Origin of the sequence: Pseudomonas sp. SWRI18 (assembly GCF_014268345.1) — a bacterium.
Taxonomy (GTDB): domain Bacteria; phylum Pseudomonadota; class Gammaproteobacteria; order Pseudomonadales; family Pseudomonadaceae; genus Aquipseudomonas; species Aquipseudomonas cedrina.
The window spans coordinates 1-113,128 of record NZ_JACCQQ010000023.1 but is presented as its reverse complement, the minus strand read 5'-3'; the positions used below and the strand labels follow the sequence as shown (position 1 = coordinate 113,128).

95 protein-coding genes and 4 tRNA genes are annotated in these 113,128 nt (G+C 61.4%); 51 read left to right on the top strand and 48 right to left on the bottom strand.

The window, feature by feature from the left end; translation table 11 throughout:
• Positions 1-350: 350 nt before the first annotated feature.
• Positions 351-1,277, bottom strand: coding sequence for a glyoxylate/hydroxypyruvate reductase A (locus H0Z09_RS22530; RefSeq protein WP_186693611.1), 927 nt, complete (start codon positions 1,275-1,277; stop codon positions 351-353).
• Between the two features lie 194 nt (positions 1,278-1,471).
• Here H0Z09_RS22530 and gabT point away from each other — a divergent pair, with 194 nt between their 5' ends.
• From gabT to H0Z09_RS22515, 3 genes are read left to right on the top strand one after another with little or no spacing between them, the layout of a single operon-like run.
• Positions 1,472-2,764, top strand: coding sequence for a 4-aminobutyrate--2-oxoglutarate transaminase (gabT, locus tag H0Z09_RS22525; protein WP_186693610.1), 1,293 nt, complete (start codon positions 1,472-1,474; stop codon positions 2,762-2,764).
• Between the two features lie 47 nt (positions 2,765-2,811).
• Entirely contained in the window at positions 2,812-3,456 is a 645-nt protein-coding gene (locus H0Z09_RS22520) for a 2-haloalkanoic acid dehalogenase (protein WP_186693608.1), read from the top strand.
• Positions 3,457-3,501: 45 nt separating this feature from the next.
• Positions 3,502-3,990: an Lrp/AsnC family transcriptional regulator gene (locus H0Z09_RS22515; RefSeq protein WP_010449292.1), complete on the top strand. Its 489-nt coding sequence runs from the start codon at positions 3,502-3,504 to the stop codon at positions 3,988-3,990.
• A gap of 42 nt (positions 3,991-4,032) precedes the next feature.
• Here the strand turns inward: H0Z09_RS22515 and H0Z09_RS22510 are convergent, their stop codons facing one another.
• Positions 4,033-5,244 (bottom strand): DUF1835 domain-containing protein, encoded by a 1,212-nt coding sequence (locus H0Z09_RS22510; protein ID WP_186693606.1) that lies wholly within the window; start codon positions 5,242-5,244, stop codon positions 4,033-4,035.
• A gap of 242 nt (positions 5,245-5,486) precedes the next feature.
• A complete protein-coding gene (locus tag H0Z09_RS22505; protein ID WP_186693604.1) occupies positions 5,487-6,563 on the bottom strand; it encodes an aldo/keto reductase in 1,077 nt (358 codons plus the stop codon).
• A 168-nt stretch (positions 6,564-6,731) separates the two neighbouring features.
• Between H0Z09_RS22505 and H0Z09_RS22500 the strand changes: the two genes are divergently transcribed.
• The gene (locus tag H0Z09_RS22500; RefSeq protein ID WP_186693602.1) at positions 6,732-7,664 is read left to right on the top strand and encodes a pyridoxamine 5'-phosphate oxidase family protein; all 933 of its coding nucleotides are present in this window, start codon (positions 6,732-6,734) and stop codon (positions 7,662-7,664) included.
• Positions 7,665-8,005: 341 nt separating this feature from the next.
• Here H0Z09_RS22500 and H0Z09_RS22495 read toward each other — a convergent pair whose 3' ends face one another.
• Positions 8,006-8,281 carry a DUF3077 domain-containing protein gene (locus H0Z09_RS22495; protein WP_186693600.1) on the bottom strand — a complete coding sequence of 92 codons (276 nt, stop codon included), beginning with the start codon at positions 8,279-8,281 and terminating at the stop codon, positions 8,006-8,008.
• Positions 8,282-9,178: 897 nt separating this feature from the next.
• Here H0Z09_RS22495 and H0Z09_RS22490 point away from each other — a divergent pair.
• The 6 genes from H0Z09_RS22490 (at position 9,179) to H0Z09_RS22465 (ending at position 13,735) form a co-directional block, all read left to right on the top strand.
• Positions 9,179-9,346: a hypothetical protein gene (locus H0Z09_RS22490; protein ID WP_157697313.1), complete on the top strand. Its 168-nt coding sequence runs from the start codon at positions 9,179-9,181 to the stop codon at positions 9,344-9,346.
• Between the two features lie 92 nt (positions 9,347-9,438).
• Complete coding sequence (locus tag H0Z09_RS22485) at positions 9,439-10,296, top strand: McbB family protein (protein ID WP_186693598.1); 858 nt, start codon at positions 9,439-9,441, stop codon at positions 10,294-10,296.
• The gene (locus tag H0Z09_RS22480) at positions 10,293-11,099 is read left to right on the top strand and encodes a SagB/ThcOx family dehydrogenase (protein WP_186693596.1); all 807 of its coding nucleotides are present in this window, start codon (positions 10,293-10,295) and stop codon (positions 11,097-11,099) included. The genes H0Z09_RS22485 and H0Z09_RS22480 overlap by 4 nt, the downstream gene beginning before the upstream one ends.
• Positions 11,086-12,279 (top strand): YcaO-like family protein, encoded by a 1,194-nt coding sequence (locus H0Z09_RS22475; protein WP_238340289.1) that lies wholly within the window; start codon positions 11,086-11,088, stop codon positions 12,277-12,279. The genes H0Z09_RS22480 and H0Z09_RS22475 overlap by 14 nt, the downstream gene beginning before the upstream one ends.
• 8 nt (positions 12,280-12,287) lie before the next feature.
• A complete protein-coding gene (locus H0Z09_RS22470) occupies positions 12,288-13,025 on the top strand; it encodes an ABC transporter permease (RefSeq protein ID WP_186693594.1) in 738 nt (245 codons plus the stop codon).
• The gene (locus H0Z09_RS22465) at positions 13,025-13,735 is read left to right on the top strand and encodes an AAA family ATPase (RefSeq protein ID WP_186693592.1); all 711 of its coding nucleotides are present in this window, start codon (positions 13,025-13,027) and stop codon (positions 13,733-13,735) included. The genes H0Z09_RS22470 and H0Z09_RS22465 overlap by 1 nt, the downstream gene beginning before the upstream one ends.
• Here H0Z09_RS22465 and arnT read toward each other — a convergent pair.
• Both arnT and H0Z09_RS22455 read right to left on the bottom strand, forming a co-directional pair.
• The gene (gene arnT, locus H0Z09_RS22460) at positions 13,707-15,389 is read right to left on the bottom strand and encodes a lipid IV(A) 4-amino-4-deoxy-L-arabinosyltransferase (RefSeq protein ID WP_186693590.1); all 1,683 of its coding nucleotides are present in this window, start codon (positions 15,387-15,389) and stop codon (positions 13,707-13,709) included. The two genes, H0Z09_RS22465 and arnT, sit on opposite strands and share 29 nt — an antisense overlap.
• 177 nt (positions 15,390-15,566) lie before the next feature.
• Positions 15,567-16,229, bottom strand: a complete 663-nt coding sequence (locus H0Z09_RS22455; protein WP_186693587.1) for a histidine phosphatase family protein — start codon at positions 16,227-16,229, stop codon at positions 15,567-15,569.
• Positions 16,230-16,503: 274 nt separating this feature from the next.
• On the opposite strand from H0Z09_RS22455, the gene H0Z09_RS22450 reads away from it, so the two are divergent.
• From H0Z09_RS22450 to H0Z09_RS22405, 10 genes are all read left to right on the top strand, one after another.
• Positions 16,504-17,172 (top strand): ABC transporter ATP-binding protein, encoded by a 669-nt coding sequence (locus tag H0Z09_RS22450; protein ID WP_186693585.1) that lies wholly within the window; start codon positions 16,504-16,506, stop codon positions 17,170-17,172.
• Between the two features lies 1 nt (position 17,173).
• On the top strand, positions 17,174-19,636 hold the full coding sequence (locus H0Z09_RS22445) for an FtsX-like permease family protein (RefSeq protein WP_186693583.1): 2,463 nt from the start codon (positions 17,174-17,176) through the stop codon (positions 19,634-19,636).
• On the top strand, positions 19,626-20,690 hold the full coding sequence (locus H0Z09_RS22440) for a lipocalin-like domain-containing protein (RefSeq protein WP_186693581.1): 1,065 nt from the start codon (positions 19,626-19,628) through the stop codon (positions 20,688-20,690). The genes H0Z09_RS22445 and H0Z09_RS22440 overlap by 11 nt, the downstream gene beginning before the upstream one ends.
• Positions 20,691-20,822: 132 nt before the next feature.
• Entirely contained in the window at positions 20,823-22,265 is a 1,443-nt protein-coding gene (locus H0Z09_RS22435; protein ID WP_186693579.1) for a hypothetical protein, read from the top strand.
• Between the two features lie 1,111 nt (positions 22,266-23,376).
• The gene (locus tag H0Z09_RS22430; protein WP_186693577.1) at positions 23,377-24,300 is read left to right on the top strand and encodes a substrate-binding domain-containing protein; all 924 of its coding nucleotides are present in this window, start codon (positions 23,377-23,379) and stop codon (positions 24,298-24,300) included.
• A 63-nt stretch (positions 24,301-24,363) separates the two neighbouring features.
• Entirely contained in the window at positions 24,364-25,872 is a 1,509-nt protein-coding gene (locus H0Z09_RS22425) for a sugar ABC transporter ATP-binding protein (protein WP_186693575.1), read from the top strand.
• Positions 25,838-26,830 carry a ribose ABC transporter permease gene (locus H0Z09_RS22420; RefSeq protein WP_186693573.1) on the top strand — a complete coding sequence of 331 codons (993 nt, stop codon included), beginning with the start codon at positions 25,838-25,840 and terminating at the stop codon, positions 26,828-26,830. Before H0Z09_RS22425 ends, H0Z09_RS22420 begins: the two co-directional genes overlap by 35 nt.
• A gap of 24 nt (positions 26,831-26,854) precedes the next feature.
• Entirely contained in the window at positions 26,855-27,934 is a 1,080-nt protein-coding gene (locus H0Z09_RS22415) for an alcohol dehydrogenase catalytic domain-containing protein (protein WP_186693570.1), read from the top strand.
• A 2-nt stretch (positions 27,935-27,936) separates the two neighbouring features.
• Positions 27,937-29,469: an FGGY-family carbohydrate kinase gene (locus H0Z09_RS22410; RefSeq protein ID WP_186693568.1), complete on the top strand. Its 1,533-nt coding sequence runs from the start codon at positions 27,937-27,939 to the stop codon at positions 29,467-29,469.
• A gap of 138 nt (positions 29,470-29,607) precedes the next feature.
• Positions 29,608-30,330: an SDR family oxidoreductase gene (locus tag H0Z09_RS22405; protein ID WP_186693566.1), complete on the top strand. Its 723-nt coding sequence runs from the start codon at positions 29,608-29,610 to the stop codon at positions 30,328-30,330.
• Here H0Z09_RS22405 and H0Z09_RS22400 read toward each other — a convergent pair.
• From H0Z09_RS22400 to H0Z09_RS22335, 14 genes are all read right to left on the bottom strand, one after another.
• Entirely contained in the window at positions 30,327-31,331 is a 1,005-nt protein-coding gene (locus tag H0Z09_RS22400) for a LacI family DNA-binding transcriptional regulator (RefSeq protein WP_186693564.1), read from the bottom strand. The genes H0Z09_RS22405 and H0Z09_RS22400 overlap by 4 nt on opposite strands.
• A gap of 58 nt (positions 31,332-31,389) precedes the next feature.
• Positions 31,390-32,253 (bottom strand): LysR family transcriptional regulator, encoded by an 864-nt coding sequence (locus H0Z09_RS22395; RefSeq protein WP_186693562.1) that lies wholly within the window; start codon positions 32,251-32,253, stop codon positions 31,390-31,392.
• Positions 32,254-32,509: 256 nt separating this feature from the next.
• Positions 32,510-33,913, bottom strand: a complete 1,404-nt coding sequence (locus tag H0Z09_RS22390) for an amidase (protein WP_186693560.1) — start codon at positions 33,911-33,913, stop codon at positions 32,510-32,512.
• Entirely contained in the window at positions 33,910-35,178 is a 1,269-nt protein-coding gene (locus H0Z09_RS22385) for a Zn-dependent hydrolase (protein ID WP_186693558.1), read from the bottom strand. Before H0Z09_RS22385 ends, H0Z09_RS22390 begins: the two co-directional genes overlap by 4 nt.
• 13 nt (positions 35,179-35,191) lie before the next feature.
• Positions 35,192-35,887, bottom strand: coding sequence for an ABC transporter ATP-binding protein (locus H0Z09_RS22380; RefSeq protein ID WP_186693556.1), 696 nt, complete (start codon positions 35,885-35,887; stop codon positions 35,192-35,194).
• A complete protein-coding gene (locus tag H0Z09_RS22375; protein ID WP_186693554.1) occupies positions 35,887-36,636 on the bottom strand; it encodes an ABC transporter ATP-binding protein in 750 nt (249 codons plus the stop codon). The genes H0Z09_RS22380 and H0Z09_RS22375 overlap by 1 nt, the downstream gene beginning before the upstream one ends.
• Positions 36,633-37,643 (bottom strand): branched-chain amino acid ABC transporter permease, encoded by a 1,011-nt coding sequence (locus H0Z09_RS22370; protein WP_186693552.1) that lies wholly within the window; start codon positions 37,641-37,643, stop codon positions 36,633-36,635. Before H0Z09_RS22370 ends, H0Z09_RS22375 begins: the two co-directional genes overlap by 4 nt.
• 1 nt (position 37,644) lies before the next feature.
• Positions 37,645-38,505 carry a branched-chain amino acid ABC transporter permease gene (locus H0Z09_RS22365; RefSeq protein WP_076950915.1) on the bottom strand — a complete coding sequence of 287 codons (861 nt, stop codon included), beginning with the start codon at positions 38,503-38,505 and terminating at the stop codon, positions 37,645-37,647.
• 59 nt (positions 38,506-38,564) lie between these two features.
• On the bottom strand, positions 38,565-39,767 hold the full coding sequence (locus H0Z09_RS22360; protein WP_186693550.1) for an ABC transporter substrate-binding protein: 1,203 nt from the start codon (positions 39,765-39,767) through the stop codon (positions 38,565-38,567).
• A 366-nt stretch (positions 39,768-40,133) separates the two neighbouring features.
• Positions 40,134-40,904: an FCD domain-containing protein gene (locus H0Z09_RS22355; RefSeq protein ID WP_076950912.1), complete on the bottom strand. Its 771-nt coding sequence runs from the start codon at positions 40,902-40,904 to the stop codon at positions 40,134-40,136.
• Positions 40,905-41,011: 107 nt separating this feature from the next.
• Positions 41,012-41,755 (bottom strand): alpha/beta fold hydrolase, encoded by a 744-nt coding sequence (locus tag H0Z09_RS22350; RefSeq protein WP_186693548.1) that lies wholly within the window; start codon positions 41,753-41,755, stop codon positions 41,012-41,014.
• A gap of 104 nt (positions 41,756-41,859) precedes the next feature.
• On the bottom strand, positions 41,860-43,263 hold the full coding sequence (locus H0Z09_RS22345; RefSeq protein ID WP_186693545.1) for an efflux transporter outer membrane subunit: 1,404 nt from the start codon (positions 43,261-43,263) through the stop codon (positions 41,860-41,862).
• Positions 43,256-45,226, bottom strand: a complete 1,971-nt coding sequence (locus H0Z09_RS22340; protein ID WP_186693543.1) for a MacB family efflux pump subunit — start codon at positions 45,224-45,226, stop codon at positions 43,256-43,258. Before H0Z09_RS22340 ends, H0Z09_RS22345 begins: the two co-directional genes overlap by 8 nt.
• Position 45,227: 1 nt before the next feature.
• Entirely contained in the window at positions 45,228-46,397 is a 1,170-nt protein-coding gene (locus H0Z09_RS22335; RefSeq protein WP_186693541.1) for an efflux RND transporter periplasmic adaptor subunit, read from the bottom strand.
• A gap of 368 nt (positions 46,398-46,765) precedes the next feature.
• Between H0Z09_RS22335 and H0Z09_RS22330 the strand changes: the two genes are divergently transcribed.
• The 4 genes from H0Z09_RS22330 (at position 46,766) to H0Z09_RS22315 (ending at position 50,818) form a co-directional block, all read left to right on the top strand.
• On the top strand, positions 46,766-47,248 hold the full coding sequence (locus tag H0Z09_RS22330; RefSeq protein ID WP_186693539.1) for a sigma-70 family RNA polymerase sigma factor: 483 nt from the start codon (positions 46,766-46,768) through the stop codon (positions 47,246-47,248).
• Between the two features lie 118 nt (positions 47,249-47,366).
• The gene (locus H0Z09_RS22325; RefSeq protein ID WP_169377888.1) at positions 47,367-48,704 is read left to right on the top strand and encodes a SidA/IucD/PvdA family monooxygenase; all 1,338 of its coding nucleotides are present in this window, start codon (positions 47,367-47,369) and stop codon (positions 48,702-48,704) included.
• Positions 48,705-48,770: 66 nt separating this feature from the next.
• Positions 48,771-49,991 (top strand): putative DNA modification/repair radical SAM protein, encoded by a 1,221-nt coding sequence (locus tag H0Z09_RS22320; protein WP_186693537.1) that lies wholly within the window; start codon positions 48,771-48,773, stop codon positions 49,989-49,991.
• Complete coding sequence (locus H0Z09_RS22315) at positions 49,988-50,818, top strand: TIGR03915 family putative DNA repair protein (protein ID WP_186693535.1); 831 nt, start codon at positions 49,988-49,990, stop codon at positions 50,816-50,818. The genes H0Z09_RS22320 and H0Z09_RS22315 overlap by 4 nt, the downstream gene beginning before the upstream one ends.
• Positions 50,819-50,965: 147 nt before the next feature.
• On the opposite strand, the gene H0Z09_RS22310 is transcribed toward H0Z09_RS22315, so the two are convergent.
• Genes H0Z09_RS22310 through H0Z09_RS22300 form a run of 3 tightly spaced genes read right to left on the bottom strand, consistent with a single transcriptional unit; the run spans position 50,966 to position 56,742 of the window.
• On the bottom strand, positions 50,966-52,378 hold the full coding sequence (locus tag H0Z09_RS22310; protein WP_186693533.1) for an efflux transporter outer membrane subunit: 1,413 nt from the start codon (positions 52,376-52,378) through the stop codon (positions 50,966-50,968).
• Positions 52,362-53,531, bottom strand: coding sequence for an efflux RND transporter periplasmic adaptor subunit (locus tag H0Z09_RS22305; protein WP_186693531.1), 1,170 nt, complete (start codon positions 53,529-53,531; stop codon positions 52,362-52,364). Before H0Z09_RS22305 ends, H0Z09_RS22310 begins: the two co-directional genes overlap by 17 nt.
• The gene (locus H0Z09_RS22300; RefSeq protein WP_186693529.1) at positions 53,521-56,742 is read right to left on the bottom strand and encodes an efflux RND transporter permease subunit; all 3,222 of its coding nucleotides are present in this window, start codon (positions 56,740-56,742) and stop codon (positions 53,521-53,523) included. Before H0Z09_RS22300 ends, H0Z09_RS22305 begins: the two co-directional genes overlap by 11 nt.
• 194 nt (positions 56,743-56,936) lie before the next feature.
• Here H0Z09_RS22300 and H0Z09_RS22295 point away from each other — a divergent pair, with 194 nt between their 5' ends.
• The gene (locus H0Z09_RS22295) at positions 56,937-57,347 is read left to right on the top strand and encodes a hypothetical protein (RefSeq protein ID WP_076950899.1); all 411 of its coding nucleotides are present in this window, start codon (positions 56,937-56,939) and stop codon (positions 57,345-57,347) included.
• Here H0Z09_RS22295 and H0Z09_RS22290 read toward each other — a convergent pair.
• On the bottom strand, positions 57,344-57,505 hold the full coding sequence (locus H0Z09_RS22290) for a hypothetical protein (protein WP_169377894.1): 162 nt from the start codon (positions 57,503-57,505) through the stop codon (positions 57,344-57,346). The two genes, H0Z09_RS22295 and H0Z09_RS22290, sit on opposite strands and share 4 nt — an antisense overlap.
• Positions 57,506-57,715: 210 nt before the next feature.
• Between H0Z09_RS22290 and H0Z09_RS22285 the strand changes: the two genes are divergently transcribed.
• A complete protein-coding gene (locus H0Z09_RS22285) occupies positions 57,716-58,378 on the top strand; it encodes a peptidase C39 family protein (protein ID WP_186693527.1) in 663 nt (220 codons plus the stop codon).
• A gap of 140 nt (positions 58,379-58,518) precedes the next feature.
• Here H0Z09_RS22285 and pbpG read toward each other — a convergent pair whose 3' ends face one another.
• Both pbpG and folD read right to left on the bottom strand, forming a co-directional pair.
• Entirely contained in the window at positions 58,519-59,442 is a 924-nt protein-coding gene (gene pbpG, locus H0Z09_RS22280; RefSeq protein ID WP_186693525.1) for a D-alanyl-D-alanine endopeptidase, read from the bottom strand.
• A gap of 204 nt (positions 59,443-59,646) precedes the next feature.
• Positions 59,647-60,501 carry a bifunctional methylenetetrahydrofolate dehydrogenase/methenyltetrahydrofolate cyclohydrolase FolD gene (gene folD, locus H0Z09_RS22275; protein WP_186693523.1) on the bottom strand — a complete coding sequence of 285 codons (855 nt, stop codon included), beginning with the start codon at positions 60,499-60,501 and terminating at the stop codon, positions 59,647-59,649.
• Between the two features lie 279 nt (positions 60,502-60,780).
• Between folD and H0Z09_RS22270 the strand changes: the two genes are divergently transcribed.
• From H0Z09_RS22270 to H0Z09_RS22220, 11 genes are all read left to right on the top strand, one after another.
• A tRNA-Arg gene (locus tag H0Z09_RS22270) sits at positions 60,781-60,857 on the top strand.
• Between the two features lie 32 nt (positions 60,858-60,889).
• A tRNA-His gene (locus H0Z09_RS22265) sits at positions 60,890-60,965 on the top strand.
• A gap of 55 nt (positions 60,966-61,020) precedes the next feature.
• A tRNA-Leu gene (locus H0Z09_RS22260) sits at positions 61,021-61,105 on the top strand.
• Between the two features lie 77 nt (positions 61,106-61,182).
• A tRNA-His gene (locus H0Z09_RS22255) sits at positions 61,183-61,258 on the top strand.
• 399 nt (positions 61,259-61,657) lie between these two features.
• Positions 61,658-62,968: a trigger factor gene (tig, locus tag H0Z09_RS22250; protein ID WP_186693521.1), complete on the top strand. Its 1,311-nt coding sequence runs from the start codon at positions 61,658-61,660 to the stop codon at positions 62,966-62,968.
• A gap of 91 nt (positions 62,969-63,059) precedes the next feature.
• Complete coding sequence (gene clpP / locus H0Z09_RS22245; RefSeq protein ID WP_076950893.1) at positions 63,060-63,695, top strand: ATP-dependent Clp endopeptidase proteolytic subunit ClpP; 636 nt, start codon at positions 63,060-63,062, stop codon at positions 63,693-63,695.
• A 112-nt stretch (positions 63,696-63,807) separates the two neighbouring features.
• Positions 63,808-65,091, top strand: a complete 1,284-nt coding sequence (clpX, locus tag H0Z09_RS22240) for an ATP-dependent Clp protease ATP-binding subunit ClpX (RefSeq protein ID WP_010209414.1) — start codon at positions 63,808-63,810, stop codon at positions 65,089-65,091.
• 173 nt (positions 65,092-65,264) lie between these two features.
• Positions 65,265-67,661 (top strand): endopeptidase La, encoded by a 2,397-nt coding sequence (gene lon / locus H0Z09_RS22235; RefSeq protein WP_186693519.1) that lies wholly within the window; start codon positions 65,265-65,267, stop codon positions 67,659-67,661.
• A 148-nt stretch (positions 67,662-67,809) separates the two neighbouring features.
• Positions 67,810-68,082, top strand: a complete 273-nt coding sequence (locus H0Z09_RS22230) for an HU family DNA-binding protein (RefSeq protein WP_003174819.1) — start codon at positions 67,810-67,812, stop codon at positions 68,080-68,082.
• A 231-nt stretch (positions 68,083-68,313) separates the two neighbouring features.
• Positions 68,314-70,188, top strand: a complete 1,875-nt coding sequence (locus tag H0Z09_RS22225; RefSeq protein ID WP_186693516.1) for a SurA N-terminal domain-containing protein — start codon at positions 68,314-68,316, stop codon at positions 70,186-70,188.
• 99 nt (positions 70,189-70,287) lie between these two features.
• Positions 70,288-70,812, top strand: coding sequence for a GNAT family N-acetyltransferase (locus tag H0Z09_RS22220; protein WP_346656805.1), 525 nt, complete (start codon positions 70,288-70,290; stop codon positions 70,810-70,812).
• On the opposite strand, the gene H0Z09_RS22215 is transcribed toward H0Z09_RS22220, so the two are convergent.
• Positions 70,759-71,964, bottom strand: a complete 1,206-nt coding sequence (locus H0Z09_RS22215; RefSeq protein ID WP_186693514.1) for an MFS transporter — start codon at positions 71,962-71,964, stop codon at positions 70,759-70,761. The genes H0Z09_RS22220 and H0Z09_RS22215 overlap by 54 nt on opposite strands.
• Positions 71,965-72,080: 116 nt before the next feature.
• Between H0Z09_RS22215 and H0Z09_RS22210 the strand changes: the two genes are divergently transcribed.
• Complete coding sequence (locus H0Z09_RS22210; RefSeq protein ID WP_186693612.1) at positions 72,081-72,980, top strand: LysR family transcriptional regulator; 900 nt, start codon at positions 72,081-72,083, stop codon at positions 72,978-72,980.
• Between the two features lie 89 nt (positions 72,981-73,069).
• Entirely contained in the window at positions 73,070-73,852 is a 783-nt protein-coding gene (locus tag H0Z09_RS22205) for a DUF2242 domain-containing protein (RefSeq protein WP_186693512.1), read from the top strand.
• Between the two features lies 1 nt (position 73,853).
• On the opposite strand, the gene aceE is transcribed toward H0Z09_RS22205, so the two are convergent.
• Entirely contained in the window at positions 73,854-76,514 is a 2,661-nt protein-coding gene (gene aceE / locus H0Z09_RS22200; RefSeq protein WP_186693509.1) for a pyruvate dehydrogenase (acetyl-transferring), homodimeric type, read from the bottom strand.
• A 143-nt stretch (positions 76,515-76,657) separates the two neighbouring features.
• Between aceE and H0Z09_RS22195 the strand changes: the two genes are divergently transcribed.
• Complete coding sequence (locus H0Z09_RS22195; protein ID WP_186693507.1) at positions 76,658-77,128, top strand: MarR family transcriptional regulator; 471 nt, start codon at positions 76,658-76,660, stop codon at positions 77,126-77,128.
• A gap of 174 nt (positions 77,129-77,302) precedes the next feature.
• On the opposite strand, the gene H0Z09_RS22190 is transcribed toward H0Z09_RS22195, so the two are convergent.
• From H0Z09_RS22190 to H0Z09_RS22180, 3 genes are all read right to left on the bottom strand, one after another.
• The gene (locus tag H0Z09_RS22190; RefSeq protein WP_186693505.1) at positions 77,303-78,286 is read right to left on the bottom strand and encodes a pyruvate dehydrogenase; all 984 of its coding nucleotides are present in this window, start codon (positions 78,284-78,286) and stop codon (positions 77,303-77,305) included.
• Positions 78,287-78,618: 332 nt separating this feature from the next.
• Entirely contained in the window at positions 78,619-79,653 is a 1,035-nt protein-coding gene (locus H0Z09_RS22185) for an AraC family transcriptional regulator ligand-binding domain-containing protein (RefSeq protein WP_186693503.1), read from the bottom strand.
• A complete protein-coding gene (locus H0Z09_RS22180) occupies positions 79,650-80,780 on the bottom strand; it encodes a carbon-nitrogen hydrolase family protein (RefSeq protein WP_186693501.1) in 1,131 nt (376 codons plus the stop codon). Before H0Z09_RS22180 ends, H0Z09_RS22185 begins: the two co-directional genes overlap by 4 nt.
• Before the next feature lie 211 nt (positions 80,781-80,991).
• Here H0Z09_RS22180 and H0Z09_RS22175 point away from each other — a divergent pair, with 211 nt between their 5' ends.
• Both H0Z09_RS22175 and H0Z09_RS22170 read left to right on the top strand, forming a co-directional pair.
• The gene (locus tag H0Z09_RS22175) at positions 80,992-83,031 is read left to right on the top strand and encodes an NADPH-dependent 2,4-dienoyl-CoA reductase (RefSeq protein WP_186693499.1); all 2,040 of its coding nucleotides are present in this window, start codon (positions 80,992-80,994) and stop codon (positions 83,029-83,031) included.
• A gap of 467 nt (positions 83,032-83,498) precedes the next feature.
• Entirely contained in the window at positions 83,499-84,383 is an 885-nt protein-coding gene (locus tag H0Z09_RS22170; RefSeq protein WP_186693497.1) for a pyridoxal-phosphate dependent enzyme, read from the top strand.
• Here the strand turns inward: H0Z09_RS22170 and H0Z09_RS22165 are convergent.
• From H0Z09_RS22165 to H0Z09_RS22155, 3 genes are all read right to left on the bottom strand, one after another.
• Entirely contained in the window at positions 84,373-84,930 is a 558-nt protein-coding gene (locus H0Z09_RS22165; protein ID WP_076950880.1) for a cytochrome b, read from the bottom strand. The two genes, H0Z09_RS22170 and H0Z09_RS22165, sit on opposite strands and share 11 nt — an antisense overlap.
• Positions 84,931-85,042: 112 nt before the next feature.
• Complete coding sequence (gene phnX, locus H0Z09_RS22160) at positions 85,043-85,870, bottom strand: phosphonoacetaldehyde hydrolase (protein WP_186693495.1); 828 nt, start codon at positions 85,868-85,870, stop codon at positions 85,043-85,045.
• The gene (locus H0Z09_RS22155; protein WP_186693492.1) at positions 85,867-86,988 is read right to left on the bottom strand and encodes a 2-aminoethylphosphonate--pyruvate transaminase; all 1,122 of its coding nucleotides are present in this window, start codon (positions 86,986-86,988) and stop codon (positions 85,867-85,869) included. Before H0Z09_RS22155 ends, phnX begins: the two co-directional genes overlap by 4 nt.
• 108 nt (positions 86,989-87,096) lie before the next feature.
• Here H0Z09_RS22155 and H0Z09_RS22150 point away from each other — a divergent pair, with 108 nt between their 5' ends.
• Positions 87,097-87,954, top strand: a complete 858-nt coding sequence (locus H0Z09_RS22150; RefSeq protein WP_186693490.1) for a LysR substrate-binding domain-containing protein — start codon at positions 87,097-87,099, stop codon at positions 87,952-87,954.
• 100 nt (positions 87,955-88,054) lie between these two features.
• A complete protein-coding gene (locus tag H0Z09_RS22145) occupies positions 88,055-88,762 on the top strand; it encodes a YebC/PmpR family DNA-binding transcriptional regulator (protein WP_058423896.1) in 708 nt (235 codons plus the stop codon).
• A gap of 206 nt (positions 88,763-88,968) precedes the next feature.
• Here the strand turns inward: H0Z09_RS22145 and H0Z09_RS22140 are convergent, their stop codons facing one another.
• Entirely contained in the window at positions 88,969-90,270 is a 1,302-nt protein-coding gene (locus tag H0Z09_RS22140) for a protein kinase (RefSeq protein ID WP_186693488.1), read from the bottom strand.
• Between the two features lie 280 nt (positions 90,271-90,550).
• Here H0Z09_RS22140 and H0Z09_RS22135 point away from each other — a divergent pair, with 280 nt between their 5' ends.
• Positions 90,551-91,996 carry a catalase gene (locus H0Z09_RS22135; protein ID WP_186693486.1) on the top strand — a complete coding sequence of 482 codons (1,446 nt, stop codon included), beginning with the start codon at positions 90,551-90,553 and terminating at the stop codon, positions 91,994-91,996.
• Between the two features lie 183 nt (positions 91,997-92,179).
• Here H0Z09_RS22135 and H0Z09_RS22130 read toward each other — a convergent pair whose 3' ends face one another.
• Positions 92,180-92,917: an anti-sigma factor gene (locus H0Z09_RS22130; protein ID WP_186693484.1), complete on the bottom strand. Its 738-nt coding sequence runs from the start codon at positions 92,915-92,917 to the stop codon at positions 92,180-92,182.
• The gene (locus tag H0Z09_RS22125; RefSeq protein WP_186693482.1) at positions 92,914-93,420 is read right to left on the bottom strand and encodes a sigma-70 family RNA polymerase sigma factor; all 507 of its coding nucleotides are present in this window, start codon (positions 93,418-93,420) and stop codon (positions 92,914-92,916) included. The genes H0Z09_RS22130 and H0Z09_RS22125 overlap by 4 nt, the downstream gene beginning before the upstream one ends.
• Positions 93,421-93,586: 166 nt before the next feature.
• Between H0Z09_RS22125 and H0Z09_RS22120 the strand changes: the two genes are divergently transcribed.
• The gene (locus H0Z09_RS22120) at positions 93,587-94,669 is read left to right on the top strand and encodes a catalase family peroxidase (protein ID WP_186693481.1); all 1,083 of its coding nucleotides are present in this window, start codon (positions 93,587-93,589) and stop codon (positions 94,667-94,669) included.
• On the top strand, positions 94,666-95,205 hold the full coding sequence (locus tag H0Z09_RS22115) for a cytochrome b (RefSeq protein ID WP_076950872.1): 540 nt from the start codon (positions 94,666-94,668) through the stop codon (positions 95,203-95,205). The genes H0Z09_RS22120 and H0Z09_RS22115 overlap by 4 nt, the downstream gene beginning before the upstream one ends.
• Here the strand turns inward: H0Z09_RS22115 and H0Z09_RS22110 are convergent.
• Positions 95,143-96,378 carry an MFS transporter gene (locus H0Z09_RS22110; protein ID WP_186693480.1) on the bottom strand — a complete coding sequence of 412 codons (1,236 nt, stop codon included), beginning with the start codon at positions 96,376-96,378 and terminating at the stop codon, positions 95,143-95,145. The genes H0Z09_RS22115 and H0Z09_RS22110 overlap by 63 nt on opposite strands.
• Positions 96,379-96,478: 100 nt before the next feature.
• On the opposite strand from H0Z09_RS22110, the gene H0Z09_RS22105 reads away from it, so the two are divergent.
• Positions 96,479-96,937: a helix-turn-helix domain-containing protein gene (locus H0Z09_RS22105; RefSeq protein ID WP_186693479.1), complete on the top strand. Its 459-nt coding sequence runs from the start codon at positions 96,479-96,481 to the stop codon at positions 96,935-96,937.
• 40 nt (positions 96,938-96,977) lie between these two features.
• Here the strand turns inward: H0Z09_RS22105 and H0Z09_RS22100 are convergent, their stop codons facing one another.
• On the bottom strand, positions 96,978-98,129 hold the full coding sequence (locus H0Z09_RS22100) for a M14-type cytosolic carboxypeptidase (protein WP_076950869.1): 1,152 nt from the start codon (positions 98,127-98,129) through the stop codon (positions 96,978-96,980).
• Between the two features lie 463 nt (positions 98,130-98,592).
• A complete protein-coding gene (locus H0Z09_RS22095; RefSeq protein ID WP_186693478.1) occupies positions 98,593-98,943 on the bottom strand; it encodes a DUF3077 domain-containing protein in 351 nt (116 codons plus the stop codon).
• 129 nt (positions 98,944-99,072) lie between these two features.
• Here H0Z09_RS22095 and H0Z09_RS22090 point away from each other — a divergent pair, with 129 nt between their 5' ends.
• Positions 99,073-99,705, top strand: a complete 633-nt coding sequence (locus H0Z09_RS22090; protein WP_186693477.1) for a S24 family peptidase — start codon at positions 99,073-99,075, stop codon at positions 99,703-99,705.
• Here H0Z09_RS22090 and H0Z09_RS22085 read toward each other — a convergent pair.
• From H0Z09_RS22085 to H0Z09_RS22070, 4 genes are read right to left on the bottom strand one after another with little or no spacing between them, the layout of a single operon-like run.
• Complete coding sequence (locus H0Z09_RS22085) at positions 99,702-101,627, bottom strand: acetyl/propionyl/methylcrotonyl-CoA carboxylase subunit alpha (RefSeq protein WP_186693475.1); 1,926 nt, start codon at positions 101,625-101,627, stop codon at positions 99,702-99,704. The genes H0Z09_RS22090 and H0Z09_RS22085 overlap by 4 nt on opposite strands.
• Entirely contained in the window at positions 101,624-102,430 is an 807-nt protein-coding gene (locus tag H0Z09_RS22080) for a gamma-carboxygeranoyl-CoA hydratase (protein WP_186693473.1), read from the bottom strand. The genes H0Z09_RS22085 and H0Z09_RS22080 overlap by 4 nt, the downstream gene beginning before the upstream one ends.
• Positions 102,431-102,444: 14 nt before the next feature.
• A complete protein-coding gene (locus H0Z09_RS22075; RefSeq protein ID WP_186693471.1) occupies positions 102,445-104,052 on the bottom strand; it encodes a carboxyl transferase domain-containing protein in 1,608 nt (535 codons plus the stop codon).
• A gap of 11 nt (positions 104,053-104,063) precedes the next feature.
• Positions 104,064-105,227 (bottom strand): isovaleryl-CoA dehydrogenase, encoded by a 1,164-nt coding sequence (locus tag H0Z09_RS22070; protein ID WP_186693469.1) that lies wholly within the window; start codon positions 105,225-105,227, stop codon positions 104,064-104,066.
• Between the two features lie 150 nt (positions 105,228-105,377).
• On the opposite strand from H0Z09_RS22070, the gene H0Z09_RS22065 reads away from it, so the two are divergent.
• Complete coding sequence (locus H0Z09_RS22065; protein ID WP_186693467.1) at positions 105,378-107,015, top strand: AMP-binding protein; 1,638 nt, start codon at positions 105,378-105,380, stop codon at positions 107,013-107,015.
• Positions 107,016-107,693: 678 nt separating this feature from the next.
• On the opposite strand, the gene H0Z09_RS22060 is transcribed toward H0Z09_RS22065, so the two are convergent.
• The 3 genes from H0Z09_RS22060 to H0Z09_RS22050 all read right to left on the bottom strand — a co-directional run bounded on the left by H0Z09_RS22060 (position 107,694) and on the right by H0Z09_RS22050 (position 110,162).
• Positions 107,694-108,593: a hydroxymethylglutaryl-CoA lyase gene (locus tag H0Z09_RS22060; RefSeq protein ID WP_186693465.1), complete on the bottom strand. Its 900-nt coding sequence runs from the start codon at positions 108,591-108,593 to the stop codon at positions 107,694-107,696.
• Positions 108,594-108,609: 16 nt separating this feature from the next.
• Positions 108,610-109,002, bottom strand: coding sequence for a MerR family DNA-binding transcriptional regulator (locus tag H0Z09_RS22055; RefSeq protein ID WP_076950860.1), 393 nt, complete (start codon positions 109,000-109,002; stop codon positions 108,610-108,612).
• 224 nt (positions 109,003-109,226) lie between these two features.
• The gene (locus H0Z09_RS22050) at positions 109,227-110,162 is read right to left on the bottom strand and encodes a LysR family transcriptional regulator (protein WP_186693463.1); all 936 of its coding nucleotides are present in this window, start codon (positions 110,160-110,162) and stop codon (positions 109,227-109,229) included.
• Positions 110,163-110,312: 150 nt separating this feature from the next.
• Here H0Z09_RS22050 and H0Z09_RS22045 point away from each other — a divergent pair, with 150 nt between their 5' ends.
• The gene (locus H0Z09_RS22045; RefSeq protein WP_186693461.1) at positions 110,313-111,542 is read left to right on the top strand and encodes an acyl-CoA dehydrogenase; all 1,230 of its coding nucleotides are present in this window, start codon (positions 110,313-110,315) and stop codon (positions 111,540-111,542) included.
• A 129-nt stretch (positions 111,543-111,671) separates the two neighbouring features.
• Here the strand turns inward: H0Z09_RS22045 and H0Z09_RS22040 are convergent, their stop codons facing one another.
• Positions 111,672-113,003, bottom strand: coding sequence for a phosphate ABC transporter substrate-binding/OmpA family protein (locus tag H0Z09_RS22040; RefSeq protein ID WP_186693460.1), 1,332 nt, complete (start codon positions 113,001-113,003; stop codon positions 111,672-111,674).
• Positions 113,004-113,128 lie beyond the last annotated feature (125 nt).

Here is a 113,128-nt window from a genome sequence, read left to right as displayed (position 1 = left end):
CGGCGAGGCTGCGAAGGCGGCGGTACTGCTGGCATTTTCATTGCCTGACCCACCGCTATCGCAGCCTCGCTAAAGCTCGACAGCTCCCACAAGGGCTCGGCTGTGTCAAGTGAAGTTGGGCTGTGCCTGCGAGCGCAATTCCGGCAACGACCGAGATCAACTGTGGGAGCTGTCGAGCCCCGGCGAGGCTGCGAAGGCGGCGGTACTGCTGGCATTTTCATTGCCTGACCCACCGCTATCGCAGCCTCGCTAAAGCTCGACAGCTCCCACAGGGGCTCGGCTGCGCCAGGTGGAGTTGGGTTGTGCCTGAGAACGTAATCTCGGCGTCGACAACCTCCCTATGTTGATCATCAGTAACCCAGTGATCGATCCACCTCACCCACCATCGGCTCACCGCGTTCAAACCGTCGGATATTCTCCAGCAACACCCCAAACGCACTGTGCGGTTGGGTCATCGCCGCAATGTGGGGCGTGAGCACAACCTGCGGGTGATCCCAGAACGCATGATTCGCCGGTGCCGGCTCTTCCTGCAGCACATCCAGCACCGCGCCGCTCAACTGCCCGCTGCCCAGCGCAGCCAGCAAATCCGCTTCCACCAGATGCCCGCCACGGCCCATGTTGATCAATGCCGCTCCACGGGGCAGTTGGTCAAACAGGCGATGGTTGAGAATCCCCTGGGTCTGCTCGGTCAGCGGCAGCACACACAACAGAATGTCGCACTGGCTCAGGAATGCCGGCAATTGCTGCTCACCGGCGTAGCAGTCCACCCCCGCGATCTGATGCGCACTGCGCGCCCAGCCCGACAAGGCAAACCCCAGCGGCGCCAGTGTCGCCAGAATCTGCTGCGCCTGGGCGCCCAAGCCCATCACGCCCACGCGGCGGTTCGCCGCCGGCTGCAACAGGTGCGCCTGCCAGCACCGCGCAACCTGTTGCTGGCGATAGCGCAACATATCCCGGTGCAGGCTGAGCACCGCCCAACTGGCGTATTCGCACATGCCACGGGTAATGCCGGGGTCCAGCAGGCGCACCACGGGCAAATCAGGCGGCAAACGCGAAAGGTCGAGCTGGTCGACCCCGGCCGACAGCGCAAACAACACTTTCAGGTTGGGCAGCAATTGCGCCACGTCGTCCGGTGCCGTCCAGGCGGCGAGGTATTCGATGTCTGCGGGGTTGCCGAGGTCCGGCCAGGCGCGCCAGGCAATATCCGGCGCCTGTTCGGCAAAGAGCGCCTGCCAGTGTTGGCCACGTACCGGGTCGGCTTTATAGAGCAAGGCCATGGAGGTTTCCTGCGCGATGAGGGTAGCGATCATCATCGCCCAAAGCCCGGCGCAGGATCTGTTGAAACGCGGGGGCAAAACAGTCGATACGAATGTCCTGCGGGGCAAGTTCGGCGTAGTGCGTTGCCCGCACACCGTAATCTGGAGAGCATCGCAACCACCTCCCGGTTGCCGGACTCACGATGGGAAATGCCATGAACAGCAAAGTCGACGAAACCCCTCATTTGCTCCGTCAGCGCGAGCAGTTCGTGCCGCGTGGGCTGGTCACCGCGCACCCGCTGGTGATCGACCGCGCGCAGGGTGCCGAGTTGTGGGATGTGGATGGCAAGCGTTATCTGGATTTCGTCGGCGGCATTGGCGTGCTCAATATCGGCCACAACCACCCCAAGGTGGTGGCTGCCGTGCAAGCCCAGTTGCAGAAGGTGTCCCACGCCTGTTTCCAGGTGGTGGCCTACCAGCCTTACCTCGACCTGGCCCAGCGCCTGTGTGAAATGATCGGCGGGCAGGAGGCCTATAAAGCGGCGTTCTTCACCTCGGGTGCCGAGGCGGTGGAAAATGCGGTGAAAATCGCCCGCGCCCACACCAATCGTTCGGCGGTCATCGCCTTTCGCGGCGGGTTCCACGGCCGTACCTTGCTGGGCACCACGCTCACCGGCATGAGCCAGCCCTACAAACAGAACTTCGGGCCGTTTGCGCCGGAAGTGTTCCACACGCCTTACCCGAACGCGTATCGCGGCGTGACCAGCGATCTCGCACTCAAGGCCCTCGATGAATTGCTGGCGACCCAAGTGGCGCCGGAACGCGTGGCGGCGATCCTCATCGAGCCGGTGCAGGGCGATGGCGGTTTCCTCGCCGCGCCGTCGGAGTTTCTCCAGGCGCTGCGCACGTTAGCTGACAAGCACGGCATCGTGTTGATCCTCGACGAGATCCAGACCGGCTTCGGCCGCACCGGTACCTGGTTCGGTTTCGAGCACGCCGGTATCCAGCCCGACCTGGTCACCGTGGCCAAGAGCCTGGCCGGCGGCTTGCCGTTGTCCGGGGTGGTCGGCAAGGCGCAGATCATGGACGCACCGCTGCCCGGCGGTCTCGGTGGCACCTATGGCGGCAATGCCTTGGCCTGCGCGGCGGCGCTGGCGGTGATCGATGCGTTCGAACAAGAGCAATTGCTGGCGCGCAGCCAGGTCCTGGGCGAACGCCTGCGCCAGGGCCTGCTTGGTTTGCAGGCGCGCTATCCGGTTATCGGCGATGTACGCGGAACCGGCTTCATGCTGGCCATCGAGCTGATCAAGAATGACCCGGCGCGCACCCCGGATGCCGACCTCAACCAACGGGTGATCGATGCCGCCCGTGCCGGTGGCTTGCTGGTGATCAAATGCGGTGTGTACCGCAACGTGCTGCGCTTCCTCGCGCCGCTGGTGACCACTGAGGCTCAGGTTGACGAAGCGTTGCAGATTCTCGACGCGGCCTTGGCACGGGTCTTGAACTGAGGCTGTGCCCGCTACGGGATAAAAGCATCAAGGAGGCGTGACCCACCATGGGGCTGACAGATTATCGAGCGTTACTGATCGATTGCGATGAAGTGCTGGTGGACCGCGACTCGGGGGTGTGGGCGGCCTTGCAACCGCTGCTCGACAACCGTGGCGGGCAGCCGTCCAGGGAACAGGTGCTGGCCGAATTCAACGACGTGGTGGCCACGCTCTACCCGCGCTTCGCCGAGCTGGGCTTCAGTGGCGTGTTGTGTTTCGCCCATCGCCAACTCGCCGAGACGTGGGGGCAGCACGCCAGTTGGGAGGAGGGCATGAGCTTTGCCCGTTCGGCAGGCAACTGGTCATTGTTCGAGGATGCGCCGGGCGCGATGTTGTACTTGCGCAAGTTCTACCGCCTGTTGGTCCGCGGCGACCGCGATGCGCAAGACCGCGGCGTGTTGTGCGAGCGGCTGGGGATTGCACCGGAAGACTTCATTTCCCTGGCCGAGGACCCACAATGGCTCAACCGACAAGGCGCCGAGGCGCAGCCGACGTTGCATATCACCCGACCATCGGTCGGCACGCAGGTGGCGCTGGACCGCTGCCTGATCGGCCGCCATCGCGCCCGGCAGCCCTCGCCTTGCGCGGCTGACTACTGCATCAACAGCATGGCGGATCTGGTGGCGCAGCATCAGCTGTCTTTACGGCGCTGATTTTGCTAGAAGATTGTCTTACAAACGGCAGTCAAGAGGTACGCAATGGAAGGGCAAGTCAAGCTGGACCGGATCGACATCAGCATTCTGGTCGAACTGCAAAAAGACGGCCGGATGACCAATGTCAGCCTCGCCGATGCCGTGGGCCTGTCCGCCAGCCCCTGCCTGCAACGGGTCAAGCGGCTGGAGTCGGCAGGCTATATCTCCAGCTACAAGGCGCACTTGAACCTTGCCAAGATCACGGATTCGGTCACGGTGTTTACCGAGATCACCCTCAGCGACCACAAACGTGAAGACTTCGCCAAGTTCGAATCCAACATCCGCCTGGTCGATGAAGTGCTCGAATGCCACTTGATCAGCGGCGGCTACGATTACCTGGTGCGCTTCATGACCCGCAGCATCCAGCACTACCAGGAAGTGGTCGAAAGCCTGCTGGACAAGAACATCGGCATTTCCAAGTACTTCAGTTATATCGTGATCAAGTCCCCGGTGCTCAAGGACGGCGTGCCGCTGCGCAAGTTGCTGCGGCATTGAAATCGCCTGCCTGGCAGGCGACCTCGGTTTATAGGCCCTTGCTTATGTGACTGAAGGTTGGATACGCCGCACCGGACGATTGTTTGCATCCACCGTCCAATGAGGTTCGCCGGGCCTGATGCAGGTGCCGCCCACCCAACGCTCGTGCGAAGCATGGTCGGGCCAATACGCCTGTGCGTTGAGCACGTCATGGCCCAGTGGGGTCAGTGCCAGCGGGCGTCGTGGCCAGTCCTGGTGCGTCTCGGTTTCGGTGAGCAAGGGCTGCTCGCCGTCGATCAACGGCCGCAACAGCGCATGAAACATCATGTCCCCCAGGAAGGGCAGCGGCTCGCGCTGGCTCATCAACTCGGCGAACACCCGGCCGAAGGGCACTGGCCCGGCCTCGGCAATGCAGGTCAGGGCCAGGCGTTCGGTCAGCGATAAGCCATCCCGGATACCCGGCAATTCCTGCAACTGGCGCAACAGCGCGGATGCCAGCAAAGGCAGGGCGGCATGGGTGCCGTTGGCCAGCTTGGCCAAGGCCTCGGGTGACGGTGCGCAATACGCCGACCAGGCCTGCCTGGCCAATTGCACCGCGTCGTCACCGATCAGCCGTCGCTGCGGCCACAGCCAGGCGAGTACATCAGGGGCCAACTGGCCGATGCCGATAAAGCGTTCGACCCCTGGGATACGGTCGACTTCGATCAACTCCAGCCTACGCGGTGCCTGTGCCAGGCCGGCGAGCGCGCGGATCAGGAACAACTGGTCGTAGGCATCCGCCTCGCACCACAGCACGCTGTGCTCGGCGGTGCCCAAGGTGGCGAGCTGGTCGTATTCGTCGGCGACGCGGCGGGTTACCTGGGCTGCGTCGATGGCAAAGGCCTGGCTGATAAAGGCGCTGCGCATGGCGCGGAATTCATCGTCGGGCAAGTCGCGAACCGGGCCCATGCACAGCGGATCGCTGAGCATCTGGAATTGCCCCTTGAACCCGGCAACTTGCAGGCTGTGCGCAATATCATTGCCGCAGCGCCAGTGCGTGGTGCGGGCTTCATCGCTGGCTGCGAAGTCGGGGTGGCGGCTGGCGAAGTCGATGGCATCCACATGCGCCTTGAGTTTGGGCCAACTGCTGAAACCCAGCTGTTTGGCAATCTCCCATTGAGCCTGGGACAGGGTGGCCTTCGGGTCCTGGGCTTTGAGGCGCGGCAACAGTTCCTTGGCGCGCTTGCGCTGCTGCTCCAGGTTGAGGCGGCCATTGGTGTTGAAGTGACGGGACATACGATCTCCTTGCACAAACCTTTTCCGCTTCAAGGTGGGGAGTCGTAGACAAAGAGAGTGTTGCAAGGTCTTGGGCGCAGCCCTTTCCGCGGAAGGTGGCGTAGAGAGCGCCAGGCGGAAAATATAGGAGGTGTCGTGTTCGATTGCAAATTACAGGGGTTCACACCGAGCAAATGTGGGAGCGAGCAAGGCGAATCGTCGCACTGCCGCTCCCACAGGTTTTGGTCTGTTGTGTGTCTGCGCTACTTGTCCTTACGCGCATCCATGGTCTTCTGATGCTCCGCCAGAAACGGCTGCTCCGCCGGGTCAAAGCGGTCGATCCCGGCGGTAAACCGATGCCAATACGGATACAACGGCTGGCGACGCGTCACCGCTTCAATGCGCGAGGATTGTTCCTCGGTCAGCTTCAGTTCGGTGGCCGCCAGGTTGTCGCGCAGGTGCGCTTCGGTGCGGGCGCCGATGATCAGCGAGGTGATGCCCGGTCGATCCTTGAGCCAGGCCAGGCACGTGCGCGCAACCGAGACACCGTGCTCATCGCCGACGGCGGCGAGGGTCTCGATGATGTCCAGCGCGCGCTCCTGGTCATGCACATAGGGTTCCGGCCAGCCGCTGCCCTGGCGGGTATTGGCGGGCGGCTTGTGCCCGCGCCGGGTCGAACCGGTCAACAAGCCTTCGCCCATCGGCCCCCACACCAGGGTGCCCACGTGCTGGTCCAGCGCCAGCGGCAGCAGCTCATACTCGGCCTCGCGGGATTCCGGGGTGTAGTAGATCTGCTGGGTGATGGGTTTGAGCATGCCGTGCAGCTCGGCCTTGCCCAGGGTTTTCATCATTTGCCAGGCGGTGAAATTACTGGTGCCGAAATAGCGGATTTTGCCCGAGCCCACCAGCAGCCGCAGCGCTTCGAGGGTTTCCTCGATGGGCGTCATGCCGTCCCAATTGTGCAATTGGTACAGGTCGATATGGTCGGTGCCCAAGCGTTTCAAGCTGGCTTCGCACGCACGAATCAAGTGGTAGCGCGATGAGCCGGAATTGTTCGGATTCTTGTCCACGGGGCTGCGGCCTTTGGTGGCCAGCAGGATCTCGTTGCGCTTGTCGCCCAGGGCCTTTGCGACCACTTCTTCCGCCAACCCGTGGGAATAAAGGTCGGCGGTGTCGACCATGTTCACACCCGCGTCGAACGCGATGTCGAACATGCGCTTGGCTTGGGGCACGTCCACCGATCCGCATTGTTCAAATTCGGCGCGACCGCCAAAGGGCACGGTGCCCAGGATGATTTCGGACACCAGCAGGCCGGAATGGCCCAGTTGTCGGTATTGCATGTCGCCTCCTACTTTGCATTGCACGTGAAAGTGTGAACGACAGGGGTGGCGATAGTTTGAATTTTTTCGTGAAAACTTCGTGCGGCTGTCTCACCAACGCGCCGACCGGATTGCTTCATCCGGTGAAATGCTGGATTGTTGATTCTGGTGATTCCACTGGTGCGTGCCATGAACCCGATCGAACAAACTCCCTGGCATGCCGGCGAACGGCAGATGCAAGCAGCAGTTGGCGTGGCCGACCGGATGGCGATGATCGGGCCCAAGGTAATTCGCGATCACTTGCCGGAACAACATCGGGATTTCTATCCCTTGTTGCCGTACCTGATGCTGGGTGTGGTGGACGAACAGGGCATTCCCTGGGCCACGATGATTGAAGGTGCACCAGGTTTCGCCCACTCGCCGGACCCACTGACGTTGCAGATCGACAGCCTGCCGTCCGTGGGCGATCCGGCGCGTAACGCACTGCAGCCCGGCGCATCGGTAGGCTTGCTGGGCATCGACCTCAACACCCGCCGCCGCAACCGCATGAACGGGCGTGTCGGCGCGGTCGATCATGAGGGCTTTTCGGTCGACGTGGTGCAGGCCTTCGGCAACTGCCCCAAGTACATCCAACTGCGGCCAGTCGACGCCGTCGCCCGCAAACCCGGCACCCTGGTCGAACGCCTGAACGGGCTCGACGAAGCGGCACAGGCCTTGATCCGCAACGCCGACACCTTCTTCGTCGCCAGCTACATCGAGGCGCACGGCCAACGCTCGGTGGACGTTTCCCACCGTGGCGGCAACACCGGCTTTGTGCGGGTTGAAGGCAACGTACTGACCATCCCCGACTTCGCCGGCAACCTGTTCTTTAATACCCTGGGTAATCTGCAGGTGAACCCGGTGGCGGGGTTGTTGTTCATCGATTTTGCATCGGGCGATGTGCTGCAACTGTCCGGACGCACATCGTTGGTCCTCGACGGCCCGCAAGTGGCGCTGTACGAGGGCGCCCAACGCGTGTGGACGGTAACCGTGGAGCACACGGTCCGGCGCCCGGCGGCGTTGGCGTTGAGGTGGGTGCTTGCGGAATTTTCGCCGTTCAGTCTGGGGATGGGGCATTGGTAGCCACGCAACATTTCGCGCAGCCTGTGGGATCAAATGTGGGGGCTGTCGAGCTTTAGCGAGGCTGCGAAGGCGGCGGCACTGCTGGAAGAAATGGGACCTGATACACCGCTTTCGCAGGCAAGCCAGCGCCCACATTTGATCGGTGTGAATGGGCAGAAAGTGCTCGGCTGGTGATACCACAGGCTCCGCAATGCCATGTGGGAGCTGTCGAGCCTTGGCGAGGCTGCGAAGGCGTCCTGTCAGCCGACGAATTGACCGTCTGACTAGGCTCATCACAGCCGCGCCAACGCTCGATAACTCCCACAGCGTTCCGCTTCGTTCGAGGGGCTATGTTCTTGAGTTCAGGCCACCGGGCATTCCCGGTTTAGCGCCTCATCGACCAACAACTGCGCAATCTCGATCATCTGCACCACTGCAAGCACCTGCTTGCGGCTTTGCCTATCAAGGCGCTCGGCGCAGTCGTAGGCGCAGACGGTGGCTGACTCAAGCATCTCGCTGGCATTGCTCAACGCAGCTTCAGTACTGAGACCGGGACGAACGGTGAAGATGACATCGGGAGGTGTTTGCGGATTGTCGTCCGATGTGGACGTCGGGGGATTAGGTGTGACCTTTTTCATGGCGAAGCTCCTATGAATGAGCACCTCCATTTCGCTACCACACGAAGTCAGGAGGCGACTGTACACGGGGTGGTAGACCGGTCATAGAAACCCGGCAGGCCGAAGCCTCCCATGCACAGCCGCCACAAAGCAGCCCGCACAAAAAAACGCCCTTGAGCGTTTTGGGGTCTATGAAAAAACTGGGCTACCACACCCATTCGCTGAATTTGCAGCGACCCGCGAAGGTTAGCGGCGAGTCTCATCAGACGCAACCCGAAAGTTGTGTAAGAGCGGTCCGACGGTTGTTGGTGCACCATTGAAATGGTGCCATATGTTGGATTCCCAGACTGCCCTAACCCATAACGTTAGCTCTGCTGGCCCTGGTCCTTGCCCGCGATTTTGCCTGCAATCCAGGCTACCGTGCCGTTTCTTACTCGTGCAGGCCCTATTCGCAGCCGGGAGGAGAGGAAGGTGCTGCAGGGATGCCAACCAATAATTCGGACGCGTTGCTTGGCGACGAAGCGCAGTCCAGTCAGGTTCAAAAAACATTGGAGAACGGACCATACAGTGCCACTTGTCGGATTGTTTTCTATATCTTTGTGGGAATTGCGATTGTCCTGCAAAAAACCTCTGCGTTGGACCTTACTGCTTCTTATAGGCGAATACGTTCGTAAGGCATTAATTTAATAAAAAAACGAGTTTGTTAAGCAAGGTGCGGAGCAGTTTTAATGTTATCTCGCAACTGTTGAACGTCCGATATTAGTGAGTGAAAATTCCTAATGATAGTAGGTAACTTTCCTACATTGCCTTTTTTTATAAATTGCGATTTTTTCCGAAAAGGCTAGATTTATTTTTGTCGCTTGTTGCTAAGCGGCGAAAAGTGAATGTTGTACCTAAAGTGGAGAATCGAAATGAACAATGAAAAGTTTGGAGAGTTTGTTTTTAGTTTTGATAGTGAGTCTGGATTCAACCCGTATGCAGGTAACGCCGGTGCGTCTGGGAGCCAAGGCGGGTGCGGTGGTAGCGGAGGATGTGGCGGCGGCGGCGGATGTAATGGAGGAAGTGGCGGTTGCCATAATTCGATAACGGAGCCCCCAGCTGCGGATGAGTAGACTCAGTATTCACTCACCTACTGAGGTTTTCTGGCTTGCCAGAAAACCTCTACGGGATATAGCGCCATGAATATAATAATACCCAATTATGAAATTCTGAATCTTGACAAAGAAAGTCTTGTCGTGTCTGACGTCGGAATTTCTAAAATCCATTCAGAGCCTCTGCTCAATGTGCTTAGAAAATTAAAATTATCGAATGTAATGACTAAGGTAGAGTTGGATGAAGTACTCGCGGAAAATGGATTAGTTCAAAATGACGCATTCGAGTTTTTGGAAAAAATCATTCCATTCAAATGTGTTGAAGAAATGTATTTTGAAAAAACGATCATTATCCATGATTGGAAAGGTAAGGTTGACGTTGAAGAGTTATTCAGGGGCGAGCTGTCTGGCTGTTTGGAATTTAAATCGTTCAAAAGTGGGCTGGTTGACTCGGATAAGACGTTCAGATTTTTTATCGTCTTGTTGTGCTATTCGTATGACTATGAAAGCGTCAAGAATCTATATTTTGATCTGGCGCGTGCGTCACCTAAAAGCGCTATATGCGTTTGCTGGCAAATGGGTAGCGTTTTTTGCATAGGGCAACCTTATATACCAGAAATAGGAAACCCTTGTCATTTCTGTGCCGTTGATAGACTTATTAATAATGAGGCGATAATGCCAGCAAAGAACAACTGGTCAAGCATTCTGTCGTTCTGTAGGAATCGACAAGTAGGCGTTCCTGCTAATACACTAAGTCTATATCAGGAAATGATTATTGTCGGTGCGGTTAGCAAAAAAATAAGATTTTTCACCGAGCATAGTGACGGGTTTAAGTACCAAGATAATGTCCTGCACAGTTCATACCTTCAATTGGTTGATGGCCAGGTTTTTGAAGAGTCTAATTCGCACTGGTATATGTGTGATTGCTTGAGGGCGGACGGATGAAAAATATTCCCCTTGATTACTATTTTAGATTCATAGATCCTTCGGTATATGAGGATGTGCTTGATTTTCATTGTAAGGGGAATTTTACCTTTCATAACGCGATTAAAGAACGTACGTGCCTTCATCGTTTGGATGAAAAGCATCTTGCCCAACTGACCGGGAATGAACTGACTTTTTATCCCGATATGAATCTAACGGTGGAAATGACGCTGTCCCAAGAGGACAGAGAGAAGTCGTCGTACAGAAATGAGTCGTGTAAACATTTTTCACCTCTGCCTTTAAATTTCTCGGATGTTGAAAAGCTGATGTGGCCACTACTTTCACGGAGTAGTGACTCATATAAAAGAGGATATCCTAGCGGGGGAGCGCTTTACCCTGCAGAAATTTTCCTCTGCTCGCTGACTGAGGAAAATTCTAATTGGCCCTGCGTAGGAAAAATCCTCCATTTGCTTCCCGGATCCAGAAAATTCGAAGTGATGCAGATTGGGACGGATATCGAAGAGTTGAAAGCAGCGCTGCTGCCCTTATCTCATGACATTGGAATGCCCAGCCTAGCGCTAATTTACGCAGTTTATATGCCTAAAAACTTGTTCAAATATCGGTATCGTGGGTACCGGATGGCACTGATGGAAGTTGGTTCAATTTACATGCTTGTCGAACTTCAAGCTAAATCCTTGGGGTTGGCGTGTCGGCTTTGGTCCGCATACACAGACTCCATGCTTTGTAAGGCTTTAGGAATAAATCCAGCCCTGTTCTTTCCAATGTGCGTTCATTTTATAGGCAAGCAGCATGAAACTTATTAATGCAATGAATAAGCCGGATTTGCCGGGAACAGTGCTTTTTCAGCCTGCGTGCATTCTCACTCTACCTCACTCTGTTGAAGTTTCAGACGCCTTTTCAGTAAATGGATCGGGGATTGGGGGTGGTTCCAACTCGATCAAAACCGCCTTAGGTGAATATTTTGAGCGTCGTCATTTTTACAGGGAGGTCGTTTCAATAAAGCGCGGATGTCTCGGCGAAACTTTAGCAGACCATGAAATTTGTAGTTTTTCGAAAGCACTTGTACAAACGGCATCAAAAAAAACGTCGTGTGCGGAGATTGAAGGGTATGAGTTTTTCTTGAGTGAAGTTGTTAGAGCCTCTGACTTTTCAAAATGTTTTATCCCAACCGCCTGTATTTCGCTTTCATCGTATAGATTAGGTAAAGACAGCTTATTCTATCCTCTCCGAGATACATGCGGATGCAGCTTTCATTGGAACCCAAATATCGCCTTTTTTGGGGCCGTGAAGGAGTATCTAGAACGCCAGTTTCTTATCAGGTTCTGGCTCACGAAAAAATGCTGTACTCGGATTTCCGCAATGCATGCCAAAGAGTTGTTGAAGAGGCAAGAGGTTCGGCATTTATATAACGCTCTTGCAGCTTCAGGAGAAATTATATTTTTAGATATCTCCGACGTTAGATTCCCCGGGGTTTGTATGCTGGTTGTATTTGGGCAAAGCAATGTTAGTCATCACGTTAAATATTGTGCAGGGATGGCTTATGCATTGGATATGTCTGTGGCAATGGAGAAGTCCTTGCTTGAGTTATGGCAGACTTTTCGTTTTATGAATTTATTTGTTGCAACTGATTCTAGAGAAGAAATGCTCGAAGATTCTTACATACGCTATTTTCTAAGTTGCAATACTTACGAGACCTATCAGGATATTACGGATGTTTTGGAGTGTGGAAATTCCAGACCCTCGCAGGATTTCACACTGCCGCGATTGTTAGATGTATTAAGGCAACTGGATGTTTTTGGCTATTTTTATTCAAAAATTGAACGGGTTGACGGAAAAGGAGGGGTTTTTGTTAAATACGTTTCTCCTGATCTATTTCTTCATATGAATAACTCAAAAAACTTTAATTCAGTAAATAAATACTCTAAAGGGTTTAAGTCTTCAATACTGAGCTCTCGGTCAGAAAAAATGGTTCCGTTTCCATGAGGTGAGTAATGACTCTGCACTCTATGTCTAAACCCATTCTGTTAGCGCTATTGTTCATCAAAGAACAATTGAAAGAGCCTGTCGCATTGTTTTGGACAGTCATTTCTCCGGTAGTGACGTACTATCTGATCACGTACACGAGGGCGCCAGCGAGTGGCGCGTACGACGATTACATGTCCAGCACTTCCTGGTTTTACGCTTTCGTGTCTTCAAGTGTGGCGTTCTTCGGTTTGGCGTTTTACATCGTAGGCCGCAGAGAAAGCGGCTTTCTACGGTCTTTCGTCTATACCCCTCGTACGAAAATCATCTTCCTTGCCGGGCAGTTTTTTGCCTATTCGGTCGTTTCAATACTGTATTGCTCCGTTTTCTACGTATTGACGCGGCAGCCCTCTGTTCAAGTCGCCGAATACCTCGTCATCATCGGACGGTTCTATATTTGTTTCCTCCTCTTCTCCATCCCTTCGCTTTTATTGACGCTGGTTCCCGTAGGTTTTCAGAACGCCAGCACGATTTATTCAATTTTATCCTTGGCAATGTTGGCACTCGGCATCGTAAGTATCAGTTCTTCACACCCCACACTTACCGTCATTCGATTTTTTAATCCGATGGAATGGGCAAACAATATTATGTTGGCTGGGGTGGCGGAACACGGATGGGTTGTCCTGATAGTGGGTGTTTTATTTGCGATTACATTTCTACTAATGGTTCGCTTTCTACGGGTTAACCCTGTCTGGAGTCGTTATTGATGGCGCGGCTAATCGTAAGTTCGCTTGATGTCAGATATGCATCCCATACGTTGTTCGATAATGCCTCGCTCGAAGTTAAGGCGGGTTCGATCTCCGGTCTGCTGGGCCCTAACGGCTCCGGTAAAACCACCTTTTTTGACGTGATTTGTGGCCTGAAGAAAATGGATGGCGGCGAGATAACCAACTCTTTTTCGAAGCTGCTTTATCTCTCGCAAGTCATCAGCACGCCGGCGGTATTGCGTATGTTCGACATCTTCAAAATGACCATGCTTTTTTGCGCCGACACCCAGGTCACCCGAGCACATGCGCTGGATAAAATCGAGCAATGGAGCCCTGGCATTGCGCAGCGTTACTGTGAAATCTGGAACAAAAAATCCTCGCTCTGCAGCTACGGCGAAAAGCGCTGGTTTTTCACCTTGTCGCTGCTCTGCGCCAACGCTGACCTTGTGATACTCGATGAGCCCACCGCGGGTGTCGATCCTGAGTTTCGCTATCACATCTGGCGATGCCTGGAGGGGGCGGCGGCGGAGGGTGTGGCGGTGCTGGTTTCATCGCACAACGTCGATGAGATCGTCGCGCACTGCGATGATTTCTACATGCTCAGCCAGCGCCGCTTCAATCGCTTCAACGACGCGCCAGGCTTTATGAGTGCGTACGGTGCCAAGAGCCTGGATGAAGCTTTTATTCAGGCGGCGAGCCTGCGTGAGTAGCGGGTAACTGCGGGTACAGGATCAGTTCCAGACAGCCTTTGTAGTATCGCTTGCCGCCAGGCGGCAGTTGCCCTGCCTCGCGCATTTCACTGGTACTGCTGACCCGCATCAGCACCCCTACGGAGCCGTGCTGGCGCGCGTCGTTGAGCCAGGTCTGGACCTGTTCCAATTCCACTTTGCGTTGCACCGCGCCGGCGTATTGCAGGCCGTAGCGCAACTCACCCTCGGTGTCGTACAGCGCGACTTCGGGACGCTGCAGGCGCCAGGCCAGGGCGCTGGCGCTGTCGAGTTCGTTGCTCAGCAGGGCGTTGGTCTGCTGCAGTTCCTGCAGGTGTTCAAGCACAAACTGGTCGGGCATTTCGTTGTTGGCGATCCACCCCGGCATGCTCGCCGGCAGCAGTATCACCAACAGGCCAATGCCCAGGGCCGGCATTGCCCACAACGTCAGCGGGCGAAAGGCTTGCAGCAGGTTGCTGAGGACCCACCCCAGCAAGACGATAAAGGCCAGGGACAGGCTGAACATCTCGGCGTGGCTGTTGCTGTACAGCGGCCTTGCGATTTGCAGGTAGATCAGGCCGATCATGGCGACCATGCCGATCACAAAGTTGAGCAGGCCGTTGAGGCAAATTGTGCGGGCGCGGCCGCTGCTGATCAGGTCGACCAGGGTATGCCCCATCAGCAATGCCAGGGGCAGCAGGCACGGCATGATGTAGGTCGGCAGTTTGCCGTTGCTCAGGCTGAACAAACCCAGGGGCAATAGCAGCCACAAGGCCAGGAAGAGGATCGCGGGGTGGCGCTTTTCCTGCCAGGCCTTGCGCAAGGTGGCGGGGAGCAGTCCTGCCCAAGGCAGGCACGACACCGCGATGATCGGCAGGAAGAACCACCAGGGCCGCACGTGTTGCGCGTTGTCGGCGCTGAAACGGCGAATGTGTTCATTCCAGAAAAAGAAGCGCCAGAAGTCCGGTTCCTGCAAATGCACCGCCAGCATCCACGGCAGGCTTACCAGCACCGCCACCAGCATGGCCAACGGGCCATGGCGCAGCAATTCGCCCAGCCGGCGTTGCCAGAGCATGTAAGGCACGGCAACCAACACCGGCAGCACCCAGGCCAGGAAGCCCTTGGTCAGCAAACCCATGGCGCAGGCCAGGCCCACGACCGCCCAGGCCCCTAGACGGCCACGCAGTGTGGCGCTGTCGAGTGCAAACCACAGGGCCACCAGGCTCAGGTTGACCCACAGGGTGAATGGCGGATCGAGATTGGAATAGCCCGCTTGCCCCGCAACCAGCCCGAAGCTCAGGTAGAGCAGGGCGCAGGCAAAACTTTTGCGTGGGTCATTCCACAACCGGCGGGCAATCAGGTAGGCGAGCAGCACGCTCAGGCCGCTTGTCACGGCCGAGGCGATGCGCACACCGAACAGGTTCTGGCCGAACACCGCCTGGCCCAAGGCGATCAACCAGTAGCCGCCGGCGGGTTTTTCGAAGTAGCGGATACCCATGAAATGCGGCGCTATCCAGTTGCCGCTCTGGAGCATTTCCTGGCTGATCTGGGCGTAGCGGGTTTCATCGGGCGTCCATAAACCGTGCAAGCCCAGGGGCAGCAGGTAAAACGCGGCAAAGGCCAGCAACAGGATTGGCAGGGGTTTCAATCGAGTCATGCAGACGTCGCTCCCTGACGTTTAGTGGTGGGTTGTTGAAGTAATGAACTGATGGAAGAAGAGGTCACAGCATTCACTGGGTTACGGAAAAAATTCATGACGGCCTTGAATAAAGGGCGCAACTCAACATGCCAGAACAGCGCTGTCTTTTTACTGAACAGGCCGGCGGGAACGTGGCTAGAGTTGCTTCAATGCGGCGGGCCAATCCGGGTTGTTGACGATACCCAAGGGCTTGAATGTGCCGTTGGGCAACACCTGCACGAACAGCGCGCTGCCGTATTGGGGAAACGTGGCGTGGGGAAAGCCAAGGGTGCTTTCGAAGTCGGCAATGCAGCCGCTGTGGGTGACGAAAACCAGGTTGCGCCCCGGGGTTTTGTGGCTCAGCAGTTCTTCGCGCATGGCCGAGCCGCAGACGGCTTGCTGGCCGGAGGTCAGCTCGTTTTTGCCGAACATGAAACGCAAGGTCTGGGCGGTGCGAATGGCCGGGCTGGCGAGTACGTCGCTACTGTCCATACCCAATGTTCTGAAAGCTTTCCCCAGGTTTTGCGCCTGCTGGCTGCCGTTGATCGTCAGGCCTTCGACAGGACCCAGGCAGGGGTTGGCCGAGCGGTCGCAGCGCTCTTCATGACGCACCAGCACGATCAGATCGCCGTCACGCCACAGGGGCAGCACGTCGGATGCCAGCAGGCGGTTGCCGATGCCCAGGTTTGTTGGCGAAGCGTGCCAGAGCAGGTTGCCGGCGAGCAGCACACCCACCACCGCGGTCCCCAGCCACAGCGGTTGCAGGCGCTTGATAAAGGCCCGTCGCGGACGCGGTTTGGTCAAGGTAAGGTTAACCACATCATCACCATGGGCAGTGTCGTGTCAGTGAGTCGCAACCTGTTGGCGAATGCCTGTAGTGGAGCCGGAAGCTGGCACAGGGGGGCTGTCTTTTCGCTGAACAGGTTGCGGTTGAAAGTGGTCAAGCGTAATGACCGGAAGTTGCCGGCGGATGACCATGGCCGGCACTGTAGAGTGGGCCGGGTGGGCAGCCGGTGAAATCCATGTGAAAAATTTGCGTGGCGTTGAGCGACAGCCGTTATTCTCGATAGCCACCCATCAAGCGAGTGTTGTCATGTTGCAGGTGCACGGTGTGTTTAAAAGCTACGCCACTCCCCAGGGCCCGTTGGCGGTGTTGGCGGGTGTGGATCTGCACCTGGCCGAGCGCCGCAGCCTGGCGTTGATGGGCGAGTCGGGCAGCGGCAAGAGCACCCTGTTACACCTGGTGGCGGGGCTGGATCGGGTGGATGGCGGCAGCATCCAGGTCGGTGAGCAACGCCTCGACCAACTCAGCGAGGCGCAACTGGCCCATTGGCGGCGTACGCAAATCGGCCTGGTGTTCCAGCAGTTCAACCTGATCGGCAGTTTGCGGGTCGAGGACAACCTGGCGTTCCAGGCGCGGCTGGCGGGCCGGTTTGACCGGCAATGGCAGGCGCAGTTGGTGGAGCGCCTGGGCCTGGGCGATCTGCTCAAGCGCTACCCGGAGCAACTCTCCGGTGGCCAGCAGCAACGGGTGGCCGTGGGCCGCGCGTTGGCGTCGCGACCGGGCCTGTTATTGGCCGACGAGCCCACCGGCAACCTTGACGAAGCCACCAGCGACGAGGTGCTGCAGCTGCTGCTGGACCTGCTGCGCGACAGCCCCACCAGCCTGTTGATGGTCACCCACAGCCCACGCATTGCCGCGCGGCTGGACCGGCAGGTGGTGCTGCACCGCGGCCGTGTCGTCCCCGCGAGCGGCGCTTGAGATGGCGGTGTTCCATTGGACCTTGCGCGCGCTGCTCAGCCATTGGCGCCGCCACCCCGTGCAGTTTTTCAGCGTACTCACCGGCTTGTGGCTGGCCACCGCGCTGCTGATCGGCGTGCAAGCCCTCAACAGCCAGGCGCGCGACAGCTACGCCCGCGCCAGCCAGTTGATCGGTGGTGAACCCCAGGCCAGCCTCAGCGCGCCGGACGGTGCCAGTTTCCCCCAGGCGCTGTTTGCCCAGTTGCGCCGCGCCGGGTGGCCGGTGTCCCCGGTGGTGCAGGGGCGGGTGCAGCTCAAGGGGATGGAAGACGTACGGCTGCAATTGATGGGCATCGACCCGCTGTCGTTGCCCGGCAGTGGCGCGGTGGCGGGGCAGCGCTTGAGCCAGGCGCAGATGCTGGCATTTTTTGACCCGCCGGGGCGCACCTGGATTGCGCCGCAGACCTTGCAGTCCTTGGGCCTGCACGAGGGCCAGCAGCCGACCACCCTGAGTGGCCACTCGCTGCCGCCGCTGCAAGCCCAGGCGCAGATGGCGCCCGGCCTGTTGCTCACCGACATCGGTTTTGCCCAACCCGTGCTGGACATGCCCGAGCGCCTGTCGCGCCTGCTGCTGGACAACGCCTTCGCCGCCGGCCAGCCCACGCCGCCCGCCGGGTTGCAACTCAAACAGGGCGAGGACAATAACCTGGCGCGCCTCACCGAGAGCTTTCACCTTAACCTTGATGCACTGGGCTTCCTGTCCTTTTTGGTGGGGTTGTTTATCGTGCACGCCGCCATCGGCCTGGCCCTGGAACAACGCCGCGGGCTGCTGCGTACGTTGCGCGCCTGCGGGGTCAGTGTGCGGATGTTGATCCTCAGTCTCAGCGTAGAACTCGGTATGTTGTCCCTGCTGGGGGGCGTGCTCGGCGTGGCCAGCGGCTACCTGCTGGCCAGCCTGCTGCTGCCGGATGTGGCCGCCAGCCTGCGTGGCCTGTATGGCGCCGAGTTGCCGGGGCAATTGAATCTGAGCCCGTGGTGGTGGGCGGCGGGGCTTGGCTTGAGCCTGCTCGGTGCGTTGCTGGCCGGTGCCAGCAGCCTATGGCGGGCGGCCCGCTTGCCGTTGCTGGCCCTGGCCAATGCCCAGGCCTGGCATGAGGCGCATGGGCGCTGGTTGCGGCGTCAAGGTTGGGTGGCCGGTGCAGCGCTGTTGATCGCCGTGCTGGCGCTGTGGCTGGGTGACAGCCTGGCCGCCGGTTTTGTGCTGATGGCCGCGTTGCTGCTGGGTGCCGCCCTGGGTTTGCCGGTGGTGCTCAATGGCCTGCTCAAGGCGGTATTGGGACGCAGCCGTTCGGTGCTTGGCCAATGGTTTCTCGCCGACTGCCGCCAGCAACTGCCGGCCCTGAGCCTGGCTCTGATGGCGTTGCTCTTGGCCCTGGCCGCGAATATCGGCGCGGGCTCCATGACCTCGGGGTTTCGTCACACCTTCAACAATTGGCTGGAGCAACGTCTCACCGCCGAGCTTTACCTCAACCCGCAAGACCCGGCGCAGGCACAGCAGCTCGGCGGCTGGCTGGCGCAGCAACCGTTGGTGCGGACTGTGCTGCCCACCTGGCAGGTCTCGGTACAGTTGAAGGGCTGGCCGGCAGACCTGTTTGGGGTGGTCGACGACCCGACCTATCGCCAGCATTGGCCGTTGCTCGAGGCGACAGGCGACCCCTGGGACCAGCTGCAGCAAGGCGACACGTTGATGCTCAGCGAGCAACTGGCGCGCAGGCTCGACGTGCAGCTCGGCGATACCGTGAGCATACCGACGCCCCAGGGCGTATGGGCGCCCAGGTTGGTGGGCATCTACGCCGATTACGGCAACCCCAAGGGCCACGTCCTGGTCAATGCCGACCACTTGCTGGCGCACTGGCCGGGGCTGTCGCCGGCGCGTTTCAACCTGCGCGTGGCACCGTCGGATGTGGCGCCGTTGATACGTGAGGTGCAACGCGAGTTCGCCCTGCAAGACAGCCGCATCATCGATCAACAACAACTCAAGGGCTGGTCGAGCCAGGTGTTCGAACGCACCTTCGCCGCCACGGCCGCGCTCAATAGTCTGACCTTGGGGGTGGCCGGCGTAGCGCTGTTTATCAGCCTGTTGACCCAGAGCCAGAGCCGCCTGGGCCAACTCGCTCCGCTGTGGGCGCTGGGCGTTACCCGACGGCAATTGATGCTGCTCAATCTGGGCCAGACCTGGCTGCTGGCGGTACTGACGCTGATGCTGGCCTTGCCCCTCGGCCTGTTGTTGGCCTGGTGCCTGGATGCGGTGATCAATGTGCAGGCGTTCGGTTGGCGCCTGCCGTTGCAGGTGTTCCCGTGGCAGCTCGCGCAATTGCTGGGGCTGGCGCTGCTCGCGACTTTGCTGGCCTCGGCCTGGCCGTTGTGGCAGTTGTACCGCAGCCGTCCGGCGGATTTGTTGAGGACGTTTGCCAATGAAGACTAAGGGCCTGCTGTGGGCGTTTGTGTTGTTATTGGCCGCTTGCGACAAAGCCCCGGCGCCCCAGGAAAGCTTCGCCGGCCTGGGCAGCGATGCGGCGGACTTCGTCCAGGTCGTGCCCGGCAAAGTGTTCAGCTTCCCCGAAGACCATGGCCCTCATGCCGGTTATCGCATTGAGTGGTGGTACGTCACCGCCAACCTCAAGGATGCGCAGGGCGATCTGTTCGGCGTGCAATGGACGCTGTTTCGAAACGCCCTCAAGGCCGGACCGACCCAGGCAGGCTGGCGCGATTCAACCCTCTGGCTTGGCCACGCTGCCGTCACGTCCGCCACCCGCCACTACGCAGCCGAACGCTTCGCCCGAGGTGGCGTCGGCCAGGCCGGCGCCCAGGCGGTGCCGTTCGACGCCTGGATCGACGACTGGACGTTCGCCACCCGCCCCGGCGCCGCCAGCCCATTGTCGGACATGCAACTCAAGGCCGGCGGCGCGCAGTTCGCCTACGACCTGCACCTGACTTCCACACGCCCGTTGGTACTGCAGGGCGACAACGGCTACAGCCGCAAATCCGACCAGGGCCAGGCGTCGTATTACTACAGCCAGCCGTTTTTCAACGCCAAGGGCAGCGTCAGCATTGACGGCAAGGTCTATCAGGTCACCGGCCCGGCCTGGCTCGACCGCGAATGGAGCAGCCAACCGCTGACCGCCAGCCAGACCGGTTGGGACTGGTTCTCCCTGCACCTGGACCGTGGCGAGCAGGTGATGCTGTTCCGCGTGCGGCAAACCGACGGGGCGGCCTACCTGACCGGCACCTGGATCGATCGCGAGGGCCGTACCCAAACCCTGCACAACGCCGACATCCAGCTGACGCCGCTGGAAACCACCGACATCGACGGCCGCAAGATTCCCACACGCTGGTCACTGAAAATTCCGGGCAAACAGCTGGATATCATTACCCGTGCCGTCAACCCGAACGCCTGGATGAACCTGAGTATTCCGTACTGGGAGGGGCCGGTGCAGTTCGAAGGTGGGGTGGGGTATCTGGAGATGACCGGGTATTAGGGCGGTTTCTGTAGGCTTTATTTCTTGGATTATCAAAAAAATACTGTACATGCATCCAGTTGTATCCTACATTCCATCCCAGGTGACCGGATGTCACCTGACCTTCAGTTTTTAACTATGGATGGATAAAAAATGAAATCGAAAAAAGCCTTTATGCTGGGCGCGGCCCTGGCGGCCTCCTGCTTCGTTTCGGCCTTTGCCCTGGCAGAGCAAACCCCTCAAACACTCAGCGCAGAAGCGGTCAGGCAGGCCGTGGATAAAGCGCTCAAATCCGGTGGCAAGCTGGACGCGGCGAAGGTGCCGGCCAGCCTCAAGCAAAAACTGCAGGCGGCCAAGACCGGCCAGTCCAAGGCTGCCACCCAGACGGTCAAGACTGCACCCTTCAACACCGTGATCGGCGAGCTGAAAAAACCGAGCCAGGTCGCGCCGAAAAGTGCTGCCGTCGCTGCCTTCGAGCCGCTGTTCCCCACCCTGGACATCAACACCCTCTACACCATTGACGGCGTAGGGCAGGGTGAGGAGTTCGCCTATCACTTCAACCTGCCGCAGAACGCGCGGATCCAGGTGCAGTTGGTCAATCAGAGCGCGGGCACCGATATGTCGCTGATGCTGTTCCAGGACGACGGCCAGGGTAACCTCAGTGTCGTGGGCTCATCGGACGCCGCGGGCACTGCCGATGAATACCTCGACGGTGTGTTGCCGGCCGGTGATTACTACTGGTACATGGTGGCCAAGGTGGCGAGCAGCTCGCAGTTCAGCTTTGGCGTGGCGGTAGACGCCAACATCGATGCCTACGAGCCCAACGACACGGCGCAGACAGCCTTTGTGCTGCCGGATTCGATGAACAAGGTCACTGGCAACCTCGACAGCGCGAACGATGTCGATTACTTCGACTTCAAGGCGGTGCGCGGCCAAAGTGTGAGCATGTACCTGGCCGGCGACGAGAACGGCAGCCGTGAGCAGTGGATTTTCGACCGTTTCGATGGCGCCAACTGGGTCACCGTGCCGGCCGGTTCCACCTCGACTTACCCAAGCGTTACGCCGGGCACTACCGTGAAAGTGCGTGTGCGGGCCAATCCTGGCGTGGCACAGGACCCGACCAAGGCCTATCAGCTGAGCCTGGGTTCCACGCCGCGTTTGAACACCTCGGACGTGAAGGGGGACAACATCGTGCGGGTGCCGGCATCGATATACTGGATGGCGACCCAGGCTGCACGGACCTTGACCTGGTCCACCAACTGGTCCGACTCCACGGGTACACCGCTGCTGGGTGTCACGCCGGTGTTGCGTGTCGACAAGCACTTCGAAGGGGCCGATTTCAATTGGACCGACTTCAAGGCCACCACCGACAGTTCGGGCACGTCCAAGGCCACCGCCGGTCTCGGTGAGTGCTTCGGCGAAAACCGTGTGCAGTTCGCGGATAGCAGCACGGGCGTTTCCTACAACTGGGACACTACCTTCAACTTCGGTGGCTGGCGTATTGAGCTGGAAGAGTTTCCGGGTGTTGGCGTGGGGGGCGATAACGTGTCTTACGTGACCTTTGGGCATATCTGCACCCAAGACATCATCCATTGATTCAATGGTGTAAATAAACCGGGGGGCAGCCTGACAGGGCTGTCCCCTTTTTGCTGGGAAAGTGAGATGGGTATCTGCCGTGGCGGCCTTTGGGCCGACCAGGCTGGTTGGGTTTGACGGTGTACATATCCGTTGCTGCGGTAACGGCGGCTTAGGGTTCCGCTCTTACAGCGGGTCACTTTTGGAAGGACCGGAATGCCGGCCCAGCAAAAAGTAACCAAAAGGTCCTCGCCCCACCACTCGGTGCCTCGCCTGGGCTCGGCATGCCCGTAATCCGACACTGATTTGGGGGGCCGCCGCCCACGCGCCATCCATGGCGCGTGGGCGGCTAAACCGGCATCCCTGCCGGTTTACCCCCCAAATCACTGTCGAATTCCGGCCAGCGTGGTTGACGGGGCGATCCGAGATCAAAAGCAAGAGCGCGGCGGCCTTAGAGCCGACCGGTGATGGGGCTGGTGTACTCGGTTAAAACTGTGGGAGCGGGCTTGCTCGCGAATGCGGTGTGCCAGTGACTACATCTGTTACTGATCCACCGCATTCGCGAGCAAGCCCGCTCCCACAGTTTGATCTACACACATCAGGTAGACCTCAGTCTGCTCTGGCTCTGGCTCTGGCTCTGGCTCTGGCTCTGGCTCTGGCTCTGGCTCTTGATCTGGCTTTTGATTTTGATCTCAGGCGCCCCGTCAACCACGCTGGCCGAACGCAGGCTTGAATCCGTGGGTAACCCGGCAGGACGCCGGGTTAGCCGCCCCGCGCCATGGATGGCGCGTGGCGGCGGCCCACGGATTCCAGCCTGCGTTCGGGCACACCGAGCCTAGGCGAGGTGCCGAGTGGTGGGGCATGAGCGTTTTGCTTACTTTTGCGCTCTTCAAAAGTGAGCCGCTGTAAGAGCGGAACCCATAGCCGCCGTGACCCAAATAACGGATATGTACACAGGTCCAACTCACCGCCTGGTCGGCCCGAAGGCCGCCACGGTAGCCAACCCCCACCCACACTCAAACCTAGACTGACCAACGGCCCCTTGCACAGCCCTCATTTCCTTGCTAGTTTCTGACAAAATGTTAACGATAACATTTGCTCTAAAAATAAAAACAAAACAGAGAACCACGCCATGAAAATGCTTCCGAAAACCCTGTGTTTATTGGCTGTAAGCATCACCCTCGGCACCGCTGCTCCCGCTTTCGCCGACGCTGCCAAGCCGATCCGCATCGGCGCGTCCTTCCAGGAAATCAACAACCCCTATTTCGTCACCATGAAAAACGCCCTGGAAGAAGCCGGGGCGAGCATCGGCGCGAAAGTGATCATCACCGACGCCCGCCATGATGTGTCCAAGCAGGTCAGTGACGTCGAAGACATGCTGCAAAAAGGCATCGATATCCTGCTGATCAACCCCACCGATTCGGTGGGTGTACAGTCGGCCGTCAAATCCGCCCATGCGGCCGGTGTGGTGGTCGTGGCGGTCGATGCCCAGGCGGAAGGGCCGCTGGACTCCTTTGTCGGTTCGAAAAACTTCGACGCCGGCTTCCAGGCCTGTGAATACCTGGCCAAGAACATCGGTGGCAAAGGCAATATCGCGATTCTCGACGGCATTGCCGTGGTGCCGATCCTGGAGCGCGTGCGCGGTTGCAAAGAGGCGGTGGCCAAGCATCCGGAGATGAAGATTGTCAGCATCCAGAACGGTAAGCAGGAACGTGACCAGGCGCTGACGGTCACCGAGAACATGCTGCAGGCCCAGCCTACCCTCAAGGGCATTTTCAGCGTGAATGACAACGGCTCGCTCGGCGCGCTGTCGGCCATCGAAGCCAGCGGCATGGACGTGAAACTGGTCAGCGTCGACGGCGCGCCGGAGGCCATCAAGGCCATTCAGAAGCCAGGCAGCAAGTTCATCGCCACCTCGGCGCAATACCCGCGCGATCAGATCCGCCTCGCCCTGGGCATTGCCCTGGCCAGGAAGTGGGGCGCGCACGTGCCGGCCACGGTTCCGGTGGACATCACCCTGATCGACCAGGCCAAGGCCAAGGATTTCAGCTGGTAAGTCACCCAGGCCCCACGCAACCCGTGGGGCTTGAGGTCTCCTTCTGAATACGAGGTCGGCGGTATGAGCAGTCTTCTGAAGCTGGAAAATATCTGTAAGCGTTACCCGGGCGTGCAGGCGCTCAAGTCCATCAACCTGCAGGTCGAACGCGGTGAGATCCATGCCTTGCTCGGCGAAAACGGCGCGGGCAAATCCACCCTGATGAAGATCCTCGGCGGCGTCGAGCATCAGGACGAAGGCCGCATATTGATCGATGGCCAGGTACAGCAATTCTCGACTTACCGCGACGCGATTGCCGCCGGCATCGGCATTGTGTTCCAGGAATTCAGCCTGATTCCCTACCTCACGGCGGTAGAAAACATCTTCCTCGGCCACGAGTTGAGCAACCGTTTCGGCCTGTTGCGCAAGCGCGAAATGGTCGCGGCCTCCGAGGCGTTGTTCAAGCGCCTGGGCGTCAGCATTAACCTGCAATGTGCGGTCAAGCACCTGAGCGTGGCCGAGCAGCAGTTCGTCGAAATCGCCAAGGCCCTGGCCCTGGATGCGCGGCTGCTGGTGCTTGATGAACCCACCGCAACCCTCACGCCCAGCGAAGCCGAGCTGCTGTTCGGGATCATGCGCGAGCTCAAGCGCCAGGGCGTGGCGGTGATTTTCATCTCCCATCACCTGGAGGAGATTTTCCAGGTGTGCGACCGCATCAGCGTGTTGCGCGACGGTGGCAACGTGGGCGTCACCGAGGTGGCCGACAGCGACATCGACCGCCTGGTCGAGATGATGGTCGGGCGTCGCCTGGAATGCAGTTTTCCGCCCAAGCCCACCACTGCGCGCGGCGCGCTGTTGCTGGAGGTCAAGCACATCCAGCTGGTGCGCAATGGCCCGCGCAACAGCTTCCAATTGCACAAGGGCGAGATCCTCGGCTTTGCCGGACTGGTCGGCTCCGGCCGAACCGAACTGGCCCTGGGCATGATGGGCGCGCTGCCGTCGGTGAGCAAAGACGTGTGGCTGCGCGGTGAAAAAATCACCCTCAACGACCCGGCGCAAGCGCTCGCCCACGGCATCGGCCTGCTCCCGGAAAGCCGCAAGAGCGAAGGGCTGATCACCGACTTCAGCATCCGCGAAAATATCTCGCTGAACAACCTGCCCAAATACCAGAACGCCTCGGGCCTGATCGACAAAAGCCGCGAATGCGCCAGCGTCGAGGGCCTGATGAAACAGCTGTCGATCAAGGCCCCCAGCAGCGAAAGCCGGGTGTTCAACCTCAGCGGCGGCAACCAGCAGAAGGTCGTGATCGCACGCTGGATCAACCACCACTGCGACGTGCTGGTGTTCGACGAGCCCACCCGTGGCATCGATGTCGGCGCCAAGGCGCAGATCTACGCGCTGATGCGCAGCCTCACCGAACAGGGCTACGCAATCATCATGATTTCGTCCGAATTGCCGGAAGTCATCGGCATGTGCGACCGCGTCGCGGTGTTCCACAAGGGCGCCATCGTCAAGGTACTCGAAGCGTCTGCCGTCAATCCTCAAGAGGTCATGCGCCATGCAACAGGGGGCTCAAGTGAATACGTCCATTAGCCGCGGCGATAACAGCCGGCTGCGCCTGAACCTGGCGCGGCTGCTGCGCTCGCCGGCGTTCTATCCATTCGTGGGGCTGGTGGTGGTGACGCTGGTGATGATCCTGGCCAGCGACACCTTCCTCACCGCCAGCAACCTGTCGAACATCGCCCGGCAAGTGTCGATCAACGCAATTATCGCGGTGGGCATGACCTGCGTGATTCTCACCGGCGGCATCGATTTGTCGGTGGGGCCGGTGATGGCCTTGTCCGGCACGCTCACCGCCGGCTTGATGGTCGCCGGCCTGCCGCCAGGCGTGGCGATTGGCGCGGGGATGCTGGTCGGGGTGGCCTTCGGCATTGGCAACGGCCTGTTCGTGGCCTACCTGCACATGCCGCCGATCATCGTCACCCTGGCGACCATGGGCATCGCCCGGGGCCTGGGCCTGATGTACACCGACGGCTACCCGATTTCCGGGTTGCCGGACTGGTTTGCGTTCTTTGGCCGCGAAAGCCTGTTCGGCATCCAGGTGCCGATCCTGATCATGCTGATCACTTACCTGGCCGCCTATGTGCTGCTGCAACACACGCGCATCGGCCGCTACATCTACGCCATCGGCGGCAATGAAGAAGCGGTGCGTTTGTCCGGCGTGCGGGCGGCGCGCTTCAAGTTGCTGGTGTACGGCATCAGCGGCCTCACGGCGGCGATTGCCGGGCTGGTATTGACCTCACGCCTGATGAGCGGCCAGCCGAATGCCGGCGTGTCGTTCGAACTGGATGCGATTGCCGCCGTGGTGCTGGGCGGCGCATCGATTGCCGGCGGGCGCGGGGTGATTGTCGGCACGTTGCTCGGCGCCATGCTGCTGGGGGTGTTGAACAACGGGTTGAACATGCTCGGCGTGTCGCCCTACGTCCAGAGCGTCATCAAGGGCGGGATCATTTTGCTGGCGATCTTTATCAGCCGTCAGCGCCACAAATAAACTCCTCAAGACAGGTCAGAAATCATGGACAAGCTCACCCAAATGCAAGCCGTCGTCTGCCACGGCCCCAAAGACTACCGCCTGGAACGCATCGGCAAACCCCAGGCGCGCGCCAATGAACTGGTGATCCGTATCGCCGCCTGTGGCATCTGCGCCAGTGACTGCAAGTGCCATTCTGGCGCGGCGATGTTCTGGGGCGGCGACAACCCGTGGGTCAAGGCGCCCGTTGTGCCGGGGCACGAGTTTTTTGGCTATGTGGAGCAAGTGGGCGAGGGCGCCGAAGAGCACTTCGAGGTCGCGGTGGGCGACAAGGTGATCGCCGAGCAGATCGTGCCCTGCGCCAAGTGCCGCTTCTGTAAATCCGGCAAGTACTGGATGTGCGAAGTGCACAATATTTTCGGCTTCCAGCGTGAGGTGGCCGAAGGCGGCATGGCGCAGTACATGCGCATTCCCAAGACGGCCATCGTGCACAAGATTCCCGAATCGGTGTCGCTGGAAGACTCGGCGCTGGTGGAGCCCATGGCGTGCTCGATCCACACGGTCAACCGCGGCGACATCCAGCTCGACGACGTGGTGGTGATCGCCGGTGCCGGCACCCTGGGCCTGTGCATGGTCCAGGTCGCCGCGTTGAAGACCCCGAAGAAACTGGTGGTGATCGACATGGTCGACGAGCGCCTGGAACTGGCAAAGAAATTCGGCGCCGACGTGGTGATCAACCCGACGCGCGACAACGCCCGCGAAATCATCAACAGCCTGACCGACAACTACGGTTGTGACGTGTACATCGAAACCACCGGCGTGCCGGCCGGCGTCACCCAGGGCCTGGATCTGATCCGCAAGCTCGGGCGTTTTGTGGAGTTCAGCGTGTTCGGCGCCGAGACCAGCGTCGACTGGTCGATCATCGGCGACCGCAAGGAACTGGACGTGCGCGGCGCGCATCTCGGGCCTTACTGCTACCCGATCGCCATCGACCTGTTCGAGCGCGGCCTGGTGACGTCCAAAGGCATCGTCACCCATGACTTCCCGCTGGATGACTACGCCGAAGCGTTCGAGTTGGCCAACTCGACCAAGTCGATCAAGGTGCTGTTGAAGCCGGTGGCCTGACAATGAACTACGTGATGGGTGTCGACATAGGGACCCAGAGCACCAAGGCACTGCTGGTCGATGCGCACGGCGCGATCATCGCCCAGCATAGCCAGGGGTATCGCGTGGATACCCCCAGAGTGCGCTGGGCCGAGCAATGGCCGCAGGTGTGGCTGGATGCCGTCGAAGCCTGTGTGTCGCAGTGCATCGCCAAGGCCGGCGTGGCGGCGCAACAGGTCAAGGCGCTGTGCATCAGCAGCCTGTATGGCGGTTCGGGGATTGCGGTGGATGCGCAGATGACACCGCTGCACCCGTGCCTGATCTGGATGGACCGCCGCGCCGGCGAGCAGGTGGCCTGGGTGCGCGAACACGTGGACCTGGAGCGCTTGTTCGAGGTCACCGGCAACTTGGTGGACAGCTACTACGGGTTCACCAAGATGCTCTGGCTTAAACAGTACCAGCCGCAGGTGTGGGCGCAAACCCGCTACCTGCTGCCGCCCAACAGTTATATCAACTGGTGCCTTACCGGTGAGCTGGCGGTGGACCACAGCAGTGCCGGCAATATCGGCGGTGTCTACGATGTGGCCGCGCGCGGCTGGTCCGGCGAGATGCTCGATGCACTGGGCATACCGCAGGCGATGATGCCTGAACGCCTGGTGTATTCCGGTGAAGTGGTCGGTGGCTTGTTGCAAGACTGGGCATTGCGTCTGGGCCTGCAGGCCGGCACGCCGATCCTGGCCGGCGGCGTCGATGCGGCCATGGCGACGTTGGCGGCGGGCGTTACGCAGCCGGGTAACCATGTGGCGATGATCGGCACCAGCATGTGCTGGGGCTACCTGAACCAACAGGTGGACGCCCATCACGGCCTGGTGAGCATGCCCCATGTCTACAACGGCCACCGCGACCTGTACATCTTCGGCGGCGCGATCACGGCCGGCGCTTCGGTCAGTTGGTTTCGCGAACAGTTCTGCCAGGCCGAGGAGCAACAGGCCAAGGCCACCGGCCAGGACAGCCTGGTGCTGCTGGAGCAGAGCGCGATGAACGTCCCGGCGGGTAGCGAAGGCTTGCTGTTCCTGCCGTACCTGATGGGCGAACGCAGCCCGGTGTGGGATGACCGCGCCAGTGGCAGCTTTGTCGGGCTGAACCTTTACCACAGCCGCATTCACCTGTACCGCGCCGTGCTCGAAGGGGTGAGTTTTGCCCTGCGGCATAACATCGAAGCCGGCACCCGCGGCGCGCATTCGCTGGACCCGCGTTTGATCGTGGTGGGCGGCGCCAGCCATTCGGACCTGTGGATGCAGATCATCGCGGACGTAACGCGGTACCCGGTGTACACCATCGTCCAGGAAGTGGAAGCAGCGTTGGGTGCGGCCTTGTTGGCTGCGCATACCGTGGGGTTGGTGAGCGACGGGGCGATGGAGAAGGGCTGGGTGCAGCTGCAGCTGCGGGCTGAGCCCAAGGCGCAACACGTCGAGGCGTATGACCTGGCGTTTGCCGAGTACCTGAAACTGTATCCCGCCTTGAAACCGATCATGCACAACCTGCAAACCCACTGATTCACCAAGATCCAAAATGTGGGAGCGGGCTTGCTCGCGAATGCGGTGGATCAGCCATGGATGTATTGACTGACCCACCGCATTCGCGAGCAAGCCCGCTCCCACAGGGGGATCTTCATTGTCTTAGAGAATGTCGCCATGACCACTTTTGACTTCACCCACCACCGCATCCTCGTCACCGGCGCCAGCAGCGGCATTGGCCGCGAAATCGCCCTGCAACTGATCGCCAGCGGCGCCGAGGTCTTTGCCCTTGGCCGCGACGCGCAGGCCCTGGCCGGGCTCGGCTGCCATAGCCTGTGCCTGGACATCGCCGACAGCGCCGCCCTCGACACAGCCCTGCAAGACCTGCCGCCGCTGCATGGCCTGGTCAATTGCGCCGGGATTTCGCGGCTGGAGCCGGCGGCAGCGATCAGCGCCGAGGCGTTCGACCAGGTGATGAATGTCAACGCCCGCGCCGCCGCGCAAGTCGCCAGTCGCGTGGCGGCCAAGATGATCGAAGCACAGATCGCCGGCAGTATCGTCAACGTTTCCAGCCAGGCCTCGCTGGTGGCGCTGGACGATCACCTCGGCTACTGCGCGTCCAAGGCCGCGCTGGATGCGATCACCCGCGTGCAATGCGCCGAATGGGGGCGCTTCGGGATTCGCGTCAACAGCGTCAACCCCACGGTCACGCTGACGCCGATGGCGGCCATGGCCTGGTCCGAGCCATCCAAGCGCGACCCGGCGCTGGCGGCCATCCCGCTGGGGCGTTTTGCCGAAACCGTGGAAGTCGCCTTGCCGGTGCTGTTCCTGCTGAGCCGCGCCGCCAGCATGATCAGCGGCGTCAGCCTGCCCATCGACGGCGGCTACACCAGCCGCTAGCCGTTTTCCAGGCGGCCGGCGATCACCACCTTGTCCCGTGGTTTGTGCGGATCTTGCAGGCGGTCGAGCAACAGGCGCACCGCGCTGCTGCCGGCCAGCGACGCATCGTGGGCCACGCAGGCGATGGGCACGCCGAAGATATCGGCGAAGGGCAGGCGGTCGATGCCGCAGATGGTCAGGCTGTCGTGGGAGATATTGTGCATGCGCAACGCGCGCAGCGCGCCGAGAGTGATCAATTGGTTGAAACCCATGATCGCGTCCGGCGCCGCGTGCTCCGCCAGGTAGTCAAGGGTGTGCAGGTAGGACGGCATCAGCGTGTAGTCGCCGGCCTGCACTTCGACCTGCACCTGGGGGTGTTCGGCCAGCACTTCGCGCAGGCCCTTGAGGCGCTCGACGGTGATGCGCGAGTGCTCGGGCCCGGTCAGCACCAGCAGGCGCTTGAGCTCGGGTGTCTGGCGCAACAGGTAATGGGCGGCCTGGATGCCGCTGTGGTAGTTGTCGAGCACCACGCGGCTGAAGGGGCTGTCATGCAGCGTGCGGTCGAGCAGCACCACCGGCGTTTTGCCGTTGCCCAGGCGTTCCAGGTAGTCGGGTTGGTAGCTCGGCTCGTCGGAGACCGGCGACAGGATGATCCCCGCCACGCGGTAGCCCAGCAGGGTGTCCACCGCCTTGCTTTCCAGCTCTTCCAGCTCATCGGTGTCCACCAGCATGATGGTGTAGCCGTGCTGCTTGGCCTCGCGGGAAATCGCCTTGATCATTTCGCTGTAGAACGGGTTGTCCACGGACGCAGTGATCACGCCGATGATCAGGCTTTCACTGCGCTTGAGCCCGCGCGCGAAGGCGTTGGGCACGTAGTCGAGCTCGCGTGCGACTTCGAGGATGCGCGCCAGGGTGGCGGGCTTGACCAGGTCGGGTTTGCTCAGCGCCCGGGACACGGTGATGGTGGTCATGCCGACGCGTTTGGCGATGTCGCTGATGGTGACGGGCTTTTTCTTGTTCATCGATAGGGCTGCGAAAGGACACACCCGCAGGCTAGCATGCGCGCGGGCGCAGAGTGATTCAAATCAACGGGTCCCAGCGCTGCGACCAGTCACTTTCGGCCTTGACCACTTCGCGCAGCAACGCCAGTGCCTGTTGCAACACCGCCGAATCCCGCGCTCGCGAATACACCAGGTAGGTGGGGAAACTGAATTCCGGCGCCTTGGGCACGCGCTGCATCACGCCGCTGTCCAGGTAGCTCTGCACCACACGGGTACGGAAATAGCCGGCGCCGCCGTTCTCGAGGATGTACTGCAACGCCAGCGGCCCGAGGTTGAAACTCAGCGCCGCGCGGGCCTTGTCGGGCAGGGCGGCGTCATGCTGCTGGCGAAAGCCTGGGCCCCAGTCGATATACACATAGGGGGTCGGTTTGCTGACCAACTGCACCAGGATCAGCTTTTCTTCCAGCACCTGCTCCACTTGCAAGCCCGGCCAGTATTGCGGCTGGAACACCAGGGCAGCGTCGAGCACGCCCAGTTCCAACTGGCGCAGCAGGTAGTCGCCTTCCCGCACTTCGGTGCGCAGCGCATGACCTGGGATGTGCTGGCGCAGGGCCTGGGCCCAGCCGAGCATCAACGGGTTGCACAGGCTGACCTCGCCACCGATGTGCAGCACATTGCGATAGCCCTCCGGCAAGGGCAGGTCACGCTTGGCGGCTTCCCAGGTTTGCAGCAGTTGATTGGCGTACACCACGAAAGCCTCGCCGTCGGCGGTCAGCCTGGCGCCTGCGCGGTTGCGCACGAACAGCGTACTGCCGAGCTGGTTTTCCAGGTTTTTCACCCGTGCGGTGATGGCGGTCTGGGTGACGTGCAGTTTCTCGGCGGCCGCGGCCAGGCTGCCGCAGCGGGTGATTTCGAGGAAGGTGCGTGCCAGTTCGATGTCCATGAAGCCCCCCGGGAGATGAATGAGGGGCATTGTAGTGGAATGCGGTCAACACTGTGGGAGCTGGCTGATCGTTCCCACGCTCCGCGTGGTAATGCATCCCGTGACGCTCTGCGTCACCTGCACATATTGAGTAGACCGGCGGGACGCGGAGCGTCCCAGGCGGCATTCCCACGCGGAGCGTTGGAACGATCAAACCGACTTGATTACTGATACACCGCTAACGCAGGCAAGCCAGCTCCCACAGTTTTATTGCATTTCAGCTGAGGGTTCGGGGAGTTTGGAGGTGCTCGGTAGGAAAAGCCTTTGCATACACCTGGCAAACCCGCAAAACCGTGTCATCGGCAAACCGCGCGCCCACCACATGCAACCCCACCGGCAAGCCATTCGCCGCCAACCCGCACGGCACCGATGCCGCCGGTTGCTGGGTGAGGTTGAAGGGGTAGGTGAACGGGGTCCATTCGGTCCACTCCGCCAGGCCTGATCCGGGCGGTACGTCGTGCCCAGCCTCGAACGCCGTGATTGGCATCATCGGCGACACCAGCACGTCGTAATGCTCATGGAACGCGGCCATGCGCGCCACCAGGGCTGCGCGCGCTTCGAGGGCCGCGTTGAAGTCATCCAGGCTCAAGCGTTCGCCGTGTTGTGCGATGCGCAGCAAACCAGGATCGAGCAGCTGCTTTTGCGCCTCGCTCATGCTCCCGGTCAGGCGTGCGGCACCGGCTGCCCACAGGGTGCTGAAGACTTCCAACGGGTCGCTGAACCCAGGGTCGATCTGCTCGACATGGGCGCCCAGTTGCACCAGCCCTTCCACCGCCTGCGCGACCACCTTGGCCACTTGCGGGTCGACGTCCACGTAACCGAAGTTCGGGCTATAGGCGACGCGCAAACCTTTCAGGTCAGTACCCGGCGTCAGCCACGGCGTGCTGCGTGGTGCGCCGATCAAGCCATCCCGCGCGTCCGGTTGCGCCACGGCCTGCAGCATCAGCACGCTGTCTTCCACGGTGCGGGTCATCGCCCCCAGGTGCGACAGAATCGTCATCGAGCTGGCCGGCCATTGCGGGACATAACCGAAGGTCGGCTTGATCCCGAAGGTGCCGGTAAACGCACAAGGGATCCGAATCGAGCCGCCGGCATCGCTGCCCTGGTGCAGCACGCCCAGGTTCAACGCCGCCGCCGCGCCCGCGCCGCCGGACGAGCCGCCCGCCGTGGTACGGGTGTCCCAGGGGTTGCGAGTGATGCCGTAGAGCGGGTTGTCGGTGACGCCTTTCCAGCCGAACTCCGGCGTGGTGGTCTTGCCCAGCAGCACCGCGCCGGCCTTGCGCATAAAGCCGGAGAAGGGCGCGTCGATGTCCCACGGTCCTTCGGCGGATGTGGTGCGCGAGCCCTTGCGGGTGGGCATGCCGATGGTCAGCGTCAGGTCTTTGATCGACGCTGGTACGCCGTCCAGCGCACCGCAGGGCTCGCCCTTGAACCAGCGCTGTTCCGAGGCGCGTGCGGCCTGCAGTGCGCCTTGCGGGTCGACATGGCAGTAGGCGTTGACCACCAGGTTGTAGCGCTCGATCCGCAGCAGCGCGTCTTCGGTGACCTCTACCGGCGACAAGGATTTGTCGCGAAAGCGCTGCAGCAATTGCACCGCCGTCAGTTGGCTAATCTCACTCATGCCACATCCCCCTGCGCCGCACTGACCATGGCGCGCAGCAATACCGCGCAGCCCGCCGCCAGGTCATCCGGCGCGGCGTTTTCGATTTCGTTGTGGCTGATGCCGCCCTCGCACGGCACAAAGATCATCCCGGCCGGGCCCAGTTCGGCGACGAAAATCGCGTCGTGGCCGGCGCCGCTGACAATGTCCATATGGCTCAGGCCCAAGGCGCTGGCGGCGTCGCGTACGGCGTTGACGCACGCCGGATGGAAATCCAGCGGCGGGAAATCGGCGGTGGGCGTCAGTTCAAAGGTCAAGCCGTGACGGGTGGCCGTGGCTTCGATCACGCCGCGCACTTCATCGACCATGGCTTGCAGCCTGTCGGCATGCAGATGGCGCAAGTCGATTGTCATCTGCACTCGGCCTGGGATCACGTTACGCGACCCCGGATGCAGGCTCAGGCAACCGACCGTGCCACACGCGTGGGGCTGCTGCTGATGGGCGATGCGGTTGACCGCGCTGACGACTTCGGCGGCGCCCACCAGGGCGTCCTTGCGCAGGTGCATCGGCGTCGGGCCGGCGTGGGCTTCGACGCCGGTGAGGGTCAGGTCGAACCATTTCTGGCCCAGGCAGCCCATCACCACGCCAAGGGTGGTGGCCTGGTCTTCAAGCACCGGACCTTGCTCGATATGCGCCTCGAAATACGCACCGACCGGGTGGCCCAGCACCGCGCGCGGGCCGGCATAGCCGATGCGCTGCAATTCGGCGCCCACCGACAGGCCCTGGTCGTCAAGTTTGTCGAGGGTCTCCTGCAGATCGAACTGACCGGCAAACACCCCGGAGCCCATCATGCACGGCGGGAAGCGCGAACCTTCTTCGTTGGTCCACACCACCACCTCAATCGGCGCCTGGGTTTCGATGTTCAAATCGTTGAGCGTGCGGATCACTTCCAGCCCGGCCATCACGCCGTAGCAACCGTCGAACTTGCCGCCGGTGGGTTGGGTGTCGATATGGCTGCCGGTCATCACCGGGGGCAGGGCGGGATTGCGCCCGGCGCGGCGCGCGAAGATATTGCCGATGGCGTCGACACTGACGCTGCACCCGGCGGCTTCGCACCACTGCACAAACAGGTCGCGGGCCTGGCGGTCCAGGTCCGTGAGGGCCAGGCGGCACACGCCGCCCTTGGCGGTGGCGCCCAGTTGCGCCAAGTCCATCAGCGATTGCCACAGGCGGTCGCGGTTGATCAGCGGGGCGTTGCTCTGAAGCGCTTGCGCAAAACTATTCATCAGCGTTCTCCGATCAGGCACTCAGGGCCAAATAGCGGTTCTTGATGCTCGGGTCGGCACGAAAGTCAGCGGCGCTGCCCTCGTAGACCACGCGGCCTTGTTCGAGCACGTAATGGCGGTCGGCGAGCTTGTCGCAGACCATCAGGTTCTGTTCCACCAGCAGCACCGGCAGGCCGTCGTCCTTGACCTTGCGCAGGATCTTCACCAACTCGTCGACGATCACCGGGGCGAGGCCTTCGGTGGGCTCATCAAGGATCAGCAGCTTGGGGTCGTTGAGCAGCGCGCGGGCGATGGCGAGCATTTGCTGCTCGCCGCCGGAAAGTGCGTGGCCGGCGTTTTTGCGCCGTTCCTTGAGGCGCGGGAACATGCCGTAGACGTCTTCAAGCTGCCAGCGGCTGGTCTTGCGTGCGGCGATGCGCAGGTTTTCCTCGACCGTGAGCAGGCGGAAAATCCCGCGATTCTCCGGCACCAGCGCCAGGCCCTGGCGCGCGATCTCAAAGATTTTCCGCCCCACCAGGGCCTGGCCATTGAAGTGGATCTGGCCCTGGCGCGGGCAAATAATCCCGAGGATGCTGCGCAGGGTCGTGGTCTTGCCGGCACCGTTGCGGCCGAGCAGCGTCACCAGTTCGCCCGGGTTGACCGTCAGCGACACGCCTTCGAGCACGTGGCTCTTGTCGTAGTAGGAATGAATATTCTCGACGATCAGCATCAGGCAGCCTCCCCCAGGTAAGCGGTGCGCACACGTTCATCGGCGCGCACGAATTCCGGCGTGCCTTCCACCAGGATCCGCCCATGGCTCATCACCGTGATGCGTTGGCTGATGGACATGACAATGCTCATGTTGTGCTCGATCAACAGCACCGTGTGATCGCGGCCGAGGTCGCTGATCAGTTGGGTCATGATCGGAATGTCGTCGATGCCCATGCCCGAGGTGGGCTCGTCGAGCATCAACAGTTTGGGCTTGGAGCAGATCGACATGCCCACCTCCAGCACCCGCTGCTGGCCGTGGGACAACTCGCCGGCCAGGGTGTCGGCGCGGGCGCTGAGTTGCAGGCGCTCCAGCACCTGGTCGGCCATCTCCAGGTGTTCGCGTTTGCTGTCGACGCGGCGCCAGAAATTCAGCGCGCGCGCACCGTCACGGCCCTGTGCGGCCAGGCGCAGGTTTTCACGCACGCTGAGGTTCTGGAACAGGCTGGTGAGTTGGAACGAGCGCGCCATGCCCAGGCCGACGCGGGCGTGGGCGGGCTTGCGCATCAGGCTCTTGCCGTCGAAGTGAATCGCCCCGGCGGTGGCCTGGCGTTCACCGGTGAGGCAGTGGAACAGGCTGGTCTTGCCCGCGCCGTTGGGCCCGATGATGGTGTGGATGGTGCCGGCTTCGACCTTGAGGTTCACGCCGTTCACCGCATGGAAGGCACCGTAGGCCAGTTCCAGGTCTTTGGTTTCCAGCAGGATGCTCATAGCCCTTGCTCCTTGGCGACGACAGCGGTTTTGCGGCTGCCGCGCACCTTGTCGAACAGCGACGCCAGGCCGCCCCACAAACCGCCGCGCATGAAGATCACCACCAGGATCAGAATCACCCCCAGCAGCATCAGCCAGCGCGGCCACAGGTCGGAGAGAAAATCCCCGAGCAGCACGATGGAACCGGCGCCCAGCAATGAGCCGAACAGCGAGCCGGTGCCGCCGACGATGGTCATGATCAGGATGTGCTCGGACATCGCCAGGTCAATGTTCGACAGCGGCACAAAATGCAGCAGCATGGCGTACAACGCGCCGGCGATGCCGGTGACGGCGCCGGACAGCACGAACACCAGGATCTTGAAGTGCCGTGTGTCGTAGCCGATGGCCGAGGCGCGGGTTTCGTTTTCGCGGATCGCCATCAAGGTGCTGCCGAACGGCGAGGCGATCACCCGGCGTGCACCGATGAAGATGAGCAGGAACAGCACCGCGACAAAACCGTAGAAGGCGCGGGCGTCGACCAGCGACAGCAGCACGGTGTCACCGATACGGATCTCCGGGCGCGGCACGCTGAGCAGGCCGTTGTCGCCGCCGGTCCAGTCGCTGAGGGTGTAGGCGACGAAATAGGCCATCTGGCTGAACGCCAGGGTCAGCATCACGAAGTAAATACCGGTGCGGCGGATCGCCAGGGCGCCCACCAGCAACGCCAGGAAACCGCCCGCGACGGCGGCGCCGAGCAACGCGGTGAACAGGCCCATTTGCAGGTGGATCATCAGCAGCGCCGCGCAATACGCGCCGGCGCCAAAGAAGATGCCTTGGCCGAACGACAACAGTCCGGTGTAGCCCAGCAGCAGGTTGCACGCCAGCGCCGCCATGGCAAAGATCAGGATCTCGGTGGCCAGCGTCGCCGAAGGCAGTATCAACGGCAGGCCGATCAGCACCGCCAGGACCCACAGCAACATCGCGCGCGATTGAGTCTTGGCAAACGGCAGGGGGTTTTTCTCGCTCATGTCAGGCTCTCCCGAACAGGCCGTAGGGACGAACCAGAATCACCACGGCCATTGCGCCGTAGATCATCAGGCTCGCGCCCTGGGGCCAGAGTGTGGTCATCAGGCTTTGCACCACGCCCACCAGCAAACCGCCGACCAGCGCGCCGCTGAACGAGCCCATGCCGCCGATCACCACCACCACGAAGGCAATGCCGAGGATCTCCGGGCCGACAAAAGGCTGGGCGCCGCGCAATGGTGCGAACAGCACGCCGGCGACACCGGCCAGGGCCACGCCGAGGGCGAAGGTCATCGAAAACAAACGGAAGATATTCGTGCCCAGCAACGACACGGTTTCGGTGCTTTCACTGCCGGCGCGCACCAGGGCGCCGAAGCGTGTGCGTTCCAGCAGCAGCCACAGGCCCAGGCCCACCAGCCCGGAAAACACGATGAGGAACAGGCGGTAGTACGGGTAGACGAAGTCGCCCACCACCAGCACGCCGCGCAGCAGTTCCGGCACCGCGACGCTTTTGCCCACCGGGCCCCAGATCATCACGCTGGCTTCCTGGATGATCAGCGCTATGCCTAAGGTCACCAGGATCTGGAACATGTGCGGCAAGTGGTAAATTCGCTGGATCAATAATCGCTCGATGGCCCAGGCCAGCGCGGCCACCACCAGCGGCGCAATCAGCAGCGCCAGCCAGAAGTTGCCGGTGAGGCTCACGGCGGTGTAGCAGATGTAGGCACCCAGCAGGAAGAACGCGCCGTGGGCGAAGTTGACGAAGTTGAGCAGGCCGAAAATGATCGTCAGCCCGACCGCGATCAGGAAGTAGATCATCCCCAGCCCAAGGCCGTTGAGTATCTGGAACAGGTACAGATTAAGCATGCAGGAATCCTCGAACAGGCGGCCGCGCGGGCGACCCTGTCGTATGCAACGGGTCAGGATCAGGCCAGCGTGCAGCCCGTGACATCCACCGGCGGGAACGACTGGCCGGCGCTGAGCACTTTGGCCAGGTCATCCTTGTCGGCCATGTCGCCGCTGGCCTTGCCGATCAGCAGGTAGTAATCCTTGATCACCTGGTGGTCGCCGGCGCGGATCGATTCCTTGCCGGTGGGGCCTTCGAAACTCAGGCCCTGCATGGCCTTGGCCACGGTTTTCCCGTCGAAGCTGCCGGTTGAGACGATGGTTTCGAGCATGACCTTGGTGCTGATGTAGTCAGCGGCCAGCGGGTAGGTGGGGTTGATGCCGTATTTGGCCTGGGTCAGCTTGACCAGTTCACGGTTGAGCGGGGTGTCGACCTGGTGCCAGTACTGCGCGCCGAGGTACACGCCTTCAAGCAGGTCACTGCCCAGCTCCTGGAATTGATCAAGGCCGGCGGACCACACCAGCAGCACTTTCATGCGCTCCTTGATGCCGAAGTTCACCGCCTGGCGCAGGGTGTTGGACGACTGGCTGCCGAAGTTGAGCAGCACCAGCACGTCGGGTTTGGCGGCGATGGCGTTGGTGAGATAGCCGGAGAATTCCTGCTCCTGCAACGAGTGGTAGCTGTTGCCGACGTGTTCCAGGCCGTTGTCCTTGAGCACGGTTTTTGCGCCTTCGAGCAGCGCTTCGCCAAACACGTATTGCGGGGTGATGGTGTACCAGCGCTTGGCCTGCGGCAGCAGCTTGATCAGCGGCACCATGGTTTCGCGGATCGCGCCGTAGGTGGGCACCGACCAGCGGAAAGTGGCGGGGTTGCAGTCCTTGCCGGTGACTTCATCGGCACCCACCGGGGTCATGAATACGCCGCCGACCTTGTCGACTTCCTTGGCCACCGCCAGGGCCGATGACGACAACGTGCAGCCCTGGAAGAAGCGTGCGCCGTCCTGCTGGATGGCTTCCTGGACCTTGCGCACCGCCTTGCCGGCGTTTCCTTCTGTGTCAATGACCTTGTAGTTGAGCGGGCGGCCGAGAATCCCGGGGTGCTGTTCCACCGCTAGGCGCGAACCCATGTCGGCAAACTTGCCATAGCTGGCAAAGGCGCCGGACATGGACTTGAGGCCGTAAAAGGTAAAAGGCTCGGCGGCGAATGCAGAGCGTATGCCCAGTGGAAGGCTGAGGGCTGCTGCTGCGGTGAGGCTGGCTTTCAACAACGTACGACGCTGCATGGGGTGACTCCCTGGTTTAGTTATTGGCAGGAGTGGCAATGGCGATACGGTGGAGCAAGGGCCTGTGGGCAGGCCTGTTATTGGGTGATGCGGTTTATCAGGTCAACTCGGTCAACTGTGGGAGCTGGCTTGCCTGCGATGCGCATAGGTATCGACACATCTTTCAAAGGCTGACAAATCTCCCTGTAGTGAGCGGGCTCGTCCCGCGCTGGGCTGCGAAGCTGCCCCAATAAAGACACCGCGCAGTTTCAGAAAAACCCAATTCGCCTGGTTTGGGGCCGCTTCGCAGCCCAGCGCGGGCGGTGCGACGATTCGCCAAGCCCGCTCACTACAAGTTGGGTTTCCAAATGGGAAACTCTGGTGTGTTCAGGGACGATGATCGAACTCCAGCAAAAAATGCGGGCTGACCTGGCCTTCCAGTGCAGTCATATGGTGTTCGGCATCGCACATGTGCTCATGCATCAAGCTGCGCACCGCGCTTTCATCCCCGGCGCGAAACGCGATCAGCAGTTGCTTGTGGTAGTCCAGGTTGGCCGCGTCGAACTGTTTGCGCTTGGGCTTGTAGGCCTTCTTCAGCACCACCAGGTCGCGCAGCAGGTCGTTGAGAAACTGCGCCATGAAACTCAGCAGCGGGTTGGGGCAGGCCTTGGCCAGCAGGTTGTGGAACTCCAGTTCCGCCAGGCGCTGCTCACGCTGGCCGGCCTCGCTGTCTTCCGGTGCGCTGCAAAAGTCCACGTTGTCTTGCAAGGCCTGGTAGTCGTCTTCGCTCAGGCGTCCGAGCACCGACACCGCCAGCTCCACTTCAATGACTTTGCGCAGTTGGTACACCTGTTCGCCATCCAGATGCTGGAAGTGCAGGTAGTTGCGCAACGCGCGGCTGGCCGGCTCGGTGCCGGCCTGGTTCAGGTAGGCACCGCCGCTGGGCCCGGTGCGCGTGCTCACCAGGCCTTCCACTTCCAGCGCCTTGAGCGCTTCGCGGGCCGAGCCCTTGGAGCACTGGAAGCTTTCCATCAGCTCACGTTCGGTGGGCAGACGGTCGCCGGGCTTCAACGCATCGGTGACGATGGAGCGCTTGACCGACTCGACGATCACATCGGACAGCTTCTGGCGTTTGCGTCGCAGCGGGCGGCTTAGCATGGGTTCGATTTATCGTATTAATGCGGATAAATAGCACTTAATAACGATCGCGACGCAGCGTCAACGTTGGGTGTCGTTTTCAATGGCAGAAGGTCGCAAACGGATGGCTACTCCCCGTTGCCTGAATCAAGGCAACGCGTGGACGGCGGTGGTTGTTTGCCGAACACCAGGAAGTCGCCGGCCCAGCGGTTGATACAACCGCTGGCGTCCTGTTTGTCCGGCTCTTTCAGGCGCAGTTGCGCCACATGGGGCGCCGCCGTTTCAGCTTGTTGCGTGTTGACCAGCACCATGCGTACAACCCGCTCCGGGAACAGCGCCGCGTAATGGTTGCCCAGGCGGGCGGCGTCGGCGTTACCCAGGTAGAGCAGTTGGGCGTCGCCGAGTTGGGTACGGACGAACTCCATGTCCTGGGCGGCCTGCTCGATGCCGTTTTCGTTGCTGAGGTCGCGAGAGCTCAGTTCAATGACGTCGTAACGGTTGACCAGCGTGCGATAGGCCGGGTTGGAGTAGGCGCCCCAGAGGCTGGTCAGATGAATGACAAAGGTGCCGGCCTGGTTCTTTTTAACGGCGTCGCCGGCCTGGGCAAATACCACACCTTCTCGGTTCAGCGGGTCACGGGCGCCGACGCGGGTCAGGTACAGGCGCAGGCTGCCTAGTCGGGGGGCGGCGTGGTTGCGCGGCACGGTGACGATGCCGCATTGGGTGCGTTGCAGCACTTCGGGGTCCAGGCGTTCCGCGCCGGGCAGGGGGCAGTCCAGCAGCCAGTCGATGGCGGTAGGTGGGATCAGCGGTTGGGCTGCGCTGGCCGTCACCCAGAGGCAGGCGCACGTCAGGTATTTTGCAACAGTCATCGAGAGGTCCTGGGCGGCCGGGTGAGAGCGGCTTTTTTACCAAGGACCTTTGGTCGATTAATGTAGGTTGAGAAGACAGCTGACGTACGAAACTGGAGTTTTGTTTATCGGATCTGCGTCTGCCAACCGCCACCCAGCGCCTTGTACAGCGCGATGCTCGCCTGCAGGCGTGACAGGCGCAATTGCACATTCTGGTCCTGGGCCGCGTACAGGGTACGTTGGGTTTCCAGCACGGTGAGCAGGTCTGCGGCGCCTGCCTGGTAGCGGCTTTCGGCGATCTTGAAAGCGCTCTGGGCCTGTTGCAGTTCTTCACTTTGCCATTGGCGTTGCTCGTCGAGGCGGGTAATGCTGCTGAGGGCTTTTTCCACATCGGCAAAGCCGTTGATGATCGCGCCGCGATAAGTTTGCAGCAGCTCATCCTGGCGTGCGCGGGCCTTGTCGCGTTCAGCGCTTAAACGACCGTTGTTGAAGATAGGGCCGACCAGGCCGGCGGTCAGCGTGTAGTAGGGGCTGCGCAGGACATCCGCGACCTTGTAGGCGTCGGAACCCAGGGTTGCGCCAAGGGTGATGGCGGGCAGCATGGCCGCCCGGGCCACGGTGACGTCGGCTTGTGCGGCCGCCAGTTGCGCCTCGGCCTTGGCGATATCGGGCCGGCGGCTGAGCAACTGGCTGGGCACGCCGGCGCCGATGGTCGGCCAGGTCAGCTCCGCGAAGGGCTCGGCACCGAGTTGCAGGGCCTGCACCGGCTGGCCGAGGAGGGCGGCCAGGGTGATCCGCGACTCTTCGGCCAGTTGCTTGATCAGCGGCAGTTGGCGCTGCTGGCCGGCCACCAGGCTTTTTTGCTGGGCCAGCTCCAGGGCGGTGGCGGAGCCTGCGTCATAGCGGGTCTGCACCAGGTCGAGCACGTTGCGCGCGTTGGCCAGGTTCAGCGCGGCGATCTGCTCGCGCTGCTGGGCGGCCAGGGTTTGCGCGTAGCGGTCGGCCACGCTGCCGAGCAGGGTCAGTTCCACGGTCGCCTGGTCGAACTCGCTGGCGCGCAGGCTATGCAGGGCGCTGTCGCGCGCAGCGGCGCGACCACCCCAGAAATCCACTTCATAGCTGGCAGTGAGATTGGCGCCGAAGTTGTCGACGGCTTCGTCGCTTTGTGAGGCATCCAGATCCGGTCCCCCCGGGCCGCTGAGCAATTTCTGATGGCTGGTGGTGAGGTTGAACTTGACCTCCGGCAACAATGGCGCGCCGGCGATCACTGCACTGGCTTGGGCTTGACGCACGCGGGCGGTGGCCGCGGCCACATCGAAACTGTCGCGACGGGCCAGGTCGACCAGACGGTTCAACTGCGGGCTGCCGAATTGCGTCCACCACTGCCGGTTGGTGGCCTGGGCGGCGTCGTGCTCGGCATATTGCCAGGCGGCCGGCGGTGCGATGCCGCTGTCGATAGCGGGCGGGTTGCCGGCGCAGGCGCCGAGCAGCACACACAGACCGGGCACGTAGAGGGATCGTTTATTCACTGGTCAACGCCTTAACCGGATCGAGCCGGGCAGCTTTACGGGCCGGCATGAAGCCGAATACGACACCGGTGACCAGGGCACAACCAAATGCGCCCAGTACCGCCACCAGGGAAAACTGTACCGCCACCTCTGCCAGCACCAGCACGCCGCCCACCAGCAGGGCCAGGGCAATGCCGCACAGGCCGCCGACCACCGACAGCATCACCGCTTCCGTCAGGAATTGGCGCAGGATGTCGCGCTGGCGCGCCCCGGTGGCCATGCGGATGCCGATTTCACGGGTCCGCTCGCGCACGGTCATCAGCATGATATTCATCACGCCGATACCGCCCACCAACAGAGAAATCGCCGCAATCGAACCGAGCATCAATGACAGCGTGTTCTGCGTGCGCGCTTCGGCCTGGATCATTGCCGCATTGTTGGTCAGCTCGTAATCACGCTTGCCGTTGTGCAACCTTTGCATAAGCTGGTCGATGGCCAGCTCGGCCTCGCGGACCTTGCGCGCATCGGCCGCCGCGATCACCACGTATTCGGGGTTGTAGCTGCCGAACAGGCGCACGCTGGCGGCGGTGTAGGGGATGGCAATGCGGTCGTCGCTGTCCTTGTTGCCGGAACTGGCGCCTTTTTCCGCCAGCACGCCGATCACTTGGAATGGCACGTTCTCGATCAGGATGTATTGGCCGATGGGGTCGACCTCGCCCTTGAACAGCTTCTCGCGCACTCGATGCCCGATCACCGCCACCGTGGCCGCGGCGCGCTCGTCCTCGGCCGTGAAGTAATTGCCCTCGACCACCGGCCAGTTGAAAATTAGCGGGAAGTTGGTGTCATTGCCGCCCACGTAGGCCATGTAGTCGACATTGCCGAACCGCACCCCGGCCTCGCTGCCGTTGACCGGCATGATGCGCTGCACCTGGGGCAGCGCCGCCAGTGCGTGGACGTCCTCGAGGGTGACGATACCCGGCGGCGTACGCGGGTTGGGCGACGAGCCACTGAGGTAGATGATGTTGGAACCGAACGCGCCCATCTGCGCCATGACCTGGCGCTTGCTGCCTTCGCCCACTGCCAGCATCACCACCACCGACGCCACGCCAATGATGATGCCCAGCAGGGTCAGCGCGGTGCGAAAGCGATTGATCCACATCACGCGCCAGGCGGCCTGTACCGCGTCGACCAGTTCGGCTTTCCACGCGCCATTGTGTTCGGCGCCGTCGGCCAGGCGTTGGCGCAGGTCCACGGCTTGCAACGCACCGTTCGCCAGTGTCGGTGCGACATCGCTGCCATCGGCCGAGTCGCTGATGATCAAGCCGTCGCGAATCTCGATGATGCGGTTGGCCCGCGCCGCCACTTCGCGGTCGTGGGTGATCAGGATCACCACATGGCCCTGGCCGGCCAGTTCGTCCAGCAGGCTCATGACCTCGGCGCCGCTGTGGCTGTCGAGGGCGCCGGTGGGTTCGTCGGCCAGGATGATATGACCGCCGTTCATCAACGCGCGCGCGATGGACACCCGCTGCTGCTGGCCACCGGAAAGCTGGTGCGGACGGTTGCCGGTGCGTTCGGCCAGGCCAAGGCGCGTGAGCAGGGCGCTGGCGCGGGCGTGGCGCTCGGCGGCGCTGATGCCGGCATAGATCGCGGGCATTTCGACGTTTTCCTGGGCCGACCCCGAGGGGATCAGGTGGTAGCCCTGGAACACAAAGCCGAAGGCTTCGCGGCGCAGCCAGGCCAACTCATCGCTGTCCAGGTGGGCGACGTTTTCCCCGGCGAACAGGTAGTCGCCCATGCTGGGGCGGTCAAGGCAGCCGAGGATATTCATCAAGGTCGACTTGCCCGAGCCCGAGGCCCCGACGATGGCGACGAACTCCCCGGCATGGATCGACAGGTCGATGCCGCGCAATACGTCAACCTGCGGGCTATCGCCGCCGCCGTAGGATTTGCGGATGTTCTTGAGTTCGATCAGGGGCGTGGTCAACTCAACCCCCGCTGCCGTCGGCCGGGCCGATCAGCAGTTGATCGCCTTCGTCCAGGCCGTCGAGCACCTGGACGCGCAGGCGGTCGCTGATGCCCAGCTGCACGTGGCGTTCTTCGATACGGCCGTTTTTCAACACGACCCGCGCGATCTGTCGGTCGGCGCTGGAAGTGCCTTGCAACGCGGCAACGGGTGCGGTGAGGGCGTCCTTGACCTGGCTGGCGACGAAAAACACCTGGGTGGTCATCTCCGCCATCAGTGCGTTGTCGCTGTTGTCCACGTCCAGCAACACGGTGTACAGCACCACGCGGCCACTGCCGCTTTTATTGGAACTGTTGGGGCTGCCGCTGCCCTGGGTTTCGTTCAACGGCTTGGGCGGGATCGGCAGGATCTGCCGCACGGTGCTGGTCCAGCGTCGGTTGCCGCCGCTGAGGGTGGTGAAATACGCGGTCATGCCGGGTTTGACGTGACCGATATCGGCCTCGGAGACTTCTGCCCACACGGTCATCGGCGACAATTTGGCGATGCGCAGGATCAGCGGCGTCTGCTGCTGCGCATTGAGGGTCTGGCCGACCCGTGCGTCCACCGCCACGACGGTGCCGGCCATGGGCGCGTAGATGCGCGTGTAGCCCAGTTCCGCCTCGTCGCTGCGCAGGCTGGCCCGGGCCTGGCGGATCTGGGCCTGGTACATGTCGATCCGGGCCTGGGTGGCCTTGAGTTCCGCGCTGGCGGTTTGTACGTCTTCTTCACGGGTGGCGTTGCCAGCGGCCAAGCGTTGCTGGCGCTGGTATTTCTGGCGCGCCAGCTCGTGCTGGGCCCTCTGCTCCTGCAACTGGGCGTTGAGGTTTTCGATGGCGTAGCGGCTGGCATCGAGCTTGGCCTGTTGCGTGGACGGGTCGATCTCCACCAGCAGTTGGCCTTCCTGGACCTGGTCGCCGGCCTCGACGTGGATTTTGCGAATCTGCCCGGATGCCTGGGCGCCGACGTCCACGTAGCGGCGTGGTTGCAGGGTGCCCAGGGCGGTCACGCTGTTTTCGATGTTGCCGCGGCTGACGGTCACGGTGGTGAGCGCGTCACGCCCCGGCGGCAGCACCTGCCAGGCCGCGATGGCGATGATGGGGAGCAGGCACGCGATAGCCAGCAAGGCGCGTCGGGCAGGTCGAGGGCGTTTCATGCTTTGGTTCCAGCCAGGAAAGTTCGGACCGCGGTTGCGGGGAGCTGACAAGTAAACGAGGGAATTGCACGCAGATTTAGGCGGTTACACAAGCGGTTACAGCTCCCTCGAAGAAAATTATCGTCCATTGAGGCAAGTGTGCTTAAAAGTAGATGAGAATTACTATAAATTGCACGTAGCCAATCTGCCATTACTGAGTGGCTTGATTTCTTGTAGGAGCGAGCTTGCTCGCGAAGAGCACCCAGGCTATGCGTTCTTCCTGAATGTGCGCGTTATCGTTTACGACCTTCGCGAGCAAGCTCGCTCCTACAAACGCTGTCTTCTTTCGCACCCAAGGGCCTAATGCCGCCACCCGGCGGTCGGGAGTCATGTTGGAAAACTACTATCGCGAGCTGGTGTGTTTCCTCAACGCCAAGCTGGGCAACCGTCAGGTGGCCGAAGATGTGGTGCATGACGCTTATGTCCGGGTGCTGGAACGTTCCAGCCAGGTCCCCATCGAACAACCCCGCGCCTTTTTGTACCGCACCGCCCTCAATTTGGTGATCGACGGTCACCGCCGCAACGCCTTGCGTCAGGTCGAACCGCTGGATGTGCTTGACGCCGAAGAACGCTTCGCCACCAGCTCGCCGCACACCCAGCACGACCATGGCCAGCGCCTGGAACTGCTCGAACGTGCCTTGGCCGAGCTGTCGCCGGCCTGTCGCGACAGCTTTCTGCTGCGCAAGCTCGAGGGCCTGACTCACCTGCAGATCGCGCAGCGCCTGTGTATTTCCCGCGCGCTGGTGGAGAAACACATCGTCAACGCCATGAAGCACTGCCGGGTGCGGATGCGCGAGTGGGAAGCCTGCTGACCCGCTGTTAGTTAAATTTTATTTCACTGTCCTCGTTTCCTATCAACACATGACCTGTTGTGCAGGTCTTGAAGGTATTCCGCCCCACCGCCAAGGGGCTTATCCAGAGGACACTGGAATGACACAGGCAATTGCTTCGCCCGCGGTTCACGACCTGATCGGTATCGGTTTCGGCCCTTCGAACCTGGCGCTGGCCATCGCCCTGCAGGAGCGCGAAAAGGCCCAGGGCAAACTCGACGTGCTGTTTCTCGACAAACAGGCCGACTACCGCTGGCACGGCAATACCCTGGTGACCCAGAGCGAACTGCAGATTTCGTTCCTCAAGGACCTGGTGACCCTGCGCAACCCCACCAGCCCGTATTCCTTCGTCAATTACCTCAAGGCCCACGACCGCCTGGTGGACTTCATCAACCTGGGCACCTTCTACCCGTGCCGCATGGAGTACAACGACTACCTGCGCTGGGTGGCGGGGCAGTTCCAGGCCCAGGCGCGCTATGGCGAGGAAGTGCTGGCCATCGAGCCGATCCTGCATCAGCAGCAGGTTGAAGCGCTGCGCGTGATTTCCCGCGATGCGCTGGGCGAGCAGCATGTGCGTACCACCCGTTCGGTGGTGGTCAGCGCCGGCGGCACGCCACGCATTCCCGAGGCGTTCAAGGCGCTCAAGGGCGATAACCGCGTGTTCCACCATTCGCAATACCTGGAGCGCCTGGCCTCGCAGCCGTGCGTCGAGGGCAAGGCCATGCGTATCGCCATCATCGGTGGAGGCCAGAGCGCGGCCGAGGCGTTTATCGACCTCAACGACAGCTTCCCGTCGGTGCAGGTCGACATGATCCTGCGCGGGTCGGCGCTCAAGCCCGCCGATGACAGCCCGTTCGTCAACGAAGTGTTCTCGCCGGCCTTTACCGACCTGGTGTTCCAGCAGGAGGGCGCCGAGCGCGAGCGCCTGGTCGCCGAGTACCAGAACACCAACTATTCGGTGGTTGACCTGGATCTGATCGAGCGTATCTACGGCATCTTCTACCGTCAGAAAGTCTCCGGCATCGCCCGCCAGGCGTTCCGTACCATGACCGTGGTCGAAAAGGCCACCGCCGGCCCGCTGGGCATCGAACTGGCGCTGCGTAACAACGCCAGCGGTGAAACCAGCGTCAATCACTACGATGCGGTGATCCTGGCGACCGGCTACGAGCGCCAGACGCACCGCGCCTTGCTGGCGCCGCTGGAAGCCTACCTGGGCGACTTTGAAGTGGCGCGCGACTACCGCATCGTCACCGATGAGCGTTGCAACGCCGGCATCTATATCCAGGGTTTCAGCCAGGCCAGCCACGGCTTGAGCGATACCTTGCTGTCGGTGCTGCCGATCCGGGCGGATGAAATTGCGGCGTCGTTGTATGCACTGGACCGTGGGCGTGGCCAGGGCCGCTCGGTGCAGGACTTGTTGCTGGCTACCGCGAGCTGACCAGCTGCGCTTGTGAGCAGGAGGGTTGGCCGATACTGTACAAAAAACCAGTATCGGTAACCTTCCATGCAGTTGATCGAAAAACTCAGCATCCTCGCCGACGCCGCCAAGTACGACGCCTCGTGCGCCAGCAGCGGCGCGCCCAAGCGCAGCTCCGAGGGCAAGGCGGGGCTGGGTTCCACCGATGGCATGGGCATCTGCCACAGCTACACGCCGGACGGGCGCTGCGTGTCGTTGCTCAAGGTGCTGCTCACCAACTTCTGTCTCTACGACTGCCAATACTGCGTCAACCGCCGCTCCAGCGACGTGCCCCGCGCGCGTTTCAGCCCGGAGGAGGTGGTCACCCTGACCCTGGATTTCTACCGGCGCAATTGCGTCAGCGGGTTGTTTCTCAGCTCCGGCATCATCCGTTCGTCCGACTACACCATGGAGCAGTTGGTGCGGGTCGCCAAACTGTTGCGCGAAGAGCATGACTTTCGCGGTTATATCCACCTCAAGACCATTCCCGACGCGGACCCGGCGCTGATCGCCGAAGCCGGGCGTTATGCCGACCGCCTGAGCGTGAATATCGAACTGCCCACCGAGGCGAGCCTGCAGACCCTGGCGCCGGAAAAACAGATCGTCTCGATCAAGCAGGCCATGCAGACCATCTACACCGGCGAGCAGACGGTGCTCAACGAACCCCGTGCGCCGCGTTTCGCGCCGGCCGGGCAGAGCACGCAGATGATCGTCGGCGCCGACGACACCGACGACGCCACCATCCTCCATGGTGCCGAGGCGTTGTACGGCAACTTCAAGCTGCGCCGCGTGTATTACTCGGCCTTCAGTCCCATCCCCAACAGTCCGAAGAGCGTTCCCCTGGCGGCACCGCCTTTGATGCGCGAGCACCGCCTGTACCAGGCCGACTTCCTGTTGCGCAGCTATGGCTTCAGCGCCAACGAGCTGTTCAAGGGCCCCGGCCACCTGGCACTGGATATCGACCCCAAGCTGGCCTGGGCCCTGGAACACCGCGAGGTGTTCCCCCTGGACCTGAACCGCGCCGAGCCCACCTTGATCGCACGCATTCCGGGCATTGGCCTGCGCACCACCCAGCGCCTGGTGGACCTGCGCCGTGAACGCAAGATCCGCTTCGAAGACCTGGCACGCATGCGCTGCGTACTGGCCAAGGCCAAGCCGTTCTTCATCACCAGCGACTACCACCCGCAACAGGCCGAAAGCACCAGCGTATTGCTGCGCGAACAGTTGCGCGACCGCCCGGCGCCGCAGCAGATGGGATTGTGGGGATGATCAGCCTGGAATGCGGCAACCTGTTCAGCACCTGGCGCGAGCAGGCGCGCTGGTTGCTCAGCCATCAGGTCGACCCCAGCCAGGTGAGCTGGGGTGAAGCCGAAGTGGCCGATCTGTTTGCCACTGACCAGCCCATTCCCGAAGGGCTGGGGCCGTTCCAGACACGGGTGCCCAAGGCCTTGCTGGAACTGCTGGAATCGGCCGCCTGTTACCACGGCGATCAGCGCTGGAGCCTGTTGTATGAAGTGTTGTGGCGCGTCAGCCATGGCGATCGCACGGCGATGCTGGCGGGGGACAAGCTGGGCAGTGAGTTGCAGCGGCGGATCAAGCAGGTCAGCCGTGAAGCGCACCACCTGCATGCGTTTGTGCGCTTTATCGCCTTACCCGCGGATGCGGGCCCCGACTTGCCGGAATACGTGGCTTGGCACGAACCGGCGCACGACATCCTGAAATCCGCCAGCCAGCATTTTGTCGGGCGCATGGGGCGCCATCGCTGGATGATCGCCACGCCGCTGGACGGGGTGTATTACGACGGTGAGCAGCTTATCCACCAGCGCGAGTGCCCCGAGGCATGGCGGCAACTGGCGCAGAATGTCGAGGACCCGCACAGTGCGATGTGGCTGACCTACTACAGCCACATCTTCAACCCGGCGCGGTTGAACCCCAAGGTGATGGAGGGGCACTTGCCGAGCCGCTTCTGGAAGAACCTGCCGGAGGGCAAGTTGATCCCGGGCTTGATCAGTGAAGCGCGCACGGGGAAGCAGAAGGACGGCCAGGCAAAACTGATTGGCGCCCGGCCCGGAAAGAAAATCCCAAGCCCCTTGTAGTGAGCGGGCTTGTCCCGCGCTGGGTGGCGAAGCCGCCCCAACAAAGACACCTCCAGATTCCGGTTAAAACCGAATCGCCTGGTTTGGGGTCGCTTCGCCACCCAGCGCGGGACAAGCCCGCTCACTACACAAGTCAATCGAGACAAGTCAGCGCCGCCAACCGCCACCCAAGGCAGTCACCAGCCCCACGCTCGCCTGCAACTGCCGCGTCTGCACAGCCTGCAATGTCCGCTGTGCCTGCAATGCCGCTGTCTGCGCGGTCACCACATCCAGGTAACTCACTGCCCCGGCTTGATAGCTGTTCATCGCCAATGACTGCGTGTGCTGCGCGGCATCCGCCGCCGCCTGTTCATCCTGCGCTTGCTGCTGCAAGTCCCGCAGTTGCGCCAGGTTGTCTTCCACCTCCCGCACCGCTTTGAGTACCTGGCTACGGTAGTGCGCCGAGGCTTCTTCAAACTCGGCGTTGGCTTGGCGCTCATTGGCGCTCAGTCGGCCGCCATCAAAGATCGGCATGTTGACCAGCGGCCCCAGCGCCCAGTAGCGATTGCTCGCCGACAGCAGATTGCCGACGCCTTGCGTCTGCCCGCCGATCAGCCCGGTCAGGCTGAAATCCGGATACCACGCCGCCTTGGCCACGCCGATATTGGCATTGGCGGCAAACACCCGGCGTTCCGCCGCCGCGATGTCCGGGCGCCGTTGCAGCAGGTGGCTTGGCAATTGCGCAGGCATCTTCGGCAGTTTCATTAACCCTTGGCTCGGCGCCAATGTGAAATCACTGGCGGCCACACCCACCAATTCTCCGATGGCATGCTCGGTAAGGTTGCGTTGGCCGCGCACGTCATCCCATTGCGCCTTGGCTTGGGCCAACTGGTTTTGCGCACGAGTAAGGTCCAGCTCCGATGCAATCTGGCCTTCATAGCGGCTGCGGGTCAGTTGCAGCGCCTGGCTGAAATCCTGCAGCGAACTGTTGAGAATCCGCGCCTGTGCGTCCAGGCCATTGAGCTGCACGTACAAGGTTGCCAACTGATGCTGCAGGCTCAGGCGCGCAGCGGCCAAGTCGTCGCCAGACGCTTGCGCCTGGGCATTGCCGGCGGCCACCTGGTTGCGGACTTTGCCCCACAGGTCGAGGTCGTAGCTCAGCGAAAAACCGGCGGTGTCGCTCTTGTACACCGACGGTTGCGTACTCCCGCGCAGTGGCCGTGAGTCTGATTGGCGCTGGCGCAGGGGTTGCGCGCTGGCGGAGATCTGCGGGAACAACCCGGCCCGCAATTGGCTGGCGTACGCCTGGGACGCATCGAAGTGCGCCAGTGCCGCTGCCAGGTCCGGGTTGGCCTTGAGCAGTCGCTGTTGCAGGTCATCCAGGCGCGGGTCGTTGTAGAGTTTCCACCACTCGGGCGCCAGTAGGTCGCACGGTTGCGCGCTGTGCCAAGGGCCATCGCCGGTCTGTTCGCGATAGTGGGTGGGCAGGTCAATCGTCGGCGCCTTGTAAGCGGGCGCCAGTGAGCAGCCTTGCAACGCCAGCAGCATCAAGGCTGCGATGGGTTTAAGCCGCGGGCGCATGCGTGCCTCCCGAGGCGTTGGCCAGTTGCACTGGGTCACCTTCACGCAGGGCGTCGGGCGGGTTGTCGACCACGCGGTCGGTGGGTTTCAGGCCCTGGTCGACCACCAGGCGCTCGCCCAGGTCCAGGCCGATGTGGATGCCCTGCAGGTGCACATGGTTCTGCGCGTCCAGCAACGCCACTTGGGTGCCTTGGGCGCGGAAGATCAACGCGCTGGCCGGGATGCTCACCCCATGGGTGTCCGCTGGAATCGGCAAGGTGGCTTCGGCGTAATCGCCGGGCAGCAATTGGCCGTTGGGGTTGTCTGCCACGAACTGCGCGAGCAGCGTGCCGGAGCGCCGGTCGATGGCGGTAGAGTCGCCGATCAGGCGCGCCTTGAAGTGTTCGCCGGGATGTTCGGGCACGCTCAGCTCGGCTTCAAGGCCAGGCCGGATGACACCGGCGTAGTTCTGCGGCACCGGTACATACAGGCGCAATTGGTGGGTGTCGGCCAGGTCGAACAGCTCTGGATCGCTGTCGCTGTCGGCCTTGATCAACTGGCCGATATCGGTATTGCGCGCGGTGATGGTGCCGGCAAACGGCGCGCGCAGGGTCTTGTAGCTTTCCAGCGCGGTGAGCCTGGCGTAGTCGGCAGCGGCGGCTTCGGCATTGGCCTTGGCAGCGGCGGCATTGGAGGTTTTTTCGTCGGCCTCCTGACGCGACACCGAGTGGCTGGCCAGCAGGTGCTGCCAGCGCGTGGCGGTGGTTTCCGCCAGGCGTGCATTGGCTTGCTCCTGTTCCAGGCGGGCGTGGGTCTGGGCCAGTTGCTGGTCGAGGTCGGGGCTGTCGATCTCGGCGAGAATCTGTCCGGCCTTGACCTGGCTGCCGATGTCGGCCTTCCACTCCTTCAGATAGCCACTGACCCTGGCGTGGATCGGTGCCTTGCTCCACGCTTCCAGGTGCGCGGGCAAGCGCAGGGTATCGCCGGCAACGTTCTGTTGCGGTTCAAACACCATCACTTGCGCGACGGCGGCGGTTTCGGTCCAGGCGCTCACCGATCGTTCGTGCAGCGTGCGGGCGTGCAGGCCGTTGGCGACCAATAGGGCGGCCAGGGTCAGGCCACCCGCCCCCATGAGCATCAGACGCTTGCGCGAGGGTTTGTGATCAGGCGACATGAGGCGTTTCTCCAGCAGTTGCGCGAGTAGGGTGACGACCGTGGACCAGGCTGAAGACCACGGGAACAAACAACAACGTGGCGAGGGTGGCGAAGATCAAACCACCGATCACGGCTCGCCCGAGGGGGGCGTTCTGCTCCTCGGAAATCGCCAGGGGCAGCATGCCGATGATCATCGCCAGCGCGGTCATGCACACCGGGCGAAAGCGCGTGTAGCCGGCTTCGAGCGCAGCCTTCAACGCATCGCCATGGTCGGCCAGGCGTTCTCGGCAGAAACTCACCACCAGGATCGAGTTGGCGGTGGCCACGCCCATGCACAGGATGGCCCCGGTCAGCGCCGGTACCGACAACGAGGTACCGCTGAGGAACAGCATCCACACGATTCCCGCCAGCGCCGCCGGTAGCGCGGTGATGATCACAAACGGGTCGGCCCAGGATTGGAAATTGACCACGATCAGCAGATAGATGAGCACCACCGCGCCGAGCAGGCCCAGGCTCAAGCCACTGAACGCTTCATGCAACGCATCGATCTGCCCGTGCAGGCTGATCACCGCGCCTTTGGGGCGCAGCGACGCGCTGTCATCCAATACTTTTTGCACATCGCGCGCCACGCCGCCGAGGTCGCGGCCTTGTACGTTGGCGTACAGGTCCAGGGTCGGTTCGATGTTGTAGTGGGTCACCACCGCCGGGCTTTGCACGCGGGAAATGCTGGCCAGGCCGCCAAGGATCTGCGATTGGCCGTCGGCGCCGGTCACCGGCAGGGCTTCCAGCGAGGGCAAGCTGTCGAGGCGGTATTGCGGGGTGGCGGCGACGATGGAGTACGACACGCCGTTGGCCGGATTGAGCCAGAACGTCGGCGCGGTCTGCGAACTGCCAGCGAGTGAGGCAACCATGCTGTTGGTCACGTCGCGCTCGGTTATGCCCAGGCCATTGGCGCGCATGCGGTCGACGTTGACCTGTAACGAAGGGTAGCCGGTGGACTGCTGGAGACGCAGATCGGCGATGCCCGCTACGTGTCGCAAGCGGCGTTCGAGTTCCGCCGCATAGGCGCGGTTCTCTTCATCGCTGCGCCCGGAGATCTTCACGTCCAGCGGGGCAGGGGCGCCGAAGTTGAGGATCTGGCTGCTGATGTCAGCGGGCAGGAACGCAAAGTGGCTGCCGGGGAAGCTTTGCGGCAAGGCTTCGCGCAGTTTTTTCACATAGTCGGCGGTGGGCGCGTGGTGCTTTTTCAGGCTGACCTGAATATCGCCATCCTGCGGACCGATGGTGCCGCTGCTGCTGTAGGCCATGTCAATGCCGCTCAGCGGGATGCCGATATTGTCGACGATGGTGTCGAGCTCTTCGGCGGGAATCACTTCACGAATGCGCGCTTCGATGCGGTCGAAGGCGGCGGCGCTTTCCTCGATGCGCGTACCCAGCGGCAAGCGCACATGCAGGGCCAGGGCGCCGGCGTCGGTGGGCGGGAAAAAATCCTGCCCCAGGCTCGGCAGCAGCAGGAATGAGGCGAGTACGCAGGCAAGAAATCCCAGGATAAAGCGCTTGCGATTACCCAGCGCCAAGCTCAGCAGACCGTAATAGGTATCGCGGATAGCCGAGAAACGGCGTTCGAAACCCTGCTGGAAATTCAACAATGATTGCAGTGCGGCGTTGCGCGGTTTCCGGTGCTGTTCACCTTCGTGATGATTGATGAATTGATCTTCCGGGTGATGCCCGGCGCCTTGCTCCGGCGTATGCGGCTTGAGCAGGAACATCGCCAGGGTCGGCACCAGCGTGCGCGACAGGACAAACGAACTGGCCATGGCAAAGATCACCGCCAGGGCCATTGGCCGGAACAGGTAGCCGGCGATGCCTTGCAGCAGGAACATCGGCACGAACACGATGCAGATGCACAGCAACGAGACGAACGCCGGGCCGACAATTTGCGCGGCGCCGTCGAGGATCGCGGTCTTCACCGCCTTGCCTTGTTCCAAGTGCCAATTGATGTTCTCGATGGTCACCGTGGCATCGTCCACCAGGATCCCCACGGCCAAGGCCAGCCCGCCGAGAGTCATCACGTTGAGGGTTTGCCCGGACACCGCCAGCAACGCGATGGCCGCGAGTACGGCCAGGGGGATCGATGCGGCGATGATCAGGGTCGAGCGCCAACTGCCGAGGAACAGCAGGATCATCGCACTGGTCAGCAGCGCGGCAATAATGCCTTCCTGGGCCACACTGCCCACCGATTGCTTGACGAACACCGAGGCATCGCCCAGCAGCGAGGTCTTCAGCGAGGGTGGCAGGGTTTCGTTGATGCGCGGCAACATCCCGCGGATGCCGTCGATAATCGACAGGGTGCTGATGCTGCCGTTTTTCAACGCAGGCATCAGCACCGCGCGGTGGCCGTCGACGCGCACGATGTTGGTCTGCGGCGGCGAGCCGTCGCGCACGTGGGCGACTTGGCCGATGGTAATCAGCGCACCGTCGACGGTCTTGATCGGCAGGTCGTTGAGCTCATCGATCGCCTTGGGGCTGTTATTGAGCAGTATCGTGTATTCGTTGCGACCGAGTTTGGCGGTGCCCACCGGGATGATCTGGTTCTGCAGCGCCAGGGCGTTGCCCACATCCTGCGCCGACAGGCCTTTGGCGGCCAGTGCCTGCGGGTCGAGGTCGAGGGTGATCTGGCGTTGCTTGCCGCCCATGGGGGTCGGCATGGCCAGGCCGGGCAGGGCGCTCAACGGCAGGCGGATGTTGTTCTGCACCAGGTCGCGAATCCTGGCTTCCGACAGGCTCGGGCTGGAAAACGCCATTTGCAGGATCGGTACCGTGGAGGCGCTGTAGTTGAGGATCAGCGGCGGCGTGATGCCCGGCGGCATCTGCTTGAGCACGGTCTGTGACACCGCCGTGACTTGGGCGTTGGCGGTGCGGATATCCACGCCGGGCTGGAAGAAGATCTTGACAATGCCCATGCCGGGCAGCGATTGCGACTCGATGTGTTCGATGTCGTTGACGGTGGTGCTCAGGGAGCGTTCGTAGGTGTAGATCACCCGACCGGCCATGGCGTCCGGCGACAGGCCGTTGTATTGCCACACCACGGCGACCACGGGGATGCCGATATCCGGGAACACGTCAGTGGGGGTACGCAGGGCCGCCATCGGCCCGATGATGCAGATGAAGATGGCCAACACGATAAACGTGTACGGCTTGTGCAGTGCGGTCTTTACCAGCCCGAGCATGCGTGAACCTCCTTGGTGCAGGGTTGCAAACCCCGGCAGTCTTGCGCGACCCACCTAACACGCACCTTTCAGCCAGGTGAAGGAACATTTAGGCAGGGCCTGAAGATCGTTTCACAAGGATTCATTTGTGCTGCACCGGTTCGCTCACCAAGCTTGCAGCCCATCGCACACATCGTCTTTTTTGGAGCCCTGCCATGTCACTCAAACCCTTGTTGTTGATTCCCGCCCTCGGTGCTGCGCTGCTGTTATCGGCGTGCGCCGGCCCCATCCCCAAGGCGGACCCGAGCGAAGCGTGGATTGGTTTGAAGGAAGAAGCCCCGAACGATCTGATGGCTGAGCGGGTAGACGGAAAACGCGTCGATGACGGACGTTTTTTTGAAGTAACGCCGGGGGACCATCGCCTGGATGTGACGTTATTCGAGGAGGAACCCGGTGACGACAACCAACAGGACTGCCAGGGCCGGGTCGAGTACAAGCATTTCAAGGCGGGCGAGCATTACACCTTGGTGGAGTCCAGTCTGGGTACCACCGTGCGCGCGTCCCTGGAGGATGGCCACGGCAAGGAAGTCGCGGCCACCCAGGACTTCAATTGCATGCCTGGCTAGGCGTGATGCACCGCCGCCTTGTGGGGCTTGGCGGGCGAAGCGGGTTTGACGTGGGGGTGGTGGTGCCGGCGGGTAATACGCAGCACCCCCCACAACATGGCGCCGGCAACCGACAGCCAACCGCAGACCAACAGGAAAATCGTTGTTGCAAGGCTCATCCGGGCCTCCTTTCGCCCCGCAGGGGGCACACACAGTCTTCTCAATGGACAGTCTAGCCAGCCGGCGGTTGCCTGCTATTGACCAATGGTCGTGTCGGTCCAACTTCTTTGCTCTATCCGCGCCCTTTAGTAAGCCTGCAGGCTATACCCGCATGTCGGGGCGCCCTATGATCAAGGCCTTTACCGGCAGTTGATCAAGAGAGTAGAAAATTGCGGTTACGGTCGAACCTTAAAACATCCGTATTGCTGGCCTGTGCCTTGGGGCTCGCAGCCTGTTCCGCCACCCCATCAAGGCTGGCGGGCTTGCCCGAGCGTGTCGAACTCAATGGCGTGCCGACCTTTCGCGGCGAGGCTTACCAGGGCGGTCCCGCGTCTTTAGCCAGCATGCTGTCGCAACAAGGCATTGTCATGACACCGGGGCTGCTGGATAAACCGCTGCATTTGCCGGGCGCCGAGGCTGACCTTGAGCGCAACATGCAAGTGCTGGCGCGCGAGTACGGGCTGATGGTGTATCCGCTGGATGCCAAGCTGACTGCGGTGCTGGCGCAAGTGGCGGCGGGTTACCCGGTGATGGCGCGGATCGGCGGCGGGATGTGGTCTGACGCGCGCTACGTGGTCGTGCTGGGGTTCAATCAGCAGAAAAGCACCGTGTTGCTGCGCTCGGGCATGGACCGCCGCCTGCAGATGAGTTTCAGCGACTTTGAGTCGAAATGGAAAAGCGCCGGGAGTTGGGGGATCCTCACCCAGCGCCCAAGCCAGTTACCGGCCAATGTGGATGCGCAACGCTGGCGCGATTCGGCCAATGCCACTGCCCAGGCGGGGCAGGAGCGCGCGGCGGCGCAGGCACTCAAGGTGTTGGAAGAGCGCAAGTAAATGCTGAAACAGCGCTGATCCAATGTGGGAGCCGGGCTTGCCCGCGATGCAGGCACCGAGGTGTTTCAGTGATATCGCGATGATGCTATCGCAGGCAAGCCAGCTCCCACACAAGCTCGCTCCCACATAATATTGTGTGTTTAGCGACGAACTTCTGCAGCGTTCGCGCGGTTCTTCAGGTTTTTGTCGGCCTTGTAGCGCAACGCCACGTCCGGCACCGAGCCGCTTTTGCCGGTTTCGACCCAATTGCGGATACGGCTGGCATCGGCAAAGTGGGTGAATTTGCCGAAGGCATCGAGGATCACCAACGACACCGGGCGGTTACCCATGCTGGTCACCAGCACGAGGCAGTGGCCGGCCTGGTTGGTGAAACCGGTCTTGGTCAGCTTGATGTCCCAGTTGGCGCGGTTGATCAGGTGATCGGTGTTGGAGAAGCCCAGGGTGTAGTTGGGCTTGCGGAACGACACGGTCTTCTCCTTCGTGGTGCTCAGTTGGCTGAGCAGCGGATAGTGGCGCGCGGCGGCCAGCAGTTTGCTCAGGTCGCGGGCGGTGGACACGTTGTGGATCGACAGGCCGGTGGGCTCGACGTAGTGGGTGCTGGTCATGCCCAGCGCCTTGGCCTTGGCGTTCATTGCCGCGATAAAGGCCGCGTAGCCACCTGGGTAGTGATGCGCCAGGCTTGCGGCGGCGCGGTTCTCCGAAGACATCAGGGCGATCAGCAGCATTTCCTTGCGCGGCATCTGGCTGCCGATCTTCACGCGCGAGAACACACCCTTCATCTCCGGCGTGTCGCTGATGTTGATGTCGATGTATTCGTCCATATTCTGCTTGGCCTCGAGCACGATGAGGCCGGTCATCAATTTGCTCACCGAAGCGATGGGCACCACCACGTCAGGGTTGCTGGAATAGATGACTTTGTTGGTCTGCAGGTCCACCAGCATGGCGCTGCCGGAAGCGATCTGCAGTTTGGAGGTGTCACGCGGGGCCTGGATGGTTTCGGCGGCGTGCGCGAAGGTGCCTGTGAGAGCAAAAAACAGGCTGACAATAGAAAGACGAATTTTCACGCGGATGAACTCGCTAAAAAGTAATGAGTGCCGTTGGGAAACGGTTTTTTGATAAATGCCGTTACATTTTAGGAGTATGGATCAGAAACTGTCGAATGTTCTTCTGGAACCCGATGAAAGTGACTAAAAACTAAGAAAAAAGGTTTTATTGTCGACAATAAAAAGCCCTGCGATAAGGCAGGGCTTTTTCAGTACGCCTGGTTATTAACCGTGCAGGGTCTCTGCGGCGTATAAGGTGTTTTCCAGCAGGCAGGCGCGGGTCATCGGGCCGACGCCGCCTGGCACGGGGGTGATCCAACCGGCGCGGGGCAGGGCGGTGTCGTACACCACGTCGCCCACCAGTTTGCCGTCGTCCTGGCGGTTGATCCCAACGTCGATGACGATGGCGCCTTCCTTGATCCACTCACCCTTGACCAGCCCCGGCTTGCCGGCGGCGACCACCACCAGGTCAGCGCGGCCAACGTGCCCGGCAAGGTCCTTGGTGAAGCGGTGGGTGACGGTCACGGTGCAGCCGGCCAGCAGCAGTTCCATCGCCATCGGGCGGCCGACGATATTGGATGCGCCGACCACCACCGCATCGAGGCCATACAAATCGACGCCGGTGCTTTCCAGTAGGGTCATGATGCCTTTCGGGGTGCACGGGCGCAGCAACGGGATACGCTGGGCCAGGCGGCCGACGTTATAAGGGTGGAAACCGTCGACATCCTTGTCGGGACGGATGCGCTCCAGCAGTTTGGAGGCGTCCAGGTGCTCGGGCAGTGGCAGTTGCAGCAGAATGCCGTCCATCGCCGGGTCGTCATTGAGGCTGTCGATCAGGTCGGTAAGCGCCTGCTGGGTAGTCTCGGCAGGCAAGTCGTAGGCCTTGGAAATAAAGCCGACCTCTTCACAGTCTTTACGCTTGTGCGAGACATAAACCTGAGAGGCAGGATCGCTGCCGACCAGGATCACCGCGAGGCCAGGCGTGCGCAGGCCTTGCCGGCTGCGCTCGGTGACTCGTTTGGCGATCTGCTGGCGCAGGCTGGCGGCGATTGATTTGCCGTCGATAAGTTGTGCAGTCATTACGCGTGATTAACCATCGAGAGGGGGAAGAAAAGTGCGCGCATTCTCGCATGCCAGGACGTGAGGGCAAAGGCGCTTGGTCCGCAAATTGCCCTAAGCCCTTAAATAAAATCAGTTTTTTTTAAAAAAGATTTGACGGGTTTCGAGGGCGTCTATACTATTCGTCGCACTTGTCGGGCACAGCCTAGCACTGGTTGAGAAGGTCAAGCAGAATAGAATGTTGTTCTGCAAGGCTGGAAGCACTTAGTTTGTAATCCTCCAAGAGTACAGATTAATAAGGCGCCCGTAGCTCAGCTGGATAGAGCATCCGCCTTCTAAGCGGATGGTCGCAGGTTCGAGTCCTGCCGGGTGCGCCATTAGGCAGCTTTGGCACAAGTAGCGTTAGATGGTGGGCGTAGCTCAGTTGGTAGAGCACGGGATTGTGACTCCCGTTGTCGAGGGTTCGATCCCCTTCGTCCACCCCATATTTGAAAGGCGCCAGATTAACCGTCTGGCGCCTTTGCTTTAAGAGCTTCAAGCGCGGATGTGGTGGAATTGGTAGACACACTGGATTTAGGTTCCAGCGCCGCGAGGCGTAAGAGTTCGAGTCTCTTCATCCGCACCAAATAAAGCTTGGCCCCGTCGAAAGGCAGGGCCGGGCTCGACAAAGAAGTGGTTTGGTTTCTTTGTTAACGCAATATGGTGGGCGTAGCTCAGTTGGTAGAGCACGGGATTGTGACTCCCGTTGTCGAGGGTTCGATCCCCTTCGTCCACCCCATATTCGAAAGGCGCCAGATTTAACAGTCTGGCGCCTTTTTTGGTTTCAGCGGTTCGAATATCCAGCGGCTGCAGTGATTGGGCCGCAACGGCAGGGCGCTTCGTCGTATTTATGTGTCTCGATGATGCCGCGTTGCCTGCCGGCCCTGTTCGGGGGCTGGCTGCCAGGGTGCTGGATGACGACTTCTTCCATATTAGGGAGGGGCGGCGCAGAGCCCTGGCGTACTTGGCAGTATTTGTCACCGGGGCGAGGTGCATCCGTGCCTTCGTACCGATAAATTGCCGGCGGTTTCCGGGCGTATTTTCAGTAGGGTGACTTCTTGAGTTTGACCCACTAGAATGCATGCCCTTGATTGGGGTCGGAAATGGCCGGCTAACGTCTGTGCAACGAGGAATATCCATGCAAGTTTCTGTTGAAAATACTACTGCTCTCGAGCGCCGCCTGAGCATCACCGTGCCGGCTGAGCGTATCGAGACTGCGGTCAACAAGCGTCTGCAGCAGACTGCCCAGAAGGCCAAGATCGCTGGTTTCCGTCCAGGCAAAGTGCCGATGAGCGAAATCAAGCGTCGTTTTGGTGCCGATGCGCGCCAGGAAGCTGTCGGCGACGTGATCCAGGCTTCTTTCTACGAAGCAGTGGTTGAGCAAAAGCTGAACCCGGCTGGTTCGCCGTCGATCGAGCCCAAGTCCCTGGAAGCGGGCAAGGACCTGGAATACGTTGCAACCTTCGAAGTGTTCCCCGAGTTTGAAGTGGCCGGTTTTGAAGGCATCGAAATCGAGCGCCTGAGCGCCGAAGTCGCTGATTCGGACCTGGACAATATGCTGGAAATCCTGCGCAAGCAGAACACCCGTTTCGAAGTGGCCGAGCGTGCCGCCCAGAACGAAGACCAGCTGAACATCGATTTCGTGGGCAAGGTTGACGGCGAAGTATTCGCTGGCGGCTCCGCCAAGGGCACTCAACTGGTGCTGGGTTCCAACCGCATGATCCCAGGCTTCGAAGACGGCCTGGTTGGCGCCAAGGCCGGTGAAGAGCGCGTTCTGAACCTGGAATTCCCGGCTGACTACCAGAACCTGGACCTGGCCGGCAAAGCCGCCGAGTTCACCGTGACCGTCAACAGTGTTTCCGAGCCTAAGCTGCCTGAGCTGAACGAAGAATTCTTCGCTCAATTCGGTATCAAGGAAACCGGGATCGAAGGCTTCCGCACCGAAGTTCGCAAGAACATGGAGCGCGAGCTGCGCCAGGCCATCAAGTCCAAGGTCAAGAACCAGGTCATGGACGGTCTGCTGGCCGCCAACCCGATCGAAGTGCCGAAGGCCCTGCTGTCCAACGAAGTGGATCGCCTGCGCGTCCAAGCGGTCCAGCAGTTTGGTGGCAACATCAAGCCTGACCAGCTGCCGGCCGAGCTGTTCGAAGAGCAAGCCAAGCGCCGCGTCGTGCTGGGCCTGATCGTGGCTGAAGTGGTCAAGCAGTTCGACCTCAAGCCTGACGAAGACCGCGTTCGCGAAATGATCCAGGAAATGGCTTCGGCCTACCAGGAGCCTGAGCAGGTCGTGTCCTGGTACTACAAGAACGACCAGCAGCTGAACGAAGTACGTTCGGTTGTGCTGGAAGAACAAGTTGTGGATACTGTTCTGCAGAAGGCTAAGGTGACCGATAAAGCGGTCTCTTACGAAGAAGCAGTCAAGCCGGCGGAAGCAGCACAAGCCGACTGATTGTCCAACTCGTTGGAAATTCAACCATAAGCCAGCCTCGCGCTGGCTTATGCGTTTTCAAGACATGACTATTTGGGAGTAACTGCAGAGCATGTTCCGTAATTCCTATATTCAGCAGAACTCTGATATCCAGGCCGCTGGCGGCCTGGTCCCGATGGTTGTCGAGCAGTCCGCTCGTGGCGAACGCGCCTACGACATCTACTCCCGCCTGCTCAAGGAGCGAGTGATCTTTCTGGTGGGCCCGGTAGAGGACTACATGGCCAACCTGATCTGTGCGCAGCTGCTGTTCCTTGAAGCGGAAAACCCGGACAAGGACATCCATCTCTACATCAACTCCCCAGGCGGTTCGGTAACGGCGGGTATGTCGATCTACGACACCATGCAGTTCATCAAGCCCAATGTTTCGACGACCTGCATTGGCCAGGCGTGCAGCATGGGCGCGTTCCTGCTGACCGCAGGTGCCGAAGGCAAGCGTTACTGCCTGCCGAACTCGCGCGTGATGATTCACCAGCCACTGGGCGGTTTCCAGGGCCAGGCGTCGGATATCGAAATCCACGCCAAGGAAATCCTGTTTATTCGCGAGCGTCTCAACACGCTGATGGCCAAGCACAGCGGGCACACCCTGGAAGAAATCGAGCGCGATACCAACCGCGACAACTTCATGAGCGCCGAAGCCGCACGTGAATACGGGTTGATCGACGCAGTAATCAGCCAGCGCCCCGCTTAATATAAGCTGCTCAAAATAGGGCTGGTCGGCATGTCCGACCACTGGCGGGCTTGAAAAAGCCCGCATAAGCCTTCATCTTGTGTTGCAAGCCTATCGGATTTGGATCGAACGAATGACTGACACCCGCAACGGCGAGGACAACGGCAAGCTGCTTTATTGCTCCTTCTGTGGCAAAAGCCAGCATGAAGTACGCAAGTTGATTGCCGGCCCCTCGGTCTTTATCTGCGACGAGTGCGTCGACCTGTGCAATGACATCATCCGTGAGGAGGTGCAGGAAGCCCAGGCCGAAAGCAGCGCGCATAAATTGCCTTCGCCTAAAGAAATCAGCGGCATCCTTGACCAGTACGTGATTGGTCAAGAGCGTGCAAAGAAGGTTCTGGCCGTAGCGGTGTACAACCACTACAAGCGTTTGAACCAGCGTGACAAGAAAGGCGACGAAGTCGAACTCGGCAAGAGCAACATCTTGCTGATCGGTCCTACAGGCTCGGGTAAAACCCTGCTTGCAGAAACCCTCGCTCGCCTGCTGAACGTTCCCTTCACCATCGCCGACGCCACCACCCTCACCGAGGCTGGCTACGTGGGCGAGGATGTCGAGAACATCATTCAGAAACTGCTGCAAAAGTGCGACTACGACGTAGAGAAGGCCCAGATGGGTATTGTCTACATCGATGAAATCGACAAGATCTCGCGCAAGTCGGACAACCCGTCGATCACCCGGGACGTTTCCGGTGAAGGCGTGCAGCAAGCCCTGTTGAAGCTGATCGAAGGCACGGTGGCTTCCGTACCGCCACAAGGCGGCCGTAAGCACCCGCAGCAGGAATTCCTGCAGGTCGATACGCGCAACATCCTGTTTATCTGTGGTGGCGCCTTCTCCGGTCTGGAGAAAGTTATCCAGCAGCGCTCGACGCGCGGCGGCATTGGTTTCAGTGCGGAAGTGCGCAGCAAGGAAGAAGGCAAGAAGGTGGGCGAGTCCCTGCGTGAAGTCGAGCCTGACGATCTGGTCAAGTTCGGTCTGATCCCGGAATTCGTCGGTCGTCTGCCGGTCCTGGCCACGTTGGACGAGTTGGATGAGGCGGCTTTGATCCAGATCCTCACCGAGCCGAAAAACGCCCTGACCAAGCAATACGCCAAGCTGTTCGAGATGGAAGGCGTGGACCTCGAGTTCCGTACCGACGCACTCAAGTCAGTGGCCAAGCGGGCACTGGAGCGCAAGACCGGTGCACGTGGCCTGCGTTCGATCCTTGAAGGCGTGTTGCTCGACACCATGTACGAAATCCCCTCGCAGTCCGAGGTGAGTAAAGTGGTGATCGACGAAAGCGTCATAGAAGGTAAGTCCAAGCCACTGTATATCTACGAAAACAGTGAGCCGGCTGCCAAGGCTGCGCCAGACGCGTAAGCGTTTCGCAGGTTCGGTATAAACAAGGGGCCTTCAGGGCCCCTTTGTTTTTTCGGCGTTTTTTACGCCCGAGTGTTTACTGCGTTTAACTGCTGGCAATAAGCTTGTTTTTTTCGCAAGCAGCCCCCATCTTGGTTTCATGTTTATTTTTCAACTGTCATAGAGGCGAAATCATGAAGACAACCATTGAATTGCCTCTCCTGCCGTTGCGTGATGTCGTCGTCTATCCGCACATGGTTATCCCGCTGTTCGTGGGGCGCGAGAAGTCTATCGAAGCCCTCGAGGCCGCGATGACGGGCGACAAGCAAATCCTGCTGTTGGCCCAGAGAAATCCTGCTGACGATGATCCAGGCGAAGATGCCCTGTATCGCGTCGGTACCGTTGCCACCGTGCTGCAACTGCTCAAGCTGCCTGATGGCACCGTCAAGGTGCTGGTGGAAGGCGAGCAACGCGGTGCGGTCGAGCGCTTCATGGAGGTGGATGGCCACCTGCGCGCCGAAGTGGCGCTGATCGACGAAGTCGAAGCCCCTGAGCGCGAGTCCGAAGTCTTTGTACGCAGCCTGCTCTCGCAGTTCGAGCAGTATGTGCAGTTGGGCAAGAAGGTCCCGGCTGAAGTCCTGTCTTCCCTCAACAGCATTGATGAGCCTGGTCGCCTGGTTGATACCATGGCGGCGCACATGGCGCTGAAAATCGAGCAGAAGCAAGACATCCTCGAAATCATCGACCTGTCGGCCCGTGTTGAACATGTGCTGGCGCTGCTGGATGCGGAAATTGACCTGTTGCAGGTCGAAAAGCGCATCCGTGGCCGGGTGAAGAAACAAATGGAGCGCAGCCAGCGCGAGTACTACCTGAACGAGCAGATGAAGGCCATTCAGAAGGAACTCGGCGACAGCGAGGAAGGCCACAACGAGATCGAAGAGCTGAAAAAGCGCATCGATGCTGCCGGCCTGCCCAAAGACGCCCTGGCCAAAGCCACCGCCGAGCTGAACAAGCTCAAGCAAATGTCGCCGATGTCGGCCGAAGCCACCGTGGTGCGCTCCTACATCGACTGGCTGGTGCAGGTGCCGTGGAAGGCTCAGACCAAAGTGCGCCTGGACCTGGCCCGTGCCGAAGAAATCCTCGATGCCGACCATTATGGTCTTGAAGAGGTCAAGGAACGCATCCTCGAATACCTCGCCGTGCAAAAGCGCGTGAAGAAGATTCGCGGTCCGGTGTTGTGCCTGGTCGGTCCGCCTGGCGTTGGTAAAACCTCCCTGGCCGAGTCGATTGCCAGTGCAACCAACCGCAAGTTTGTGCGCATGGCCCTGGGTGGCGTGCGTGACGAGGCGGAAATTCGTGGTCATCGCCGGACGTACATCGGTTCGATGCCAGGAAGATTGATTCAAAAGATGACCAAAGTCGGCGTGCGCAACCCGCTGTTCCTGCTCGATGAAATCGACAAAATGGGCAGCGACATGCGGGGCGATCCGGCATCGGCCTTGCTCGAAGTGCTCGATCCGGAGCAGAACCACAATTTCAACGACCATTACCTGGAAGTCGACTACGACCTGTCCGATGTAATGTTCCTGTGCACCTCCAACTCCATGAACATCCCGCCTGCGTTGCTGGACCGGATGGAAGTGATTCGTCTGCCGGGTTACACCGAAGACGAGAAGATCAATATCGCCGTCAAATACCTCGCGCCCAAGCAGATTTCGGCCAACGGTCTGAAGAAGGGCGAGATCGAAATTGACGTCGAAGCGATCCGCGACATCGTCCGTTACTACACCCGCGAGGCCGGTGTTCGGGGCCTGGAGCGCCAGATCGCGAAGATCTGCCGCAAAGCGGTCAAGGAGCATTCACTGGAAAAACGCTTCTCGGTGAAGGTGGTTGCCGACTCCCTTGAGCACTTCCTGGGCGTGAAGAAATTCCGCTACGGGCTGGCCGAACAGCAGGATCAGGTCGGGCAGGTGACAGGGCTGGCGTGGACTCAGGTGGGTGGCGAATTGCTGACCATCGAAGCCGCAGTCATCCCAGGCAAAGGCCAACTGATCAAGACCGGTTCGTTGGGTGACGTGATGGTCGAATCCATCACCGCCGCGCAGACCGTGGTGCGCAGCCGCGCCCGGAGCCTGGGGATTCCCCTGGACTTCCACGAGAAGCACGACACCCACATCCATATGCCGGAAGGCGCGACGCCCAAAGACGGCCCCAGCGCCGGCGTGGGCATGTGCACGGCCCTGGTGTCGGCATTGACCGGCATTCCGGTGCGCGCCGATGTCGCAATGACCGGGGAAATTACCCTGCGTGGTCAGGTATTGGCGATCGGTGGCCTGAAAGAGAAATTGCTCGCCGCACACCGTGGCGGTATCAAGACGGTGATCATTCCGGAAGAGAATGTTCGCGACTTGAAGGAAATTCCTGACAATATCAAGCAGGATCTTCAGATTAAACCGGTTAAATGGATTGACGAGGTCCTGCAAATTGCGCTGCAATACGCGCCGGAGCCCTTGCCGGATGTGGCTCCGGAGATTGTCGCGAAAGATGAAAAACGCGAGTCTGATTCCAAGGAAAGAATTAGCACGCATTAATGCGAATAAGCCTGGGGGCTTCCTTGACAGCTTTTTAGAGCCCTTGTTATAAAGCGGCTCTTAAGTGTCTGTAGGCCATTCAGCACTGGTTTTTGCTTTTACCAAAAAACTTAGAATTATACTCAATAGATATATAAGGGGACTTAGAGTGAACAAGTCGGAACTGATTGATGCTATCGCTGCATCCGCTGATATCCCGAAAGCTGCTGCCGGCCGTGCGCTGGATGCAGTAATCGAATCCGTCACTGGCGCTCTGAAGGCCGGCGACTCCGTGGTACTGGTAGGCTTCGGTACGTTCTCTGTGACTGATCGCCCAGCTCGCACTGGCCGTAACCCACAGACTGGCAAAGCATTGCAAATCGCTGCTGCCAAGAAACCAGGTTTCAAAGCCGGCAAAGCCCTGAAAGAAGCCGTTAACTAAGCTCCGATCAAGCCTTTACCTACCCGGGTCGAACGCAGGTTCGGCCTGGCAGCGGAGCGGCAGCCGACCCATGTATCCATCGGGTCGCCACGCCGGGGGTGTGGGTTCAAACCCCCGTCCGCTCCGCCAGTTACGAGAAGGCGCATCCTCGGATGCGCCTTTCTTCTATCCGGACTCTACCCACGCTCCACGGTTGCCTATTTTTGAAGTTCAACCGTTTCTGGGGGACGCATGCTGCAAAATATCAGGGACAATTCACAAGGCTGGATTGCCAAGACCATCATCGGGATCATCGTCGCATTGATGGCGTTCACCGGTATCGAAGCCATTTTCCAGGCTTCGGGTAACAGTAAGCAGGACGTGGCCAAGGTCAATGGTGAGGCAATCACCCAGACCGAACTGAGCCAGGCTGTCGACATGCAACGTCGCCAGTTGATGCAACAGCTGGGCAAGGATTTCGATGCTTCCCTGCTGGACGAAAAACTGCTGCGCGAGGCGGCCCTCAAAAGCCTGATCGATCGCAAGCTGCTGCTGCAAGGTGCCACCGATTCCAAGTTTGGCTTCTCTGAAGCCGCGCTGGACCAGGTGATCCTGCAGACGCCGGAATTCCAGGTGGAAGGCAAATTCAACGCCGAACGCTTTGACCAGGTGATTCGTCAACTGGGCTATAGCCGTCTGCAATTCCGTCAGATGCTGACCCAGGAAATGCTGATAGGCCAGGTTCGCGCAGGCATCGCCGGCAGCGGTTTCGTGACCGACGCCGAAGTACTGGCATTCGCCCGTCTGGAAAAGCAGACCCGCGATTTCGCCACGGTCAACATCAAGGCCAACCCTGCGGCGGTGAAACTCACCGACGACGAGGTCAAGGCTTACTACGACCAGCACGCCCAAGAGTTCATGACCCCTGATCAAGTGGTCATCGACTACCTGGAACTGAAGAAGTCGTCCTTCTTCGACCAGGTCAGCGTCAAGGACGAGGAGCTGCAGGCTGCCTATCAGAAAGAAACCGCCAACCTCGCTGAACAGCGTCGCGCGGCGCACATCCTGATCGAAGTCAACGACAAGGTCAGCGACGCGCAAGCCAAGGCCAAGATCGAAGAAATCCAGGCGCGCCTGGCCAAGGGCGAGAAGTTCGAAGCCCTGGCCAAGGAATTCTCCCAGGATCCAGGTTCGGCCAACACGGGCGGCGATCTGGGCTTTGCCGGCCCTGGCGTGTACGACCCGGACTTCGAAACCGCCTTGTACGCGTTGAACAAGGACCAGGTTTCGGCGCCGGTGCGCAGCACCTTCGGTTGGCATCTGATCAAGCTGTTGGGCGTTGAAGCACCGCAAGTGCCGACGTTCGCCAGCCTGAAGGACAAGCTGACCAAGGAGCTCAAGACCCAGCAGGTCGAGCAGCGTTTTGTCGAAGCGACCAAGCAATTGGAAGATGCGGCATTCGAAGCGTCCGACCTGGCCCAGCCGGCCTCCGACCTGAAGCTGACCGTGCACACCTCCGCGCCGTTTGGCCGTGAAGGTGGCGAAGGTGTTGCAGCCAACCGTGCCGTGGTCACTGCAGCGTTCAGCCCGGAAGTGCTCAATGAGGGTGCCAACAGCAGCGCCATCGAGTTGGACCCGGAAACCATCATCGTGCTGCGTGCCAAAGAGCACCGCAAACCTGCGCAACTGCCGCTGGAGAGCGTGTCCGCGGCGATTCGCACGCAGATGGCCAAGGAACGCGCCAGCGCAGCTGCCAAGACCCACGCCGACGAGTTGATCGCCAGCCTGCGTGATGGCAAGACCCCGCTGAACCAGCCGGTAGACGGTCAGGCGTGGAAGGTCACTGAAGCGGCTACCCGTAGCCAGGAAGCGATCGACCCTGCCGTGTTGCAAGCCCTGTTCCGCATGCCCAAGCCTGCGGCCAAGGACAAGCCGACCTTCACCACCGTGACCCTGGCTGACGGCAGCCTGGTGATCGTGCGCTTGAACGGTGTCAATGAAGCCGCTGCCCCGACGGACGAAGAAAAGGCGCAATACCGCCGCTTCCTCGCTTCCCGTATCGGCCAGCAGGATTTCGCGGCCTACCGCAAGCAGTTGGAAACCAAGGCTGACATCAAGAAGTACTGATGTCGGTCTGAACAAAAAAGCCCTCGGTCTGAAAAGCCCGGGGGCTTTTTTGTTGCGCTAGACTGGGCATTCACTGTCGCCGATAAAGGAGTCTCACGCGTGTTCGATCCAGGCATGGAGGGTTGGGTGATCCGTCGCGCCACCGTGGCGGATGCCCCTGCGGTGTTGCAGGTGTTTGACGGGGTGATCGCTTGGTTCGTCGGCATGGGCAATAACGCTCAATGGGGCACGCAGCCCTGGTCGGCTTTGCCTCGGCGGGTCGCGCAGGTGACGGATGCCTGCGCGATGCCGGATGCATGGGTAGTCGAGGCACCGGAAGGTCGGATCCTGGCGGCACTCGTGCTGGGCGAGCCTATGCCTTACGTGCCGGCAGCGACCGGGCCGGAAGTCTATGTGCGATTGCTGATCGCTGCGCGAGAGGCGCGTGCACGCGGCCTTGGTCGGCGGCTGTTGGCCTTCGCCGATGAGCGCGCCCGCGCCGCCGGGGTGACGCGCCTGCGCGTGGACTGCTACGCCGGCGGCACGGGGGATCTGGTGCGTTTTTACGAGTCCTGTGGGTATGAGCGCCTTTCAACCTTCGACCTGGAAGGCTGGCCGTGCCAGTTGCTGGGGCGCAATCTGTAACGCGCCGGCCAGCGCCAGTAGCATCAGCAGCGCGACCGCCCAGGCAAACGCGCTGACGCCCCAACCCTGCAGCAACACACCACCCGCCAGGCCGCCGCCCGCTATGCCCAGATTCCAGACCGTCACCAGCATTGATTGCGCAGCGTCCGCCGACACGCCCGCCGATTTGGCCAGCGCCGTTTGCAGCAGCGCAGGCAGCCCGCCGAAGGCCAGCCCCCACACAGCCACCGCCAGGTAGATGACCACCGGCAGGCTGGTCCAGAACGCCAGCGCCAAGGCGACCAGGCCAAACAGCGCGCAACTGATCAGCAGCAGTGCGCGCAACCAGCGATCAATCAGCACGCCGGCCAGCCAGATGCTCAACAGGGCGGCGAGGCCGAACACCAGCAGGACCTGGTCGACATCGACAGCAATGCCCGCCGGCACCAGCAGCGGTGCGATATAGGTGTAGAGAATGTTGTGGGCCAGCACGTAGGTGAAGGTCACCCACAGCACCGGACGAATGCCCGGCAAGCGCAGCACTTGCCGCAACCCGAGGCGTTTTCCGGCGGGTTCACCCGGGAAGTCCGCAAGCTGCCAGCGCGCCCAGATCAGCAGCACCAGCGTCAGCCCGGTCATGATCGCGAAACTCAGGCGCCAGCCAACCGCCGCACCCAGGAAGGTGCCTGCAGGCACACCCAATGACAGTGCCAACGGCGCGCCCAGCATGGCCACCGCAATCGCCCGCCCTTGCAAGTGTGGCGCAACCATCCGGCTGGCATAACCGGCCAGCAGTGCCCAGAGCAGCCCGGCGAATACGCCGGCGAAGAAGCGCGCCACCAGGGTCAGCCCATAATGGCTGGAAAGCGCGGTCACGCTGTTGACCAGCGCAAAGCCGCCGATGGCGACCAGTAACAGGGGGCGACGGCGCCAGCTTCGGGTGAGCAGCGTCAGCGGGATGGCTGCCAGCAGTGACCCGAGGGCGTAAAGCGTGACCAACTGGCCGACCAACGCGGGCGACACACCCAGGCCGTCGCTCATCTGCGGCAGGAGCCCGGCGGGCATGGCTTCGGTGAGGATAGTGATAAAGCCGGCACTGGCCAGGGCCAGCAAGCCACCCAGTGGCAGTGTTTCAGGCCGCGCTTTGAGTGAGGTATCGGTGAGGGAGGTCATCGCGCTCTTCCATACAAAGGTCAAGCAGGCAGGGTAGGGGGCTGTGGCCGGCGGAAAAAGAGGCTAAGGTGCCGAACATAACGGACACAGGCGTCCGTAATCAGCAGGGCATGATCATGGACAGTCTGGGCAGCCTTTCGGTGTTCGTGCAGGTGGCGGACACCCGCAGTTTCACCGCCGCCGGTCGCGTGCTGGGCGTATCGTCTTCGGCCGTGGGCAAAAGCATCGCGCGGATGGAACAGCGCCTGGGCGTGCGCTTGTTTCATCGCAGCACCCGCAGCATCACGCTGACCAGCGAGGGCGCGCTGTTGCTTGAGCGCTCCCGCCGGATTCTGGCCGAAGTCGAGGCCGCGGAGCTGGAGCTGACCGAGGCCAGCGCTATGCCCTGTGGCAAGTTGCGTATCAGCGTGCCGCAGGTGCGTGGCTTGTTGATGCCGGTGCTCAGCGAGTTTATGCGCGTCTATCCGGCTGTTGAGTTGGACGTGGATTTTTCCGACCGAATGGTGGATGTCATCGAGGAAGGCTTCGACGCGGTGATTCGCACGGGCAAGCCGGAAGATTCGCGCTTGATGGCCCGCCATCTGGGGCACTACCAATTGGTGCTGGTGGGAACACCCGGCTACTTCCAGCAGTACGGTACCCCGCAGCAACCTCAGCAATTGAGCGATCACGCTTGCCTGCGGCACAAGTTCTGCGCCACCGGCAAACTGGAGCCATGGCCGCTACGGCGGGTACCCGGCGCCGCGGAGCCTACGTTGCGTACTCCGCTGGTCAGCACCACTATCGAGTCCCTCAATCATGTGGTGCACGAAGGGCTGGGCATCGCCTGCCTGCCGGACTATATGGTCAACCAGGCCGTGCACGAAGGGCGCCTGCAGAGGGTGCTGGATGACTACATGGAACACCGGGGCAGTTTCTGGATGTTGTGGCCGTCAAGTCGCCATGCCTCGGCCAAACTGCGCGTGTTTATTGATCACATGTGCGCAGGGCTTTTTCCTGCAGGCCCTGTCGCCTGAGGCTGTGACGTTTTACCGACAGGAATGCGCGCGCCAAGGCCTCGTTCTGTTGCACAATACCGCCCGGACCGTTTTCCTCAGGATTTTCAATGTCGACATCATTTCACTTGCGTAGCCTCGGGCTGGCGCTGGTGTTGGCGGGCGCCGCGGGCTGCTCGTCACCCAAGACCGCTATTTATGAACACGAGAATTTCGACGACTCCGGCACGTTTTCGCGCGATTACCCGGTGACTGACGTCGCGGCGTGCGAGGCCGCGCGGCGTGCCTTGCTGAGCCAGGGCTACATCATCACCAGCAGCGATCCAAAGCTGGTCGTGGGTAACAAGAGCTTCCAGCAGACCGGTGAGTCCCACCTGCAAATCAGCTTCAACGTCGTGTGTGCCGATGATGGCAAAGGCACCAACCATTCGACGATGTTTGCCAACGCCTTGCAGGACCGTTATGCGCTGAAGAAGGTCAACAACTCCGCGAGCCTGGGTGTCGGGGTACTGGGTTCGGTATCGATGCCGATCGGTTCCACCGACGACTCGATGGTGAAGGTGGCCAGCGAGACCGTTTCGGCGCCGAAATTCTACGATCGTTACTTCGCGTTGGTGGATGTGTTCCTGCCGCAAGAGGTGAAGAAGGCCGAAAATATCCCTGAGAAGCCCAAGGCTGACCTGGGCGTTCCGGAACCCAAGGCTGCCCCGGCTGCCGAGAAGATCGAGCCGCCGAAGGAAGAGCCGGCGGTACCCGACGCTGCACAACCGGTCACGCCACCTGCCGAAGCTGCGCCGATTGCTCCGCAAGCAGAGCCCGCTCCGCCAGCCACAAACCCGGAATTGGCGCCGCCGACAGAAGCGATTCCGCCCCTGCCGACGCCTGCGCAGTAACTCAGACCGCTACGGGGTTCGCCTTGTCGACGTTGATCCCGTAGCGGCTGATCGCCTCGCTGACCTTGTCGCGTCCGATCACACCGTCATCGGCCAGTGCCTTCAAGGCCGCCAGTGCGATGAAGTGCCGGTCCACTTCAAAGAACGCGCGTAGGGTTTCCCGGGTATCCGATTGCCCGAAGCCGTCGGTGCCCAGCGCCACGAAGCGACGGCCTGTCACGAATGGGCGGATCTGGTCGGCGAAGAGCTTCATGTAGTCCGTCGCCACCACCAGCGGCCCCGGTTGGCCCGCCAGGCGTTGCTCCACATAGCTGGTCCGTGGCTCGTCCTGCGGGTGCAGCAGGTTCCATCGCTCGGCCTCATGACCGTCACGGCGCAACTCAGTGAGGCTGGTGGCGCTCCATATGTCGCTGTGCAGGCCGAAGTCCTTCTCCAGCAGTTCAGCGGCAGCCATCACTTCCCGCAGGATCGCGCCACTGCCCATCAGTTGGACTTGCGCGTGCTTGCTCGTGCTCAGTCGATACATGCCCTTGAGAATCCCCTCGTCCACGCCTTCGGGCATCGCCGGGTGCGGGTAGTTTTCGTTCAGCAGGGTGATGTAGTAGTAAATGTCCTCTTGTTCGACATACATGCGCCGCATGCCCTCGCGAATGATTACCGCCAGCTCGTAGGCAAACGTCGGGTCGTAGGACACGCAGCACGGAATCACCGACGACAGGATATGGCTGTGGCCGTCGTCATGCTGCAAGCCTTCGCCCATCAATGTGGTGCGACCGGCCGTGGCGCCCAGCAGGAATCCGCGCGCTCGTGCGTCACCCGCCGCCCAGGCGAGGTCGCCGACCCGCTGGAAGCCGAACATCGAATAAAAGATATAGAACGGCACGGTCATCAGGCCGTGGTTGCTGTAGGACGTGCTTGCCGCGATCCATGAGGAAATGGCGCCGGATTCATTCAGGCCTTCCTGCATGATCTGTCCGTCCTTGCTTTCCTTGTAGTAGCTCAGTTGCCCTGCGTCCTGTGGGGTATAGAGCTGGCCGACGGCGGAATGGATACCAATCTGGCGGAACAGGCTTTCCATGCCGAAGGTGCGCGATTCGTCCGGCACGATGGGCACGATCAGCTTGCCCAGGTGTGGGTCCTTGAGCAGGGTGCCGAGGATGCGCACGAACGCCATGGTGGTTGAGATCGCGCGCTCGGCGGTGTCCTTGAGTTGAGTCGCGAACGCAGAGAGTTCCGGGATTTGCAGCGGCTGCACCGCACTGTGGCGCGCCGGTACGTAGCCGCCGAGGGCTTGGCGGCGGGCAGCGAAGTAGCGCGCTTCTGCGCTGTCGGCGGCAGGCTTGAGGTAGGGTATGTCGGCGAGCTGATCGTCGGCCACTTCCAGGCCGAAGCGGTCGCGGAACGCTCTCACCGCATCGGCGCCCATCTTCTTCAACTGGTGATTGATGTTCTGGCCTTCGCCGGCTTCACCCATGCCAAAACCCTTCACGGTTTTCGCCAGGATCACCGTGGGTTGACCACGGTGGCGCACGGCAGCGGCGTAGGCGTTGTAGACCTTGTCGGGGTCATGCCCGCCTCGTGAGAGTTTCCAGATATCGTCGTCGGACATGTCTGCAACCAACGCCAGGAGCTCCGGGTATTTGCCGAAGAAATGCTCGCGCACATAGGCGCCATTCTGTGATTTGTAGTTTTGATAATCGCCGTCCACGCATTCCATCATGCGTTGGCGCAGCAGGCCGGTTGAGTCCTTTTCCAGCAGTGCGTCCCAGCCGCCGCCCCAGATCACCTTGATCACGTTCCAGCCGGCGGCACGGTACAGGCTTTCGAACTCCTGGATCACCTTGGCGTTGCCACGCACGGGACCGTCCAGACGTTGCAGGTTGCAATTGACCACGAAGATCAGGTTGTCGAGTTTCTCGCGCCCGGCCAGTGAGATCGCGGCCAGGGACTCGGGTTGGTCCATTTCGCCATCACCCAGGAAGGCCCAGACCTTGCGGCCCTGATGTGGCTTGAGCGCGCGCAGTTCCAGGTAGCGCATGAAGCGGGCCTGGTAAGCGGCGGTGATCGGCCCGAGCCCCATGGACACGGTAGGGAATTGCCAGAAGTCCGGCATCAGGCGTGGGTGCGGGTAGGACGAGATGCCTTCACCGCCGGCCTCGCGCCGGAAGTTGTCGAGTTGTGCTTCGCTGATGCGGCCTTCCAGGTAGGCGCGGCCGTAGATGCCGGGGGATGAGTGGCCTTGTATGTACACCAGGTCGCCGTCAAAGGCCTCGGTACGCCCACGGAAAAAATGGTCGAAGCCTACGTCATACAGCACCGCGGCTGACGCATAAGTGGCGATGTGGCCACCCACCCCGGAGTGCTTGCCTGCACGCAACACCATCGCCATGGCGTTCCAGCGGATGTACGCGTTGGTTCGGCGTTCGATCGCCAGGTCGCCGGGGTAGGGCAACTGACGGTCCACCGGGATGCTGTTGACGTAGGGCGTGGTGACGCGCCCGTAGAAGTCGCCATGGCGCGCCACATCGAAATCCAGCAGTTGATCGATCAGGTAGTGGGCGCGCGGGCGGCCTTCGGTGGACAGCACCGATTCGATGGACTCCAGCCACTCGCGGGTTTCCTGCGGATCGTCGTCGCGTCCGACTGCGTTGTTCGGGGTCATGTGGGGCTCCTGGGTGGGCGGATTCAAGTGACGACGCTTTGTGAGAATGCCGTCAAACTAATTGCAATTGCAACTACATAGCCGAATCTAGCGCGGGATGAGCTACTATTGCAACCTTCTTGAAATCGCCCGGATGGTGTTGCATGTCGTCGAAAGAGCCTGATGTATGGTTCCGGTTTGTCAGGGCCCACAGGACGGTCATCCGTGAAATCGAACGCCGCCTGGCCGAGGCGGGCTTGCCGCCGTATGCCTGGTACGACGCGCTCTGGGGCCTGGAAAGCGGCCCCGACGGCACCCGTCGCATGCATGAGCTGGCGGATGTGCTGGCCATCGAGCGCTACAACCTCACACGCCTGGTCGACCGCCTCGAAAAGGACGGCCTTGTGGTGCGTTCTCGCTCTGACGGCGACGGCCGCGCGGCGTTTGCCTCAATCACCGATGCCGGACGATTGCTGCGTAAAAAAATGTGGACGATCTACGAAAGCACCGTAGATGAGTTGTTCCTGTCGCAGATCGAACCGGAGCAACGCCAGGGGTTTGCCGATGCCCTGGAGCGCACCGCCGGGTTGGCGATGGAGGCGGGCGTCCAGACGCGCGGGCGACGCAAGTCCTGACCGCTTGCGATTTAATTGTGGGAGCGGGCTTGCTCGCGAATGCGGTGTGTCAGATGAATACATCTTTGACTGAACCACCGCATTCGCGAGCAAGCCCGCTCCCACATTTGCCCTGCGTTTCACCAGCTCTATATCTGTCGGCTGTAAGGCCGCCTCGGTAGCAAGCTCCCACCCTTAATTGCATTTCAATGCGTAGCGATCCATCGCCACCTCCACTTGCCGCGCATCAACCCGCCCCTCATCCGCCAACGCCTTGAGCGCCGCTACCACAACCCAATACCGACTCGGCGCCGTCGCCTGCACCGACCCCGCGCCCAACGCCACGAACGGCGCGTCTACATAGGCCGACAACTGATCCACGATTGCTTGGGGGTAACCCGTGACAGCAATGACGGGTGCTGCGCTATCCACCAGGCAATCACGCAAATGGCAGCTGCGTTTGGGCGCCAAGGGATGCAGGCGATTCCAGCGCTGCGCCACCGCCGCCTCTCGGGCCAGCCGCGTATAGCTGGGGCAACTCCACACGTGCGCCGCAACGTTCCAGTCCTGCTTCAGCAGGTACGCGGCGTGTACCGTTTCCTCAAGCGCCCGGCCTGCGCCGAGCAGCCGCACATCCCCGGCAGTATCGCGCTGGATCGGATACATGCCCTTGAGCGCGGCCTCACGGTCCTGTCCAGCCAAGGGCGCCACGCTGTGCTGATCATGCAGCGCCAGGTAATAGAAGCCAGGCTTGCCTTCGACATACAGCGTGCGCAGCCCCTCCAGCACAATGGCGCGGGCCTCCTCGCCGGAGGCCGGGTCGTACGGCGTGCAGCGCGGGTTGCTCGTCAGCCACAGCGGCAGGGAAGGTTGCGAAGGATTGTTCTGGATGTCATTGCACAGGATGCCGCGCTGCGCCGTCTCCTGGGCCAGCGCGCACAACTGTGCCGACGACGCCGCGCGGTGCAGGTACAGCAGCGGTTTTTCGGCGGTGTTGCGCGCGAACCAGATTGGCCAACCGCCTACGCGCCGCGAGCTTGACTGGCCACGGATAACCCAGGCGTTATGGCTGGATTCGAGCGTGTTGGCCATGCTGATCACGGTGTCCAGCGGCGAGCGAGTATCAGGGGCGGTCCCGGTCAGTGTATTGATGCAATGTTGTGCGGATTGCGCGGTCATGGCAGGCACCTGGCAAAGGGTGCCTGTACCTTAAGGTAAATCGACAGGTTATTGCAATTGCAATCATTGCAATCGCACCTCGCGAACTGAAAGGCTAAATCGCCACTTCGTTACTACGTTCCATTATTGAGTGCAGGAACGTCATGACGCCTACATTTTTTCGTCACAACGGCACTTTAGGCTGGCCATGCAGGTCATTTATCTGCAGCCGCTTTTAATTCAATAAGGAGTTTGACGATGGACGACTACCAGGAAGAACTGCTCGAGTACCGCGCGATTGAGTGGGACCCGCTGGAACCCGCAGATGATGCAACCGAGCTGTAAGACCGACCTCAGGCGGAATGCCGCTGACTGCGGCGAAATTCCCCTGGGGTCTGGTTGTTCCACCGCCTGAATGCCCTTTGAAACGCTTGGGCCGAGGCAAAACCGAGCAAGTAGGCGATCTCGCCGAACGCCAGTTCCGTATCGCGAATGTAGGTCATGGCCAGGTCGCGGCGGGTATCGTTGAGAATCGCGCGGAACTGAGTGCCTTCTTCGGCCAGTTTGCGGCGTAGCGTCCAGGTTGGCAGCTTCAAGCGTGCCGCCACTTCTTCCAGGTCGGGTTCCCGGCCGCCATTGAGCATCGGCCCGAGCAAACGGGTAATGCGCTCGCGCAGGCTGCGGGTGCGGGTCAATTGCTCCAACTCTCTCTCGCAAAGTTGTAACAACAGGTTCCAGGTGCTGGGGCAGTGCGCGGGGTTGCGCAACGCCAGGGTCTGCTGGTCGAGACGCAGTTGGTTGGCCTCGGCACCGAAGTGGATCGGGCCGTCAGCGAGCACGTTGTACTGCTCACTGTAAGGCGGCGCCTCGAACTCGATGTCGACCCGTTGCGCCAGCACCGGTTGCTGGGCCAGGCTGGACAATTGGTGCAGCCAGCCGGCGATGATCGAGTCCACCACAAAACGGTTATAGGCGTTGTAGGGGCTGATGGAATAGAAGCGCAGCCAGGCGCCGTTGGCATCTTCGACAAAGCTCGACTGCCCGCGATAATTGGAACCGTACAGCGCTTCGAAGCGGGTCAGGGCCCGCGCCGCCTCGCGCACGTTGGGCGCCTGGGCGGCGGTGACGCCCGCCAGCCCCGCCTGGCTCAGGCGGCCGAGCTGGCCCATGCGCAGGCCCAGACCCGGGTCGCCGGTGAGTTGGATAGCCGCATGGCCCAGGCGCATGTAACGCGGGATCGACAAGCGTGCACCGGCCTCGGCCAGGCGGGCCGGGTCCAGGCCGTATTGCAGTAGCAGCGGCTGCGGGTCAAGGCCGTGGCTGTGGATGGCATCGGCCAAGGTGTGCACGAAGCCCACCGACAGATCTCCCAGCCGGACGGGCTTCACAGCCAGAGATTCAACAAACGCGCGCCACGGGCCTCGCCATCGGCGCTGACTTGTCCTTGGCTGCTGACGAAGCTATGGCCTGCAGTGCCCAGGTCCCAGAACTGCCCACGCAGGAACACACTCATGCCGGCGCTTGCCTGGCTGACCGGTGGCTGGCTGATCAGCGTGAGGCGACGCCAGGCTTCGCCTTCACTGAGTTCTTCGGGCTTGAGGCTGATTTCGGTCGGAGTGGAAACACTTTTGAAACCGCGCCAAGGGCGGTCCCAGGTATCACGGCCCAGTACAAAGGCCGGCACTGCGATCAGTTGCGCGCCTTGTTCGTTGAGCTTGCGGTAGTTGTCCGGGTACCAACTGTCGCTGCCGACCAGTACGCCCAATCGGCCGGCCGGGGTGTCGACCACGCTGACGACGTTTTCATCACCCGGTTCGATAAACCCCCGTTCATCGTAGATCGGGTACAACTGGCGCTGCGGCTGGCCCACGGGCAAACCGTCCGCGTTGAACACAACGCTGGCGTTGTACAACGCGCCATGGCCGACCTGCAGTTGCCCCTGGCTGACGCTTGGGTTGGGCAGGGCGATGGAGCCGGCCACCAGCGTGACCCCGAATTCCTTGGCCAGGCCGCCAAACAACAGCTGGTAGTCGCGCGCCATGCCAGAGGCTTTCATGCGCAGGTAGGCGTCGTCGGTACGGCTGTCGCCGGTGGCGCTGATCCAGGCGCGGGCGAACGGCAACGGGTTGCTCACCGACAGCCAATTCATCGCGTCTTTGACGTGAAGCGCCTGGTACACCTCGTTCTTTTCACCCGTGAGCATCAGCCAGGTGCCGATATGTTCGGGCAATACCACGACTGTCTTGTGGTTGATCAGCCCCAGGTCCCGGGCTTTTTGCAGGTAGGCCGAGAGCTTCAGGTGCAGGCGTTCCAGGCTCTGGTAGTCCGCCGGGAACAGCTCCGGCTGGATGCCCACCAGGTTGCCACGGTCGGCCGGCAGGCCTTCATTGACGGCGAGGGTGATACGCAGGTCGGACAGGTAGTGCGCCACGGGGCGCTCCTGGGTCCAGGCCAGATACGCGGCGACGGCGGCAACCAGGGCCATGGTGACGGTGAACGCTAGAAGTTTACGCATGGGGCAACTGACAACAGACCGTGTGCAGGGTTCGCCGACTAGGGTAGGGCCCAAGGTACGGCTTGCCAAGGGGCGCTGTGCATTTGGATCAATAACTTGTCAGTTTCGGTGATTGAGCGGTAGTCCGCCGACTCTTAGTCTGTGGGACATAAACCGATGGCGGGCCGCAAGAGCCCGTCACGCCCGTGATGATCCGTTGTGGAGCTTGACCATGACCGCTGTTGCCTATCCGCACCTGCTGGCCCCGTTGGACCTGGGTTTTACCACCTTGCGCAACCGCACCCTGATGGGCTCGATGCACACCGGCCTGGAAGAGAAGCCCGGCGGTTTCGAGCGCATGGCGGCCTACTTTGCCGAACGCGCCCGGGGTGGCGTGGGCCTGATGGTCACCGGCGGCATTGGCCCGAATGACGAAGGCGCGGTGTATGCCGGCGCGGCCAAGCTGACCACCGAGGAAGAGGCGCAAAAGCACAGGATCGTGACAACGGCCGTGCACGCGGCGGGCGGCAAGATCTGCATGCAGATCCTCCACGCCGGCCGTTATGCCTATAGCCCCAGGCAGGTTGCGCCGAGCGCGATCCAGGCGCCGATCAACCCGTTCAAGCCCAAGGAGCTGGACGAAGACGGCATCGAGAAGCAGATCCAGGATTTTGTCACCTGTTCGTTGCTGGCCCAGGTCGCCGAGTACGACGGTGTGGAGATCATGGGCTCCGAGGGCTATTTCATTAACCAGTTCCTGGCCGCCCACACCAACCACCGTACCGACCGTTGGGGTGGCAGCTTTGATAACCGCATGCGCTTGGCGGTGGACATCGTGCGCCGTGTGCGGGAAGCCGTGGGCCCGAACTTCATTATTATCTTCCGCCTGTCGATGCTCGACCTGGTGGAAGGCGGCAGTACCTGGGAAGAGATCGTGCAGTTGGCCAAGGCCATCGAGCAGGCGGGTGCGACGATCATCAACACCGGGATTGGCTGGCACGAGGCGCGTATCCCGACCATCGCCACCAAGGTGCCCCGTGGTGCGTTCAGCAAAGTCACCGCCAAGCTGCGCGGTTCAGTCACGATTCCGCTGATCACCACCAACCGCATCAACACCCCGGAAATCGCCGAGCAGATCCTCGCCGAAGGCGACGCCGACATGGTGTCCATGGCGCGTCCGTTCCTCGCCGATCCTGAGTTCGTCAACAAGGCCGCCGCAGGCCGTGCCGATGAAATCAACACGTGCATCGGCTGCAACCAGGCCTGCCTGGACCATACCTTTGGCGGTAAGCTGACCACCTGCCTGGTCAACCCGCGCGCCTGTTACGAAACCGAGCTCAACTACTTGCCCGTCAAGCAGGTCAAGAAGATCGCCGTGGTCGGTGCCGGCCCTGCCGGTCTGGCGGCGGCCACGGTTGCAGCCGAACGCGGCCATCAGGTGACCTTGTTCGATTCGGCCAGCGAGATCGGCGGCCAATTCAATATCGCCAAGCGCGTGCCGGGCAAAGAGGAGTTTTTTGAAACCCTGCGCTACTTCAAGCGCAAATTGCAGACGACCCATGTGGAGGTGTGCCTCAACACCCGAGTGGATGTCGCGCAGTTGGCCGCGGGCGGTTATGACGAGATCATCCTGGCCACCGGCATCGCGCCGCGTACCCCGGCTATTCCAGGCGTCGATAATGCCAAGGTGCTGAGCTACCTGGACGTGATCCTGGAGCGTAAGTCGGTCGGCAAGCGCGTGGCGGTGATCGGTGCCGGCGGCATCGGGTTCGACGTGTCGGAATTCCTTGTGCACCAAGGCGTGTCCACCAGCCTGGATCGCGAAGCGTTCTGGAAAGAATGGGGCATCGACACCCAGCTTGAAGCCCGTGGCGGTGTGGCCGGGATCAAGCCCGAGCGTCATGCGCCGGCGCGTGAAGTGTTCCTGCTGCAACGCAAAACCTCCAAGGTCGGCGACGGCCTGGGCAAGACCACCGGCTGGATCCACCGTACCGGCTTGAAGAACAAGCAGGTACAGATGCTCAACAGCGTCGAATACCTGAAGATCGACGATGAAGGCCTGCACATCCGCATCGGTGCCGAGGGTGAGCCCCAGGTGCTGGCGGTGGACAACATCGTCATCTGCGCCGGCCAGGACCCGCTGCGCGAATTGCAGGACGGCCTGGTTGCGGCCGGCCAGAACGTGCACCTGATCGGCGGCGCCGATGTGGCGGCCGAACTGGACGCCAAGCGCGCCATCAACCAAGGCTCGCGCCTGGCTGCCGAGTTGTAAGCATGGGGCGAGGAAGCTTGATCGGGTGGCGGCCTCATAGCTGCTTGAGTCCTATCAGCTGTAAATCGATCAAATGTGGGAGCTGCCGAGCATTAGCGAGGCTGCGAAAGCGGTGGGTCAGGCGATGAAAATGCCAGCAATGCCGCCACCTTCGCAGCCTCCCCGGGGCTCGACAGCTCCCACAGTTGAGGTGCGGTGCGGCTCAAATTGGGCCAGTCGCTAGACCGCAAATCCAGCGTACACAGCCGATCCCTTGTGGGAGCTGTCGAGCTTTAGCGAGGCTGCGAAAGCGGTGTGTCAGGCAATGAAGATGCCAGCAATGCCGCCGCCTTCGCAGCCTCGCCGGGGCTCGACAGCTCACATGGAGATTTGTCGGCCTCTGAAAGTCGTGTAGATACCTATGGAGTTGTAAGACGGCAATCGGGGCGGTGTTAGACTGCCGCCCCCTTTCCTTCAGATAATTGCCGATGGGCCCTTTCGACTGGCTGCCCCACGCACCTCTTGAACCTGTGCAGCTCGATTGGCTGAACGGGGTCGAGCTGGCCGTGCTGCGCCTGGACCTTATCGACCCACTGATCAGCGGCAACAAGTGGTTCAAGCTCACCGGGCACTTGGCTCAGGCGCAGGACGCCTGCGGCATCATCAGCTTGGGCGGCGCCTACTCCAACCACCTGCACGCGTTGGCGGCGGCGGGAAAACGTTTTGGCTTTAGCACCGTCGGCCTGCTGCGCGGCCATCCCCAAGACACGCCCACGGTCCTCGACCTGAAAGCCTTTGGCATGCAGCTGCATTGGCTGGGCTATGGCGGCTATCGTGCGCGTCACGCGCCCGATTTCTGGTTGCCGTGGCGTGAGCAATATCCCCAGTTGCACCCGGTGCCCGAAGGCGGCGGTGGCCGGGCGGGTGCGTTGGGTTGCGCAGTGCTGGTGGAGCAGGCGCGCAGGCAGTTGCCCGCCCTGGGCTGGGCCGGCTATGACGCCTGGTGGCTGGCCGCTGGCACCGGCACCACGCTGGCCGGCCTGGTACTGGCTGAGGCGGGCGCGCATCGGGTATATGGCGCCATGGCGGTGCCGGATGACCACGGTGTGGCGCGCAACGTCGAGGCCATCGTGCAAGGCGGTTATGAATTGCTGGACGCGAGCCGAGGTGGCTTTGCCAAGGTCGATTCGCAGTTGCTCGACTTTATCGATGCCACGCACCAAGCCTGCGGCCTGCCATTGGAGCCGCTCTACACCGGCAAGGCGTTATTGGCCTTGAAGGCGCAGGTCGAGGCCGGGCGCTTCATGCCCGGTACTCGCCTGATATTCGTGCACACCGGCGGCCTGCAGGGCCGCCGAGGGTTCACGGGCTGACGCGCTTGCCTGGCATCATGCGCAACACGGTGTTGTCCCGCAGGACGTAATGATGGGCAATGCCCGCCAACGCATGCAGCCCGATCAGCCAGTAACCGATCTGGCCGAACAGCACATGCCAACCTTCGATCGCCTTGGCCAATGCCTTGTCCTGCGCGATCAACGGCGGCAGCTCCATCCCATAGAACATCACCGAATGCCCTTCGGCACTGACGATCAGCCAACCGGCGATCGGCATGCCGATCATCAACGCATACAGTGCGACATGCACCAGCGTCGCCAACAGGCTCTGCCATCGCGGCGGCGCCGGCACGATCCTGGGCGCCATGCCAAGGCTGCGCGCGAACAAACGCAGCCACACCAGTACAAACACGGTGAGGCCGAACATGAAGTGCATCTCGACGATCAACGTTCGCGCGCCGCTGCCTTTTGGAAACTGGCCGCGCAATTCAATGCAGGCGTAGACCACCGCCAGCAGCACCACCATCAACCAGTGCAACGCGATCGACAGGCTGCTGTAGCGCGTATCGGAATTTTTCCACGGCATCGCTGGGTTCCTCACTCATCAGGTCACCTCCGTTCTTTAGTGACGAAGTGCGTTTAATGTATGCCTGTTTTGTGCGGTTTACCCGCCGTGCCTGCGGTTTTCTTGACCTCCATCAGTGGCTTTGCGGCATCTCACCACGGGCCAGGCGCGCGTTGATGTCATCGATGACCGCCGGCAGGTCGCTGAGGGTGTCGATCAGGTAATGCGGGCGCGAGCCTTCGAACAGTGCCTCGATGCGCTTGCGCTCGCTGGCCAATGTGGCGCTGTCCAGGGCTTGGAACTGCGCGTAGGTCAGGCCCAGCGCATTGCCGGAACAGGTCAGGGCCACGGTCCACATTCCGGCGCGGCGGCCTTCGAGGATGCCCGGCACCGTATCGTCGACTTTCACGCAGGCGGCCACATCATCAATGCCCAGCGCGATGACATTCGCCAAGGCCTGGGCCGGCCACGGGCGGCCGTTGGGCACTTCGTCGGTGGCGACCACGTGGTCGGCGACGTAGCCGTTGGTGGCGGCCAGGGCGACGACTTTGTCCATCACCTGCTTGGGATAACCGGAGCAGGAACCGATCTTGAGGCCTTGCCCGCGCAGCCGGGCGATGGTGTCGAGAGCGCCGGGGATGAGCGCCGAATGCTCGGCGATCTTCTCGATCTGCAGCGGCATGAAGCGCTGGTAAAGGGCGGTCACATCGTCATCGGTCGGCGTGCGACCGAAGACCTTGCGGTAGCGTTCGGCGACCTGCGGCTGATCGCACAGGGTGCGGATGTGGTCCCACTTGCCCATGCCCATCGGGCCACGGGCTTCCTGGATGGACACGTGCACGCCGAACTCGGCGAAGGCTTCGACAAAAATCTGCGTGGGCGCGAACGAGCCGAAGTCGACCACGGTGCCGGCCCAGTCGAGGATAACGGCCTGGAGGGTGTTGGGAGTGTGGTAGGTCATGCGGGCGTTCCGATGGAGGTAAGAGGGATGTGCATCGCGTGCAGCGCATCGGCGATGGCGGTGACGGCGGCGTGCATCTGCGCTTGATCGACATGGCCGATGCAGCCCACGCGGAAGGTGTCCACCTGGGTCAATTTACCGGGATACAAGATGAAACCCCGGGCCTTGACCCGTTCGTAGAAGTCCTTGAACCGGTAGCGCGAATCTTGCGGAGCGTGAAAGGTGACGATGATCGGTGCCTGGATCGCCGCCGGCAGGAAGCTGCGCAGGCCAAGGTCGGCCATGCCCTGCAGCAGCGCCTGGCAGTTGCGCGCATAGCGTTGATGACGTGCGTGCAGGCCGCCTTCCTCGGCGTACTGCAACAGCGCTTCATGCAGGGCCGCGACCACGTGGGTCGGCGGGGTGAAACGCCATTGGCCGGTCCTGGCCATATAGGCGTGCTGGTCGAACAGGTCCAGCGCCAGGGAATGGCAATTGCCTTCGGCAGCGGCCAGCGCTTGTTTATCGGCGAAGACGAAGCCCATGCCCGGCACGCCTTCCAGGCATTTGCCGGAGGCGGCGATCAGGGCGTCGAACGGCACTTCACGCGCATCGATCGGCAGCGCGCCGAAGGAACTCATGGCGTCGACGATCAGGCGCTTGCCGTGCTGTTTCACCACCCGAGCGATCTGCGCCAGCGGGTTGAGAATGCCGGTGCTGGTTTCGCAGTGGATTAACGCGACGTGGGTGATGGCCTGGTCGGCGCGCAGCAGACACTCCACATCGGCGGCGGTGGTGGGCGCGTCTTCGGCGGTTTCAAAGGTGCTGAAGTCGCGGCCGAGCACTTCGCAGATCTTCGCCAGGCGCTTGCCGTAGGCGCCGTTGACCAGCACCAGTACCTTGCCGTCGCGCGGTACCAGAGTGCCGATGGCGGCTTCGACGGCGAAGGTGCCGCTGCCTTGCAACGGCACGCAGTGGTGGCTGTGCGCGCCGTCGATGATCGCCAGCAATTGCTCGCAGACGCTGGCGGTGAGCTGGTTGAAGCGCTCATCCCAGGAACCCCAGTCCAGCAGCATCGCCTGGCGGGTGCGGGCGGACGTGGTCAAGGGGCCGGGCGTGAGCAGGATGGGCGTCGTCATTACAAATCCTCGAAGCATCGGTTGAATCTACGGCGCCTAAATTGCAGTTTGGCTTGTCATCAATCAAATTGTTTGTTGTTATGCGAGCTATCAGCGAGGCCGATAACGATGAACCTGTTCCAGTTGCGTGCATTCGATGCTGTCGCCCGTGAGGGCAGCTTTACCCGCGCCGCGGCGCGGCTGTTTATCAGCCAGCCGGCGGTCACCGGGCATATCAAGGCCCTGGAGGAGCACTACCAGATCCCACTGCTGCGGCGTACTGCGCGCCGGGTGGAGGTGACCGAGGAGGGCGCACGCCTGGCGGCGATCACGCGGGCGATTTTCGGCCTGGTGGATGAGGCGCAGGCGATGCTGGAGGCGAACCGGCAGTTGCTCACCGGGCGCCTGGAAGTGGCGGCGGATGGCCCGCACTTGGTGATGCCCATGATCGCCAGCCTGCGGGCGCGCTACCCCGGGATTACCGTCAACTTGCGCTTGGGCAATGCTCAGGACACCTTGGCGGCGCTGCTGTCCGAACACGCCGATGTGGCGGTGCTCACCGAAGTGGAACCGCGCAACGGCCTGCATCTTGAGCCGTTGAGCGAGTCGCGGATCTGCGCGCTGGTGCCGGCCGGCCACCCGTGGGCGAAGCAATCCGAGGGCATCCGCCTGGAGCAGTTGCATGAAGTGATCATGGTGCTGCGTGAGCCCGGTTCCATCACCCGGCGCACCTTGGATAACGCTTGCCTGGCCACCGGCGTGCTACCCAGGGTGCTGCTCGAGCTGGACAGCCGCGAGGCGGTGACCGAGGCCGTTGCCGCCGAATTGGGGGTTGGCGTGGTGTCGTCGATGGAGGTAAGCCCCGACCCTCGAGTGCGGGCGATTCCCTTGCAAGGCGACGGGCTGGTCAACCGGCACATGCTCGGCTGCATGGAGCGGCGTCGCTCGTTGCGCCTGATCCAGGCGTTTTTCGAGTTGGCGCCCTGACGGTTTTTTGGTGGAACGATGTGTGCTCGCGCTATAAACTCTGCCCCCAAAGCGCCGGCCAGTAGACGTTTGGGCGCGATGGACGAAAAGAGAGTGAGTCATGGGCGCACAGTGGAAAGTCAAACATAAAGAAGCGGCGGCCAACGCCAAGGGCAAGATCTTCGGCAAGCTGGTGAAAGAAATCACCATCGCCGCCCGCAACGGTGCCGACACCGCGACCAACGCCCACCTGCGTCTGGTGGTGGAGCAGGCCAAAAAGGCCTCGATGCCCAAGGAAACCCTGGACCGCGCGATCAAGAAGGGCGCCGGTCTGCTCGGTGAAACCGTGCAATACCACCGCGTGACCTACGAAGGCTTCGCCCCGCACCAGGTGCCGCTGATCGTCGAATGCGTGACCGACAACATCAACCGCACCGTGGCGGAAATCCGCGTGGCGTTCCGCAAGGGGCAGTTGGGCGCTTCCGGCTCCGTGGCCTGGGACTTCAACCACGTCGGGCTGATCGAAGCCTCGCCGGACAGCCCGGACGCCGATCCGGAAATGGCCGCGATCGAAGCCGGTGCGCAGGATTTCGAAGCGGGCGAGGAAGAGGGCACCACCCTGTTCATCACCGAGACCACCGATCTCGATGCCGTACAGAAAGCACTGCCGGAGCAGGGTTTCACCGTGCTGTCGGCCAAGCTGGGTTACCTCTCGAAAAACCCGGTGAGCGGTCTGAGCGATGAGCAGATGGCGGAAGTTGAAGCCTTCCTGGAAGGCCTGGACAACCATGATGACGTGCAGGACATGTTTGTCGGCCTGGCTGGCTGAATAGGGCTGAGTGAACTCAACCTGTAGTGAGCGGGCTTGCCCCGCGCTGGGCTGCGAAGCGGCCCCAATAAAGACACCGCCGAGTTCCAGGTAGAACCAGGTCGCCTGGTTTGGGGCTGCTTCGCAGCCCAGCGCGGGGCAAGCCCGCTCACTACAAGTTGCTTTCGGGCTCTCAAAAGATGTTTAGATGCCTAAGCTCACATGGGTTAAGGGTGTTGGATAGAAATGAGCAAGGCTTCGATCTCCTCAAACCCCGGCCGCGCCAGCACATCGGGCTGACAGCAGCTTTTCTGCAATGCCACCAGTGCGTCACCCGCCGTCTCCTCCATCCGCTCCAGCAACTCCCCCAGCAGCACCCCGAACGCGCGCACTTCAATACGCTGCAGTGCCCTGGTTTCCAAAGTATCCGCCGTGGCATGAAACGACGCGGCGCCAAAATCCCCCAGCAGACAATCGCCCGCTTCATTCCACAGGATATTGTGCCCATACAGGTCGCCATGGGTGATGCCGTGGCGGTGTAGATGTGCGGCCACCGATGCTATGCCCCGCGCCATGCGCAACGCCACGGCAAGGCTGAAGCGGGCGTGCGGCGGGTAGATGTCGCGGGTGCACGAAGCCAGGCTCGGCAGGGCGGCGAGGTTGCGGTAGCTCGGGTCGATCAGGTCCATCACCAGGGCGGCCTGGCCATCGGGGTGGCCGACCACACGGCCTTCGATCCTGATCAGGTTGGGGTGCAGCCCGGCGGCGATGCAGGCTTGCATTTCGTGCAGCGGTGAGCCATCGCTGGTGATGGTGCCTTTATAGAGTTTGACAGCGACGGGTTTGCCTGCCGGTTTCCACAGCGCTTTGCGGATAACGCCGGACGCGCCTTCGCCCAATATTTCGGCGAGTTCCAGCTCGGCCCAGGGAATCTCCACAGTGGCCTCATCGTCCGTCATCGGCACCGCCGTTTCCACTGGATTACCGGCATAGGCCAGCCAGGTCAGGCTCGGCAACGCCAGCAGCCAGTCTGGCAAGCGCGTGAAGCGGTTGGAGGCAATGCGCAGCAATTCGAGGTTGTGGCAGTTGGCCAGGCTTTGCGGCAGTTGCGCCAACTGGTTACCGGCCAGCATCAGCTTTTGCAGCAATGGCCGTTCGCCCAGTTCGCAAGGAAGCTCGCTGATGCGGTTATCGGTCAGGATCAGCCAGCGTAACCGCGGTGGCAGCGCGGCGGCGGGCACGTGGCTGATCTGGTTGGCCTTGAAGCCGACCATGCTCAGTTGGGCGCACTGGCCGAGGCAGGCGGGCAGTTCGGTAAAACGGTTGTCCGAGCAGAACAGCACGCGCAAGTGCGGCAGGCGGTGCAGGTCGTCTGGCAGGCTATGCAGGGCATTACCGCTGAGGTTGAGGATTTCCAGGGAGCCCGCCAGGTCGAAGATTTCCCGGGGGAATTCGGTCAGCCCGCAGGACAGATCCAGGCGCGTGATACCGGCCAATTGGCCGGCCTTGAGTTGGGCGAGGGTATCCATGCGCTTTGAGTTCACTCGAAAGGTAAAAAAGGGCTGATGATGCAGCAAAATCAGCGATGCCAACGGTCGGATGGTTTTTTTTCGTGTTCGAAAAAGGCAGCTATATTAATTGAGTTGCTGCTGTCCATGAATTGAACAAAGCGTTATTAGCTTGAAGTTTTCGCTTGATAATCCCTATCAAAGTCCATGTAGTAGGAAATAAATGGTGTCATCTTGATGGTCGGTAGTCCTCTCAGCTCGTTAGGCGGCGGTCCTATGAATGATTTGAGGAGTATTGAACATGTGTCCCACAAACCTTACTACCGATGGCGGCGCTCCCATTGCCGATAACCAGAACTCACGAACTTCCGGGCGTATCGGCCCCATTGCGATCGACGATGTTTTATTGATCGAAAAGCTTGCCCATTTTAACCGTGAAAATATCCCTGAACGGCGTGTGCACGCCAAAGGGGCAGCCGCATACGGTACCTTCACGGTCACGAACGACATCAGCAGCTTCAGCAGCGCCGCACTGTTCAGCAGTATTGGCAAGCAAACGCCGATTTTTACACGGTTCTCCAGTGTCATTGGCTCCCGCGGCTCTGCTGACACCGTGATCAACCCGCGTGGCTTTTCCGTAAAGTTCTATACCGAGCAAGGTAACTGGGACATTGTGGGCAATAACACGCCGGTGTTCTTTATCCGTGACCCGATAAAATTTCCAGACTTTATCCATTCTGAAAAACCTGACCCGCAGACCAACCTGCCAAATGCAGAGCATGTGTGGGACTTTCTTTCGCTCTCCCCTGAGTCACTGCACCAAGTCACCATTCTGTTTTCAGACCGTGCTATTCCCGATGGCTTCCGCCACATGCATGGGTTTGGCAGTCATACCTTCAGTTTGTTGAATAATGCCAATACGCGTACGTGGGTCAAGTGGCATTTTGAGACCCAGCAAGGGATTAAAAACCTGACCACGGCGGAAGGGATGCGACTGGCCGGTGCAGACCCGGATTACGCCACGCGCGATTTGTTCAACGCCATCGACAATGGGAATTTTCCCAAGTGGACGGTGCGTATACAGACCATGACCGAGGCGCAGGCCAATGCTTTCGTCGAGAACCCCTTCGATGTCACCAAGATATGGCCACATGCCCAGTTTCCGCTGAGGGACGTAGGCGTGATCGAGTTGAATCGCAATGTGCAAAACTATCATGCCGAAGTTGAGCAGTCGGCCTTCTGCCCGGCCAATGTGGTCCCAGGGATTGGCTTGTCGCCTGATCGCATGTTGCAAGGTCGGGTATTCGCTTACCCCGATGCTCAACGTTATCGTATTGGCACCAATTACCAGCAACTGCCGATCAATGCGCCACTGAGTCCAGCACAAAATTATCAACGCGATGGCGCCATGGCGTTAGGTACAAATGGTGGCGCCAGCCTCAATTACGAACCCAACAGTGATGTCGAAGCGCCTAAACAAGACTCGAGATTTGTAGAGCCGTTGCTACGCCAAGGCGGTGCTACAGCTCGTTACAACCATCGGGTGGATAACGACTATTACTCACATCCGCGGGCCCTGTTCAACCTTATGACCCCCGCAGAAAAGGCGGTGTTGTTCGCCAATCTTGGTGGGGCGATGGCCGGGGTCAGTGATGCGGTGGTGCTGCGGCAACTGACAAACTTCGCGGGAGTGAGTGCCGAATATGCCCAGGGGGTTGCCGCTGAGCTTGGGATTCCTTGGCCTTGATGTTGGACGGGCTATAGAACCGTCTTCATCCGCCTGATCCAGACCAGCAGTTTCGCGCCTGCACCACCCGCAGTGCTGGCATTGAGCTGCTTGGCGTACTTGGAAAACCGTTCGGTGCATAGCACCCGCCGGGTGCAGGGGCCTGGGGTGTCTGTCTCTCATCGGGCAGTAAAAGCCGGGCTTCTAGAACTTCTGCATCTGCGGGGCGGGCTGGTCCACCGGGCTGACCACCGCATAGTTGTAGCCCGCGCCGGACCAGTATTGAGCCTGCAAACCATCGGCACTGCGGCTGCCACGGGGCAGGAAACCGTTTTCCGGGCCAGGTGGGCGGATGTAGAAACTGATGCGCCGCCCTTGCGCGTCTTCGTACAGCACCATGGCGGCGGCGCCTTGCTCGGTGGTCAGCAAGCGCCCGCTGACCGGGGTGAACCCCGCCGCGCTGAGGTCGGGCAGGCGGTGCGCCTGGCTGAAGTAGCGATCCAGCCAAGCTTGCATCGTGTCGCTACCCTGGCCTTTGTAGTCGGCCGGCATCACGCCGTCCTGGGCAAACAAGCGAAACGCCTGCATCGCATCGGCCATCGGTAGCATTGCTGGCTGGGTGGCTTCACGGGCGTGCCAGCCCCCGATACCGCCGAGGCTCACTGCGATCAGCAACACGGCGGCCGTGGCGAAGTGGCGGCGCGACTGGCGCTTGAGGCGTTGGCGGATCAGCGCCGGGTCCAGGTCCGGGTTGGCCGGCTGTTGCAGGGCACCGCCCAATGCGGCGCGCAGCAATTGCGCGTCGTGCTGCCAGGCATGGACCTGGGCGGCGACATCCGGATGGGCGGCCAGATACGTTTCGAGCACGCGGCGATCACTCTCCAACAGTTGGTGATCGACGTAGGCATGCAAATCGCGTTCGCTGGGGGGCAGGCTGATCATTTGAGTATCCGCAGGGAAGGGCTGGCGATTTCGCCATCACTGAGTTGACGCAGGGCTTGGCGCGCCCGCGATAGACGCGACATCACGGTGCCGATGGGCACGTCGAGAATCTCGGCGACCTCCTTGTAGCTCATGCCCTCGACCGAGACCCACAGCAGCAGCGCGCGTTGCTCGGCGTTGAGTTGATCGAAAGCTTGCAGGGTCGACTGGGCGATCACGGTGCGCTCGACCGATGGCTGCGCATCGTCACGCCCGGTGAAGAACTCCAGCGTCCGTGCGTAGCGCCGGGTGCGACGGTGGGCGTCGAGGAATTGCCGGTAGAGGATCGAGAACAGCCAGGCGCGCAAGTCGCCTTCGACGCGTTTTTCGGCCCAATGGGTGACCGCCCGTTCCAGGGTCGATTGCACCAGGTCGTCTGCGCTGCTGGCGTTACGCGTCAGGGACACGGCAAAGCGCCGCAGCCTGGGGATGAGTTCACGTAACGGTTCGTCGAGTTCATGCATGGGAGCGGGCTGTTCACTACGCTGGGACTGGAGAGACGACTGGCAGGGGCGGTTATTCCCGACCGTGAAAAATAAATCCAGGCCCAGGGAATAGAGCCGATCGGCGTTCGTCTTAATGCTCCGACCTTATGTTCACCCCTAAGGCCTCTGGCCCTGGAGCTCTTTCATGGTAGATCACTCATCACCGCCCCGTCCTCCGTTGAGCACTGCGAGCCTGATCGCGCGCCTGGCGGGTATCGGTGCCGTGGTTGCGGTTGTGGCGGGGGCATTTGCCTACGTCAATGGCACCCTCGACCCACAGCGCTTGCGTCCGAAAACCCTGGTCAATGCCCTGGAAACCAACAATGGCGTGCACCCCGGCTTCCGGCGTAACCATGCCAAGGGCGTGTGCGTGGCCGGCTATTTCGAAAGCAGCGCCGAGGCACGCGCCTACTCCAGCGCTGAGGTGTTCAGTGCGGCCAAGACCCCGCTGATCGGCCGGTTTGCCTTGCCCAGTGGCAACCCTTACGCACCGGACAGCAGTGTGCCGATCCGCAGTTTTGCCGTGCAGTTCAGCCAGGCCAACGGCCAGCAGTGGCGCACCGGCATGAACAGTATGCCGGTATTCCCGGTGGGCACGCCCGAGGCGTTCTACCAAATGCTCAAGGCCGGCGCACCGGACCCATCGACCGGCAAGCCGAACCCGGCAGCGATGCCGGCGTTTTTCGCCGCCCATCCCGAGACTGCGCAGTTTTTGGCGTGGGTCAAGACCGCCAAGCCTTCGGCCAGTTATGCGACCGAAACCTACAACGGCATCAACGCCTTTTACCTGGTGGGGGCCGATGGCAAGCGCCAGGCCGTGCGTTGGGGCGTGGTGCCCACGCTGCAGGATGCAGCGGGAGACACCGCCCCGGCCGGGACTGACTTCCTTGAAAAAGGCCTGGTGCAGCGCCTTGCCGCCGGGCCGCTGCGCTGGCAATTGAACATGACCCTGGCCAACCCCGGCGATCCTGTGGATGACGCGAGCAAGGCCTGGACGGGCGCGCACAAAGTCATCAATGCCGGCACCCTGGTGCTGCAAAGCAGCCAACCGCAAGCGGACGGTGATTGTCGCGACATCAACTTCGATCCGCTGATCTTGCCCAGTGGCATCGAAGCCTCCAACGACCCATTGCTGGCAGCACGTTCGGCGGCGTATGCCAGTTCGTACCTGCGCCGCGCCGGTGAAGTCAGCCCGTTGCACAGCGCCCCTCAGGAGTCGAAGCCATGAATGCCCAACCACGGTTTTTCGCGCCCCTGGCGCGCCTGCTGCACTGGCTGATGGCGCTGATGGTCATGGCCATGCTGTTTATCGGCGCGGGCCTGGCGGCTTCTGTTTCAGAGCGGCATGAATGGCTGATCCACCTGCACAAGCCGCTGGGGATCGCGATCCTCGCGCTGGTGATCGTGCGGCTGGTGGTGCGTTTCTCCACGCGCCAACCGCCGTTGCCCGCCGACTTGCCGCTGTGGCAGGTGCTGGCGGCCAAAGCGTCGCACCTGGTCCTGTACGGCTTGATGCTGGTATTGCCGCTGCTGGGTTGGGCAATGATCTCGGCGGCGGGCGACCCGGTCATGCTCAGCAGCTCGGTGCAGTTGCCGGCGCTGGTGGCGGCGAATGCGCCGTTGTTTGCGCTGCTGCGCAAGGCGCACGGGTACCTGGCTTATCTGCTGTTCCTGACCGTGTTGCTGCACCTGGCGGCTGCGCTATTCCATGGGTTGATCCGCCGCGACGGCGTGCTGCAAAGCATGACCGGCAGCAAGGACTGACACAGCCTTGGGGGGCAGTGTGGCCAGCCAGTAGATCAACGCGAGCAGGTTGATCGCTGCGCCGAGGCCACACACGCCGAGCCAGCCGCCCCAGGCATACATCGCCGTTGCACTGACCGACCCGAGCGCGCTGCCCACCGAGTAAAACAGCATGTAACCCGCCACCAGGCGACTCTGGGCGTCGGGGCGCACGGCGTAGATCAGGCTCTGGCTGGTGACGTGCACGGCCTGCAGGCCGAGATCGAACATGATCACACCCAGCAACAATGCCCACAGCGACGACTGGGTAAAGCCGATGGCCACCCAGGAGAGCAGCATCAGCAGCAGTGCCGTGCCGCTGGTCCATTGGGCCAAGCCTTTGTCGGCCAGGTGTCCGGCGCGGGCGGCACCCAATGCGCCGGCGGCACCGGCAAGCCCGAACAGGCCGATCTGCGTGTGCGACAGCGACAGCGGCGGGGCGCTCAAGGGCAACACCAGCGGCGTCCACAGGACGGTGCCGGCGGCGAAAATCAACATCGCCAGCACGGCGCGGTCTCGCAAGACCTTTTCTTCCTTGAACAAGCTGAACACCGAGCGGATCAGCGCGCCATAGGTGCCTGTGGCGCGGGGTTGCTCGGTGTCCGGCAACACCCGCCACAGCAGCAGGGCCATCAACAGCGTCAGGCCCGCGGAGAGCAGGTACACCGAGCGCCAACCCGCCAAGTCTGCCATGGCCCCTGAAACGGAGCGCGCCAGCAACAAGCCCACGACAATTCCGCTGGTGACCAGCCCTACCACGTGGCCACGTTGTTCGGGCGACGCCAAGTGAGCGGCCAATGCCACCATCACCTGGGCGACTACCGCCAGCAGGCCGGTGAGCGCCATGCCGGCGAGCAGCCAGCCGCTGTTGGACGACAAGGCCACCACCAGCACGGCCAGGGTGGAGAGCAGCAGTTGGGTGACGATCAGCTTGCGCCGGTTGAGCAGATCCCCCAGGGGCACCAGCAATAACAGCCCCACGCCATAACCGACTTGGGTGAGGGCGATGATGATACCCACGGTGGCGTGGTCCATGGCGAAGGTCTCGGCCATGGCGTCGAGCAGCGGCTGAGCGTAGTAGACGTTGGCCACCGACAGGCCGCAGGCGATGGCGAACAGCACTACCACCGCGCCGCTCAAGGGGGATGACGACATGCGGATAATCCTTGTGTGGTTTTAAAATGAAACCACTTGTACGGTAAGGATTCCGGTTTTATATTGCAACCACATTATTGGTCGACGACAGGCAGCCCCGATGGTCAAGCTCACCCGCTTTGAAAACGCCGAATGCCCGGTGGCGCGTTCGCTGGATGCGATTGGCGATGGCTGGTCGCTGCTGATCATCCGCGATGCATTTGATGGCATGCGTCGCTTTGGTGAATTCCAGCGCAGTTTGGGGATGGCCAAGAATATTCTGTCCACGCGTTTGCGCAGCCTGGTGGACCATGGGGTGCTGGAGGTCGCGCCGGCGTCGGATGGCAGTGCGTATCAGGAGTATGTGCTGACCGAAAAGGGCCGCGGCCTGTTCAACGTGATCATCGGGCTGCGTCAGTGGGGCGAGGGGTTTTTCTATGGCGCAGGCGAAGCGCATTCGGTGATGGTGGACCGCGCCAACGGCGAGCCGCTGCGAGCGCTGGAGCTGCGCTCGGCGGATGGGCGGTTGTTGGGGCCCGAGGATTGCCGGCGGGGCCCGCGGACACTGCGTAAGGCCTAAGGGTTGCTTTCATGTGGCGAGCCCGCTCGCCACAGAATAATCAGCGCAAGACGTCGACGATATCGGCCACGCTGCTCAATACGTCCTTGGCCAACTGCATCGAGCGTTTACCTGACCAACCGGTGTGCGGGTTGGGGGCGTCGTCGTTGTCCTTGAAAGGCATTTCCAGGGTCAGCGACAGGCAGTCGTATTTTTCGCCTACGGCGTTGCAAGCCAGGGTCATGTTGGCTTCGCCCGGCAAGTCGCGGGTGTAGCCGTGGGTGGTCTGGAAGTCGCGGGTCAGGCCGCTCAAGTGGCTGCGAAAGTGTTTTTCCAGGGCCTCGATGCGCGGGGTGTAGCCGGGGTTGCCTTCGCAGCCAGCGGTGAAGACGTAGGGGATTTCCTCGTCACCGTGGATATCGAGGAACAGGTCAACGCCGTATTTTTCCATCTGCTGTTGCACAAACAGTACTTCGGGACTCGTTTGCTGATTGGCGCTCTGCCAGGCGCGGTTGAGGTCCTGGCCCATGGCGTTGGTGCGCAGATGACCGTGGAAGGCGCCGTCCGGGTTCATGTTGGGCACCAGGTACAGGTCGGCCACTTTCAGCAGTTTTTTCAGCTCGGCGTCGCCGTCCTGCTGCAGGCGTTCGATGATGCCTTCCATAAACCACTCGGCCATGTGTTCGCCGGGGTGCTGCTGGGCGATGATCCAGATCTTGCGGCGGCCCTCGCCGCCTTTGCCACGGCGCAGCAGTTGGATGTCCCGGCCTTCAACACTTTTACCGGTGGCCAGCAACTGCGTGCCGGCGCGGTTCAGGGCCTGGTCGATCAGCCAGTCGTGGCGCTCGCGGCTGTAGGGTTCGAAATAGGCGAACCAGGCGTGCCTTTCACGGGTTTCGAGGCTGATGTGCAGGATCTCGCCGTCAAACCGCGTCGGTACGCGAAACCAATTGATGTGGTCGTAGGACGCCACGGCGTTGTAGCCGCTCCACGCATGGCGGTAGGACGATTTGCCTGCGTTGCTCAGGCGAAAGGTGTGGGTGTGGCCCACGTGCATGCCTTCGGCCTTGAAGTGAAACCACTGGAAATGTTGGCTACGGGTGTCGGGTTTGATTGCCAGCAATAACTGGTAAGCATCGTGGGCATCCAGGACCTGGATATTGCCACTGTCGAAGTCGGTGCTGATTCTGATGGAGGTCAAGGCCACGGTCATAGTCGGGTTGCCTGGATATGATTGTTGTGGCGGCTATATTACAAGGAGTGTGGTAAAGACTGGATGCAAAATTGTTGCGGGGGGAAGGGGTATCATCCCTGAAACCGTCGCAGCTTATGATCCATGAGATTGATTCTCAGGCGCTGTTTCGCAATGATCCGGGCCGGAGCGTTCGGCTGGCTTTCATTCGCAGATAGTCTTTTGCTACCATGCGTGCCATCGAGCAACACACAGTCTTCATTAGCCTGAAGCCATGCCAGGGAAACTGGCAAAAAAAAGACCCGGCCAAAGAGCCGGGTCAAAAACCGTGATTAGCCTGATGAGGAGATATTCCAAGAGTCCGACCTAAGGTCCCTTGGTCTATCGACTGATCTCGCGATCAGCTGGGTCCAATAATAATCATTATCATTTGCAAGTCAAATGTTTTTATCCCTGGGATAGAAATATTTTTCTCCGCGTCGGTTCATGCGTTCGCTTGCACCTGCGGCTCCTGCAGCGACCGCTCCACCATCGCCTTCGCCATATCGATCAAATACACCACTGAAAACGCCAGGTCGCGATGGCTGCCCTGATGGCTGTTCGCTGATTCATAGGCGGTGGCCGCGGCGCTGCGCAGCAGGTCCGAGGCATGCACCAGGGCTTCCTCGTGGCTGATGCCTGGCTTGATGGCAAACAGGGCTCCGTCGGCAGATGAGGCAGACATATCTTCTTTCAAGTAAAAGTCGAGCGCGCGCTGGGCGGCTGCGCTGCTGCGCAGGTCGTGCAGCTCAGTGTCTTCAGGGATTTCGGGCAGGAGGTACGGGCTTGTCGTCATAAGGGGCTACTCTTGGAGGGGTGTCGAAAACCTTATGTCCGATAATAGTACGTATCGTATTTATGTCGTTTTATGGATTACTACAAACTGTTTATTGCCCTGAAAACCCTGTGACGTATTGTCGGCGCCATGGATAAATGGATCGCGTTGGTCAGGACCAACATGGAAGACCGCAAGGTCACGCAGGGTGAGCTGGCTGAACGCTTGGGCATGTCCCAGGGCGGCGTGGGCCATTGGCTAAACAAGCGCCGTGCGCCAAGCCTGGCGGACATGAACCGGGTGCTGGCGGCGCTGGGCCTGGGGTATTTGGAAGTCGCGCTGGATATTCGCGAGCGGGCCGATGAAGTGACCCGGGAGAAAAGCTACAACCCGTATTTCCGCTACCCGGTCAGCGATTGGAAAGGGCTGTGCGAAATCCGCGAAGAACGCGCCTCTTATGGCCCGGCCCGTTTCGAGCTGACGGACTACCACGCCCAGGGCGACGCGTTCTGGCTGCCGGTCACGGGCGACGCCATGACCGCCCCCAGCGGCCTGAGCATCAGTGCGGGCATGATGATCCTGGTCGATCCGGCCATTGCCGCCGAGCCCGGCAAACTGGTAGTCGCGCAATGGGCCGAGAGCCCCCAGGCGACCTTCCGGCAGTTGCTGGAAGAGAGCGGCCAGCGCTACCTGGTACCGCTCAACCCCACGTACCCCAAACAGCTGTTGACCGACGATTGCCGCATTTTGGGCGTTGTGGTCCAAGCCACGGCAAAGTTCTAGCCAGCCGCTTCCAGCTCCACCAGCGCGCAACCTTCTGCAACCATTTCGCCTTCCTGGCAGAACAGCGCCTTGACCACTGCGGCCTGGGGCGCGCGGATGCTGTGCTCCATCTTCATGGCTTCCAGCACCACCAGTTGCGCCCCGGCCTCGACGTGTTGGCCCACCTCAACCAACACCCGGACGATGCTGCCGTTCATCGGCGCCGTCAGGCCGCCCTGATGGGACTGATTGGCCTCGACAGCCGCAATCGGGTCGAACAGCGTTACGCCATGCATTTCGCCGTCCCAGCGCAGATACAGGGTACGTTCATCACGTACCGCCAGATGACGGCGGCGCACGCCCTGTTGCTCGATCAGCAGATGTTCGCCCTGCAGCTGCGGTGCGTCCGCAGCCAAGGTCACCAGACGATCCTGGCCGTTGCAGCTCAGGTGCAGGGACACCTCGGCAGGCAGTCCGGCGCGAAACCCTCGTTTATCCGCCCAAGGCCCGTCCCCGGCCGGCAAACTCTGCATGAAGGCCGCGCCCGCCGCCTGCCAGAATGCATCGCTCAGTTCCCCAGGGGCCGGCAGCAACTCCTCCTGATAACGCGGAATGAACCCCGTATCCAGCTCGGCTGCGGCGAACGCCGGGTGTCCGATGATGCGCCGCAAAAAGCCCAGGTTGGTCTTGAGGCCTCCAATGGCAAACTCATCAAGCATGCCCAGCAACCGCAGTCGCGCCTGTTCACGGTCTTCGCCCCAGGCAATCAGCTTGCCGAGCATGGGGTCGTAGAAGGGCGACACGCTGTCGCCTTGCTCGACGCCGCTGTCCACCCGACGGTCCAGGCCCGGCGCGCACTCGCGGTACAGCGTGAGCTGGCCGGTGGCGGGCAGAAAATCAGTGGCCGGGTCCTCGGCATACAGCCGCACTTCGATGGCATGGCCGGTCAGCGGCACCTGCTCCTGGGTGATCGGCAGCGCCTCGCCCTGGGCGACACGGATCTGCCAGGCAACCAGGTCGAGACCGGTAATCGCCTCGGTCACCGGGTGTTCCACCTGCAGCCGCGTGTTCATTTCCATGAAGAAGAACTCGCCGCGCGCGTCCAGCAAAAATTCCACAGTGCCCGCGCCGACATAACCAATGGCCTGGGCCGCACGCACGGCCGCTTCGCCCATGGCCTCGCGTTGTTCAGCGCTCAGGCCTGGCGCCGGCGCTTCCTCGACGACTTTTTGGTGGCGACGCTGGATCGAACAATCGCGTTCATTGAGGTACAGGCAATGCCCATGCTTGTCGGCGAATACCTGAATCTCCACGTGACGCGGCTTGAGCAGGTATTTTTCCACCAGCATCTGGCCATTGCCGAAGGACGACAGCGCCTCACGCTGGGCCGAGGCCAGAGCCTCGGCCAACTGGCTGACGTCCTCGACCACCTTCATGCCCTTGCCACCGCCACCGGCCGTGGCCTTGAGCAGCACCGGATAGCCGATGCGCTCGCAGGCGGCGCGGAAGGTTTCCAGGTCCTGGGCCTGGCCGTGATAACCCGGTACCAGCGGCACGCCGGCGGTTTCCATCAGCGCCTTGGCGGCCGATTTGCTGCCCATGGCGTCGATGGCCGAGGCGGGCGGGCCGAGGAAGATCAAGCCTGCCGCTTCGATCGCACGGGCAAACCCGGCGTTCTCCGACAAAAAACCATAACCCGGATGGATCGCCTGGGCGCCACTGGCCTGGGCGGCGGCGATCAGCTTGTCGATCTGCAGGTAACTGTCGGTGGCCTTGCTACCGCCCAAGTCGACACGAATATCGGCCTCGCGGCTGTGGCGGGCATCGCGGTCGATGGCGCTGTGCACGGCCACGGTGGTCAGGCCCATAGCCTTGGCGGTGCGCATCACCCGGCAAGCGATCTCGCCACGGTTGGCCACCAGCAGCGTCGTCAATGTGCTCATGAGCGCGGCTCCTGAGGCTGCCAGCTCGGTGGGCGTTTTTGCAGAAACGCGCGCAGGCCTTCCTGGCCCTCGGCGCTGACGCGAATGCGCGCAATCGCATTTTCGCAGTAGCGGCGCAAGGCCGGCGTGAGAGCCCCGCTGCCCACTTCGCGCAGCAAGTCCTTGCTGGCGCGCATCGCCGCCGGGCTGTTTTGCAGCAGGTTGGCGATCCACTGTTCCACGTGCTGATCCAGCTCGTCGGTGGGATAGCTTTCTGCCAATAAACCGATATCGCGGGCACGCTGCCCGCCAAAGCGTTCGGCGGTCAGCGCATAGCGCCGCGCCGCGCGTTCACCGATGGCCTGCACCACGAACGGACTGATCACCGCCGGTGCCAGGCCAATGCGCACTTCCGACAGGCAGAACTGCGCGTCATCCGCGCCAATCGCCATGTCGCAGCAACTGATCAAGCCCAGCGCGCCGCCGTAGGCCGCGCCTTGCACCACCGCCAGGGTCGGAATTTTCAACTTGGCCAGGTTGTACATCAGTTCCGCCAGTTCGCGTGCGTCGTCCAGGTTGGTGTGGTAGTCCAGCTCGGCCGATTGCTGCATCCAAGCCAGGTCGGCGCCGGCGCTGAAATGTTTGCCGCGCCCGCGCAGTACCAGGAAACGCAGCGACGGATCGCCCTGTACATGGTCGAGGGCAATGATCAGCTCGCGGATCATCTCGGCGTTGAACGCATTGTTCTTGGCTTCACGACTGAGCCACAGTGTGGCAAAGCCACGGCTGTCGGTGATCAGTTCGAGGGTGTTGAAATCGCTCATGGGTACAGCTCCATTTACATGCGGAACACGCCGAAGCGGCTCGGCTCGATGGGGGCGTTCAGCGCAGCGGATAAAGCCAGGGCCAGCACATCACGGGTCTGCATCGGGTCGATGACACCGTCGTCCCACAGGCGCGCGCTGGAGTAGTAGGGGTGGCCCTGGGTTTCGTACTGGTCGAGGATCGGTTGCTTGATCGCGGCTTCTTCCTCGGCGCTGAAACCTGTGCCCGCGCGTTCAGCCTGCTCGCGCTTGACCTGCACCAGAACGCCGGCCGCCTGCTCGGCACCCATCACGCCAATGCGGGCATTGGGCCACATCCACAGGAACCGTGGATCATAGGCGCGGCCGCACATGCCGTAGTTACCGGCACCAAAACTGCCGCCGATGATCACCGTGAACTTCGGCACCTTGGCGCAGGCCACGGCGGTGACCAGCTTGGCGCCGTGCTTGGCGATGCCGCCAGCCTCGTATTTCTGGCCGACCATGAACCCGGTGATGTTCTGCAGGAACAGCAGCGGGATTCCGCGCTGGCAGGCCAGTTCGATAAAGTGCGCGCCTTTCTGCGCCGCTTCAGCAAACAGAATCCCGTTGTTGGCCAGGATCGCAATCGGGTAGCCGTGCAGGTGCGCAAAGCCACATACCAGGGTGGTGCCGAACAACGCCTTGAACTCATCGAACACCGAACCGTCCACCAGCCGTGCGATCACTTCACGCACATCGAAAGGCTGTTTGGCATCGGCCGGGATCACGCCGTACAGCTCTTCGCTGATGTACAGCGATGCCACGGGCGCGCGTTGCAGCACCTCACCCTGCTTGCGCCAATTGAGGTTGGCCACGCTGCGTCGAGCCAGCGCCAGGGCGTGTTCATCGCTGTCGGCATAGTGGTCGGCCACGCCGGAGACTTTGCAGTGCACATCGGCGCCGCCGAGGTCTTCGGCGCTGACCACTTCACCGGTCGCCGCCTTCACCAGCGGCGGGCCGGCGAGGAAGATCGTTGCCTGGTTGCGCACCATGATCGCTTCGTCCGCCATGGCCGGCACATAGGCGCCGCCGGCGGTGCACGAACCCATGACCACGGCGATCTGCGGGATGCCCTGGGCGCTCATGTTGGCCTGGTTGAAAAAGATCCGTCCGAAGTGCTCGCGGTCGGGGAAGACCTCGTCCTGACGCGGCAGGTTGGCGCCGCCGGAATCCACCAGATAAATGCACGGCAGGCGGTTCTGCGCGGCGATGGTCTGCGCGCGCAGGTGCTTTTTCACGGTGAGCGGGTAGTAGGAACCGCCTTTGACGGTGGCATCGTTGGCGACGATCATGCATTCGACGCCTTCCACCCGACCGATCCCGGCAATCAAGCCGGCGGCGGGCACGTCTTCGCCGTACACCTGATGGGCGGCGAGTTGGCTGAGCTCAAGAAACGGCGAGCCGGGGTCGAGCAGGCGGTTGATGCGCTCGCGGGGCAGCAGCTTACCGCGCGAGGTGTGGCGCTCCTGGGCCTTGGCGCCGCCGCCTTGCTGCACCTGCGCAAGCAGGCTGTGCAGGGCGTCGACCTGTTGGCGCATCGCCGCGCTGTTGGCGGCAAACTCTGCCGAGCGGGGGTTGAGTTGGGTGTGCAAGGTGGCCATGGCGCGCTCCTTCAGCGGGTTTCGTTGAAGAGTTCGCGACCGATCAGCATCCGCCGGATCTCACTGGTGCCCGCGCCGATTTCGTACAGCTTGGCGTCGCGCAGCAGGCGGCCGGCGGGGAATTCGTTGATATAGCCATTGCCGCCCAGGATCTGGATCGCGTCGAGGGCCATCTGTGTGGCGCGCTCGGCGCTGTAGAGGATCACCCCGGCGGCGTCCTTGCGCGTGGTTTCGCCACGCTCGCAGGCCTGGGCCACCGCGTAGAGGTAGGCGCGGCTGGCGTTGAGCTGGGTGTACATGTCGGCCACCTTGCCCTGGATCAACTGGAATTCGCCGATGCTCTGGCCGAACTGCTTGCGGTCGTGGATGTAGGGCACGATCAGGTCCATGCAGGCCTGCATGATCCCGGTCGGGCCGCCGGAGAGCACCACGCGCTCGTAGTCCAGGCCGCTCATCAGCACTTTCACACCGCCATTGAGCACGCCGAGGATGTTGTCCTCGGGCACCTGCACGTCATCGAAAAACAATTCGCAGGTGTTGGAGCCGCGCATGCCCAGCTTGTCGAACTTGTTGCTGCGGCTGAAGCCTTTCCAGTCGCGCTCGACGATAAAAGCGGTGATGCCGTGCGCGCCTTTCTCCAGGTCGGTCTTGGCGTAAATCACGTAGGTGCTGGCATCGGGGCCATTGGTGATCCAGGTCTTGCTGCCGTTGAGCACGTAATGATCGCCGCGTTTGTCGGCGCGCAGTTTCATCGAGACCACATCGGAACCGGCGTTCGGCTCGCTCATGGCCAGGGCGCCGACGTGCTCGCCGCTGATGAGCTTGGGCAGGTACTTGAGCTTCTGTGCGTGGTTGCCGTTGCGGTTGATCTGGTTCACGCACAGGTTGGAATGCGCGCCGTAGGACAGCGCCACCGACGCCGAACCCCGGCTGATCTCTTCCATCGCGACCACGTGGGCCAGATAACCCAGGCCGGCGCCGCCGTATTCTTCCGGCACGGTGATGCCCAGCAGGCCCATGTCGCCGAACTTGCGCCACAGGTCGGCGGGGAACAGGTTGTCGATGTCGATCCGGGCCGCGCGAGGCGCGATTTCCTTGCCCACGAAGGACTGCACCTGGTCGCGCAGCATGTCGATGGTTTCACCGAGGGCGAAGTTCAGGGACGGGTAACTCATGGACAGGCACCTTAATGTGAGCTTTGTTTTTGTGTGGATGGCGCGTCGGAGGAGGGCGCTCACCTTTACGTTAACGTAAGCTTGCGTTACGGCGCTGTCAATCGTAGTTTACGTTTACGTCAACCTAAAAAAAAGACAACAGGGGTCGTTATGGATCAACCGAATCAGAGCTACAGCCGTGGCGCCCAGGACAAGGCCTTGCTGGCGCAGACCATCGGCCAGGCGTTCGATCAGACCGTTGCGCGGTATCCCGATGGCGAAGCCCTGGTGGTGCGCCATCAACAGCGCCGGTACACCTGGCGGCAATTGGCCGAGACCGTGGATGTGCACGCGCGCGCCTTCCTGGCGCTGGGCATGCAGACCGGCGACCGCCTGGGTGTCTGGGCGCCCAATTGCGCCGAGTGGTGCATCAGCCAGATTGCCAGCGCCAAGCTCGGAGTGATCCTGGTGAATATCAATCCGGCCTATCGCAGCAGTGAATTGGACTACGTGCTCAAGCAGTCCGGCTGTCAGTGGCTGGTGTGCGCTGGGTCGTTCAAGTCCTCCGATTACCACGCGATGTTGCAGGAACTGCAACCCGATCTGCGCGGCATCATCAGCCTCGACCCCAACCCGCCCGAAGGCTTTATGCCCTGGTCGCAGCTATCGGCCCTGGGCGCCAGCGTCCCGCCGGAACACCTGCACAGCCGCCAAGCCAGCCTGCATGTCGACCAGCCGGTGAATATCCAATACACCTCCGGCACCACCGGCTTCCCCAAAGGTGCCACCCTCAGCCACCACAACATCCTCAATAACGGTTACATGGTCGGCGAAAGCCTCGGTTTGACCGCGCAGGATCGCCTGGTGATTCCGGTGCCGCTGTATCACTGCTTTGGCATGGTGATGGGCAACCTGGGCTGCATTACCCACGGCACCACCATGATCTACCCCAATGACGGCTTCGATCCGTTGCTGACGCTGACCGCCGTCGCCGAAGAAAAAGCTACTGGCCTTTACGGCGTGCCCACCATGTTCATCGCCATGCTCGATCATCCACGCCTCGGCGAATTCGACCTGTCGAGCCTGCGCACCGGCATCATGGCCGGGGCCACGTGCCCCATCGAAGTGATGCGCCGAGTGATCAGCGAGATGCACATGCGTGAGGTGCAGATTGCCTATGGCATGACCGAAACCAGCCCGGTGTCGTTGCAGACCGGCGCCGATGACGACCTGGAGCGCCGCGTGACCACCGTCGGTCGCACCCAGCCGCAACTGGAAAACAAGATCATCGACGCCGACGGCAACACCGTCGCGCGCGGCGAGATCGGCGAGTTGTGCACGCGTGGCTACAGCGTGATGCTCGGCTATTGGAACAACCCGGAGGGCACCCGCGAGGCCATCGACGACGCAGGCTGGATGCACACCGGCGACCTGGCGAGCATGGACGCCCATGGTTACGTATGCATCGCGGGGCGCAACAAGGACATGATCATTCGCGGCGGTGAGAACGTGTATCCGCGTGAAGTGGAAGAATTTTTCTTCACCCACCCGGCAGTGGCGGATGTGCAGGTGATCGGCATTCCGGATGAGCGCTACGGTGAAGCCATCGTCGCCTGGGTCAAGTTCCATCCAGGCCATGTGGCCAATGAGCTTGAACTGCAAACCTGGTGCAAGGGCCGCATTGCGCACTTCAAGACGCCCAAGCACTTCAAGTTCGTGGAGGAGTTTCCGATGACGGTAACGGGCAAGATCCAGAAGTTCCGCATGCGCGAGATTTCGATTGGGGAGCTGCGGAGCCGATCCAACTAACGGCACAAAACCACTGTGGGAGCGGGCTTGCTCGCGAATGCGGTGTATCAGTCGCCAAATGTATTAACTGAACCACCGCATTCGCGAGCAAGCTCGCTCCCACATTTTTGATCAGCGGTGATTTCAGCATGGGTGCAAACCCGCAAAGCACAAAGGGGACCCGAGGGTCCCCTTTAATTTGTCGTTGCGTGCTCTTTTTTTATTATTGAGGGGCGGTCTATTGTTGTTTTTGGCAACCGTTACCCTTTACCGCTGTTTTGGCGACCCCCATCCGGGGTCAAGAGCAAACGTATTTTTTTGAGCGCTGACTTGCTTCTTCGTTAACGATCCAACCAGTGGGTAGCTACCTGAGGTAGTTTTATTTTTCTCTATCCGGTTGCGGGTTTCGGCATGCCGTACCCTGCGAAGCACATCTTCTCCAAAAAAATCTGTTAGCTGCGTCTCTGCCGTGTTGTTTTTGTTATGTCAGAGTCGTTTCGTCTTGTTTTTATTAGGCTTGGTGCTTTTTATTCTTGTTATGCCATAGAGATAGCAGGAGCCGTGCCAACTTTTAAAATATCTTTAAAATCAATAAGTTAAATTTTTACCGAAGATTGACCCCAATCCAATAACCCAAAACCTGTTCCCGTGTTACTCGATGTGTAGGCGGGCGGTAACACTTTGTCACGGCTAGGCTACTCAACTGGCGTTACGTGCCTTGGCCACACGCGACCCGGTCGGTCGACCCAGCACCTTGCTGATCTGCTGGCCCGCACCGATCAATCCTTGCAGGTCGATACCGGTCTCGATGCCCAGGCCCTCGAGCAGGTACACCACATCTTCGGTGGCGACGTTACCGCTGGCGCCCTTGGCGTAGGGGCAACCGCCGAGGCCCGCGATAGAGCTGTCGAACACGCTGATGCCTTCCAGCAGGCTGGCGTAGATATTCGCGATGGCCTGGCCATAGGTGTCATGAAAGTGCCCGGCCAGCTTGTCCCGCGGCACTTGCGCGCCGACCACCTCGAACAGCCGCCGCGTGGCCCCGGCCGTGCCAATGCCGATCGTGTCGCCAAGGGACACCTCATAGCAGCCCATGGCATACAGCTCCCGTGCGACCGCCGCCACTTGCTCCGGTGCGACGTTTCCCTCATACGGGCAACCCAGCACGCACGACACATAGCCCCGCACGCTGATCCCGTGCTGCCTGGCCGCGGCCATGATCGGCGCGAAACGCGCCAGGCTTTCGCTGATCGAGCAATTGATATTGCGCTGGGAAAACGCCTCGGACGCTGCCGCGAACACCGCCACTTCCTTCACCCCGGCCGCCAGCGCGTCTTCAAAACCGCGCAGGTTCGGCGCCAGCGCGCCGTAAGTCACGCCAGGCTTGCGCTGGATCTGCGCAAAGACTTCGGCGGAACCGGCCATCTGCGGCACCCATTTGGGCGATACGAAACTGCCGACTTCGATATAGCCCAGGCCCGCCGCGCTGAGGGCGTCCACCAGTCGGACCTTGTCCGCCACGCTGATGGGTTGGGCTTCGTTCTGCAGGCCGTCGCGCGGGCCGACTTCCACCAGGCGTACGTGTGAGGGGAGGGACATGGCAGTTACCTTCTGATCAATGGCCGGCCTGGCTCATGGTAGTGGCCAGGGCCTGGGTGCAGCGCTCTTCGGCGGTGTCCAGTTCCAGCTTCATTTGTTCGATGTCCAACAGTTGCTGTTCCAACTGCTCGCGGCGCTCGGCGATCTTGGCCAGCATGCTGTTGAGTTGGACATGGTTGCCGCTGCTGGGGTCGTAGAGCTCGATCAACTCGCGGCACTCGGCCAGCGAAAAACCGATGCGCTTGCCGCGTAGGATCAGCTTGAGGCTGACCTTGTCGCGCGCCGAGTAGATGCGCTCCTGGCCCCGGCGCTCCGGCGCCAGCAGGCCCTGTTCTTCGTAGAAACGAATGGCGCGGGTGGTGATGTCGAGCTCGCGGGCGAGGTCGGAGATGCTGTAGGTCGTGCTCATGGGGGCGCTCTACGGATGGCTTGGCGCTAGGCTAGTGGCTGGTTTACGTTAACGTCAAGAGCCACAGTAGTGAGCGGGCTTGCCCCGCGCCGGGTGGCGAAGCCGCCCCAAACCAGGCGACCGGATTTTATCTGCAATTCGGCGTTGTCCTTATTGGGGCGGCTTCGCCACCCGGCGCGGGGCAAGCCCGCTCACTACAGACAGCCTTTAGTGCAGGAGAAGGTTCAGGCCTGCTTGCCATCCAGCTTCTTTTCGTGGGCCGTCACCTGCTGGCACAACTCAATCATCTGCTCGCGCATCCAGCGGTTAGCCGGGTCCTGGTCGGTGCTTTCGTGCCAGTACAGGTGGGTTTCCACCGCTGGCACATCATTGACCGGCAAGTTGAACCAGTGCAGTTCATGACGGCGAGCGAAGCGCTCGGGCACGGTCATGACCATGTCGGTCTGCTGCAACACCTGCGAAGCCATCAAGTAATGCTGGGAGCGCAGGGCGATCTTGCGCTGGATGCCCATCTTGCCCAGCGCCAGGTCGACGTGGCCCAAGCCGTTGCGCCGGCTGGAGATATGGATATGGGTCAGCGACAAGTAATCATCCAGCGTCAGTTTGTCTTTGCCCGCCATCGGGTGGCCCTTGCGCATCGCGCACACGTAGCGGTCTTCCATCAACTTGACGTGGCGCACCTGCGGGTCGGTGTTGAGCGGCGCGTCCACGGCAAAGTCCAGGCGCCCGGCGGCCAGTTCCTTGGTGGTCTCGCGGCGTTTGGACAGGAAACTTTCGATGACCACGGTGGGTGCCAGGCGGCGCAGGCGCTGGAACAGCGGCGGCAGGATCACCGCCTCGGTGAGGTCGGTCATGCTGATGCGGTAGGTCTTGGCGGCCTGCTGCGGGTTGAAGATGCGGCTTTCCTGCACCGACACACGCAGCAACGACAATGCATTGCGCACCGGGCCGATGATGTTCTGGGCCATCGGCGTGGGCACCATGCCTTGGGCGGTACGCACGAACAGCGGGTCGTTGAAGGTTTCCCGCAGCCGCGCCAGAGCGTTGGACACCGCCGGCTGGGTGATGCCGACAATCTGCCCGGCGCGGGTCAGGTTGGCTTCGGTGTAGATCGCGTCAAAGACGATAAACAGGTTGAGGTCGACCTTGCTCAGATTCATGGTTGCGCTCTTTATTGTTAGGTGGCCATACGTCGATCATATATCGGTGATGAATGTTAATACACGCCGAGAATAGGCTAGGTAAATTATCAGCGCTGTTCTAGCATCGATTGCATGACCTAAACAACCTCTCAGAGAAGGGAGCTGCTCATGGATTTCGCCTATTCGCCCAAGGTTCAGGAACTGCGTGAACGCGTCACTGCGTTCATGGACGCTTACGTTTACCCGGCCGAGCCGGTGTTCGAACGCCAAGTCAGCGAAGGTGATCGCTGGCAGCCCACCGCGATCATGGAAGAACTCAAGGCCAAGGCCAAAGCCGAAGGCCTGTGGAACCTGTTCCTGCCGGAGTCCGAACTGGGCGCCGGCCTGACCAACCTCGAATACGCGCCATTGGCTGAAATCATGGGCCGCTCCTTGCTCGGCCCGGAGCCCTTCAACTGTTCCGCCCCCGACACCGGCAACATGGAAGTGCTGGTGCGCTACGCCAATGAAGAGCAGAAACAGCGCTGGCTCGAGCCCTTGCTGCGCGGCGAAATCCGCTCGGCCTTCGCCATGACCGAACCCGACGTGGCCTCGTCCGATGCCACCAACATGGCCGCCCGTGCCGAGCGCCAGGGTGACCAGTGGGTGATCAACGGCAAGAAGTGGTGGACCTCCGGCGCCTGCGACCCGCGCTGCAAGATCCTGATCTTCATGGGCCTGAGCAACCCGGATGCGCCGCGCCATCAGCAGCACTCGATGATCCTGGTCCCGGTGGATACGCCCGGTGTGAAAATCCTGCGCCCACTGCCGGTGTTCGGCTATGACGATGCGCCCCACGGTCATGCCGAAGTGCTGTTCGACAACGTGCGCGTGCCCTATGAAAACGTGTTGCTCGGCGAAGGCCGCGGTTTTGAGATCGCCCAGGGTCGCCTCGGCCCAGGACGGATCCACCACTGCATGCGCTCCGTCGGCATGGCCGAACGCGCCTTGGAATTGATGTGCAAACGCTCGGTCAGCCGTAGCGCCTTCGGCCAGCCGCTGGCGCGATTGGGCGGCAATATCGACAAGATCGCCGACTCACGCATGGAGATCGACATGGCACGCCTGCTGACCCTGAAGGCGGCGTACATGATGGATACCGTGGGCAACAAGGTGGCGAAAAGCGAAATCGCTCAGATCAAGGTTGTTGCGCCGAATGTGGCCTTGAAGGTGATCGACCGCGCGATCCAGATCCACGGCGGCGCCGGTGTTTCCAATGACTTCCCGCTGGCCTATATGTACGCCATGCAACGTACCCTGCGCCTGGCTGATGGGCCGGACGAAGTGCACCGCGCGGCGATTGGCAAGTTCGAGATCGGCAAGTATGTGCCTAAAGAGCTGATGCGCAGCGGGCGGTAATACCGAGTTGCCTGCATTCGCGAGCAAGCCCGCTCCCACACTGGACCGTTTTTCAACATGAGAATGCGGTCGAATGTGGGGCGGGCTTGCTCGCGAAGAGGCCGGCCCAAACAACACACAACCCAAGGCTCAATACACCCAAACCTCCACCCGCCGATTCTTGATCCTGCCTTCATCCGCCGTATTCGCCGCCACCGGCATCTGCGCGCCAAAACCGCGAATGTCCCTGAGCACCACACCACTTTTGACCAGCTCACGGCGCACCGCCATCGCGCGCAATTTCGACAGTAACGCCGCGCGCTGCGGGTCGTTCTTGACGTCACCAAAGCCCACCAGCGTGACCTGCTTCTGAAGCTTGCCGTGACGCTTTATATACGCCACCACCCGTTGCAGGTCCTGGCGCGCCTTGTTGTCCAGGCTGGCGCTACCTTCCTCGAAGCGAAAATTCACCGTCAAACGCTGAGCCTCACGCGCGATGGCTTGATAGTCCTCGGGCATCGACGGGCGCGGCTCAACGTCCATCGCCTGCACCTGCTGTGCGATAAACCCGTTGGCCGCCACGATCGCCTGGCCCTTGCTGCTCTGGGCAAAGTCCACCAGTGCCTTGGCCCACGGGTTGTGCCCCGACGGCGGCCGGTAAAAGAACAGGCGGCGCGACAGCGGATAGTCTTCGGTGGCAATCAGACTGTTCAGCGGCAACATCGCCTGCGAGTCGCCATCCACGATCGCCACGGCTTTGGCTTGGCGCACATAGGGCAGCCCGATAAAACCAATGCCCTGGGGATCCTGGCTCACCGCATCCGATAATTGCTCGCTGGACTCGAAACGTTTGGCCGAAGGGTCGAGGGGCTTGCCGCGCGGGCGCAGCACCAGTTCCTTGAACGTGTCGTAGGTGCCGGACTGGTCATCGCGCGCATACAAGTGGATAGGCCCACCGATACCGCCCAACGCTTCCCAAGTGGTGATATCGCCATTGAAGATCTGCGCCAGTTGCTCGGTGTTCAACGTATTCAGCGGGTTTTGCGGGTTGAGGATGATGGCTAGGCCGTCGATGGCAATTACCTGTTCGGCGTCGGGGTTTTTCAGGTCGCCCAGCGGTTCGAGGTCGACCAGTTCGCTGTCCTTGATCGGGCGCGACGAGGCGGCGAGGTCGGCAGTGGTTTTTTTCAGTGCGCTGAACCCGGTGCTCGAACCGTGGGCCGCGATTTCGACGGTGACTGTCTTGCCTTGGCGGGTCTTGCCGACCACGCGTTGTTCATTGGCACCGTCGCCAGGCTCGCTATGCACGGTCTGCAAGCCCTGCTGCTCCATCATCCCCTTGACCAACGCCGGCCCCAGCGTCGCGCCAATGGTGTTGGAGCCCTGGATGCGTAATGCAGGGCCTTGGTCGGGAACGGGCAGGGGGGCGGAAACGGCCAGGAGTGGAAAAAGGCACAGCAGGAACAGAACGCGCAGCCTCATGCCGCACCTCACGCCAAAGGGAGTGCTGCGAGAATAAGTCAGGCAGGCTGCATAAATATGACTGACACGCCAGGGATCAAACTGTGGGAGCTGGCTTGCCTGCGATAGCCATAGGTATCTACACA

Coding starts and splice junctions, on each gene's coding strand:
- H0Z09_RS22095 (WP_186693478.1), bottom strand. CDS start 98,943: ATGACGACAAGCCCGTACCTCCTGCCCGAAATCCCTGAAGACACTGAG.
- H0Z09_RS22470 (WP_186693594.1), top strand. CDS start 12,288: ATGACTCTGCACTCTATGTCTAAACCCATTCTGTTAGCGCTATTGTTC.
- H0Z09_RS22415 (WP_186693570.1), top strand. CDS start 26,855: ATGGACAAGCTCACCCAAATGCAAGCCGTCGTCTGCCACGGCCCCAAA.
- H0Z09_RS22350 (WP_186693548.1), bottom strand. CDS start 41,755: ATGACTGTTGCAAAATACCTGACGTGCGCCTGCCTCTGGGTGACGGCC.
- lon (WP_186693519.1), top strand. CDS start 65,265: ATGAAGACAACCATTGAATTGCCTCTCCTGCCGTTGCGTGATGTCGTC.
- H0Z09_RS22430 (WP_186693577.1), top strand. CDS start 23,377: ATGAAAATGCTTCCGAAAACCCTGTGTTTATTGGCTGTAAGCATCACC.
- H0Z09_RS22480 (WP_186693596.1), top strand. CDS start 10,293: ATGAAAAATATTCCCCTTGATTACTATTTTAGATTCATAGATCCTTCG.
- tig (WP_186693521.1), top strand. CDS start 61,658: ATGCAAGTTTCTGTTGAAAATACTACTGCTCTCGAGCGCCGCCTGAGC.
- H0Z09_RS22145 (WP_058423896.1), top strand. CDS start 88,055: ATGGGCGCACAGTGGAAAGTCAAACATAAAGAAGCGGCGGCCAACGCC.
- H0Z09_RS22155 (WP_186693492.1), bottom strand. CDS start 86,988: ATGACGACGCCCATCCTGCTCACGCCCGGCCCCTTGACCACGTCCGCC.
- H0Z09_RS22435 (WP_186693579.1), top strand. CDS start 20,823: ATGAAATCGAAAAAAGCCTTTATGCTGGGCGCGGCCCTGGCGGCCTCC.
- H0Z09_RS22120 (WP_186693481.1), top strand. CDS start 93,587: ATGGTAGATCACTCATCACCGCCCCGTCCTCCGTTGAGCACTGCGAGC.
- H0Z09_RS22405 (WP_186693566.1), top strand. CDS start 29,608: ATGACCACTTTTGACTTCACCCACCACCGCATCCTCGTCACCGGCGCC.
- H0Z09_RS22180 (WP_186693501.1), bottom strand. CDS start 80,780: ATGCGTAAACTTCTAGCGTTCACCGTCACCATGGCCCTGGTTGCCGCC.
- H0Z09_RS22500 (WP_186693602.1), top strand. CDS start 6,732: ATGAACCCGATCGAACAAACTCCCTGGCATGCCGGCGAACGGCAGATG.
- H0Z09_RS22045 (WP_186693461.1), top strand. CDS start 110,313: ATGGATTTCGCCTATTCGCCCAAGGTTCAGGAACTGCGTGAACGCGTC.
- H0Z09_RS22170 (WP_186693497.1), top strand. CDS start 83,499: ATGGGCCCTTTCGACTGGCTGCCCCACGCACCTCTTGAACCTGTGCAG.
- H0Z09_RS22530 (WP_186693611.1), bottom strand. CDS start 1,277: ATGGCCTTGCTCTATAAAGCCGACCCGGTACGTGGCCAACACTGGCAG.
- H0Z09_RS22100 (WP_076950869.1), bottom strand. CDS start 98,129: ATGACCGTGGCCTTGACCTCCATCAGAATCAGCACCGACTTCGACAGT.
- H0Z09_RS22175 (WP_186693499.1), top strand. CDS start 80,992: ATGACCGCTGTTGCCTATCCGCACCTGCTGGCCCCGTTGGACCTGGGT.
- H0Z09_RS22300 (WP_186693529.1), bottom strand. CDS start 56,742: ATGCTCGGGCTGGTAAAGACCGCACTGCACAAGCCGTACACGTTTATC.
- H0Z09_RS22355 (WP_076950912.1), bottom strand. CDS start 40,904: ATGCTAAGCCGCCCGCTGCGACGCAAACGCCAGAAGCTGTCCGATGTG.
- H0Z09_RS22210 (WP_186693612.1), top strand. CDS start 72,081: ATGGACAGTCTGGGCAGCCTTTCGGTGTTCGTGCAGGTGGCGGACACC.
- H0Z09_RS22375 (WP_186693554.1), bottom strand. CDS start 36,636: ATGAGCATCCTGCTGGAAACCAAAGACCTGGAACTGGCCTACGGTGCC.
- H0Z09_RS22410 (WP_186693568.1), top strand. CDS start 27,937: ATGAACTACGTGATGGGTGTCGACATAGGGACCCAGAGCACCAAGGCA.
- H0Z09_RS22425 (WP_186693575.1), top strand. CDS start 24,364: ATGAGCAGTCTTCTGAAGCTGGAAAATATCTGTAAGCGTTACCCGGGC.
- H0Z09_RS22075 (WP_186693471.1), bottom strand. CDS start 104,052: ATGGCCACCTTGCACACCCAACTCAACCCCCGCTCGGCAGAGTTTGCC.
- H0Z09_RS22475 (WP_238340289.1), top strand. CDS start 11,086: ATGAAACTTATTAATGCAATGAATAAGCCGGATTTGCCGGGAACAGTG.
- H0Z09_RS22040 (WP_186693460.1), bottom strand. CDS start 113,003: ATGAGGCTGCGCGTTCTGTTCCTGCTGTGCCTTTTTCCACTCCTGGCC.
- folD (WP_186693523.1), bottom strand. CDS start 60,501: ATGACTGCACAACTTATCGACGGCAAATCAATCGCCGCCAGCCTGCGC.
- H0Z09_RS22050 (WP_186693463.1), bottom strand. CDS start 110,162: ATGAATCTGAGCAAGGTCGACCTCAACCTGTTTATCGTCTTTGACGCG.
- H0Z09_RS22520 (WP_186693608.1), top strand. CDS start 2,812: ATGGGGCTGACAGATTATCGAGCGTTACTGATCGATTGCGATGAAGTG.
- H0Z09_RS22365 (WP_076950915.1), bottom strand. CDS start 38,505: ATGCTTAATCTGTACCTGTTCCAGATACTCAACGGCCTTGGGCTGGGG.
- H0Z09_RS22085 (WP_186693475.1), bottom strand. CDS start 101,627: ATGAGCACATTGACGACGCTGCTGGTGGCCAACCGTGGCGAGATCGCT.
- H0Z09_RS22190 (WP_186693505.1), bottom strand. CDS start 78,286: ATGACCGCGCAATCCGCACAACATTGCATCAATACACTGACCGGGACC.
- H0Z09_RS22450 (WP_186693585.1), top strand. CDS start 16,504: ATGTTGCAGGTGCACGGTGTGTTTAAAAGCTACGCCACTCCCCAGGGC.
- H0Z09_RS22115 (WP_076950872.1), top strand. CDS start 94,666: ATGAATGCCCAACCACGGTTTTTCGCGCCCCTGGCGCGCCTGCTGCAC.
- H0Z09_RS22315 (WP_186693535.1), top strand. CDS start 49,988: ATGATCAGCCTGGAATGCGGCAACCTGTTCAGCACCTGGCGCGAGCAG.
- H0Z09_RS22440 (WP_186693581.1), top strand. CDS start 19,626: ATGAAGACTAAGGGCCTGCTGTGGGCGTTTGTGTTGTTATTGGCCGCT.
- H0Z09_RS22515 (WP_010449292.1), top strand. CDS start 3,502: ATGGAAGGGCAAGTCAAGCTGGACCGGATCGACATCAGCATTCTGGTC.
- H0Z09_RS22320 (WP_186693537.1), top strand. CDS start 48,771: ATGCAGTTGATCGAAAAACTCAGCATCCTCGCCGACGCCGCCAAGTAC.
- H0Z09_RS22305 (WP_186693531.1), bottom strand. CDS start 53,531: ATGTCGCCTGATCACAAACCCTCGCGCAAGCGTCTGATGCTCATGGGG.
- H0Z09_RS22325 (WP_169377888.1), top strand. CDS start 47,367: ATGACACAGGCAATTGCTTCGCCCGCGGTTCACGACCTGATCGGTATC.
- H0Z09_RS22485 (WP_186693598.1), top strand. CDS start 9,439: ATGAATATAATAATACCCAATTATGAAATTCTGAATCTTGACAAAGAA.
- H0Z09_RS22335 (WP_186693541.1), bottom strand. CDS start 46,397: ATGAAACGCCCTCGACCTGCCCGACGCGCCTTGCTGGCTATCGCGTGC.
- H0Z09_RS22295 (WP_076950899.1), top strand. CDS start 56,937: ATGTCACTCAAACCCTTGTTGTTGATTCCCGCCCTCGGTGCTGCGCTG.
- H0Z09_RS22420 (WP_186693573.1), top strand. CDS start 25,838: ATGCAACAGGGGGCTCAAGTGAATACGTCCATTAGCCGCGGCGATAAC.
- H0Z09_RS22465 (WP_186693592.1), top strand. CDS start 13,025: ATGGCGCGGCTAATCGTAAGTTCGCTTGATGTCAGATATGCATCCCAT.
- H0Z09_RS22395 (WP_186693562.1), bottom strand. CDS start 32,253: ATGGACATCGAACTGGCACGCACCTTCCTCGAAATCACCCGCTGCGGC.
- H0Z09_RS22090 (WP_186693477.1), top strand. CDS start 99,073: ATGGATAAATGGATCGCGTTGGTCAGGACCAACATGGAAGACCGCAAG.
- H0Z09_RS22125 (WP_186693482.1), bottom strand. CDS start 93,420: ATGCATGAACTCGACGAACCGTTACGTGAACTCATCCCCAGGCTGCGG.
- gabT (WP_186693610.1), top strand. CDS start 1,472: ATGAACAGCAAAGTCGACGAAACCCCTCATTTGCTCCGTCAGCGCGAG.
- arnT (WP_186693590.1), bottom strand. CDS start 15,389: ATGACTCGATTGAAACCCCTGCCAATCCTGTTGCTGGCCTTTGCCGCG.
- H0Z09_RS22065 (WP_186693467.1), top strand. CDS start 105,378: ATGGATCAACCGAATCAGAGCTACAGCCGTGGCGCCCAGGACAAGGCC.
- H0Z09_RS22225 (WP_186693516.1), top strand. CDS start 68,314: ATGCTGCAAAATATCAGGGACAATTCACAAGGCTGGATTGCCAAGACC.
- H0Z09_RS22165 (WP_076950880.1), bottom strand. CDS start 84,930: ATGCCGTGGAAAAATTCCGATACGCGCTACAGCAGCCTGTCGATCGCG.
- H0Z09_RS22490 (WP_157697313.1), top strand. CDS start 9,179: ATGAAAAGTTTGGAGAGTTTGTTTTTAGTTTTGATAGTGAGTCTGGAT.
- H0Z09_RS22135 (WP_186693486.1), top strand. CDS start 90,551: ATGTGTCCCACAAACCTTACTACCGATGGCGGCGCTCCCATTGCCGAT.
- H0Z09_RS22310 (WP_186693533.1), bottom strand. CDS start 52,378: ATGCGCCCGCGGCTTAAACCCATCGCAGCCTTGATGCTGCTGGCGTTG.
- H0Z09_RS22195 (WP_186693507.1), top strand. CDS start 76,658: ATGTCGTCGAAAGAGCCTGATGTATGGTTCCGGTTTGTCAGGGCCCAC.
- H0Z09_RS22360 (WP_186693550.1), bottom strand. CDS start 39,767: ATGCAGCGTCGTACGTTGTTGAAAGCCAGCCTCACCGCAGCAGCAGCC.
- H0Z09_RS22070 (WP_186693469.1), bottom strand. CDS start 105,227: ATGAGTTACCCGTCCCTGAACTTCGCCCTCGGTGAAACCATCGACATG.
- clpP (WP_076950893.1), top strand. CDS start 63,060: ATGTTCCGTAATTCCTATATTCAGCAGAACTCTGATATCCAGGCCGCT.
- H0Z09_RS22330 (WP_186693539.1), top strand. CDS start 46,766: ATGTTGGAAAACTACTATCGCGAGCTGGTGTGTTTCCTCAACGCCAAG.
- H0Z09_RS22445 (WP_186693583.1), top strand. CDS start 17,174: ATGGCGGTGTTCCATTGGACCTTGCGCGCGCTGCTCAGCCATTGGCGC.
- H0Z09_RS22140 (WP_186693488.1), bottom strand. CDS start 90,270: ATGGATACCCTCGCCCAACTCAAGGCCGGCCAATTGGCCGGTATCACG.
- H0Z09_RS22055 (WP_076950860.1), bottom strand. CDS start 109,002: ATGAGCACGACCTACAGCATCTCCGACCTCGCCCGCGAGCTCGACATC.
- H0Z09_RS22080 (WP_186693473.1), bottom strand. CDS start 102,430: ATGAGCGATTTCAACACCCTCGAACTGATCACCGACAGCCGTGGCTTT.
- H0Z09_RS22215 (WP_186693514.1), bottom strand. CDS start 71,964: ATGACCTCCCTCACCGATACCTCACTCAAAGCGCGGCCTGAAACACTG.
- H0Z09_RS22105 (WP_186693479.1), top strand. CDS start 96,479: ATGGTCAAGCTCACCCGCTTTGAAAACGCCGAATGCCCGGTGGCGCGT.
- H0Z09_RS22385 (WP_186693558.1), bottom strand. CDS start 35,178: ATGAATAGTTTTGCGCAAGCGCTTCAGAGCAACGCCCCGCTGATCAAC.
- H0Z09_RS22130 (WP_186693484.1), bottom strand. CDS start 92,917: ATGATCAGCCTGCCCCCCAGCGAACGCGATTTGCATGCCTACGTCGAT.
- H0Z09_RS22390 (WP_186693560.1), bottom strand. CDS start 33,913: ATGAGTGAGATTAGCCAACTGACGGCGGTGCAATTGCTGCAGCGCTTT.
- H0Z09_RS22495 (WP_186693600.1), bottom strand. CDS start 8,281: ATGAAAAAGGTCACACCTAATCCCCCGACGTCCACATCGGACGACAAT.
- H0Z09_RS22060 (WP_186693465.1), bottom strand. CDS start 108,593: ATGTCCCTCCCCTCACACGTACGCCTGGTGGAAGTCGGCCCGCGCGAC.
- H0Z09_RS22110 (WP_186693480.1), bottom strand. CDS start 96,378: ATGTCGTCATCCCCCTTGAGCGGCGCGGTGGTAGTGCTGTTCGCCATC.
- H0Z09_RS22505 (WP_186693604.1), bottom strand. CDS start 6,563: ATGCAATACCGACAACTGGGCCATTCCGGCCTGCTGGTGTCCGAAATC.
- H0Z09_RS22510 (WP_186693606.1), bottom strand. CDS start 5,244: ATGTCCCGTCACTTCAACACCAATGGCCGCCTCAACCTGGAGCAGCAG.
- H0Z09_RS22150 (WP_186693490.1), top strand. CDS start 87,097: ATGAACCTGTTCCAGTTGCGTGCATTCGATGCTGTCGCCCGTGAGGGC.
- H0Z09_RS22380 (WP_186693556.1), bottom strand. CDS start 35,887: ATGCTGATCGTCGAGAATATTCATTCCTACTACGACAAGAGCCACGTG.
- H0Z09_RS22290 (WP_169377894.1), bottom strand. CDS start 57,505: ATGAGCCTTGCAACAACGATTTTCCTGTTGGTCTGCGGTTGGCTGTCG.
- H0Z09_RS22400 (WP_186693564.1), bottom strand. CDS start 31,331: ATGAACAAGAAAAAGCCCGTCACCATCAGCGACATCGCCAAACGCGTC.
- phnX (WP_186693495.1), bottom strand. CDS start 85,870: ATGACCTACCACACTCCCAACACCCTCCAGGCCGTTATCCTCGACTGG.
- clpX (WP_010209414.1), top strand. CDS start 63,808: ATGACTGACACCCGCAACGGCGAGGACAACGGCAAGCTGCTTTATTGC.
- H0Z09_RS22370 (WP_186693552.1), bottom strand. CDS start 37,643: ATGAGCGAGAAAAACCCCCTGCCGTTTGCCAAGACTCAATCGCGCGCG.
- aceE (WP_186693509.1), bottom strand. CDS start 76,514: ATGACCCCGAACAACGCAGTCGGACGCGACGACGATCCGCAGGAAACC.
- H0Z09_RS22205 (WP_186693512.1), top strand. CDS start 73,070: ATGTCGACATCATTTCACTTGCGTAGCCTCGGGCTGGCGCTGGTGTTG.